We start from the raw sequence: 103,396 nt of genomic DNA, 5'->3' as shown, positions 1-103,396 counted from the left end.
TTGTACTTTGAAAACTAAATACTATCTAATTTCTTTATTAACAAAACAATAAACCGAGAACACCGCGTTATTTGAGTTTTAATTAACGAATTATAATCGCTAACTCAATTAATCAGACAATCATTGATTGTTTAGGTTAAGTTATGAAGGGCGCATGGTGAATGCCTTGGTACTAGGAGCCGATGAAGGACGGGACTAACACCGATATGCTTCGGGGAGCGGTAAGTACGCTTTGATCCGGAGATTTCCGAATGGGGCAACCCAATCAGCTTAGTCGCTGATTACTTGACTAGTGAATCCATAGCTAGCAAGAGGTAGACGCAGTGAACTGAAACATCTTAGTAGCTGCAGGAAGAGAAAGAAACATCGATTCCCTGAGTAGCGGCGAGCGAAAAGGGAAGAGCCCAAACCAACAAGCTTGCTTGTTGGGGTTGTAGGACTGAACATTAGAGTTACCAAAGTGCGACGTAGTCGCAACAGTTGGGAAGCTGTGCCATAGAGGGTGAGAGCCCCGTAGACGAAACGTCACACTCTCTGTTCAGGATCCTGAGTACGGCGGGACACGTGAAACCCCGTCGGAACCCGCGAGGACCATCTCGCAAGGCTAAATACTCCCTAGTGACCGATAGTGAACCAGTACCGTGAGGGAAAGGTGAAAAGCACCCCGGAAGGGGAGTGAAATAGTTCCTGAAACCATGTGCCTACAAGCTGTCGGAGCCCGTTAATGGGTGACGGCGTGCCTCTTGCAGAATGAACCGGCGAGTTACGATTGCATGCAAGGTTAAGGTGGAAAAACCGGAGCCGTAGCGAAAGCGAGTCTTAAATGGGCGTAAGAAGTATGTAGTTGTAGACCCGAAACCAGGTGACCTACCCATGTCCAGGTTGAAGGTGCGGTAAAGCGCACTGGAGGACCGAACCCGTGTCAGTTGAAAATGGCTGGGATGAGGTGTGGGTAGCGGTGAAATTCCAAACGAACTTGGAGATAGCTGGTTCTCTCCGAAATCTCTTTAGGGGGAGCCTTGAGGTAAAGAATCGTGGAGGTAGAGCTACTGTTTGGACAAGGGGCCCGTCATGGGTTACCAACTTCAGATAAACTCCGAATGCCATCGATTTATACTCAGGAGTCAGACGATGAGTGATAAGATCCACCGTCGAAAGGGGAACAGCCCAGATCACCAGTTAAGGTCCCTAAATATATGCTAAGTGGAAAAGGATGTGGAGTTGCATAGACAACTAGGATGTTGGCTTAGAAGCAGCCACCATTTAAAGAGTGCGTAATAGCTCACTAGTCGAGTGATCCTGCGCCGAAAATGTACCGGGGCTAAGCATATTACCGAAACTGTGGATGTGCACTACGTGCACGTGATAGGAGAGCGTTCTAAGGGCGGCGAAGTCAGACCGTGAGGACTGGTGGAGCGCTTAGAAGTGAGAATGCCGGTATGAGTAGCGAAAGACAGGTGAGAATCCTGTCCACCGAATGACTAAGGTTTCCTGGGGAAGGCTCGTCCTCCCAGGGTAAGTCGGGACCTAAGCCGAGGCCGAGAGGCGTAGGCGATGGATAACAGGTTGAGATTCCTGTACCAGTTAACTGCGTTTGACGATGGAGGGACGCAGGAGGCTAAGCAAACCGTACGACTGGAAGAGTACGGCCAAGCAGTAAGTCAGGATGTGAGTCAAATGTTTACATCCGTGTTGACAAGCTGTGATGGGGAGCGAAATTACAGTAGCGAAGTTGCCGATGTCACACTGCCGAGAAAAGCTTCTAAGGAGTAGTTAACTGCCCGTACCGCAAACCGACACAGGTAGTCGAGGAGAGAATCCTAAGGTGAGCGAGAGAACTCTCGTTAAGGAACTCGGCAAAATGACCCCGTAACTTCGGGAGAAGGGGTGCTGGCCGCAAGGCCAGCCGCAGTGAATAGGCCCAGGCGACTGTTTATCAAAAACACAGGTTTCTGCAAAATCGTAAGATGAAGTATAGGGGCTGACGCCTGCCCGGTGCTGGAAGGTTAAAAGGATGGGTTAGCTTCGGCGAAGCTCAGAATTGAAGCCCCAGTAAACGGCGGCCGTAACTATAACGGTCCTAAGGTAGCGAAATTCCTTGTCGGGTAAGTTCCGACCCGCACGAAAGGCGTAACGATCTGGGCGCTGTCTCAACGAGAGACTCGGTGAAATTGAAATCCCTGTGAAGATGCAGGGTACCCGCGACAGGACGGAAAGACCCCATGGAGCTTTACTGTAGCTTGATATTGAGTGTTTGTACTGCTTGTACAGGATAGGTAGGAGCCGTAGAAGTCGGGACGCTAGTTTCGACAGAGGCGCTGGTGGGATACTACCCTTGCAATATGACCACTCTAACCCGCAGCACTGAACGTGCTGGGAGACAGTGTCAGGTGGGCAGTTTGACTGGGGCGGTCGCCTCCTAAAAGGTAACGGAGGCGCCCAAAGGTTCGCTCAGTATGGTTGGAAATCATGCGCAGAGTGTAAAGGCACAAGCGAGCTTGACTGCGAGACAGACAGGTCGAGCAGGGACGAAAGTCGGGCTTAGTGATCCGGTGGTTCCGTATGGAAGGGCCATCGCTCAACGGATAAAAGCTACCCTGGGGATAACAGGCTTATCTCCCCCAAGAGTCCACATCGACGGGGAGGTTTGGCACCTCGATGTCGGCTCATCGCATCCTGGGGCTGTAGTCGGTCCCAAGGGTTGGGCTGTTCGCCCATTAAAGCGGTACGCGAGCTGGGTTCAGAACGTCGTGAGACAGTTCGGTCCCTATCCGTCGCGGGCGTAGGAAATTTGAGAGGACCTGTCCTTAGTACGAGAGGACCGGGATGGACATACCGCTGGTGTACCAGTTGTTCCGCCAGGAGCACCGCTGGGTAGCTATGTATGGACGAGATAAACGCTGAAAGCATCTAAGTGTGAAACTCGCCTCGAGATGAGATTTCCCATTTCCTTCGGGAAAGTAAGACCCCTCAGAGATGATGAGGTAGATAGGATGGAAGTGGAAGTGCCGTGAGGCATGGAGCGGACCATTACTAATCGGTCGAGGACTTAACCAAGGAGCGGTCAGGTTTATTGAAAGAGAAGAGATAGGATTTAGTTTTGAGAGCACAAGCTCTCGTCCGAAGGGACAAAGAGTGTGGTGATGATGGCTTGAAGGATACACCTGTACCCATGCCGAACACAGAAGTTAAGCTTCAACACGCCGAAAGTAGTTGGGGGATCGCTCCCTGCGAGGATAGGACGTTGCCACGCAAACTAGAACGTGGACCGGTTAAACGATTCGCGTCTTTTATTTAATAACAGTTTCTGGTATAATCAATTAGGAATTGTTATTATGCTGACTTAGCTCAGTTGGCAGAGCACGTCACTAGTAATGATGAGGTCGGAGGTTCGAATCCTCTAGTCAGCACTATAAAAACTTACAAGGTTTATTAGTCCTTGATATATCAACGTTTTACGAAGATGTATCAAGGATTATTTTTGTTTATTTAAGAATATCATGCACACAGCTATGCACACAGAAAAAGTGTGTGCATGAGCTTGCATCGAGAGATTGCCGAAACTATTGATTTAATAGGCTTTATAGCAGATTTTTTGTGTGCATTTATCTATTTTTGTTGGTGATGGCACAGATGCTCGAATAGTTGGTGTACCATTACCAACAAAAATAGGGGGCATTAAAGTATTGAAAGGAATGAATTAATTAAATGACCCTTGACTTTTTATCGCGTATTGAAAAAAAGATTTCCCTAGTAACAGGATTGTCAATCTTCGATATTATTTATGCAATTGACTTAATTGCAATTTTTATAGGTGCCAATAAATTTTCATTAAATTCAGAAATATTTAATTGGGGAGGATTAAACATAGGCGATTTATTTTATGATGTTGGAATGTTAATATATTCTAACAATGCGCCAATTATTGGCATAATATTTTGCGTTGTAATTGTACTTATGGCCCTTGGGGCTGATAATGATAAGATGACTAAAGTATTAGATTTATTGCCCAAAGAAGTTGAATATACTGATAATACGGTAGGTGGATATAATCCATATGTAGCTATAAAGAGACTACTTAATTTAATGTGGTTTATATATCATAATTTATGGATTGTTTTTTTGACATTAGTAATCTTAACTGGTAAATTTCAGTTATATATAACAAATATTAGCATGGAAAATAGTGAGGCTGTTTATTATTTGTTATTGATATTTAATTTTATTTATTTGCTATTCTTATTAGTAAAGCGATTATTTTATTATCGCATTCCTAGGTATCTCCATCACAAAAAAATCGACGACATAAATAATAAATCCCACTACTTGATAATTAATCAGTTTGAGTTTAAAGGTACTCATTATTATTTTGTTAAAGATTTATTGCTAGATAATCCCTTATTCTATTTTGCAAAAGAAGAAGATTTAGGATTTGCAAATAAAATGACTATAATCGTAAATAGTTCAAGCAACTTTGAGGAAATAAAGTATGAATTTGATGCTGAGATGAAGTATAGAGGCTTAGATAGGATTAGTAAATTGACAGCTGAATTGTCTACTTTCTTAAAACGTAATGATGATTTATCTTAGTCATTCCCGTCATATTAGTTTTTGGTTATATTTTCAGTATAAAAGGAAGTCCTGAGGCGATGAGGCAATATTGAATGCTTACAATATACTTAAGGCAACAATACTACTTTTTAAGTTTTGTAGTATTGTTGCCCCTTTTAATTTTCTTCCATATTATCAGCAATAATATCAACAGTTAATTGATGATGATTTTCTGGGGTATAGAATTCTTGCTTTAATTCAGAAAGTGTTGTTGTATGTTCAACCATTTTTTGCTTATAAGCTGGTGTATCATCACTATGATCTAATGTCCAATAGGTGACATTATTACCATCAATTTGGTATTGAACATCACCATCAGAACCATAACCAACAGTTCTTCTCCCATTATCAGCAGTTGATAGTTCCATACTTGCAGTGTTATTGTCAGATACATCTAAAGTATTGAAGCCATTGGCTTTAGCATAGATAAGAACAGCTTCAGTCTTTTCATCAAGGTCAGTTGGGGCTGCTTGTTGACTGCTATTAGTGGTATCAGTATCTTTGTTCAAGCTAAACTTAGTAATTACTTTATCAATCTCACCTTTTTGGTTAGTATACTTATTTGCTAATTCTTGCTTTGTGTAGGTTTTGCTACCGTTCTTGTCACCCATACCAGAACCGTCAGTATTTTCGTCATATTTGACGGTTACATTGTCGTCATTGACACTAACATTAGTAGAATGCCCCATTGGAAATACTCCAAAGGTATAAGTATTACCATTCTTGGTAATCTTCATACCCTCATTATCACCAGTGCTTCTAGTGGTATTTGCTAATTTCGAAGCGCTAGTTTGGCTAAGCATTAGATATCCCATGACTCCATATTCGTTGTTATTGAACTTATAAGATTGGGGTTTAGATGAACTACTTGAAACTTTTTTAGTTGTTTTAACACTGCTAGAAGTGTTTTTGGTACTTGAAGATTGATTGCCGCAGGCGGCTAATGATAGTGCAATCATTACAGTGCTGGCAATAACAAGTCTTTTTTTCATAAATACTCCTCCAAATATTAAATAACATTATAGTTGTACTTAAATCATCATAATAGTTGTAGTCAAATAAGACAAGATAAAAAGCAGGTACTACGAAATTACGAAAATCGTAGTACCTGCTTTATTCAGGAATTATTACTCTTTGTCAAGGTTTATTAATCCTAAAACATTTTTTGAAACCTGTTCAGCTTGCTTTTCATCCATTGCATTTAATGCTTGCCAAAGTTTCTTTTGATAAAATCCCATTTCAGCTTCATAAGTTGAGCCATGCATTAGTTTATCCATACTTGTCTTAAGTACCTCCGCTATATATGATAGCGTCTTAGCACTGACATTATTAGCTGTTCCAACTTCCAAACGTGAAATATAGTTAATAGATAATCCAGTTTGGTTGGAAAGCTGTTCTTGTGTGATGCCAAGCTCATGACGCCTGGCTCTGATGTTAGCTCCTAGATTATTCATTTTGAAGCCCTCATTTCATTGTTTATTTCTAGGATATTGAAGAAATACTAATAAAATAAGGCACTGTACTTATTGTTTATATCAATTTATACGCATATATAATCACAAGTACAAAAATAATGTAATTATAGTGGTAAAAGGTGTTATAATTACTCCTGTATTAAGTTGATATATTCAAGAAAAAGTTACGTTGAATACATTATATCTACACTCAATGCAACGTAGCTTTTAGGAAAATTGTAGAATTATCAACGAATTAAATAAAAAAACACCTTCATTCTGAAGGCGGGGGAGTAATTAGTATGATGAAAGAACACATTAATTTCAACACTGTTGCTAAGGAACACAAGAAGCTATACAAATCAGGTAAGACATGGATGGCTGCCACATTAATGACAGTAGGACTTGCTGGTGGAGCAATGTTAGCAGGAACAACTACTGCTAACGCTGATGAAGTAACACCAGTTCAAAGTACAGGTACTATTCAAGCTGGTCAACAAGCAACTGATCCAGAACTTGCTAATGCACAATCAGATGCCCAAAAGCAACAATCAACTATTGATAGTGCTAATGCTCAATTAAAGGATCAACAAAACCAATTGAGTGAAGCGCAAGGTCAACAAAGTTCTGCTCAACAAGAACTTGATCAAGCTAAGCAAGCACAACAAGCTGCTACTCAAAATGATCCAGCAGTTAAGCAAGCTCAAGCAGATGTGAACCAAGCACAGCAACAAGTTGATAATCAACAACAAGTAATTAATGATGCGCAAACTGCACTAAACAACGATAGCCAAAACATCCAAAGTGCTACCAGTGCTGTAAGTCAAGCTAGTCAAGCAGTTGACCAAGCACGCCAAACTGCTACAGATGCCATTAACCAAGCTGCAGCACAACAAGCTAATGAAGCTCAAAATAAAATTGACCAGCTTGAAAGCCAAGGTAAGGCTCAAGCTAGTCAAAACTTAGATAATCAGATTAACAATGTTAGTGGTCAAGTAACAGACACACAAAATAATGTAAATAATACTAATTCAAAGATTAGTGACTTACAAGGTCAAGTAAAGGATTTGCAGGATCAAGAAAAGAATACTCAAACTGATCCTAATATTAAGACAGTGCCTAATGGGGTAATTGATACTTCCAAGAGTTTGTTGGAAAATGCTAGTCGGAATAATTTATGGATGAGTGCAGATAGAAGTCAAGACAATGGTAATATTATTCCACAAAATATTTATGTTTCACCAGATAACGATAAAACTGCACTAGATCCATACGCAAACATTGGCAATGCTAGTGGCTCACAATATGATAATTACTTTAATACTAATTTTGACTTAGTAAATCAAAATACTGGTATGACTGACGCACAAAAGCAAGAGTTAGCTATCCTTATGCTGAATGAAATTAACCATGCTCGTGAACAACGAGGTTTAAAGCCATTCACCATGAGTGAACAAAAGTATCAACAAGCACAAGTGCGAGCAAGTCAGCAAAGTGCTAATGGACTTGAACATAATGAAAATGACATTATTTCTGCTTTTGGGCGTGATCAATATGAATGTTTAGCATATATTCCTACTAATGGTGGAAGTAACATGCTTTCCTTGCTTTATAATGCTGCAGGAACACTTGGTAATATGTTGGATGCTGATGCATCTAGTGATTGGGGACATCGAGAAAACTTCCTCGAAGACACTGGTGATCTAAATTATGATGCAGCCTTTGGTTTCCACCTTACGGATGATGGCCAATACTACGTATTAACCTTTGATTATGATGGTCCTGCACGTAACAACACTCCAAATATGATGGATCGCATTGCACAATACCAAGCAATGGGGCCAATTACTGGTGATGCTAAGACTGTTGATAACAGTGCTAAGATTAACAATTTGAATAATCAAATCACTAACCTTCAAAACGCTTTATCCAGTCAACAATCACATTTGCAAGATTTAAATACCCAACTTCAAAACTTGCAAGCACAAAAAGCTAATGTTCAATTTGACTTGAACCAATTAAGTTCAGACCAACAAACTGAATACAATAATGCTAAGGAAACATTAGCTACAGTAAATGATTGGAAGCAAGGACAATTATCTAATCTTGATAGCAACAGTAATGTTCAAGACGCTTTGAACAAGTTAAGTTCGGCTAAGAACAATCTTGAAAGTGCAAAGCAAACTCAAAGTGAAGATGAAGCTAAGTTACAACAAGCCAAGGATGGTTTAGCAAGTTTGAACCAAGTATTAGCTACCAAGAAATCTACTCTTGATAATGCAGAACAAACAGCTAATGCAAGTGCTAATCAAGCAGTAAAAGATGCACAAGCCAAGTTAGACACTATTAATGGTAAGATTGCTGATCTGCAAAATGCTATTGAAGCTACAAAGTCAACTATCAGTAATGCTCAAGCACAACTTGATAAGGACAATCAAAAGATTGCTGACATCAAGAACGGTTCACATACTACTAAGCCTGATACTGGTAAAGATGAAGGTAACAAGGGTACTACAACCCCAACAGATCCAAACAAGGATGATAACAAGGGTAGTGAAACTACTAACCCAACCAATCCTGTTAAGCCAGATGATGGTAAGAAAGATGATAATCAAGGTACTACTCCAGTTGAACCATCTAAGCCAAGCGATGGTAATAAGAATAATGTAACACCATCTGATCCAAATAAGGATAATAAGGGTAGTGAAACTACCAATCCTACTACACCATCTAACCCAACAACTCCTGCACAACCAGATACAGGTAATGCAAGCATTAGTGGTCAAGCTGGTCACAAGCCTGCCACATCAGATAAAGGTAGTGAAGTATCTGATAACAATACTACTAAGCCAACCATTGTATTACCAACTACTGATAAAGAAAATGGTTCAGCAGTTTCTGGTGCACAAGGACAAAATACAACTATGACTCGTGAACAATATAAAGCGCAACAAGCTAAATTGCCACAAACAGGTAATAATGACAGTAAAGCAGTGATTGCACTAGGAATATTAGCTGGTATGTTTGGCTTTGGATTGGTTACTAAAGGCAAAAGGGAATTTTAATTAGACTAATGAAGTATTAGGCTTAATATACTTACTTATTCTTTCTTAAAATAGAGCAATGAGATGTTGAATTATGTGTTCTTTCGCTACATCTCATTGCTTTTATTTAATACAAGTTTTCAGTAAGGTGGATAACTAGTAATGAATAAAATTAGTGAAAAAATTAACTATTAAAAATACTGATAAGATAGATGTTCCAGTTACAGAGTTAGAAAATAAAAATATATCAATATTTGATATGGTTAGTAGTCAACAGATTAAAATTGATGATTGTGCTCATAAACCTAAAAAAGGTTAAAAATATTACTGCTTTATGTGTTCACGCTAAAAAATTTTTTTGAATAAATCTTTTTTAATTAGAATAAGTTTGTTGAGGTGAATAACTTTAACAAAAAATTTAAAAAAGGATAGGTAAGATAAATGTTACGAAAACATTTCCACGAAACCTATATGGTTTCATTAATCCAATTCTTAAAGAATTGGGAATATCTGTTAGCTATGAACGACAAAGCAAAAAAGACAATCACTCTTAAGCGAGGTAACAAAATTGTTGCTACCGTATTTACTCCTTATACTTTTGAAAAAACTGATGCCGAGATTGAGAAGTTGGAAGCAACTCATCAAGCAGACCAGTTTAAGATTAAGAATTTAAGAAAAGAAAATGAAATTCTTAAAGCTCGTCTTGAATTGTTAGAAAAATTAAATAGAACTAACAACGATCCATTTGAATAAACAAAAACACTTAGCGACTGAGATTGCTAAGTGTTTTTTGTTGCTACTAATTTTCTTGTGCTTTACGGTTATTTTCCATTTCATGGAAGCAGAAATTGATTCCTTTAGCATAATCAATACCTGTACGATCAAAAACATTGTCAGTCAAAGGATAGCCATAATAAATACATAGGTTTTCGATTGTATCCATGCTATTTCCTAAGATTCTAAATGAATCAGCTAAATCAATAATCGTTTTATTTGCTAAGTTAATACCTTGCTTTTCTAAAAAGGAAGTTGAGCCATAGAAGGTTATAAGCGTCTCTGAGCTATCAAATATCTTTTGGATCTCTTTCCTCGACTCTTCAAATAGAGGCTCCTTAATGAGGCTCTCCGGCATGATGCCGTTGATGTTACTATCCCAGTAATCCACCTGTTTAGTATCAAATTTACGATTGAATAATACTTGGTTATTAGGATCAATAATTGTTAGGCGGATTATTTCATCTAAAGAGGCAGGACCAGTAAGATCAATCCAATAGATTAGTTCTTTATTCTTCATTTTAATCACCTCGACTGGCATTGTAACTCTGATGATTAGTAGAAAGCTGCTTCATTTTGATTTGTTTTTTTATCCTATAAAGAGTTGATTTTGACAAATGAAATTTTAATTGCGTTTCACCATAAGTATGGGCTTGAAGATACTTATATGCTTGCCGGTATAAGGGTGTGATAACACGTTTGTTGCGACCGCCAGTATTTAAGGTAGCTTGATACTTCTTCTGTTTGATGGCTTTAGAAATATTTTGACTACGAAGATAATCAAGATAGTTAAGGTGAGCTAATTGAGAAGCAAGTATCCAATTACTAGAATCACTATCATCACTTAAATCCATATCACTAGACTCAATTATTAAGCCTTTATCTTCAACAATATACATAAGACAGCAAAGTTCTCGAACATTACTATAAAGACATGTTAGGGTAGGGACTACTAGAACATCCCCTTCTTGTGCAATAGTATTAAGAAATTTACGAAGCTGATATCGGTCTTTATTATTTTTTCTAAATACATCAGCAAAACAATTTTCGTGAGGAACTCCCATACTCAGAAGGATGGTAGCTTGATACTTGAAACTGTCCTCTTTACTGATTTTATCTTTTAAAAATCCTGAAACATAACCATATTTAGTCATGGTGATTGTCACTCCTTTTTTATTAGGTAGTGGTAATCTAATAAAAAAACTGTCCAGCTTCATTTGAAGTTGGACAATGGTGGGAGGAATAAGGCATGAAAAATAATATCAAGGGTTGATGATAAAGAGTATATTATTTTGCTACTGCTCTTAGTTAAAAGTGCAGTTTTTGGTGCAATTTTGATGAAATAGGGTGACACTTAAGTCGATAAATTAACACCAATTTCTTAAACAAAAATTAGGCATGAATTCTTAATATTAAAATAGTGCAGGAAAATGATGCGTATTCAACACTTTTAATTGCACCATACTTAATCCTTACTGGCAGTAAGAATTAGAGTGGATTTTCTTGGCAAAATAATGGAATTTAGTGCAACTAAGTGAAATTACTATAAACATTGTCATATCAAGGTTAAGAAGCTAAAAGTGTAAAAGTGCAATTTCCTTGAGAACTCATCTTATATTGATAAATTTTAAGAGAAAATAAAGAGTAAATAGATAATTAATAGTGTTAATAGTAATAATTAAAGTAATATATATTGATTCTGATTTAATATTTGCACTTTTACACTTTTGATAAGAAGTGATAAGTCAATCTTTAATCTTCACAATAACAAAACCGCCAATAAAAAAAGGTTAATGAGATTGCTCGTCATCATTGATCTGTTTTTTGATTCTTTGAAGTGTAGAAATAGAAATATTGAAAGCCTTAGAAGTATCTTTATAGGTATGATCTAAAAGGTAGCTATAAGCTGCTTTGTAGTGAGGAGTGATTAATCTTTTTGGACGCCCTTCATGGTAATTTTTCTTATGCAATCTAGCATATCGTTTACCTTCTTGCGTTCTATCAACGATCATATCCCTTTCCATTTCCGCAACTGCCAAAAGGATAGTTTTAACCAATCTACCAATGGTGCTGTTTTCAAGTAAACCTATATTTAATACATTGAATTTAACCCCTTTGTTCATTAATGGATCAAGAACATTGAGTGCTTCTCTTGTGTTCCTTGCTAATCGATCTAATTTGGTAACGGTAATAGTGTCACCAGGCTTTACTAATTTTATTAGCTTGTCAAATTGTGGCCTGCTAGTAGTAGTTCCAGTGAATTTCTCTGCCAATATTTTATCTGCGCCAGCACTCTTTAATTGATTAATTTGATCAGCTAACGATTGTCCCTTAGTAGAGACCCTTGCATAACCAAACTGTGTCATTTTTTATCACTACTTTCTGATTAAAGTTGATGAACACAGTTTAACTCCGCTGTTAGTAGATCTAAAGTCTTATCCAGAAACTTAAAAGTTGATGAATAATTACCATTTATTTAAAAATCTGGCGAATAAAAAAACCGTTCTTCGGGCTAGAAGAACGGAAATATTATCTTAAGAAAAATTTAATAATTTTGTTTATGTTAACTCATTTGTTTTTCTTATTCAAAAAAAGTATCAACGTAATAACAGCTTGAAATCAGCTTTTATAGCACTTTTTAAAGATATAATAATAATTAACTTTAATTATTATTATATCTTTAATAGGGTAGATTGTCAATCAGAGGCTATTTACTTTTTTTAAATTAGAGGTATTATAATAAATAATAATTAATTAATAAATAATTAATTATTATTTAAACTAAAAAAGTTTTCATGTTACCACTGGCTAGTGAAACAGAAAACTTTAACCTTAACCTTAACCTTAATTTTAACTATTCTTAACAGTCAAAACTGAAAATAATATATAAATATATTCACTACCAATGCATATATTTATATACACTATTATTATAACCTTTATTCTAAATAAAGGCAAGTTTAGTATACCCTTTTTCAGTTTTACTGTTTTGAAAAACTTGGAAAGGGGTATTTTCTTTTGGTAAAAATTAAAAAGAAAAATGGGATTATGTATTGGCCTAGTACGCCTAAGTTTCTCTTAATGGCAGAACAGCTGCATTTAACGCCAGATTTTAATCATCGACCAGAAACTATGGATGAAGAGCACGAAAATATTAAGTTACTGCCTCCACAGTTACTATCATCTTTGGTTGCGACAGGACCGTATGAAGGTTATCAAAAGGAACGGCTTAATTTTACCAACAATGGTATTTACCAATATATAAAGTGCATAGCACGTAATGTAGCTCAAATTGATGTCCACTCGTTACTACCAACTATGGCTTATCAATTAGGATTATTGGATGAGGGGCATAAAAAATTATTTTTGGAAAAAAAGGAAATTGAGGCGGATACTCATTATCCTAAAAATAAACGATTGGTTGCAAAAAGAAGAAGAATAAAGCTTCAACTAAATAAGTATTGCTCAACAATTGGCGAAACGAAAGTAGAACACAGCATTAATCGTTTTAAGGCTATGTATAGTGGAATGAATATGGTCTTCGATATGCTGAATTATTGGGGACTATCCAATGTAATCAATTGTGTTAACGATGGATTTATTGTTACTAACTTTAACGAAGAGAAATTTGAGCAATTTAAAGAAAAGTATAGCAAGAAAATTAAGTATCTAACATTTTCAATTAAGCAATATGATTATTGTCTTGTAAAAAATGATTTGGAATACCTTCTTATCAATAACGATGGGGATTACAAATGTCGTAATCGTCAATTTGGGCAAAATAGTGTTTACGAATTGTTGACAGGCAAATCGCTTAAGTATGAAACGGTTAGTTTTGATGGAAAAGCATTGTTGGAAGCGGAACGTATTGAAAAAGAGGCTATGGAAGTATGCAAGAATTTATTTTTGAAAACCAATCATTAAACGGAAATGTCAAACCTATGAAAAAGATTTCCAAAAAATTGGATGAAATATTAGAAGATGCAGGTTTTTTAGACGTTAACAGTAAGACATTTAACATGCATTACTATACTTTTTCAATTGATAAAAAAAGCAGTAAGAATGTTAAGCCTTACATTAATGAATTTACAAAAACATCATTACTTAATCAAGTTTTTATGTCTAAAACTAAGATTGATGATCGAATTAACCTGTTTGGACAAACTATAGTTGCAATTGAAATTGATGATATTGATGAGTTCTTAAAAAAACATCCCAACTATACTTTAGCTAATTTAATACCAGTTACAATCGAATCTATTAATGGAGATAAGATTGATGAATGGTTAGATAATTTTATTGAGAACAATAAAATTAACTTAGTTAAAAACATTTACTTTTATAATGAATTGGCAATGGTATTGCAGATATGGGCTGTTGAACATGATATGGATGCTAATAATTTAGTGAAGCAACTCTATAATGCTGTGAAATATAACACGTTGAGGAAGCAAATTATTGCTGAAAAAGTGTATAACGATCCTCAAACAATTCTTGTGGGTAATCAGCTTATGGCACTGAATGAGAACCATATTTATACTGCAGAACCAACTGTTATCAATAATGTTATTGATAGATATTTGCCTAGGGCAAAGTTTGATAATATTATGAATGCTCGGAAAAATGTCCATGCGCAATTATTAAATTCAAGGTTTAAAAATGAAGTATTAGATGATGGTTTTAAATCACAAAATCAATCCATCATGATTAAACCGAATGGTAATATCCAAATTTCATCGCCATTAGTAGGAAAAATGGAAAACCATGTCAATGTTGATTACGTTGACATGGAGAAGAATTCAGAATTGAAAAATAGTGAAGAATATAAACAAGTAATCCAATTTCTAACTCATATTAGCGGTGGTAAATTAGAACAAATATTATATATGCTTGGTTTTATTCCATTGCAAAACACGGGTATTGTAGCTAAAGCACGGAGTTTCTTCATCCTATTAGGAGTTCCTGGCGCTGGTAAAACTGTCTTGGCTAGTTTGTTGGAGAAAATTTTTAATAATCCAGAAAGCAGTTCTTCATGTATCTTGGTCTCGGAACCCAATGTAAATAAGGCATTAACTGATCCTAATCTAATTGATGCCAATGATGTCAAAAAAGGACAGCTTACGTTATGGTTTGACGATTATCAAACCAATTCACAAAGTAATGCTATTTCCTATAAAACTGGGACTACTATTAACGGGATCACGAGTGGTAAGAGGGTGTCTGGAGCAGCCAAGTTCAAACAGTACCATGATGTGAAGTTACCATCATTAATTGTGATTGCCACTAACGTGTTGCCACAGATTCGCCAGTTAGGAACGGCAGATCGAGTGTTTGTGTTTAACTGCAATAACAAGTTATATGATGATGTTGAAATTCCTGATGAAGATATTGCAACTTGGCTTAATAATCAAAAAGTTCAAGAAGTGATATTCTCCTTAATTATCAAGTATGCGTCTAAACTTGTGACGATGAGCAAACAAGATTTGGACTTGATTTTCAGTGAAGAGAATTCTGCTCAGAATAGTCTATCTAACATTAATTCATCGCTTTTAGAGTTTCTTGAAGCTCAACATATTACATGTCCTTTTGATCTAATTGGAATGGGGACAAGTACCTTATTTGAAACTTACAAGGATCATACTCATATGGTTGCCGCGTCATATCGTACATTTAAAGATCAGATAAAATCATTGGGGCTTGATTTTCAGAGGAAGCATTTTAAGGGAAACTATTATAGTAACGTTATTGTATCAGGCAATAAGGTTCTTGATAACAGAAAAATGAAAGATATGTTCACGAGATATGACGCCTTACCAGATAAATTATTCAACTATAAAACGTCTTCTGATATGTATACGTTACAACATTGGCATGAAAATTTTGCAATTTACAGAGAAGAACAAAGTAAAAATAAACAAATTTCTAAACTCTTTGTTCCTTTTAATTTTAATGAATAATGTTAGGAGAAAAAATAATGGAATATCAAGCAATTAATGTTAAACAAGAATTCTTTTTAAAATATTTTGTCAAGGTAAATGAGATGGGTAATGCTAAACAGTTACCAATTAATGTGATTAATGATGATCACTATATTGTTGGTATGTATTACCCCATTAATGCCAGCGATAAATTAAATAAAAATATTGATGAATTGATTAGAGAAATTCGAAAACTAGAAAACTATCGAAACCATAAGAGAACTAGGAAATAAAAGTATTAAAAATAAACAGGAAAATAAGAATTAATAATGATCTGCGTTACACAGAGTTATAATCCAAATCATAAGGAGGAGGCTGTTATTTATGTTTGGAAAAGAAATTTTAAATGGGAAACAGCTGTGTGAAAAACTTGGAATTAGTACAACAATTTTATATCAATTAATAGACAATGGTATGCCATATCATCAGTTAACAACAAATAGTAAGAAGTATTATATTATTGATGAAATTGAGCAATGGCTGTTACAAGCAGGCTATCATGCACATACCGTATGGGTAAAAGATTAAGTTTATTTTTTTTACAAAGCTATGGAAAGTTTATGAACTTTTCATTGCTTTTTTATCAAGGAAGCTGAGGATATTAAAATGATTAAGAAAATGACGACTGGAAGACATAAAGGAGAGTACCAAGTACGTATTCAGCCTATTAATAAAATCACCGGTAAAAGGGAAAACTGGCCAGTAGATTATGCTTCTAATCGTTCGACTGCTAAGGCATTAGAAAGACAGATGTGGGCGGACTATGAAGAAGGAATGCAGCTAGCGGATGGCAATGCAGTCTTTGCAGAGGAATTTCGAAAGTATATCAACCGCAAGAAAAATACTATTTCACCTGTTACGTATCGTGACTGGAATAATTCAGCTAATGAATTTGAAAAGTATTTTAAGAATACCAAGATTAAAGATGTTAGTGAACGATTAGTTGAACAGTTTGCTCGTGATTTTATTCATAAGCATAAAGCAACAGTTGGACGTGCAACGGTAATTGATCATCGTTTAACTCATATGAGAAGTTTCTTTAATGAATTAATTGGTAAGGTAGTAAAAGAAAATCCAGTACCCGAACAGTATTTGGATAAGTTCTTTCGTAAGAACGAATTCAGTGTTAGAAAACAACGATACCTATTTACAACTTCTGAACTTGAATTAATTAAAAAGCAGATTCAAGGTGCTCTAAATCATACTACAATAGATAAGTGGGGAACACGTTTAGCACTTTGGATCGATCTGGAAACAGGAATGCGCCCAGGCGAGATTCAAGCTTTGAAATTTAATAATCTTATCACAGAAGATGGGTATACTACTTTCAAAATTAATGATAGTTGGTCAGATTACGCTCGTAAATTTAACGGTACCCTTAAAGCGCGTCCAAAAGGATATTCGCGATGTTGTTTACCAATTTCGCAAGAATTAATTGACTTTATTGATACTTATAAAAAGGAACAAAAGAAATTTTTGAAATACCATGGATTGACTAATCCTAAAGGCTTAATCTTTCTAAACCTTCATGATTATAAGACATGTGCGAATAATATACCTATCACACAAAAAAGCATGAATGAAATGTTAAAGAAGATTTGTGGTGAGTTGAATATTAGTGGTAATGGATCGCAATTATCGATGTATTCTTTCCGACACACACTATGTACTAAATTAGCAAATAAACCAGGGATATCCTACCCTTGGGCAGCTGAAAGGATGGGAAATAGTCTTTCGATTTTCATGCGAGTATACGTTAAGGCTGACCGGGATGTAAATCAGAAAATGATGGATAATTGGATGGCATAAAAAAGGAGGCCCCAAAGCCTCTTTTTTATGTTGATTTATATAAGTAACGTATAAAAGATTGTAAAATAGTTTACAATGGTATAGAAGATTTTTAATTTTATTGATCCAGGAAGTAAGCACATGAATGAAGACAAAAATATAGAATACAAGAGCACACTAACTAATAAACTTAAAAGAGAGATTGTTAGTTTCTTAAATACTGATGGTGGCACGATATATCTTGGTGTTGACGATGAAACAAGGGAACCTTTAGAGATAACTGAAGAACAGAAGCATGAATGGGAAGAAAAACTAAACCGTTGGTACACCAATGCCTTTTATCCAACTCCGTTCAGTTTAATTGATATTCGACCTAATGATGAAGTGTTTACGATAAAAGTGAAAGCAGGAAGGCACAAACCATATGCAATAGCTAATCAAGGTTTTGATTCTGATGGTGTTTATATTAGGTTTGGAAGTTCTGCAGTTAAAGCAACAAATGAGCAAATAAAACGAATGCTTCAACAGAATAATGGGAATGATGAGTTTGATTCTGAAAAATCAGAAAATCAAGATTTATCATTCGAAGAATTACAAAAAAGGGCAAAACTGAAAGAAGTAGATTTTAGTATAAAGGCTTTACATATGCTAAAAACACCTAATGTTTATAATAATGCAGCTTTCCTAGTTAGTGATCAAAATACAACTACTACAAAGGTTGCAATTTATCAGGGCAATCATGTTATGGAGTTTAAAGACAAAAGAGAAATAACAGGTGCTCTAACTTCTCAGATAGATGAATTACTCTATTACATTAATTTAAATAATAGAACCAGAATAGAAATTGACGGAGATCCACAACGCCATGAAATAAAAGATTATCCAGGTGCTGCTATACGTGAAGCAGTAGTTAATGCTTTTGCACATAGGGACTATTTATTACATTCTACTGTAAAGGTAGAAATTTTTGATAATAGAATGGAAATCCTTTCGCCAGGTGGAATTCCAGATGGACTAACATTAGAGGAAGTTAAAGATGGTATGACTGCTGTTCGTAATCCTCAATTAGTTCATATTTTAGATAAATTGAAATACATCGAAAACTATGGGACAGGTATTCGTAGAATGTATGAAGCATACCGCAATACTGAAAAACACCCTAGCTTTGATGTTAGGCCAAATTCTTTCAAGGTCATATTGCCAAATATTAATTGGGATAAAGATGAAATATCTCAACCTCAACCTAATTCTCAAAAATTACTAGGTGTAGATTCGCAATCTGTAATGTATATTTTAAATACGTATGGAAGTCAAACGAGAAAGAGCATTCAAGAAAGATTAAATACTTCTGCATACCACGTACGTAATTTATTAAAGCAATTAATTCAAGAAGGTAAAGTTAGACAAGTCGGTAAGTCTGTCAATACTAAATATGAAAGCGTCAAAAAGCGTTAAAAAGCGTTAAAAAGCGTTAAAAAGCGTCAAAAATTTATATGGAATTAATCATAGATAGTCAATCGTTATTAAATGAATGCTGATGGGGTTGGAAAGTATTTGAGTTAAAAGACTAATTTGCTGAATGTATATTGAATCGGTCTAATTTAAAAGTCATTGGTACAAAACCAGCTAATTTTACATTGAGAAAACGATTATTACACTGAAAATAGTAAGGGGAAATTTAAAAGTGGTAGAGAAAAATGATAATAAACAGGATTCATCTAGTAATAAACTTCATGACAATTTCCCTGATATATTAGATCAGAGTTTGAAGGAGGATTATGAAGTTTTAGAATTCCTAAAAGATAAATAGCAATAGAATGTTTAATTTCTTTTGGTATAGAATGCACATAATTAAACATACTGAATTAAAATTTCTTACCCTGAGCGTTGATGTATCAGGAGTTATATGAATTTAATCGTTACTTTCTGCTATTATTCGTAGGCATAAAAATCTTGATCATTTATAGTAAAATGATCAAGATACTAAGCCAGTGATTAAGATAAGGGTTTGACTAAAATTAAGTAATTTGACTATCAAACACTGAATCATTTGAACTATTCAAGTGATTTAGTAAATAAAATGAATCAAATTTATAATTTAAGAGGTAAAACCGATAGCTATGAGACTGATTATAGGGACACGTTGGACTGCTTAGTAGAAGTAACTAAAATTCAAAGTACTAGTTCATCAAACCGAATTGAAGGTATTTATACAACAGATGAACGAATGAACAAAACATGCACACAACTAGACACACGAAATCTAAATTGATTGGCTTAATTGTTGATATATCAATGCCTATGCAATTTAACCTCTGAGCTTCTAGTCAGCATTATTAAAACTTACAAGGTTTATTAGTCCTTGATATATCAACGTTTTGCGACGATGTATCAAGGACTATTTTTGTTTATTTAAGAATATCATGCACACGAAAAAAACGTGTGCACGAACTTACGTCGAGAGATTGCTGAAACTATTGAGTTAATAGGCGTTATAAAAGATTTTTTGTGTGCAAGTCATGATTTGAAACATTTAATATAAAAGAGAAAAAACATGGTTTCAACAATCGCTGAAATCATGTTTAGTTAAATTAGCATTAAATTTTACTCAGCGATATCTATCATAAATAACTTTAGTTACTTTTGCCAATCTGCGACGACTACTTTTCCAATCATATGCCCATTTTCAACAAGACTGTGAGCTTCTCTAAGATTATTGGCATTTATTGGGGAAAGTGATTGTGTTAAAGTGCATTGCAATTCGCTATTATCAATTGAAGTTGCTATTTTATTAAGAATCTCGTGCTGTGATTGCATATCTGGTGTATGATAATAAGATTTTGTGTACATCCATTCCCAAGCGAATATAGCCTTTTTAGGTGTTAATAATCGTAAATTAATAGGTCGTCTATTTTCGGTAATAGATGCGATGGCACCCTCTGGCTTAATTAATTCGCACATTTCTTTCCAATGGCTATCAATATCTTTTAATTCCAAAATGTAATCAACATATTTATAGCCAAGTTTATGAACTTCATTTACTAGATTCTTTCGGTGATTTACTACATCTGCAGCTCCATGAGATTTTACCCAGTTAATACTTTCAGGTCGAGAAGCTGTGGCAATAACTGTTAGTCCAGCATTAGATGCTAATTGTGTTGCAACCGATCCTACACCTCCAGCCCCATTAATAATAAGAATTGTTTTACCTTCGTTGGTTTTTTTATCTTGAGATAGGGATAATTGTTCAAATAATGCTTCATAAGCAGTCAGGGAAGTTAATGGCATTGCAGCTGTTTGGGCATCCGTCAATGATTTAGGTGCATTTCCGACAATTCGTTCATCTACTAACTGATACTCACTATTACTTCCTGACCGTTTAAATGAACCAGCATAATAAACACGATCACCTGGTGAAAAAAGTGATACCTTGCTACCAACTTTTTCAACAATTCCACAAGCATCCCAGCCAATAATTTTTGGCTTTGAAAGTTTCCCGTGTCCACTTCTTCGTACGCCAACATCAACAGGATTAACTGAGACGGCATTAACTTTTACTAATAAATCGTGTCCCTTAGGTGTTGGCTTTGGTGTCTCAAATTCAAATAAACTTTTTGGATTTTTAATATCCAAATGTTCGCTAAAGCCAATTGCTTTCATAATTAATTCCTCTTTTCTTTCTTTTATACTTATAAAGAGTAAGTGAAAGAGAAAATTAAACAAGAAGAGAATTTAAAATTTCTATGTAACAAATTTTTCCCTAATAGTGGTAAGAGGAAATATCGTGTATTATAGAAATTAGGATTCAAAAATAAATAGGGAGGAGCATGACTTTGAAAAGACATATTTATAATTGTAGTGATGGTTGCTCAGTCGAGAGTACTTTACAAATTATTTCGGGTAAATGGAAAAGTGTAATCATATATCATTTAATAAAAAATAAAGTATGTCGTTTCAGCGAATTACAAAAACGGATGCCAAATTGTTCTAGGCGAATGTTGTCTTTACAACTTAGCGAACTAGAAAAAGATAAGATTATTGAAAAGAAAATATATCCAGTCATTCCTCCTAAAACAGAATACAAATTAACCCGTTTTGGGCAAACGTTAACCCCACTTATCATTGAAATGGAGAAATGGGGAAGAACATATAACACTATAAATTTAGAAGAAAATTAAAAAATAATGTGAACTTTTATTGATTTCTAATTATAGCTATGATAAGATTTTACTCTTAATTAAGACGAAAGCGAGAACAGATTAATGTCATTTACTACTAATGTACACGTAAATATTATTATTATTCGGATCATTAATTAGATGATGCGAATAATTAGTGCTGTTCGCATCACCATACTAGGGATGTGAACAGTAATAGTGGTAGAGACATTTCTGTCGGCCAGCTGACTGTTCAACAGTTAGCTGGTTTTTTTTATTGAAGGGATGTGGAAAAAATGGAAAGTGAAATTAAGACTAGAAGTGATAATAGATCGTAAATTAAACTGAAATGAGAGGTAAATACTATGGATAGTACAGTAACTAACACCCCGCAGACAAACAGCAAGCTTAATGTAAAACTTGATCCTGTCAAGACAGTAATTTTGGCTTCGATGATGGGAACGGCAATTGAGTTTTTCGATTTTTACGCTTACGGGACTGCATCTGCTGCCTATTTTCCCAAAATTTTCTTTCCGCAAATGACCCCTTTACTCGCAACACTTTTAAGTTTGTTGACTTTTGGAGTAGCCTTTGTAGCACGCCCGGTAGGTTCCTTCCTATTTGGACATTATGGTGATCGTTTAGGACGCAAGAAAACACTTGTGGTCTCACTTTTAGTAATGGGAGTGGCGACGGTAGCCATTGGTTTCATTCCTAGCTATCAGGTTATCGGCGTTTGGGGAGCATTGTTACTTTGCCTTTGTCGGTTTGTCCAAGGAATCGGGCTTGGTGGTGAATGGTCCGGGGCTGTATTAGTAGCTACTGAAAATGCTCCGGCTAACAAGCGGGCGTTATATGGTGCATTTCCGGAAGTGGGAGCACCAATCGGATTCTTCCTATGCAATGGCTTATTCTTTGCTTTAGAACGGGTACTAACACCAACGCAAATGATGACGTTTGGTTGGCGAATTCCTTTTTGGGCCTCGGCTGTTTTAGTCGTTATAGGGCTGTATGTCCGCCGTCGTTTACAGGAAACACCTTTGTTTAAGTTGGCTCAAGAACGTGATAACACAACTGCTTCGCCTCTTCGTGAAGTATTCAAATCTAATTGGCGTGAAATCTTAAAAGGAACTTTCATCATGGGAGCAACCTATGCACTATTCTTTACATTAACAACCTGGTCATTATCATATGCTACAACAGCTTTAGGTTTTACCTCTTCGGAATTTTTATTATTATTAATGGGTGCAATTGTTGAATTCGCTGTTTTGATCATGTTAACTTCTGTATTAGCGGATCGTGTTGGTCGGAAAAAAGTTTTATTAACTGCGTCAGTAGCACTAGTTGGCTATTCCTTGGTATTCCCATATTTCCTTACAGGACAACATAACTTAGTTGGCGTTTTACTCTTCTTAGGACTAGGATTCTTAGTAATGGGTACTCTTTATGGTCCAGTCGGCGCTGTTTTGCCTGAACTGTTCCCAACCAGAGTTCGCTATTCTGGTGCAGGAATTACTTATAACTTAGCTGCAGTGGTTGGGGCAGCGGTTGCTCCAACTGTAACAACTTGGTTAATTGCTAATTATGGATTACATTCGGCTGGATATTATATGCTAGTTTTATCAGTACTAGCAGTTATTTCTTGGTTATTGACAAAAGAAACAAAAGATGTGGATTATACTAAATAATATCTTGTTTAGAGGAATTAGTGAGAAAACTTACTGATTATAGTTATTAGATAAAAATTTATGTCCCCGTTAAAAAATGATGTAAAAATTCGGGGCAAGTCATAAATGATAAAGCCACTGGTAACACACATTAAATGCTACTAGTGGCTTTATTATTTACATTGGTTGTCCAGTTGAGATTTCAAAGCCGGCTGTTACAGGAATTACTTCTCCCGTGATTGCGCTAGCAGCTGGGCTGGCAACAAAATAAATTGCAGCGGCGACTTCTTCGGGTTCAACAATCCGATTTAATGGGCTGTTCTTTGCGAATTTTTGTTTATCTTGGTGAAAAAGCGGGGTATTAGTCGGACCAGGTGCAACAACATTTACGCGAATATTATTTTTACCGTAATCAATTGCCATTGCCCGAGTCATATTAATAATCGCTCCCTTGGCGGCATTATAAGCAACCATTGCTCGATCACCAGCCATTCCTGAGACAGAGGAAATATTAACGATACTACCATGATCTTGTTCAATCATTGTTGGCAAGAAGGCTTTGCTAACGAGGAAAGTTCCCTTAACATCAACATCAAAGATTTTATCCCAATCTTCTTCACTTGTTTCATGAACCTCACCGTGAATAACGATTCCTGCATTATTGACAATCGCATCAACGGTTTTAAATTTATTGAGAGTTATTTGCTTAACATGTTCAACCTCACTTGATTTACTAATATCGGCTTGAATAAAAGCAACTTGTGCTGGAGAATATGTTTCGCCTAATTGTCGTTCAACTTGCATCCCCTTTGCTGCATCACGACCGATAAGCACCGCATTCCACCCGTTTTTAAGAAAAATATCAGCAGTGGCAAGACCAATCCCAGAGGTTCCACCAGTAATAACAACTGTCTGCATATATAAAACTCCTCTCTAATCTTTTCTCTAATTATGGCATTTTTGGCCGGATTTAGCTATTTGTTAGAAAAGTCTTTATAATAAAATAAGGATGAGGAGGAAACGCAATGAATACAGCAACCTTAAAAGCGCTCCAAAATTTGCTTCATGGACGTGGCTATACATTAGAACAAGTAGACGCACAACTAATTCTTAAATATCATGGACAAGAGCGAGCAGTCATTACGCCACCTGATCGCTATCAAGTGAAAGACCTTGACCTGAATTTTAATGATTGGGTTGAGTTCAATAAGTGCATTCGCAATATTCGCCATTATTTAGCTAGTAACGAATAGAAAGCCTTTTCTTTGGCAAGAATACTTCCTCGTGATAGAGTTATTCATGAAGGGAATATAGTCCAAGGAGGGATAGGCATGATAAGAGTTGGAATAATTGGTGCTTCTGGAATGGCAGGTAGCGCAATCTATAAATTAGCATCGACGAAAAAAGATTTGAATGTAACTGGAATTGTTCGAAATGAGAGTAAGGCCAGAAAGATCCTTGGTGATGATGCCAATTTGATCAGTGGTGATATTTTTGCCTTAAGTGATAGTTTGTTGTCGCGGTTTGATGTGATTGTTGATGCATATGGTACTAGTCCAGAGAATGCGGATCGGCAAGTAAGACTGGCTGAGAAATTAGTAGTTTTAGCCCGGAAACATAAAATCCGTTTAATTTTCATTCTTGGTGCCGGAAGCCTTAAAACTGGTAAGGATAAGCATCTATTTGTTGATGATATTGAAAAGATGCCTGGTGCTGAGACGTGGATTAATACACCCCGCCAGCAGTTAAAAGAATTACAGTATCTTGAAACCATTTCTGACATTGATTGGCTAGGAATTTCACCATCAGCAGTATTTGAAGCTGGGGTTGCGACTAATTATATTCTTGGTCAGGATGAATTATTATTTAATGAACAAAATGAATCAAAGGTAACTTCTGGCACAATGGCAAAGTTAGTGGTCAATGAAATTTTAGCGCCACGCCACCATCGTGAACGAATTACTGTTATTGATGCAGAATAATTATTGAGTATTAAAAGGCATGAGAACGTAAATCAATTCTCATGCCTTTTAATATTAATCAACTAATTTTCCGATAATCGGCAGTTTCGAAACCGGTGAATACTTTTTAGCAGCTTGCTGATAAGTGACGTCTGATAAATCATGGCCGAAAACATTACCATGGATTTCCGCGCCTTTCCACTCTGGAACCTCAGAAACATCATAAACGTTTCCGCGAACTCCAATATATGCTGGACGACCTTCTTGCCCGTTATATTGCGCTAATTCATTGTGAGTAAATGACCGCATAATAATCCCTCCTATAAGAAGCTGGGAATCGACTCGGCCTCTTCCTGTCTGAGTGTAACAACATACGAAAATCGATAACGAGTTTATTCGTTATCTTATCATCACTATAACACGAAAATGGTAATGACATTGGAAATTCAATTTATTCAGTTGCTAAGTTTGCAGCAAGGCTTTTGACTGGGACTTTCACGAGCATTCCTGCAATGATAGTTAGGATCGTAACAAGGAATGGGAAAAATGCCCAAGGAATGAAGCTTAATGGATTGATTTGTAAGGTACTAGCGATGAATACTCCAGAAACACTCCATGGGATAATTGCGTTGACTGCGGCTCCTGCATCATTGAGAATCCGGGTCAAATCAACCCGTTTTAAGCCTAATTTATCAAATGATGGGAGAAATGATTGCCCAGGAAGAATAATTGCGAGGTAGTGTTCCCCAACAAGAAGATTAATCCCAATGCAAGTAAGGGCTGTGGAGAATGCTAATCGACCAGGCGTCTTTACAATTCCAGTTAAGTGAGTAATGATGGCGCTAATAATATTGAACTTGATCAATAAACCACCTAAAGCAAGCGCAAAGATAATTAGGGCGAGAGAAGTAAGCATACTAGAAATACCGCCTTTAGAAAGCAGTGTATCGATTGTTTTGTCACCAGTATGCGAAACGTAACCAGTCATGATGGTATTAGTAATCGTAGTGAGGCTGGTTTTAGGTGCATGAATCCAGCCAAGTACGACCGCGAATAGTGAGCCAAGGCCAAGAGAAGGAATAGCAGGAACTTGGAAAATGGCTAGTACGATTAGGAGCAGAACTGGGAGAAGAGCCCATCCGGAGATCCAGAACCCATTTTGTAGCCCGGCCATCATTTGATGAACGGCATCTAAACTAACATTTTTGGAATTTAACCCTAAGAAAGTGTAAAGAATAAGACAGATTGCCCAGGCAGGGATATCGGTGGTGAGCAGGGATTTAATATGCTTGTAGATATTAATTTCGCCCACACTGGCAGCTAGATTCGTTGTGCCTGAAAGTGGGGAAATATTCGAACCACAGAAAGCCCCTGAAACAATTACCCCCGCAGTTAAACCGGGGTTAATTTTAAGAGTTGCGCCAATGCCAATAAAGGCAATTCCCATTGTCGATACAGTGGTAAATGAGCTTCCGCAAGCGACCCCAACAAGGGTACAAACGATAAAAACTGTTGGTAAGAAGAACTTTACAGAAATAATTTCAAACCCAAAGTACATAATTGTTGGAATAGTTCCTGAGAAAATCCAGGTAGCAATTAAGACACCGATAGAAAGAAAGATAATGAGGGGGTCAACACCGGCTCGCAAACCATGACGCATTCCATTCATTATTGTATCCCATTTAAATCCACGAATTCGCCCGTAAACAGCAAGCAAAATAAATGAAATAAATAATGGAGCTTGCGGTTCTTGATGCTTAAAAATAATAGGGTAGCCTAAGATGCCTAAAATAACGCCAAGAATAAGTAAACTTTCGCTAAAACCAATCACTGGCTCAGCACTATTTTTTGGTTTGTTAATAGTCTTCATTGTGTAATTCTCCTTGTTTTTTAATAAAAAAAGACCAACTAGATCAGCGGCATTTACTTAATCTAGTTGGTATTACGGTAGTATAAAAATCGCGGGAAACTACACGCCCTTACTAGATTAATGTACCTAGCAAAGGACTCATTAAAACAACCCTGCTTAGGTACGAACACCGCTGTCCGTACCTAAATGAGTACAGACAATTATGAACGGTAAGCATAGTTGTTATAATACTTGGTTGAAGTTAATGAGTGTTGAATCATGTTAGTTGTTCCTTTCAAGTTAAGTTGTAATCATTAAAACATTCTAATTTTATTTTGTCAAACTCTAATTTTAAAATTCACCAGAAATATCCTTATCAGAAAATGAATGAGGATCGGGGACGAAAGAAATATCAGTGTCAATTATTCCAAATTTATCTCGCATTACATTTTCGATGTGCTCTGATAATTGGAAACTCTTGAGGATCGTCATTTTAGCGTTAACCATCACGGAAGCATCAAGCGTGACCACGTTTCCGTTATAGTGAGCTTTTAGTTCGACAACTTTTACAACGTGCGGAATATTAGTGATTGTTTGGCGGTATTCCTGTTCAGCCTGAGGATCAAAGTAGTCAGTTAGGTTGAGACTACTTTCAAAGAAAATTTTTAGTCCAGAATACAGAATAAAGAAACCAACGACAATACTGGTAGCACCATCAAGCCAACGAAGATTAAAGAGGAGGGCACCGCCAATTGCAATCAAAGTTCCAATACTTGTGAAAGCATCACTCAGGCTATCTTGGGCAGAAGCAAGCAACGCGGCGTTTTTTAATTTAAGTCCTGTTTGTCGGTTCATATACCAAACAACTAGCATAATAACTGACGCAATTCCGGCCCCAATCAATGCGACTGGTTGTGGAACCACCCGACTTGCAGGATTGAGGAGGCTTTTAATGCCATCGATGATAACGCTTAAGGCAATCGCAACCATAACGACCGCTGTGACAAGGGAAAAAATTGTCTCATAACGCCAACGAACGAATTGTACTCGTTGGTCAGATCCCATGTGTGCTTGATAGTTTCCAGAAGGTAGCCGTGCGCCAATGATATCATCATCATCGACATCCTGGGCAATGTGTAAGCCCATCATCAGTAAAAAGGTTGAGATAATTCCCGAAAGGTTGTTGAAAGCATCGGCCCGTAACGTCTGCGATTTACTTATTTCAGCTAACCAGTACTCGATAATTGAAATAACAACATAAGCAACCAAGTTATAGATTAAATGGTGTTGGGAAGCTCGAATCTTTGCTAGTTCATTTGCTTGCGTTTTTTCCCAGTTATTCATTTCTTCGGTTGTATGTCTTTTAAATTTAGTCATTAATTTAAGAACTTCCTTGATTAATAAAATCAGTTTAATTGTAACGCAAAAAATAAAAGCCGAGAAAATGATTTTCTCAGCTTTTACTAAAAATAATAATGAAAATAATTGCTAGGCCCGGTTATTAATTACGTGGGCGCATGTTGCAATAATCAGTCCCATAAAACTTACTACAGCGATCATATTACTCATAATTGACATCATATTGAACAACTCCTTTACATAATTAAAATATTTTTTACAGCACAACCAATGACAGTTGCCTTTTTGGAAAACAAATTATAATGATTGTTTTCCCCTCTCCACCAAGTATTGTAACAGGTCTTAGCAGTAGTGACGATAATAATTAGCTAAGCTTTTAATGAGCTTTTTTACGAAAGAAAGGAGTGATTATAAGTAAAATATTATAAGTGACTATCATAGGAATTAATAAGTTTTAATTATTAAGCAAAACCGAGTTTATTCTTTAAAAAAATAAGTTATTCAGCTAGTTTATTTAATTCTTTTAAGGCTAACGGGAATTTTGTAAAGCCGTCACTAGTCAAAAAGTGGCCGCCTTTTTCTTTAACTATGAGTTTTGCTCTAATTTTATTAGCGACCGCAATGCTATTTTGATAAGGAACGATGGGGTCATCTTTAGCTGTTATAACGGTAGCTTTAGCAAGTTTAGGGAGTATATGCTCATAATGAGGCCGATCTTTCATAAACTCATCTAATTCAGGATAAGCTGGTAATCCTTTATCAAATGCTCCCACCAGTAAAAGCCGTGTATCTTTAACATGATGACGTTCAATATAACGAAGGGCCGTAATGCAACCGAGACTATGAGCGACGAGGATGAGGTTATCTTGGGGATGAATTTGGTCGTCAACCGCTTGATCCCATTCAGCATGTTGAGGATTAAAGGGATTTGGTAGCCATATCCGATCAAGGGCGATTATTGGTTTCGCTTCTTCTTCGAGCCAGGGGAACCAGTCGTCATCCCTGGTAGAAGTGCCATGAATTAAATATGCGTTCTTCATTATTATTACTCCTATTTCATAAAGTGTTTCAGTACTACCATGCCGATGATTAATAATAAAATGGCAATCGAATTAGTAAGGACTTCATAAGGCTGACCGTGGGCGGCAATTAGTCCCCGGATTAAAGCCATAATTCCTAAGCTTAATAGAAAATCGACTGCGATCCGTCCATGATGCTTTAGCGCGGCAATTATCATTGTCATAAATGAAAAGAAAAGAAAAAAGACAATAATACGATCCAAAATCTTAAAAATAACATGATCCGTATTCCCATCTTGCATAAGTGGAATCAGCGAAAAAGTTTCCGTAAATAAAATGATAGTTAATAAAATTCCTAGAATTGCTAGTGCGCCGAGTGTACATAGACGCAAAATATGGCTAAAATTAGCTGCTAATTTATATATTTTTTTCATTCTCTAATACTCCTCAAGAAAACGCTTTAACTTTAGGATAGCAATGATCAAGAAATTTAGCTAATATTTAACAAAATAGTTGTTAAAAATATGCGATACTTAAAGATGGATAACAAAAGGAGGAGTGAGAAATGCGCAAACCCTTTATTGCTGCTAATTGGAAGATGCATAAAAATGTCCAAGAATCAATTGAATTTGTGGATGCAATTAAAGGAAAGCTGCCGGATCCGCAAGAAGTTGAAGTCGGAATTGCAGCCCAAGCTTTTGCATTACCCAGTATGGTTCAAGCTGCTGATGATTCAGGATTAAAGATAATCGCGCAAAACGCGGCGGCTGAATATTCGGGAGCTTTCACTGGTGAAATTAGCTTACGAGGTTTAGCTGACGCTGGTGTTTCATATGTAATGTTAGGACATATTGAACGGCGCCATTTATTCCACGAGGATAATGAGTTGGTTAATCGGAAAGTGTTGGCCGCCCTTCAAATGGGAGTTACTCCGATAATTTGTACGGATGAAACGATGGTCCAGAAAGAAATTAATGGTGAAATTCACTACGTTTTCCAGCAATTGATGAGCGTATTGAGGGGCGTTTCTCTTGATCAAATTAAAAATGTAGTTGTTTCCTATGAACCAAGTTGGGCAGTTGGATACGGTCAGCACGCCAATCCAGTTCTTGCTGAAGAAGGATGTCGTCAAATTCGGCGGACAATTGCTGATAACTATACTTATGAGATTGCTGATAAGATTAGGATCCTCTATGGTGGTAGTGTCAATCCTGATAATATTGGAATGATTATGAACAAGCCAGATGTAGATGGTGTATTAATTGGTCGGGCAAGTTTAGATGTTGATAATTTCTTGCGAATGGTCAATTATTTAAAAAAGGACCAAGAAAAATAAAAAAGTATTTCTCTTTACCGTCATTTTATGTTATAGTTATTAACAGTTGTTATGGCGGTATTGGTGAAGTTTGGTTAACACACCGGTTTGTGGGTCCGGCACGCGTGGGTTCGAATCCCACATACCGCCCTGACCTAGTGCGATGGCAAAGGTTTTTTTCCTTTGCCATCGCGCTTTTTTGTATTCTCTGTTTTATGAATTTTAATTGATAACCTCAAAGAAAGTAACTTAAAATAGAAACGGTATAAGGTGGAGAAAAAAGGGGGCTTTAATTATGAAAAACATTCAAGTTGGTGGAACAAATTGGGAAGTATCGAACGTTGCGTTGGGAATTATGCGAATGGGGACATTAGCAGTGCCCAAAGCGATTGATGCCTTAGAAGTCGCCCATGATGCTGGAATTAACTTTATTGATTCAGCTGACATTTATGGCAACGACCCACAGTTAGGGCGCGGATCTTCGGAAATTCATTTTGGTGAAGCGTTAAAGAAAAGCAGTCTTACTCGTGATGACTTTTACATTCAGTCAAAAGGAGGCCTTTTTGCGAACGCGGATAATAAGATAACGCGGTATGATTCGTCAAAGAAGCATTTAATCGCTGCTGTTGATGGGATTTTGCAACGGATGGGAATTGATTATCTTGATTCATTTTTGCTTCATCGTCCAGACCCCTTAATGGAGCCTGCAGAAATAGCAGAAGCCTTTGACCAACTTCAAGCATCTGGGAAAGTCCGCCATTTTGGAGTATCTAATTTTAACCCGCAACAAATCGCGCTCCTTCAAGCCGCAACAAATCAACGGCTTTTGATTGACCAGGTACAGTTTGGTTTAAAGCATACGGGGATGATTGATTTTGGCTTGCATACAAACATGACTGATGATGCTGCAATCAATCATGACGGAGGATTATTAGAATACACGCGTCGTAAACGGATGACGATTCAAACATGGTCGCCTTTCCAGTACGGCACATTTGCTGGGACATTCATTAATAATGATCAATTTCCTGAGTTAAACGTAATGTTAGAAACTCTTGCGCAAAAATATAAGGCAAGTAAAAATGCAATTGCCGTTGCGTGGATTTTACGTCATCCTGCGCATATGCAAGTGTTGCTTGGTACTATGACGCCAGCTCATATTATTGACAGTGCTAAGGGAAGCGATATTACGTTGACGAGCCAAGAATGGTATGACCTATATCTTGCGGCTGGGAATGATTTGCCATAATGAAAAAAGATTATTTACATTTCTATCAGCATATTACAGCTCCTTTTTATCGACACCCGTGGACAATTCCTTTATTACGGGCGGTTAATAAATTTGTTGTGTGGACTATGTACGTTGCTTACATCGTTATATTAGTGTGGGTAGGGAAAAATAATGTCTTGAAAGCAGGAGCTTTTCTGCTTATTCCCGGTATTGGCTTTATCCTACTTTCTTTTATTCGCCAACGAATTGACGCGCCACGACCATACGAAAAATTTCCGATTAACCCCTTAATTCTACGTCAAAAAACTGGTGATTCATTGCCTAGTCGTCATGTTTTTTCTGCGACTGTTATTGCGATGTGTGGGTTAAGGTTAAATTTGATTTTAGGAGTTATCTTACTGGCTTTAGCTATTGTTTCTGCTATTACGAGAGTGATTGGCGGAGTTCATTTTCCTCGTGATGTGGTTATCGGGTTTATTTGTGGCGTTATTTGTGGTTCGTTTTTATTTCTTGTCTAAATTTTAGAAAGGTGTATTTCATGGACAATTCAGTGCTGCAAGATGCAATTTTGAATGGACTTATTAGTACTCACTATCAAGGCAATACGCTACTAGGTCCGCAATTATTAACTAACAACCAATCATCGACAATTTGGCAAACATTACGGCAAGAATTACTGTCATGTAAAGACTTTACGTGGTCCGTTGCCTTTATTACGTTAGACATGTTAGTTCCCTTTAAGGCAGTGATGGCTGACTTAGCACAGCAAGGAGTACACGGGACCATCATTACCAGTGATTACTTGAATTTTAATCACCCCGCGATGTTTGAAGAATTGCAAAAAATTCCTAATTTAACGGTCAGAATTGCTGATCTTAATGGATTTCACACTAAGGGGTATTTATTTAATCATGGAGAATATCAGACCGTAATTATTGGGAGTGCTAATTTTACGCGATCTGCTTTATTAGTTAATAAGGAGTGGAATTTAAAATTAAGTTCCCGCCAAGAAGGAAGCCTTTTTCAACAACTAGCGGCGGAATTGGATGCTGTTAAACATGAGAGTACAGTTCTAACATCAGAGTGGATTGCAGCGTATCGCAAGAATTGGCAACCACCAAAGCCTAGGGTGACGCAACCGGAAAAATTAAAACCAATTGAGCCTAATCAAATGCAACAGGCCGCCTTAGGACAATTAAGTAATCTGATAAAAACTGGCGCTAAGAAAGGACTGGTCGTTTCAGCAACGGGAACTGGAAAGACATATCTGGGAGCATTTGCGGTCAAAAAATATCAGCCGCGCCGTTTCTTATATATCGTTCATCGAGAACAAATTGCCAAAAAATCGCTAGCTAGTTTTCGACGAGTTATCGGCGGAAAGGAAAATAATTATGGATTGCTGACAGGTAATTGCCATGATTGGAATGCTAAATATTTATTTGCAACTGTCCAAACACTAAGCCAACAAGCAGTACTGGATAAGCTCAAAGCTACCGAATTTGACTACATTTTGATCGATGAGGCCCATCGTGCAGCAGCACCTAGTTATCAACGAATTTTAAACCACTTTATGCCGCAATTTTGGTTGGGGATGACTGCAACCCCTGAACGAATGGACAATCAAGATATATTTAAACTGTTTGATTATCATTTGGCCTATGAAATTCGTCTGAAAGATGCATTGGCTGCTAAAATGTTAGCGCCATTCCATTACGTAGGTGTTACCGATTATGAAGTTGATGGAGAAGTGATTACTGAGACTTCCAAGTTAAATCAATTGATTGCTTCGAAACGAGTTAATTATGTTCTTAATCAGTTAGACTACTATGGATATTGTGGCGATCAGCCTCGCGGATTAGTATTTTGTAGTCGACAGGCAGAGGCAAAAGAATTGGCAGTCCAATTTAACGCGGCTAACCATCCTGCGATTGCATTGACAAATCAGAGCAGTAGTCAAGAGCGGACAAAGGCAGTTGAGCAATTAGAGGCAGGAAAGATTGAGTATATCATTACCGTCGATCTTTTTAATGAAGGGGTCGACATTCCATCAGTAAATCAGATTGTAATGATGCGTAATACCCAATCACCAATTGTTTTTATCCAACAACTAGGGCGCGGACTGCGTCAATATCCTGGTAAAGAGTTTGTGACAGTTATTGATTTTATTGGAAATTACCAACATAATTACATGATTCCTCTTGCCCTTAACCAGGATAATAGTCGAAGTAAGGATCAAGCGCGGCGTGAAGTTAAGGTGCCAACGAATTTTGACGTTTCAACCATTAACTTTACGAAGGTTGCCGAAGAACAAATTTTAGCCTCCCTTGATAAAGTTAAATTGGACTCGATGCGTGAATTGCGGCAGGCGTACCATGATTTAACTAACCAACTAGGGAGGACACCATTGCTGGATGACTTTTATCGTTATGGTTCTGTTGATCCCCGAGTATTTGCGCAAAATTCCCAGCTCAGTCATTATGGTGACTTTTTAGAGAAGATGGGGATAGAACTTAAATTAACTAAGTATGAGCGTCAAGTACTAGCATTTTTAACTAAAGAGCTGCTTAACGGTAAACGGCCACATGAATTGATTCTCCTTCAATGCTTACTTCGCGGTACGTGTTCAATTGATGCTTTTAAAGCAGAATTAGAACAGCAAAATATTCGCGTTACACCAGCTGTTTTACAATCAGTTGACGATATTTTAAGTTTGCAATTCTTTAATGTAAAAGCTGGTAAACAGTTAAAAAAGGATCAGTATGGCGGACACCCGATTCTTGAGCATCCAGATTTATTAACGTATCAGTTAAATTCAAAAATTCGAGAAGGACTAGAAAGTCACAATGATTTCAAGCGATTGTTTACAGATGTATTAACAACGGGACTTGAAATCACTAAGCAATATGATCTCAAGCAAGCATTTACCCTTTATCAGCAATATGATCGAAAAGATGTTTGTCGCTTATTAAATTGGCCCCTCGATGTAAGTGCTCCGTTATATGGGTATCGAGTAGCGGAAGATGTTTGTCCGATTTTCATTACCTACCATAAGGATGCGGAAGAAAAAAGAAATGCTATCTATAATAATCAACTACGAGATGGCCGTTCATTGCGCTGGTACACACGGACCCCTCGTCATCTTTCATCTGATGAAGTGCAGCGGTTGCTTGCGGGAGTAAAAGAGGGTAAGCCACAAGTAAAGTTACACTTATTTGTGAAACAGAGCGATGCAGTTGGCAAAGAATTTTATTATTTAGGGCCTGCTTATATTCAACCGGACTCCGTAAGAGAAGAATTGGTTGGTCCAAAGAAAAAAGCGGCAGTGGGGATGGATTTAGTCTTAGAACATCCGCTGACACCAACCATGATGAACTTATTGGCGATGTAATCACAAATATATCGCTTTCATTTTTTGCTAAATCTTCTATAATTAAAGGCGTAGAAAGAAGATGAAGATTATGGCAAAAGGAAAGGTAAAAACAAGCGATAAGCGTTCAGTTCGGGACGTTAAATTAGATGAATTGGCTGGCTTATTAAATGAATTTGACGTTAATACAATGGGAGCATTAGTAAAGTCCTTAAAGAAGAGTCAAAAGAAGAGTAAGCAAAGCAAGAAAGATGAATTACGTGATACTATTGAGCGGCAACAAGAACATATCGATGAACAAAAAAATACGATTGATCAACTTAACAATCATATTTCTAAACTAATTGATCGTCTTGATAATAAGCTGTAGAAAAATGGCCGGGAAAAATTAAAATTTTTCACCGGCCATTTTTTATCATTCTTTTTTATTTACTGGTTGTTTAAATAAATCATTAAATGCTTCACTGATTGTTGGGTGGGTATAGATTTGGTCACGAAGCATTTGATAGGGCAGTTTTGCCCGCATTGCAAGAACAATCATGTTGATAATTTCTTGCGCTTCCTGGACATAAAGGGTAGCCCCAATAATTAAGTTCGTTTGTGGATCGACTAATACCTTAAGCAGTCCACGGGTATCCTTCAATACTTTTGCTTTTGGAATTGCAGCAGCAGGCATCTTAAAGAGTAGGTAATCTTTCCCTTGTTTTTGCGCCTCTTTTTCTGTTAAGCCGACTTGTGCAAGGGAAGGTTCAATAAAGACATTGGTTGGGACAATTAAACGATCACTAACTCGACGTTCCTTATTACCGAATAATTCATCTTTAATGATCCGAAAGTCGTCAAGTGAGATGTAAGTAAATTGGGGACCCCCTTTAACATCCCCGATTGCCCACACATTAGGAACGCTAGTATGGAGAAGGTCATCGACAACAATCGCGCCGTTTTTAGCGACCTTAATATCTGTATTTTGCAAATCAAGGTCCGTCGTTGCAGGTTTTCGTCCGGTTGCCACTAAAATTTTATCAGCGAAAATAGTTGTTTCACGATTATCCGCTTTAGCAAAAGTAATTGCAGCTTGCTCATCTTGTTCGCTAATTGCTTTAATATCAACTCCAACTTCAAAGCGAACCCCGTTATCCTTAAAGTTTTGAATTACCATTTCAGCCACATCATCATCTTCACGTGGTAGTAAAGTCTGATGGTGATCAAGAACCGTGACGTGTGAACCAAAGGAAGTGAACATATTCGCAAATTCAAGGCCAATATAACCGCCACCGATAATCACGAGTTCACGTGGTAACTTAGGCTGCTCCATTGCTTGGGTAGAATTCATGAGAAATGGACTATTCTTCAATCCGGGAATGTCAGGGATGGTTGGTGTTGCGCCAGTATTGATAAAAATCCGTTCACCCTTGTAAGAAAGAGTTTGCCCATCTGGCGTTTGCACATCAATCGTGTGGTTACCAGTAAAATGAGCAGTTCCATCTAAGACAGTGATATTATCTTCACTTGCTAACATTTGATAATTTTTTTGACGGAGTTGGGATGTCATCACATTTTTTCCATCGATCGCGTCCTCAAATGAGGTTCCATGAGCAGCTTCAATAATTAGCCGTTTGGAGGGGAGACAGGCAATATTAATGCAGGTTCCTCCATACATTTGCTTCGATTTTTCAATAACAAGAACTTGTTCCCCATGTTGAGCGAGAAACTTTGCGAGTGTTTTTCCGCCCTTGCCAAACCCGATAATAATATTTTTGACTGTTTCCATTAAAAAGCCTCCAAAGTTGAAATTATTTTACATACTTTGAAATTATACTAAGAATAAACGCTTTGTCACTTAAAACGCTTAAATAAGACAATTGTGCAGTTTGCATTATATTGAACAAAGTGTTAGGATAATATCGTAAATATATTAGTCCCAACTGCAGTCAGAACTTGTATATTAAAGAAAAACGTATTAGATAAACATTGTATATTATTGATCATAGATGGTGTTTCATCAAAATAAAACGTTTTACTAATTTATAAAAAGTTTTGATTGAGGAGAGATTATAATGAAAGCCGCGCATTTAGTAGAACACGCCAAAAAAGCAGATGAAAAGAAGCCTGTTATTCAAGAGACCAAGTTTATCGACATCTTAAGCAAGGTTGCAACAGTTGTAGCTATTTTGATGTATGTGTCCTACATTTCACAGATTAAGAATAATTTAGCAGGAAATTACGGTGCTCCTTTACAACCATTAGTGGCAGCGCTTAACTGTACGTTGTGGTGCATTTATGCTTACTTCAAGCAGCAACGTGATTGGCCAGTCTTTTGGGCAAATTTCCCTGGCATTATTTTTGGCTTAATCACCTTTATCACATGTCTACACTAGGAACAAATAGGGGACTGTGACATAAGTTAAGTTACTTTCATAAAAAGCAAATACGCAGTACAACAATGGCCTCTAACGTCCGGCAAAACGAACGTTAGAGGCCTATTGTTGCTTGCGGGGGCTCCCAGAGGCTAGCTTCGCGTCGAAAAACGAAGTCACAAGTGACTTCTGTCTCGCTCCCTATTTTTTATACGCTTACTCTCAACTCTATGATATAATGAATCGAACATACGTTTTAGAGGGGCGAGTAGAGATGCTAAAAAATGGAATGTCGGTAGTTCGTTTTAGTTCTTTTGCGCCGGTGACAGAGATGATTTTACAGTCGCTGCCCGCTGAGAAGGACAAAGAGGAACAGAAAGCACCGGCCATTAAAAACTTTGATCAATTACGTCAACGATTAAATAGTAAAGCACGATTCCTTATTTTGGATCTTGAGTTTTTTCAAGATCAACAGAAGCATCGAAATGGAGTTGCCCAGATTGCGGGGAGAATGTTTGAAACACAAAGCGGTTTTAATTACTATCTCTATGCTCAGAATATGTCCGCTGAGCGACAATTAGCTTTTTTACGACAATATGATCTTCGCCTTTCGGAAGCAAATGAGTATGAGGTTAGACAGATTTTTAACCGGATTTTTCATTTTATTGCGGTAGAGCGGCCTGACTATATTGTTAGTTGGGATAATGGAACTGACTTTGAATCATTGAATTATGAAGCAAATCGATTAAAGATTAGGAAAGAGGACCGTCCCTGGCGTACGATTCAGTCATTAGATTTGGAAAAATTAGTCGCTAAGGAAGTATGGAAAAATAAAAATGGGATCAGTCTGGAAAAGATGTGTCGTTTGTTGCATCTTCCCCGGGTTAAATACCATCAAGCGCAAAATGATGTGATAGCGATTGAACAAATCTTGAAATTTTATGCTCGTGATTTAGAGCGTGAATTAAATTGTCGCTGATCGTTACTAAAACTTAAAATTTAGTTCATGATTTATCCCGATTGACTTTTTATAATTAGTAACAATTGAAAGAAGGTGAACGAGATAAATTTCATTTTTCGACTGCTTAAGCGGATATTTATAATAGGACTTTTAGTAGGTGGAGGATGGCTTTATTTCAATGATGCACGGGTTCAAGCAACGGCGAACCAAACTGCATGGAACGTTCGTGATCGTATTGCTAAGTTAATTGGCAGGGACAATCCAAATTCAAACGATAATTCTAATCTGCACTTAAACGATGCAAATAACGGTTCTTCTAAAAACGAACAAGGACCAACGACAGAACAACAAACAAGTACACAAACTTCAATCCCAGCGACTGGACGATGGGCGACTAATCAAGCGACGGTCTACGTAAATACAAATAATGCTCAACTTGATGCGGCTACTAATACTGCAATCCAAAACTGGAATCAAACTGGGGCATTTACATTTAAACCAGTAAACAATCAAAGCAAAGCGGATATTGTTGTAACGACGATGAACCGCTCTGATTCAAATGCTGCTGGATTAACAAAGACATCTTCTAATTCGTTGACAAGAAGATTTATGCATGCAACGGTGTACTTAAATACATATTATTTAACTGACCTAAGTTATGGCTATAGTCAGGAACGAATTGTTAATACAGCCGAACATGAACTGGGACATGCGATTGGACTCGATCATACTAATGCTGTTTCGGTAATGCAGCCTGCTGGATCATTCTATACGATTCAACCAGATGATGTGCAAGCAGTCCAAAAACTATATGCTAATAATAAATAAAAATAGCGAGGGACTGTGACATAAGTTAGGTTACTTTCGTAAAAAAAGAAAATACGCAGTACAACAATGGCCTCTAACGTCCGGCAAAACCGAACGTTAGAGGCCTATTGTTGCTTGCGGGGGCTCCCAGAGGCTAGCTTCGCGTCGAAAAACGAAGTCACAAGTGACTTCTGTCTCGCTCCCTCGCTATTCTGTTTAGTCTGTCATTTTCCGTGCTTTTAGTGCCCATAGGATAGAAACGGTATCAATTATCTCCTGTAACATGGCGCCGAAAAAGGCTGGAATAATTCCGGTACTAGCAATAAGCATTAGAATGGTACAAATTGCAATTCCGATTAAGACTGCTTGTTTTGCAATCCGCAGAGTTTCCTGAGAAATGCTAACGGCTTTTGCGACTCGCAAAAGGTCATCTTTTAGGATAACAACGGCAGCGGATTCACTAGCAGCAGTTGATCCGTGAGCTCCCATCGCAATTCCAACATCAGCTGTCACAAGAGAAGGTGCGTCGTTTACGCCGTCACCAACCATGAAAACAGGATGTTCATTTGTTGGAATAGCTTTAAGTGCATTGATTTTATCTTGTGGAAGAAGATCAGCTTTAACTTGGGTAATCCCTACTTGTTGGGCAACTTTATCTGCAATAACAGCTTGGTCTCCAGTTAACATTAATAGATTGGTAACACCAAGTTGTTTTAACTGGTTCATTGTTTGCTTTGCTTCAGGACGAATATGGTCGGTAAAAGTAATTGCACCATAGTATTGCCCGTCAACGCTCACATAGATAGCGGTTATTGCCAATATCTGATTAAGATTTTCCGGAGATACGAATTTTAATTTTCCTACTTTAACTTCCCGCCCATCAACGGTTGCTAAAATTCCTTTACCGGTTAATTCTTTAAGTTGATCAACAGTTGATAAAGAAACATTATATGCAATGGCATAAGAAATTAGTGAGCGTGCTAGAATATGTGATGATTGTTGTTCAGCACTTGCTGCATAATGGAGAAGCTGAGTTGAGTCGATTTTCCCTGTGGGTAGGATTTTATCAACGGTCAATTGACCGCTTGTAATAGTTCCTGTTTTATCAAATGCACCGGTTTTAGCAATCGCCAGTTTTTCAAGCACGCTACCTGTCTTGACAACAATTCCATTTCGTGAGGCCCGGCTCATTCCAGAAACCATTGCCACGGGAGCTGCAAGGATTAATGGACATGGTGAAGCAACAACGAGAACTTCCGCAAAGCGTTCGGGACGACCGGAAAATACCCATGCAAGTGAAGAGATAATAATGGCAATAACCGTAAATGGAACAGCATATCGGTCGGCTAATCGGACAAAGTGGGCAGGAGTTGCTTCAGCCTCTTTAACCAATTTAACGAGTTGCTGATATTGACTATCTTTTGCTAGCTTGGTGACCTGTAAAGTAATAGCATTATCACCATTAACTGATCCTGACATCACTTCGTCACCAGCTGTTTTTGAAACTGGCCGTGATTCACCAGTTAATGACGATTCGTCGAACAATCCCTCGCCATTTTTAATAATTCCATCGACTGGTACTAATTCTCCAGGCTTAACGATCAGCTTGTCGCCAACTTTGACATCGTTAACTGAGATATCGCTAGTTTTACCATTAGTGATTAAATGTGCCGTTTGTGGTGAATTATTAAGTAATGCTTTTAATTCTGTACTTGCCTTTTTGGCCGCATAATCTTCTAAGGCGTCTCCTCCGGTTAACATTACAAGAATAACCATCGCTGCCCAGTATTCGCCAACGGCCAGCGTTGCAATGACAGCCATAATGGCAAGCAAATCAACGCCATATTTACCATTACGAATAGTTTTTATCATGCCAATAAACATTGAAAAGGCAACAATTGCCCCCGCGATAGTAACCAAGATTTGTGCGAAAAGGTGTAAATGGAATCCAAATTGGAGTATAACTGCGATTGCTGCGATTACTAAAATGATAATTAATTTTTGCTTATTAGATAATTTTTTCATAATACCCCCGCTTAGTTCTAATACTTTCTACACTTTAATTATAGAGTTTTTATGCGGTGATATAATAAAAAAGTTAGAAATATTAAGGAGAACTGGTGAAAAATAATGCAAAATGGTCAAGCTTATCAACGAATTTTTGTAGTGATAATTGATTCGTTAGGGATTGGAGCAACGGCAGACGCAAATCATTTTGAGAGTCTGGGGGCTGATACACTAGGGCATCTTGGGGAACACTTTCGGATGCGGTTACAATTACCGACTTTTCAGAAACTGGGTCTAGGAAACTTGCACCCAACTATGGGAATGCCTTCGCTTGAAAAGCCGACTGCTGCTTATGGACAAATGAGTCCAATCTCAATGGGCCTGAGTGATCGTGAAAGCCAGTGGGAGATGATGGGTTTAGCAACGACCGCTGAATCTGATATTTTTATTACTGGTGTGCCGATGGAAATAGCAACTAATTTTGCACGAAAAGCAAAGCGTCCCCTTTTAAGCAATTCCTTAATGAATATCCAGACGGCATTGAAGGATTATGGCCTTGAACAATTGGCAACAGGTAACCTATTATTAGCGACGGCTAGCTCTTCGAGTGTTTGGTTAATTGCGCATGAACATACTATTTCGGTTGCCGAATTAAAAAAAGATTGTCAGATCTTACGAAAAATGTTGGATGATTCTCCATATACTATCGAAAATGTGAATGGTCTTCTCTTTAGTGGTAATCAGCCGGGTAATTTTTACCCCCAAGAACTTTATAAATTTCCTTTAGCTCCATCAAGCTCAACAGTTATTGATTATCTCCTGAAAGAAGGCTATGCGGTGAAATTAATCGGAAAAAGTACTCAGTTCTTTGATTTAGCTCGTAATGAAATAACTGGGAATAATAAAGAGAGTTTTGTTCAGTTACAAGAGCTAATCAATAAAAAATTTACAGGTATTTGTATGGCGGAAGTAGGAGAGATAGAACAATTTGGTAAAGCGCGTAATCCTGAAGGCTTTGGAACGGAATTAATGCGGATTGACCATGAACTTACAAAAATTATCGATAAAATGCAAGATGATGATTTACTGATTGTGACGGGGAACTTCGGGAATGATCCTACTTATCCTGGCGAAAAACATACTCGTGAATATGTGCCCTTACTTATAACATCCCCGCAGATTAAACAAAATATTTCTCTCGGTGGCAGAAGCTTTAGCGATATTGGGGCAACAATTCTTGATAATTATGACTTAGGAGATAAGTTACCAGTTGGTAATAGTTTTTTAAGAGAATTCTTTTCTGCATATCAATAAAAGAGGATGAAAAAGTTCTGATTTTCCATCCTCTTTTATCTATTTTAACGATGAAATTTATAGTAAATAGCAATTCCCATAATTAAAAGAAGGACAAGGGCAGCAAGACGCGGGTTTGTTTTAAATAACTCGTGCATTGCATGAATTTGTCCAATACCAAGGGGAAGAGTAAACATAGAAAAGACACCCTTTCAAATTTACTTAAGCGCTTAGTAATTTTTTATAAGGAATTCTTTCATATCTGTCGGTTGATGTCCAGTGATATGCGCAAAGTCGTCAGTAACTTGATTCATCAAGCCTATTGCAGCTGCTTGGTACATCGAGGCAAGTTCGTTTCCATCACCCTCAGCAGCGTAAATTTCAGCAAATCTTTTTACGGTAACCGGATCGTAACCAATTTCTTCACCCGTAACATTAGTCATAATATAACTAAGTTCTGGCATTGTATAATTTTTGCTCATGGTAAGGAGATAATTTTGTCCCTTATCTCGCAAGTATGGCTTGACCGCTACATTGGCGATGGCTTCAGCGCTATCTTGGCGGGAAATAAAACTCATTGCCTGGTCACCAACCGGGTAAATAATATTATGTCGTTCGATTAATTCTGGCAGGTAAGGAACAAGCGGGTCGGCATACAATGAATTCTTAACAACCGCATATTCAAGGCCCGAGCTAGCAAGTCGGGCTGGTAAGTATGCGTAGTAACCAGCCATTTGGAATGGGTTATTATATTGATCTGCAATAAAACTAACATCGACTAAATTATGAATATCTGCCTTAAACATTGCTGTTAATGAATTCTCAAATTCGTCAATTCGATCCTTAACTAAGTAGGTAATACTTGGAATATAGATAACAACATCAATTCCGTTAAAGGCCGCTGTCATCTTAGCAACGTCATAGTAGTCAATTGCCGCAATTTCGTATCCGGCATCTTTGAATTGGGAAGCTTTTGCGGGATTGTGAACGCCAACACGGATATTATCTGGAGATGTAAGTTTGCTCAATTGCTTAACGACATGTTGACCAAGGTGTCCAGTTGCACCAGTAACCATATACTTCATTATTAATTCCTTCTTTCTTTTTCAGCATCTTTGAGTGCTTGCTTAACGCGAATGGTGTCGATTACATCCTGTAAACTGATTCTTGCGAGTTTAGCTTTTGCTGCTGTTTCTGCTTGCTGGTAAAAGCCATCAAGCGTCTCTTGAATATTCCCGCCGACGATGCATTGTGGATTTGTTCGTTCATCAATCGTAAACAGATGCGCATCTCCTTCGATCGCAAGAAAAACATCATAAAGTGAGATGTTATCGGGAGATTTTGCAAGTACTGGGTCTGCTGCGCCATGGACGGTGTTGATTAATCCAGCTTTATTGAGCGCACTCATCAAACGCCGGACAACAACTGGGGAAGTTTCGATGCTGCTAGCGATATTATTACTTGTTAATGGGATGATTCCTTGATAAATATTAATAAAAGCAAGAATATGGATGCTATCACTAAAACGAGTTGAAATTTTCATATTATCATTCCTTTAATTGCGATTGTAATTTATATAGTTACATGATGTCAAGCGCTTGGGTCTGGTGTTGTCTTGACAATTATTTTCCTTAGATATAGTATTAGTTTATTAATTGAAACTTTTTTAGTTACAAGTTAGGAGAAAATAAATGAGATTTAAGAAAATCGTTGCTCTTTCATTATTAAGCATTGGTGGCTTACTAGCAGGGACTATTATGCCGGCAGTAGCAAGTGCTGCCAGCAATAAGCCAATTATTGTCGGTTCGAAAAATGTTTCAGAAAGTAAGACAGTCAGTGAAATTTACGCGCTTGCGCTTGAACATGAAGGCTACAAGGTTACTCGGAAACCCAATATTTCAAACAATGTGATTTTCAGTGCAACGCAAAAAGGTGAAGTCGATGTTTATCCCGATTATACGGGAACAATTGTAGAGGCATATCTTAAAAAGAAGGGAACTGGCAAGAGTGCTGGTCAAATGGCTAAATTAGCACACGATGGGATTCAAAAAGACGGCTTAACGACATTTGATTACGCACCAGGTGACAATCGTCAAGGTATTGCAATGCCAACTAAGGATGCGAAGAAATACCACATTACCAATTTAAGTGAATTACAAAAAAATGCAAAGAAGATTAATTTTGCTTCACAGGGGGAGTTCGAAAAACGTGCTGATGCTCTTCCAGAAATGAATAAGGTTTATGGGAAGTTTGATTTTAAGTCAATTAAGGACTATGACGTAAATTTACTTTATAAGATCATGGAACAAGGAAAGGCACAAGCGGCTCCGGTTTCAACCACTGATGGTCAATTAGCAACTAGTAAGTTTACTTTACTAAAGGATAATAAAGATATTTGGCCACCATATAATTTAGTACCAGTAGTAAATAAAAAAGCTGCCAAAAGTCATCCGAAAATGGAGCAAGCCTTAAATAAAGTTGATGCTAAGTTAACAACTAAGCAATTAACAGATTTAAACAAAAAAGTTAATGTTGACGGGCAGAATTATAAGACCGTTGCTAAAAATTGGTATAATCAAAATATGAAATAAGTACCAAAGGGGCAGATAACTAGTTTTTATTGCTAGATGTTTGCTCCTTCATTATAGGTAATAGGTGAGGAGTGATAGCTTGCTAGGGCAAATAATTCAATATTTTCAAACAAATAGCGGACAATATTGGCAATATGTTGGTCAGCATATTGTTCTTACCGTTGTAACACTTGCGATTTCAATGATTATTGCACTGCCATTAGGATATGTTGGTTCGCGAATAAAACTAGTTGCTCAATTTTGTGTGATGTTTGCGCAATTGTTACGAATCATTCCTAGTTTGGCATTATTGTTTTTATTAATTCCGTTTATTGGAACGGGGGTTGTCCCGGCGTTAATTGCTTTAATTGTTTTAGCACTTCCGCCGTTGCTAATTAATACAATTCTTGGCTTTAATGAAGTGAGCCCACTATATAAGGAAGTTGGAATAGCCTTAGGGATGGATCAGCGTCAATTACGCCGGCAAATAGAAATTCCTCTTGCATTACCCTATATTTTAAACGGAATAAAACTAGCATTGGTTGAAATCATTGCTAGTGCAACCTTAGCTACTTATATTGGTGCTGGTGGATTAGGAACCCTAATATTTACTGGTTTAGGCTTATACGATATGAGTTATGTAGTGATTGGCGCAGTAAGCGTTGCTGTTTTATCCTTGCTGGCAATGATTAGCTTTGATTTTTTAATTAGAAAGGTACAAAAGCATGACAGAACCAATTATTCAATTTAAACATGTTGAGAAGCGTTTTAACGATCAAACAGTGATTCCTGATCTCAATTTCACAGTCAACAAGGGTGAATTTATAACGATTCTTGGTTCATCCGGTTCAGGGAAAACTACTACCTTGAAAATGATTAATGGGTTGATAGCGCCAAGTGCTGGTGAAATTTTAATTGATGGACAAAAGCTTCGGGAACTCGATCTAGTAAAATTGCGCCGGCACATGGGGTATGTTGTCCAACAGATCGGATTATTTCCACATATGACAATTGGACAAAATATTGCCGTTGTGCCTAAGATGCTGCATTGGGATAAGAAAAAGATTAGTAGCCGGGTTAATGAATTGCTAAATCTTGTTCAACTAACCCCCACTGAATATATAAACCGCTATCCTCAACAATTATCTGGGGGCCAACAACAACGCGTAGGAGTGGCAAGGGCCTTAGCAACTAATCCGCCATATGTATTATTTGACGAACCCTTTGGCGCACTGGATGCCTTAACAAGAATGGAATTGCAACGAGAGATAAAAAAGATTCATGAATCATTGGCAGAAAAGACTTTTATGTTTGTAACCCATGATATTAACGAAGCCTTATTTTTAGGCCAACGAGTAATGATCATGCATGAAGGACGTATTGTCCAATTTGCTACGCCAGAAGAAATTGTGCGTCATCCAGCGACCGAATTTGTTGAGCAGCTTTTAGGAACGATTCGCCAAAATCAAGATTTATGGAGGCGGCAATATGATTGAATATTGGAATGAGAATTGGCCGATAATGCTTGATGATGTCCGGCAACATGCAACGATGGTTCTTTCTTCATTAGCAATTGCCTTAGTGGTTGCAGTTGTAATAATCTTATTATTTTTGCGGCGCGAAAAATGGCTTAATAGTTTGGTCTATTTCTTTTCACTCCTATATTCGATTCCAAGTTTTGCATTTTTTGCTTTACTCTTACCGATTTCTGGATTAGGAATGAAAACCGCGATTATTGTTTTGACGATCTACTCTGAATATGTTCTATTGCGTTCCTTTATTACGGGAATCCGTGGAGTTGATCCACAATTAATCGAAGTTGGTGTGGGGATGGGGATGACATCTCGACAGGTTTTTCGTCAAATTCAATTGCCGCTAGCATTACCGGCAATTTTTAGTGGAATCCAAGTGGCCCTTGCCTCGACAATGGCAATGGCGACGATTGCAGCAACGATCAATGCCGGTGGTCTTGGGCAATTATTGTTTGAGGGACTGCAGGGGCAACAAGTAGTGCCAATTTTGTGGGGAACAGTTTTAACAATGGCTTTGACGTTAGTGTGCGCAGGAATTGTTCAATTGATTTCGTGGATATTGTTGCATCGGGGGAATAGAGTATTAAATACCTGAGCAAGAAATTAGTGGTATTCACTGAGAATGCCTATAATTAAAATAGGTAACGAAAATGAGGAGAGTGCTAAATGGACAAAAATGAATTAAAGAAATTAACGCCAATGCAATATGCTGTGACTCAAATGGGAGTTACTGAAAAACCATATAGTGGTAAGTATGATCGATTTGATGAACCAGGTATTTATGTCGATGTTGTTAGTGGGGAACCATTATTCTCATCATTAGATAAATATGATGCAGGGTGTGGCTGGCCAGCATTTACTAAACCGATTAAGAAGCGTGCTCTTACAGAAAAGCGCGATCAATCGTTTGGGATGGAGCGAACCGAAGTAAGAAGTAAGGAAGCTGATTCGCATCTAGGGCATGTATTTACTGATGGCCCAACTGAGCGCGGAGGATTGCGCTATTGCATCAATTCAGCCGCTCTGCAGTTTATCCCGGTTGATAAATTGCAAGAAGAAGGCTACGGAGAATATCTAAAGTTGTTTGATAAATAAAAAATGAGGATGGAAGAAACTTTTCCCCATCCCCATTTTTTAGTTTTAAATTTTATTTTTCTTCTAACATTGCATCATAAAGTGAAGGCCGACCACCTAATAAACGATTAATATAATAGGCGACTAAAGTAATTAATGTCATTGGCAAAATTTGTTCAACTGAGCCAACCATTTCAGTTACTAATAAGATTGCTGTAAATGGTAATCCTTCTGCCCCACCAAAATATGCAGCCATTGAAATTATAATGACGTTGACATAACAGCTAGCTGGGATTATTCCCATATGGATAAGAATGGTTCCCGTCAATGCGCCAATAACGGCTCCTAAAACAAATAAGGGCATGAAAATACCACCTGGGACAGTAGCACCATATGCGATCATTGTACCGCCGAAACGAAGGATGAAATAAACTAATAAAATTATGACCATTGCTTGCCAATTCGGTGAAAGGGACATCTTGGTGACATATTTAATAAAATCGTGACTACCACCAAGAATATAAGGGTTCCATAATCCAACAGGAATAACTAATAATAGCGGAATAATACTATGAAATTCTTTTGGGATAAATGTGATTTTGCTGTACCACCAAGTTAGGTTTAGTGCTGCAAATTGAAAACAGTATGCTAAGAAACCAATGACAACCCCCGCGATGATTAACCATGGATAAGATGCGACAGGCAATTTGGTTATGATTGGAATATATAGGCAAGGCTTAATGCCAAAAAACAAAAAAGTAATAAATGCAGAAACAATGGAAGAAGTTAAAGCGGGAATCCAAATTCGGGAATTGAAATTATGAGTCATTTCTTCTAATAAAAACATTGTTCCCGCTAAAGGAGCACTAAAAGCTGCAGATAAGCCAGCCGCAACGCCACACTCCATCAATAAATATTTATCTTTGTCCGTAAGATGAAAGAATTTTTCGTTAAAGCAGGCTCCAATACAGGCACCAATTTGGATACTTGGTCCTTCACGTCCCAAGAAAAGTCCTGGACAGATAGTAAGCAAACTAGCAACGAACTTTCGCCATAATACTGGCCACCAATGAATACGATGCTTTCCTAATAAAACAGCTTTTAATTGTGTAACGCCAGAACGAACAACATCTGTTTCATAAGGCTTAACAATTTTGCCGATTAACCATGCAACGATAAATGTTCCTAATATATATGGAATTAATAGCCAAGGATGTTTACCCATAAAAGGATAAATAATTGTAAGTAACGTAAGTGTATGGTCGATAATCCAGCGAAAGACCCCGACCACCAGACCAGTTACTACCCCAATAGCAATACTAACGCCAAGGTAACGGGAAATGATGGAGGTAAATGGTTTTCCTAAAATGTCCCGTGCCCGTTTGTGATATAAAGTATTTTCGTTTTTCACAAATACTGCCTCCAATAAGGTGTTTTTCTTATATTAGCATAAAAAGAGAGTGAACAATAACAGTCTACGAGAGATTAGCATTATTCACTCTGCTTTACTAAGAACTTTTTAATTAAATCTATGTTAGTGTTTACCATCCACAAATAAACTTATAATTAAAGCTACTAAAATTACGGAAAAACTTATAACAGGGATTACGTTACTTAATACTGATATTACGGTAAACACTCTTTTTTAATAATTAGGGTAATCATTTTAACATTTGCTTATTCTTCAAAAAAGTCACGAATAATTTGCTTGTAAGCTTTAATTGTAGCAACGAAACTAGAAATGGTTGTATATTCATCAGTTTGGTGAGCAACGTTCCAATCGTCACAGCCTAAAATTACAACTGGAAGGTCAGGACGATTTAATGTAAATACACTTGCGTCAGTTGCACCATTGATAATATCAAGTTTGATGTCGTTTGGATAGTTACGCTGGGCAGCATGGAGGGCAATTTGGACAAAATCGTTATTAGGTTCTGTCGCAATTGGATAAAAATCTTGAATAATTTTTAGTTCTAGTTGGAAAGGAGTTGTGTGGTTAATATATTCAAGTGCATCATTTAATCGATCTGCAACCTTAATATTATTAAATGATGCCGTAGGGCGGATATTTCCTTGCAGACTAGCACTGTCGGGGATGGTATTAACTTGAGACCCACCGTCGATAACTGTAATACTATGTTGAACTTTTCCGAGGTATTGATCATCTTTGGTGTTATCAAAAAGGTGTTTTTCTTCTTCGATAAACTTTAGCAGTCCTTCAATTGCATTAATACCGTTTTGAGGATGAGAACTATGGCAAGATTTCCCATAACTGGTAACGCGGTAATTTATACTCCCCGAGTGAGCAAAAATAACATTACCACCAGTTGGTTCGCCGACTACTAATGCATCAAGATCATCGGCAATTCCTTGCTTTTGTAAACGATACGCTCCAGGAGTACCAAGTTCTTCTCCGGCTGTAGCGATAAATCTAACAGTTCCTGATGGCAGCTGCCCAGCTTCTTTTAATTCGATTAATACAATAGCCTGAGCAGCCAGCCCACTTTTCATGTCAGCAGCTCCACGACCAAAAACATAATCACCATTAATTTCGCCACCAAAGGGATCATGTTGCCAGCGATCTGGATTGGATACTGCTACGGTGTCTTGATGTCCAGTGAGCCCAAGAATTTTTTTGCATTCACCAGTCCCAATTTCCGCAATCAAGTTTGCACGGCGATCACCAAATTCATCAACTTTTGAATGGATTCCGTGATTTGCTAAGAGTTTTTGTAAGTAGTGTGCTACTTCAATTTCATTCCCATTAACAGAATGGATTTTTATTAAATCCTGCAGTACTTTGACTTTTTCACTGACTTCCATAATAACCCCTCCTATATGTTAGCGATCTTGGTGGTTAAGCTTCTTAGCTAAAATATCGCCAACTACTTGAATGATTAAAACAAATAAAAGAACAAGGATAGTAGCGACGAGGGTTACGTCGTTGTTAAATCTATCGTAACCGTATGAAATAGCGGTATTACCCAAACCACCAGCACCAATTGCACCAGCCATTGCAGTAAGGCTAACTAAACTAATTAATGTAACGGTGGAGACACGGACAAGTTCAGAACGTGCTTCACGAAGGTAAACGTCAGTAATAATATCCCAGTTAGTAGCCCCGATAGCTTGGGCAGCTTCAATTTTACCGTGGTCAACACTTTCAAGTGCAACTTGAACTTGACGAGCATAGAAAGCAAATACACCTAATGAAAGTGGTACTAATGCGGCAGTCGTTCCGATCTGTGTCCCAACAATCAATTGTGTGAAGGGGGCAATGAAAGCCAACAAAATGATAAATGGAATTGCTCGGAAAACAGATACGACTTTGTCAACGATACTAAAAATAATTCGATTTTCTAAAATTCCGCCGGGTTCAGTAACCACAAGTGCAACTCCGAAGATTAATCCTAAAATCCCCCCGAAAATGGCTGGCCAGAAAGTCATGTAGATAGTTTGGACGATTGAGGTACCCCAACCGTTGTCACCACCCCAACCAAGTTGAATTACATTTGGTATAAGATTATTCATTCCAAATCCTCCGATCATCAATCTTTGTGACAGTAACATCGTTTTCTTTTAAGAAGTCAATAGCTTGTTGGCGTTTATCGGCATCGCCCTTGATAACCACAAACAGGGTACCGACTGGTGAGCCGGCCAAGACTTCAATGTTTCCATAAAGCATACTTGCTTCAACCTGCAGCTTCTTATACAACTCGATAATGATTGATTTAGTCACGTTATTTGCATCGTAGACCAATTGCAGCAACTCTTCATCATTGGCAAGATGCCCAAGGTCAAATGCTTTAAGGGTATCGACTGCGGCTAAGGATCCTCCCACAAATTGTCGGGTTAAATCCTGCTGTGGTTGAAGGAATACTTTCTGTAAGGTACCACGTTCAATGATTTGTCCATATTCCATAACAGCAATTTTATTAGCTACTCGTTTAACAGCGTCCATTTCATGGGTAATGAGAACAATTGTTAAATCCAATTTATCGTTGAGCCGTTTGAGAAGATCCAAAATCTGGTTAGTATTTTGGGGATCGAGGGCAGAAGTAGCTTCATCAGAAATTAAAATTTCAGGATCGTTAGCTAATGCCCGGGCGATTGAAACACGTTGTTGTTCACCACCAGATAATTGAACAGGGTAGAATTCAGCCTTATCCTTTAAGCCAACTAAGTCTAAAAGTTCAAGCGCCTTTTTCTCTTTTGCGTCATCATCCAAGTCAGTATGTTTAAGAGCAAAAAGGACATTTTCAATTACTGAAGTTTCATTTAGTAAATTGAAGTGTTGAAAGATCATCCCAATTTTTCGCCGCTTTTCTTGTAACTCTTTATTGCTAATTTGCTGTTGATGGTCTTTGAAAAAAACTGTTCCATTAACTGTTACTGATCCAGCAGAGGGAAGTTGGAGGAGGTTAATGGTTCGAACTAATGTTGATTTACCAGCTCCAGAATAACCAACAATCCCATAAATATCGCCTTTTTCTACTTTTAAAGTAACATCCTTAACAGCATGAACAACCTGTTTTCGTTGCTTAAAAGTTACGCTAATGTTGTCTAAATCAATGATCGGGTTCGCCATATTAATCCTCCTTTATTTATTGAAGTTGAGATCCCAGGCAGGAATTTCTGCAGTTCCGTATAGTTTCTTAATTTCTCGTTTTGTTTTTTCAGTTTGGTAAGCACGTACAACATCTTTGTAAATCTTGTTATTCTTTTCGCTGCCTTTAACAGCAATGATGTTGACCCATTGCTTTGAATCCTTGTTAACTGGTTCAACGAAAATAGCACTCTTGTAATTAAGCCCAGCAGCTTGCGCATAGTTAGTATTAACTACTGCGGCATCGACGTTATCTAGTGACCGGGCTGTTTGATCAGCGGCTAATTCTTTAATCTTAAGATCGCGTGGGTTCTTAGAAATTGAACTTACGGTTGCAAGCTTTGTACCCTTCTTTAGGCTGATCAAACCAGCATTCTTTAATGCAAATAATGCCCGTGATTCGTTTGAAGCATCGTTTGGCACTGCGATCGTTCCCCCATTAGGAATTTCCTTTACACTCTTGTATTGCTTGGAGTATAACCGGATTGGAGTAATAAATGTATCACCTAAAGAAACAAGATCAGTTTTATGGGCTTTGTTCCAAGTTTGTAAGAATAACTTGTGTTGGAAGGCGTTTAAGTCAACATCGCCATTTTCCAAAGCCTTGTTTGGTTGGTTGTAATCAGTGAATCGTTTGAATTTTAAAGTAACATTGTACTTATCTTTAGCGGTTTTGCTTACTGAATTCCAAATTTCATCGTCTTGTTTTGAACCAGCCATAATCCCGACAGTAACAGTCCGTTTTGCTTGTTGTTGCGGACGGATAAAACTAAAGTATCCGGCAATAACAACGATAAGTGCAACTACTGACCAAATAATGATATTTCTTCTTTTCTTTCTCTTCATAGTAAAAACTCCCTTTCAATCAATTAAATATTTTCGTTGGTTAATTAAAACGTTAACTTGCTAGTAAATAAAAAAGCACTCGTCCCTTTATTCAAAGGACGAGTGCTTCGTGTTACCACCTTTATTTGCTGAATCTTCACAGACCCAGCCTCAGTAGGTTACTCTAATAAAATAATTAGAATTACCTAGCACTAATAACGTGTGCTAACCCGTTATCGACTAACAATCATCGATACCATTCCAAGCCCATCTTCAGTAGTTACGCTTGCTTCTTCACACCACCCAGAAGCTCTCTTAAAAGCCTCGCTACTTACTCTGCTTTTCGATATGTTTTAACGTTCAATTAATTATTATGTGTTTCATTATAATGATTCTCTAATGTTTGTCAACGCGTTTTTTAATTTAAATTTTGTTTTATTTGATTCATCAATCGTTTTTTATTTTGCCTATCTATAGTAATTAAAAAACAATTATGTTAAGATTAGAAAATAATTAAAAATCGAAAGGGGTCTTAGTAATGACACGAAAAGTTGGAGTTATCGGAATGGGTAATGTGGGGGCAACAGTTGCCCACTATATTGTGGCGATGGGTTTTGCAGATGACCTAGTTCTGATTGACAAAAACGAAGCAAAGGTTAAGGCAGATGCACTTGATTTTGAAGACGCAATGGCTAATTTGCCTTTCCATACCAATATTACTGTTAATGATTACAGTGCATTGAAGGATGCGGATGTAATTGTATCTGCGTTAGGCAATATCAAACTTCAAGATAATCCTAATGCTGATCGTTTTGCGGAACTTCCATTTACCCGCCAAGCGGTAAAAGAGGTTGCTCAAAAGATTAAGGAAAGCGGCTTTAACGGCAAGATCGTGGCCATTACTAACCCGGTTGATGTTATTACCTCGCTCTACCAAAAAATAACTGGCCTTCCGAAGAACCATGTATTAGGAACAGGAACACTGCTTGATTCTGCACGAATGAAGCGGGCGGTGGCTGAACGGCTTAATTTAGATCCGCGTTCTGTGGATGGCTATAATCTTGGTGAGCATGGTAATTCGCAATTTACAGCATGGTCCACGGTTCGCGTTCTTGGCCGTCCATTAACTGAATTAGCAGATAAGCGTGGATTAGACTTAGAAGAGCTTGATAAGGAAGCTAAGATGGGAGGCTGGACTGTCTTTCAAGGAAAAAAATATACTAATTATGGGGTTGCAACAGCAGCAGTTAAGCTCGTCAATGCAATTTTATCTGATTCATTAACTGAATTACCGGTATCAAATTTCCGTGAAGAATATGGAGTCTACTTATCGTACCCAGCGGTTGTTGGCCGTGATGGCGTTGTAGAGCAAGCACAACTTGACTTGACAGAAGAAGAACTGCAAAAACTGCAAACATCAGCCGATTTCATTAAGGAAAAGTATCAAGAAAGTTTGCAAGCAAAAGATTAAGGAAAATTTAAATAAAGAAAATAGACTAGCATAAAAAAATTATGCATGGTAGAGTTGCTTCTATACTTAACAAATAAAAGTGGCGTCATCAGATAAATTTGGTGGCACCACTTTTATTCTGTAAAAATATAGAAAGGAAATATATCATGACAAAAGAAGTAAAGCGTATAATCTTTGTAGTTCTTTTTTGTGAGTTTTTGATTTGCCTCGGAATGAGTCTTATCTTCCCAGTTGAACCGTTCATTAAAAATGAATATCACTTTACTGCCTTTGACATGGGGGTGATGTCTTCCCTATTTGCGTTTGTGCAATTTATTGCTTCACCCATTGTTGGTCGGATTTCAGACAAAGTTGGACGAAAACCAATGTTAGTATGGGGATTGCTGATATTTGCGATTGCTGAATTTGTTTTTGCCTTAGCACAGCATTTATGGTTATTTGACTTATCACGAGCGGTAGATGGATTATCAGCAGCTATGTTTGTGCCAACATCAATGGCATTAGCGGCAGACATTACTAGTGAAAAAGACCGCGCCAAAGTTATTGGGTGGTTATCAGCAGCTTTTAGTGGGGGATTAATTTTAGGGCCAGGTCTTGGTGGAATGTTAGCGCATGTAAATTATAAATTCCCATTTTGGGTTGCTGGTATTCTGGGATTGATTAGTACGGTTGTTGCTTGGCGCTTTCTACCTCACGATGAAGATGAATTATTTAAGAGTGAAACTAAAAATCCAGAAAATGAATTATTGACTGGTGGTTGGAGTCAGTTGAAACAAATTATGACTCCAATACTAATTACGCTCTTTGGAATGATCTTTGTAGCTTCATTTGGGTTAGCTGGCTTTGAAAGTATCTATAGTTTATATGTCAATGAAGTTCATAATTTTGACTTAAACGCAATTGCGCTTGTTTTAACCCTCAACGGGATTATTTCGCTTATTCTGCAAGTCTTTTTCTTTGATCGGCTAGTTCGTTGGCTGGGAGAAGTTCGACTAATGCGATACAGTTTTTTCCTTAGTTTAGTTGGAACGATCATGGTGATTTATGATCACAATCATTGGCATATCATTATTGCAACCTTGTTTGTTTTTGAAGCGTTCGATCTGTTGCGCCCAACAATTACTACATTGTTAACTAAGATGAGCAAGACAAACCAAGGATTATTGAACGGGGTAAATATGTCATTAACAAGTGTGGGGAATATTATTGGACCTCTTATTAGTGGCTATCTATTAGATGTTAATTATCAATATCCATATTGGTTCGTATCGATCTTCCTAATTATTTCCTGGGTAATAACGCTTGTTTTAGGACGGGAAAGAAAAGCAGCTGCTAACGATTAAATATTTAATTTTATTAAGAAACGAAAATAGCGAGAAATTAGGAAAAACAAAACTTTTCTAATTTCTCGCTATTCTTGTATTTATACTTAATTTTGTCGTGCCTGTTGCAGTGCATCCTTAGTTGCCTCTTTAATTGCACGGCTTGTTGCACTGGCCCCAGTAATGCCATCTACGTCTACACTATTAGCCGCAATAATTTTACCGGGAAGTTCATCTAAAGCCCATTGACCCATTTCCGATTCATGATGTTTGATTACTTGTAAATCTTGAATCTTATCATCTTGGTAGGTTAATAAGACTTCTAATTCACCGCCATAAGCACTAAAGCCACTTCCAATATATTGATTTCTGTCTATTTCTCTCATTTTATTATTCATAATCTTCTAATTTAAATCATATTATTTTGGCCTGTTACGCAGAGTGATAATAGTGGACAAGTTTGACATTTAGGATTTCTTGCCGTACAGACATACCTACCCCAAAAAATCATACTATGATGAGCATCTAACCAGTGTTCAGGAGGAATGGTTTTCATTAACTTCTTTTCAATTGCAAGAACGGATGCTGTGGGTTCAACCATTCTAAGGCGGCGAGCAACACGACTAACGTGGGTGTCAACTGGGAAAGCTGGAATGTTAAAGCATTCTGCAAGGACCACATCAGCAACTTTCCTCCCGACGCCAGCTAAGGTCATTAGCTCTTTGAGAGTGTGGGGAACCTCGCCGTTAAAGTCAGTAACAATTTGTTGAGAAGTTTTGACTAAGAATTTAGCTTTATTTCGATAAAGCCCTAATCTTTTGATATAAGGCTCCACTTCCGCGGGTTCAATCCCTGCTAAATCTGCTGGCAACGGGAAACGAGCAAATAGTGTTGGCGTTACTTCATTGACAGATTGATCTGTTGACTGTGCACTCAAGATTGTAGCCAAGAGGAAGTGGTAGTTTGTGTCAGCAATCAAAGTTGTTCCTGCTTCGGGAAATGTTTGTCGCATGACCTTGATTGAGTAACGAATTTCATCTGGTGATAACATATAAAATCACTCTTTTCGAATATGATTATAACTATTTTAACCCGAATGATTAAAATAGCGAAGGGTAATAACCTCATTTTATACTCATTAAATTATTATTTGTAAAATTGGTGGTTAGCAATATGACATCAATTTATGTTAAGGAAAAAATGTTTAATATGGATGTAAATGTAGAAATCGCTTTCTTTAATTAATTTAAATAAACGATTGACCAGAGAAGAGCACCTTGGTAAAATATATTAAAGATTTTCTTATAATTCTAATCAAATTTTAATTATTTAGAAAAGGAGGATGATTATGAGTTTTTGGAAAACAATTACACGTAAAGAAGACCCGCGTGTTTATGATAATAAAGACGGTCATTTGGTTCGATCTTTGAAGGTGCGGGACTTTTTAGCTTTAGGTGTTGGAACGATTGTGTCCACTTCCATTTTCACTCTTCCTGGTGAAGTGGCCGCAATGCATACTGGACCTTCAGTAGTTATCTCTTTTTTAATTGCTGCGATCGTGGCCGGGCTAGTTGCCTTCGCCTATGCAGAAATGGCTGCTGCAATGCCGTTTGCTGGTTCAGCCTATTCATGGATTAACGTCGTGTTTGGAGAGTTTTTTGGTTGGATCGCTGGTTGGGCACTATTAGCTGAATACTTTATTGCCTTGGCCTTTGTTGGGTCTGGTCTCTCTGCTAACTTCCGGGCCTTATTTGTTCCACTTGGCTGGAAGCTGCCTGCTTCATTATCAAATGCTTTTGGTACAGAAGGCGGAGTTGTTGATCTTGTTTCAGTTGTTGTAATTATTTTAGTAGCTCTCTTAATTTCACGCGGGGTATCACAAGCTGCTCGTGTTGAAAATCTTCTTGTTATTCTCAAAGTTTTTGCAATTTTACTTTTTATTGTTGTTGGCTTAACCGCTATAAAAGCAAGCAATTTTATGCCATTTGTTCCACAATACCATGAGACAGCTAATGGTGCATTTGGTGGTTGGCAAGGTATTTATGCCGGGGTATCGATGATTTTCCTTTCTTATATCGGATTTGACTCAATTGCTGCTAACTCAGCGGAAGCAATTAATCCACAAAAAACGATGCCACGTGGAATCCTTGGTTCCTTAGTAATTGCAGTTGTTCTTTTTATCGCAGTTAGTCTTGTGTTGATTGGGGTATTACCATATCAACAATATGCTAACAGTGCTGAACCAGTAGGGCTTGCATTACGTGCAGCTCATCATAGTGGTGTAGCAACTGTTGTTCAAACAATTGCTGTTCTAGGAATGTTTACCGCCTTGATTGGGATGAGTATGGCTGGTTCGCGGTTGATTTACTCATTTGGTCGTGATGGAATGTTACCAGAATGGCTTGGAAAACTTGATGAACATAATCGACCAAACCGAGCACTTTGGACACTTACAATTGGTGCTGTTTTGATCGGTGCTTTCTTCCCATTCGCTTTTCTTTCCCAATTGATCTCTGCCGGTACATTGATCGCATTTATGTTTGTTTCACTTGGGATTTATGCGTTACGTCGTCGTGAAGGAAAAGATATTCCAAATCCTTCATTCAAAATGCCGTTCTATCCAGTATTACCAGCTCTTGGTTTTCTTGCTTCATTAACTGTGTTTATGGGATTAGATTACCAGGCAAAACTTTACGCGGGGATCTGGTTTATCTTTGGCTTAATTATTTACTTTGCTTATGGAATACGTCACTCGTCAATGGCAAAGAAAGAAGATGGACAAAATGTTAAAAACGAAGCTGAAGCAGGGGAAAACGAATAGAGATGTTTTATTAGAAGAAGAAAATGCATTTGCAACTGCTGCCCGGATTAAGTACTACGATATTGTATTAGATCATGGACGGGGCGCAACGGTGACTGACATTGAAGGAAATGACTATATTGATTTGCTTGCCAGTGCTAGTTCCACTAATACTGGTCATGCGCATCCACGAGTAGTGCAAGCTATTCAAGAACAAGCAGCTAAAATGATTCAGTATACTCCAGCGTACTTTGCTAATTCGCAGGCAGCGCGGTTAGCACCTCGATTAGCAGAATTAGCGCCGATAAGTGGACCAGTTGAAATGGTATGGGGTAATTCTGGTTCGGATGCTAATGATGCAATTATTAAATTTGCGCGAGCATATACTGGCCGTCAATATATCGTTTCCTTTACCGGGGCCTATCATGGATCAACTTACGGTTCAATGAGCTTGTCAGGTGTTTCATTAAACATGACAAGAAAAATGGGTCCAATGCTACCGGGCGTAGTAAAGGTACCATTCCCTAGTCCATGGGAACGATTAACTAATGAAAGTGACGAAGCGTTTGTTGAGCGGATGTTTCATCAATTCATGCTGCCTTTTGAAACTTATTTACCAGTGGATGAAGTAGCTGCAATTCTTATTGAGCCAATTCAGGGTGATGGGGGAATTGTAAAAACTCCGCCTGCTTATATGCAAAAGGTATATGAGTTTGCTAAAGCTAATGGAATTCTCTTTGCTGTTGATGAAGTTAATCAGGGGATGGGCCGGACCGGTAAGTGGTGGTCGATCCAGCATTTTGGGATTGAGCCGGATTTGATGTCTGTTGGTAAATCTCTAGCTTCTGGAATGCCGCTCAGTGCAATGATTGGTCGTAAAGAGATTCTAGAATCATTAGGGGCACCAGCGAATGTTTACACTACAGCCGGTAATCCGATTACGACTGCGGCAGCGAACGCGACCTTGGATGTTATTCAAAATGAGCATCTTTTAGAGCGTTCACAACAACTTGGTAAAAAAGCAGCTGACTTCTTTAAGCTTGAACAGCAAAAATATCCCTTTGTGGGTGATGTTCGGATGTACGGGCTTGATGGTGGTATTGATATCATTGATCCAGCAACAGGAAAAGGTGATACAGAAGCAACAACCAAGTTAATGTATCGCATCTTTGAATTAGGGGCGATTATCATTAGCTTACGGGGAAGCATTCTTCGGTTCCAGCCACCATTGGTTATTACAGAAAAGGAATTAGATCAAGCATTTGCGATGATTGATCAAGCATTTGCGGAATTAGCCGCTGGTAAATTAGCAGCTCCTGCAAATGCAGAAGAGTTGGGTTGGTAACTCTTGCAATTCAAGACCATCTTCGGGTATACTTTAAGCGCCATCTTAGCTCAGCTAGGTAGAGCACATCCATGGTAAGGATGAGGTCGGCGGTTCGAACCCGCTAGATGGCTTGTAATAAGTTAAAAAGAGATTTAGAAAAACAATTTGTTTTTCTAAATCTCTTTTCTTCTTTTAATAATATGACTTGCTAGTAATATAATTAGGATTGAAAATATAGCTATGTTAAAATCAAAATTATGTAGCATTAGCTTAATTGATAAATTGGAGGAAAAGAAATGGAATTTATTGCAGTGTTGGCGGGGTTATTGCTTGCGACACAGATCGTAGCACACTTGTGTCGTCGCGTTGAGATTCCAGAAGTGATTGGACAAATCCTGGTTGGAATCATTGCAGGACCCGCTGTTTTAGATTGGGTTCATTTAAACTCAATGATGAATGAATTTCAAGAAATTGGGGTTATTATCTTGATGTTCATCGCAGGATTGGAGAGCGACCTATCCTTACTAAGGAAATACTTGAAGCCTGCTGTTGTTGTGGCGTTTTTGGGGGTAATTATTCCCATTGTAATTATGGGGCCGGTAAGTTATATGTTTGGCTTTACTAAGCTTGAATCATTGTTTATCGGGGTTATTTTCGCAACAACATCTGTTAGTATTTCAGTTGCAGTATTACGTGAATTTAAGCGCCTGGATAGCCGAGAAGGGGCAACAGTCCTTGGAGCAGCAGTTGCCGATGATATTATTGGTGTTATCTTATTAAGTGTGATGATTAGTGTAATCAATGGAAGCAGCAATAGTGGTCATGGTAATGGCCAGCCTTTAGGAATTGTCCTCTTGATGCAGTTAGTATTCTTTGGTGGAACTTACCTATTGATTCGTTGGTTAGCACCTTACCTGATTCATATGAGTGATCGCCTATTAACAGTTGCTTCAACGTCGGTAATGGCGATGATTATCTGTTTAGGCATGGCCGCAATTGCTGATTATGTTGGCTTGAGTGGGGCTGTTGGCTCCTTCTTCGCCGGAATTGCTGTGGCTAACACCAAGCATAAAGAAGTTGTTGACCGGAGTTTTATTCCAATTGGATATGCAATGTTTATTCCGCTATTCTTTGTCAGTGTAGGCTTGAACATGCGCTTTGATAATATTGGTGAATCGTTTGTCTTTGTTATTGTAATGACAATCCTTGCATGCTTAACAAAACTGCTTGGATGTGGAGCGGGTGCTAAGCTATCTGGCTTTAGCATGCCAAGTTCTTATGTTGTCGGTAGTGGGATGGTTGCCCGTGGTGAAATGGGATTGATTACAGCCCAGATTGGTTATGAAGCACATCTTCTTTCGCCAATGTATTATTCAGATGTAATTACCGTGATTATTATCGCAACTGTATTAGCGCCATTTATTTTAAAGAATGCATTGAAACGATCAGCCAACGAACTTGAGTAAAGGGGGCTTTTGATGGAAAATCATGAACGAGAAACGGAGCAAGCGCGGGTTGATAATGTTGAAAAACAAATTGACCAACAGGTAGCTGCTACCACTAAAGCTGTTGAAGATGCTCATCGTGAAACACGGGCAGTTGAACGTAATTATAGTGAAAATGCATCTATTAACCGTTATGAAGTTGATGATATTGCCGAATCTCGGTCAATGATTGAACAGCAGCGCCAATTGGTTTCGCGAGCAGCGGAAAGTGAATCAATTCTAAAGCACCAGTTAAGAACTTTAAAAAACTTAAAAGGATCACCGTATTTTGGACGGATTGACATTCAGGATCCTGGTGAAGATAAAAGTGAAACGCTATACATTGGTACTTCTTCCTTAATGAATGAGGATAAAACAGACTTTTTAATTTACGACTGGCGGGCACCGATTTCTGGGGTTTACTATAACGGTACCCTTGGGAAAGTTAATTATGAAACGCCAGCTGGGATACAAACCACGGAATTAAAAAAGAAACGCCAATTTACTATTAAGGATGGTAAGATCACTAACATGTTTGATACCAATGAAACGGTTGGTGATGAAGTTTTGCAAGCGGCTCTTGGAAAGCAAAATGACCAGTATATGCATAATATTGTGGCAACAATTCAAAAAGAACAAAATGATATTATCCGTGATACGCGTAGTGACCTTTTACTAGTACAAGGAGTTGCCGGTTCGGGAAAGACCTCAGCGATCCTTCAACGAATTGCATACTTGCTTTATCATAGTCGAACGGAATTGAACGCTGACCAGATTGTCCTCTTTAGTCCTAATAATTTATTCAGCCACTACATTTCTGAAGTTTTGCCAAGTCTTGGTGAAAGAAATATGCGGCAAGTAACATTAGAAGGTTTTATCCGTCGGCGCTTTGAAGGATTACAAGTAGAAACATTATTTGATCGCTATGAAGAACGGCAACAGCCGGAAAATGCTTCTCATGTTGTTGCTGACTTTATTGAAAGTGAATCTTTTATGACGTCAATTGCACGTTATGTTGAGAAAATGACAATTGCTGATTTACAGTTTGCTGATATTCGCTTTAATGGTCAAGTTTTCTTTTCGGCTGATCATATCAATGATCTTTATAAAGAATTACCATTGAAAATGGCTCCTGCTGATAAGTTAGTTCAATTAAAAAATAAGTTAATTCGTGAATTGCAACGGCGGGTTAAAGATGAAGCTAAAAAGGATTGGGTAGCTAAAGAGCTAGATTCACTTGATCTACAACAATTGCACAATCTTTATGGTAAGAAAACAATTGATGATTTTAAGGATGAAGATGAACAATATGCTTACCTTTCACGGCGCTTAGCTAAACGACGCTTACGTGTTATTGCAGACGCAATCTATAATAATTATTTTCTTGATTTTTATAATCAATATAATAAGTTTTTGCATCAGGTTGAAGTTCCTAAGACAATTAGTCAGCGGGAATGGGCGACAATGATTCTTGCTTTTCAAGATGAGATTGAATATCATCGGCTAGAATTAATGCATGCGGCCCCTTTGATGTATCTGCGTGATTTGATTTCCGGGACAGGACAAAATCGTTCTTTTCAATATGTATTTATTGATGAGATGCAAGATTATTCAACAGCGATGTTAATTTACTTAAAACACGCTTTTCCCCAAGCTAAGTTTACGGTCCTCGGTGATAGTGAACAGGCTCTTTTTAAGCCGTTGCAGTTACCGGAAGAGCTATTAAATAAACTTAGTGGGGTATTAAAGGCTAAGCGACCTAATCTAATTGCTTTACGGCGGAGTTATCGTTCCACAACGGAGATTACTAATTTTGCGAAGGCCTTGTTGCCAGATGGAGATAAGATAATTTCCTTTACTCGCCATGGGAAAAAACCACGCTTGTTAGTCCGTTATTCTGATAAAGAGAGTCAGCAAAGTTTGTTAGATGAGACGCTTAAACTAGCTGACGAACATGAAACTGTAGCGATCTTAACCAAGAATCAAGAGCAAGCTACTGCTATTTATCAATTACTTCACCGACAAAAGATTGAAAATATTCATCTCCTAGATAAGAATGCAAGTGAATTGCCAAAGGGGATTTTAATTCTCCCAATTTACTTAGCAAAGGGACTCGAATTCGATGCTGTTCTTGCTGCGGATGTCTCTGCTAAAAACCTAGCTAATACTGATGAAGTTGGCATGATCTATACAATGGCATCACGAGCAATGCATGAACTGGTACTTTTAAGCAATGGTTCAGTTAGTGATGCAATTAATGAGAAAGCTGGACGTCTTTTGACAATTGAGTATCAATTACCAAATAAAAATTAAATTTTTCTATTGATTAAAAACGCTTTCGAGGGATGCTGACTTATGATAAGCTAATGGAGTAGATATAGAAAAAGGAGATGCTTCGCCATGGTTAAAGACGAATACACACTTGTACTAGTAAAGCCTGATGGGGTAAAAACTCGTCATATTGGAGATATTATTACCCGTATTGAACGGAAAGGGTATAATATTGAAGCTCTTAAGATGATTGATCCATCAGAAGAAAAGCTTCGTCAGCATTATTTTGATAAAGTTGACAAACCATTCTTCCCTGAATTATTAGAATACATGACAGAAGGGCCAATTGTAGGAATTGTTGTTTCTGGTACGAATGTAATTCAGGCCATTCATAACATGGCAGGAGCTACTAACCCTGGTGAAGCTGAATGGGGAACAATTCGTGGTGACTATGGTCGTGAATGGCCTGATGGCAACTTACGAAATATCATTCATACGTCTGATAACGTTAATAGTGCTACTCGCGAAATTGGTATTTGGTTCCCAGAATTTGATATTAAAGATAAGCAGTAGAAAATAAAAAGACTGAGAGAAAATTTTTTCTCTCAGTCTTTTTATTTTTCATTTGCCTTTTGTTGACGTTTAATCTTTCGTTGTACTGCTAAGGTATTACGCTCCCAGAAGACTCCATCAGTGTAGCCTTGAATGCTAGAATCGTCTTTGGCTTGATTTAGTCGGTACTGTCCCCATGCACAATATAAGAGGCTTTGCTCGATTCCAAGATAGTGGCGATTGAGCTTAGCGGCAGTTACTAAACTCGAACCGGAACCAGCAAAAGGATCAAAAATGAAGTCATTGGGATTAGAACTGGCAAGAATAATTTTTGCAAGCAATTTCTCGGGTTTTTGGGTTGGATGACCAGTATTTTCTGGCATTGACCAATACGGAATTGAAATATCATCCCAAAAATTAGAAGGCATTGTATCCCGAAAGTTACCATTTTTAGTAGCTTGCCAGTCTTTAGCAATCCCATCTTGACGATAAGGAGCTACTACCTGTCGTCGCTGTTTAACTTGGTCGACATTAAAAGTATAATCACTTGGGTTAGTGGTTAAAAACCAAATATCCTCCATCCCGTTTTTCCAATTTTTCATTGCCCCCCGGCCCTTTTCTCGCTGCCAAGTAATCCGGTTTTGAATTGTAAAATTTTTTTCGAGGATCGGTGCTAGGGCCATACTGGTTGCCCAATCAGAAAAAACATAGATACTAGCATTTTCTTTTAATAATGGCTTTAAGAGGTTAATCCATTTTTGCGTGTAAGTTTGATATTGGCTTGTGGACATTTTTTTAAAGCATAAACCATCATACTGTTTATTAAGGTTGTAAGGAGGGTCAATAAGGGCAAGATCAATTTGATGTGGTGATAATTTAGTCATTACTTTGAAGGAATCTCCGTTGATAATCTTATCGGATATTGTCTGGAGATTATCAGTAGGTTGAATAATTTGATTGAGGAGCTCAGGTGAAGTTTCCTCAAGCGTGAAATCGATTGTTTTATTTCTTTTTGAGCGCATATAGACCACTCCTGTTCGACGTTTAATATTATTATACTTGTCATGTTCAGGATTGTCTTGCCTTTTTAGTAGGAGTTGGATTAAAATTAAATATATTAAGTAGCGCGAGCCTTAGCGAGGGACGGGTCGGTGAAAAGGTCCCCAAAGTGCGAAATGGTCACAACAAGATACATAATGAGCGGCAATAATGATTGCAATTTAGGTGGCACCGCGCGAAAAGCGTCCTATTTAGTGTATATGACTAAGTAGGGCGTTTTGTAATTTAGGAGGAATTTAAAATGGCAGAAGAAAGACACGTTATTTTAACTGGTGATCGACCAACTGGTAAGTTGCATATTGGACACTATGTAGGTTCGTTAAAAAATCGGGTTGAATTACAAAATACGGGTAAATATGATACCTTTATCATGATTGCTGACCAACAAGCATTAACTGATAATGCCCGGGATCCTGAAAAAATCCGTCGTAGTCTCCATGAAGTTGCCCTTGATTATTTGGCGGTTGGAATTGATCCAAAGAAGTCAACAATCTTGGTTCAATCACAGATTCCAGCATTGAGTGAATTAACGATGCACTATCTTAACTTAGTAACTATTGCACGTTTACGCCGAAACCCAACTGTTAAGACTGAGATTAAGCAAAAGAAGTTTGGTGAAAGTGTGCCAGCTGGATTCTTTACTTATCCAGTAAGCCAAGCAGCAGATATTACGGCATTTAAGGCTGATACAGTGCCGGTTGGTGATGACCAAGAACCAATGCTTGAACAAACTCGTGAAATTGTGCGGACATTTAACCGTATTTACCAACAAGACATTTTAGTTGAGCCTGAAGGGGTATTCCCACCAAAGGGCCAAGGACGAATTCCAGGACTAGATGGCAATGCAAAGATGAGTAAGTCGCTTGGCAATGCAATTTATCTTTCTGATGATGCTGATACAGTGCAAAAGAAAGTAATGTCGATGTATACTGATCCAACACATATCAAGGTTAGTGATCCTGGTCATGTTGAAGGAAATACTGTCTTTACTTACCTTGACATCTTTGATCCAGACAAAGAGCAGGTTGCTAAATTGAAGGAGCAATACCAAGCTGGTGGCCTTGGGGATGTTAAGATCAAACGTTACTTAAATGAAGTCCTTGAAGCTGAACTTGAACCAATTCGCAAGCGACGCGAAGAGTATGCAGCTAATATTGATTATGTTGATCAAGTTCTTAAAGAAGGCTCAGCACGGGCAAACAAGGTTGCTAATCAGACACTTAAAGAAGTTCGTGATGCAATCGGGATTAACTACTTTGACTAAAAATATAAACTAAAAAAGCGAGGTTGCTAGGAAAATAAGTTTTTCCCTGAGCCTCGTTTTTTTTCGTGTCTCCCATAGCAGAACATGGTAACATAAAAGAGATGTATTTATACGAAAAATAATTAATTAAAGCGGAGGTGAAAATGGTGGAAAACCTCGCGATTGTAGACCTCGGCTCAAACTCGGCCCGAATGGCAATAACAGAAATTGCTCCAGATGGACGATTTCGTGAAATTCGACGTGTAAAAGAAAATACACGTTTATCTGAGGGAATGGGACGAGAAAAAATGTTACAAGAGAGTGCAATTGAACGAACAATTGCGGCTTTAAAACGATTTAAAAAAATATACCAAGAGATTCCTAATATTAAAGTTCGTGCGATCACAACTGCTGCAGTTCGGCAGGCACGAAATCGTCAAGAGTTTTTGAATCGTGTTCAACAAGAAGTCGGTATTCATCTACAAGTTTTATCTGGTAAAAAAGAAGCCTATTATGATTACCTAGGCGTTGTTCGGACATTGCGACTTAACCACTGTTTGATTCTAGATGTTGGTGGAGCAAGTTGTGAATTGATATTGGTGCAACAGCGAAAAGCACGTAATTTGATTTCTATTCCGGTGGGAGCTGTTAATTTATCAGAACAATACCACTTAAATGGCTATGTTCGCTCGGCAGACCTTTTTCGTGCTCAGGTAGCTATGAATGAACGATTGACTAAGATTCCGTGGTTACGATATGCAACGCGTGTTCCGATTGTTTTATTAGGTGGTGCTAACCGAACTTTAGCGCGTATGACTCAATCCTATCATCACCATCACCGCCGAAACGGTTCGATTCATGGGTATCAGCTTTCTTCACGAGTAGTATTTGCTACTTACCGTGAATTGTTAAATCGTAACTTGGCCCAGCGTAAACGGATGCCTGGTCTAGAACCGGAACGAGCAGACATTATTATTGGTGGAATGCTGCCTCTTGTAACCCTTTTGCAACGCAACAGTGATGGCCGGGTTATTTTTTCAGAGAGTGGTGTCCGCGAAGGAATCATCACTGAATATGTAAATCAAAGGAAGCGACACCATGACTGATTGGCAACACGGTTTTTATAAGTTATCTGCCGATGATCGACGTCAGCAATTGGCAAAAGCTCGTCACCTATCTCCCATTGAAGAGCAAGTATTAGCAAATACAAGTTCAGATTTAGGGGATGAGTTAGTCGAAAATTATATTACTGATTATTCTTTGCCTGAAGGAGTAGCCTTAAACATAACAGTAAATGATCGACCGTACGTTGTGCCAATGGTAATTGAAGAACCATCAGTCATAGCTGCTGCTAGCAATGGCGCGCACCGGGTAAGCAAGTCGGGTGGATTTACTGCTCCTCAGCAAGACCGGCAATTAGTGGGCCAAGTTGTATTAGATGACGTAACCAATAAAGCAGCAGTTAAATCATGGCTATTAGAACACCAAGATGAGATTTTAACAATTGCTAACCAGGCTCATCCCTCAATGCAGGCACGAGGTGGGGGCGCAACGTCAATGGAAGTTCGCACTCCTGGTGACTTCATTAGCATTGATTTGGGGATTGACGTTTGTCAGGCAATGGGAGCCAATAGTGTCAATACGATGGCAGAAGCAGTTGGAAAATGGTTAACGAATCAGGGCTTCCATGTTATTACCGCAATTTTAAGCAATCTTGCAACGCAGAGCCTTCAAACTGCTACCTGTAAAGTTGCCTTTCGATACTTAGCTACCCCCGCGATGAATGGTAAAGAGGTTGCTCAACGAATTGCTCGTCTTAGTGATCTTGCACAAGTTGATCCTTATCGAGCAGCTACTCATAATAAAGGAATAATGAATGGAATAGATGCGGTTATGATCGCCAGTGGAAATGATTGGCGGGCAATTGAAAGCGGAGCCCATGCCTATGCTGCTCGTGATGGACAATATCGCGGCTTAAGCACTTGGACAATTCAAGACGACTACTTGGTAGGGAAAATTGTTCTTCCTTTACCAGTTGGTGTAATTGGTGGTTCAATTGGATTAAATAAGATGACAAAGATAAACTATCATATTAGTCAAATTAAGAGTGCCGAAGAGTTAGCAGCAGTGACAGCAAGTATCGGGTTAGCACAAAATTTGGCTGCTTTACGAGCATTGACAACTACTGGGATTCAAGCTGGTCATATGAAACTCCAATATCGCTCGTTAGCGGCAAGTGTCGGAGCGACGCCAGCAGAAGTACCGTTAGTGGTAGCTCAATTAAAGCAGCGATCACATGTTGACCAAGCACTTGCTAAAGAAATATTATCAACGATTAGAAAGGATCAAGTTAATGACTGAAGAGAGAATTACACTAAATAAAGAAAATCAAGCACTCCTTGATCAGGTTAACAGTCTATATCCTGAAGGTAGTGTCTTTGTTCAGTTTCATGGTGACAAGTCAGGATACGTTCGCCATGACCAAGCAACTCAGCAAACTATTCCTGGTGCCTTGGTTATTATTGTGACTGACTTGACTGCCCCAAATTACACCGCTTCACACGAATTACTGCACCTTTTGATGTTGCTAAAAGGTTTTCCACAAATCTTTTTCCAACTATCTCTTGGTGATAAGGAACTCGATGAACAGATGATGATTATGTCAACGGATTTGTATAACATTGCCATGCATCGAGTAGTGGTTGCGGAACAACGTAAGCATGGTTTTATTACCGATGAGATTGAAGAGCAGTATCTAAAGGGGATTGAACACACATTAACTCCGGAAAAAGAGGAAGATGATGAACGGACGTTACGGTTATTAACCCTTTTGGATGCCTTAGTCTTTTATGGTGATCACATTTCAAAGTATGAAAAAACTTTGGCAGAAAAGTACCCTCTCGCACTAACTGCAGCAAAAAAGATGTATGCTGAGATTACAAAGAAGCCAATTAAGTCACCATTCGATATGCGCCGGTCAATTGTTAAGATTTATGCTTTGTTTGATCAACAAATGCAAGAATGGGGATTACCAGCCTTACATAATAATGAATATACAACTCTCTCACCGGTATTAAGTGCCCGGCAATTACGTTTAGAGATGCGTCAAGTTTTTGAAATCTATCACTCTGATATGAAAGAACGGGGGACAGATAAGCGCGCCTATGTTGGTCTTCGGCGGAGTGATGGTCAAAATTCGTTTACTCTTCCGGCACCGGCTCAAAATGCGCCAGAAGAATTTAAGAAGATATATGATCAATCAGTGAAGGAATTTCTTGAACAGAATAGCATTCCATACATTGTAAGGAAGTGAGTTAGATGGATGCGACGATTCAAAAAACATTTGACGACGCAAAAAATATTGTCTTTCTAACAGGAGCTGGTGTCTCAACTGCTTCTGGTATTCCTGATTTTAGGTCAGCAAACGGTTTATATACGCAAAATCGGAATGCTGAATATTATTTAAGTCACCGTTATTTTGCTAGTGATCCAGAAGGCTTTTACGAATTTTGCAAGCAAAATTTGTATTTTCCAGATGCAAAGCCTAACGTAATTCATCAAAAACAGGCAGCGTTGACGCAACAGGATCGTGCGACAGTTATAACGCAAAATATTGATAACTTATATGAAGAAGCTGGAACAAAACACTTAATTGATTTTCATGGAAACCTCTTCCACGTTTATTGTGAAAAGTGTCATGAAACAGTTCCGGTGAGTGAATATTTGAATAGTCGCTTGCATCAAAAGGATAATGGTCCCTTGCGTCCGGATATTGTGTTATATGATGAAGGAATTAAGCAAGAGGATATTGTCAATTCTGTCAAGGCAATGCAACAAGCTGATTTAGTTGTGATTGTGGGTACTTCGATGAAAGTATACCCATTTGCGGGCTTGCTAGATTACCGCAATCCAAATGCAAAGGTGATTGCTGTTAATCAGCAGTTATTGCAATTTCCTTTTGACTTTCAAATGGTTCAAGACGACGCAACAAAATTCTTTGACGAATTAAAAGTATAAAAAAGAAGCTGCAGTTGTCTGAGGACAATTTCCAGCTTCTTTTTGCTCCAGTAGTTATTCAAAGAAAACGACCTTCCCATCAACTTTGAATGGGAGCGCTACTAAATGAGAACCCTTCTTTTTAGTAGCATCCTTTTCTTGATAAAAAATGTGACGAATACCTTTGTTCTTTAGTAGCATTTCTGATCGCTCCTTTCATATTGTTCACTTGTAAAATAACATGTTTTGAACGCTTTTCCTAGGGAAATAACGAAGTATGAGAAGCGCTTTCATTTTAAGATGTGAGAAAAATGCATAATCTGTTCGCCTTTTACTATCAAAATGAATAAAAGTGATAAAAACAGGAATTTGCGTCCTTGAAAAATGAATATAGATTTATTTTGTGGTGTATAAGAATTTGCTAAGTAATTTGATGAGAATTTTTGAGGGACGAAAGAGAGGATTAAAGATGAAAATAACAATGGGGATGACAACTTGGACAGAGCATCCAGTACTCATTCATGATGAACAACGCCCAGTAAGGCTTGATGAGTATGTTCAACATTTTCCAGTCGTTGAGGTTGATACTTTTTTCTACGCTTTACCTCAGATATCAACAATTCAAAACTGGCTTGCTACTGTTCCTCCAGCTTTTCAGTTTATCGTTAAAGCTAACCAGAAAATGACATTGCATCAGCGAAATCAAGAACGCGGCGAACTGGAACAGGTCTTTCAACAATATCGCCGGACAATCTCCCCCTTGGTAGCTGCTGGTCAATTAAAGACGATATTGTTTCAGTTTCCACCATACTTTGACGCAACTGTGCGTGATTTTTCCTACTTACGATTAATTCGAGAATGGTTAGGAAGCTTACCAATTGCAGTCGAATTTCGTAATCAAACTTGGTATAAGAAAGAAATTTTCCCATCAGTCTTAGATTTCTGTCGGGAACTCAATTTTACATTAGTGGCCGCTGATGAACCTCATAATACGCCGACGTCCGTACCGTTTATGCTTGCGACAACTAATCTCGACTTAGCAATGTTGCGCCTTCATGGTCGTAATCGAAAAGGATGGGAAAACCAAGGAAAAGAATGGCGGAAAACGCGGACTTTATATCGATATTCAACGGAAGAACTTCAATTCTTTAAAAAACAAATTGAGTCCTTGCAACCGCAACCTAAAGAACTCTGTGTTATCTTCAACAATAACTCAGCTAAGGATGCAGCACCCAATGCATTGTGTCTTCAAAAAATGATGAATATTGAATTCGAGGGACTGGCACCTAAATCGCCAGAACAGCTTGATCTGTTTTAGGATGGAGCAAGTCCTAATAAAATGCTATACTAAATGTTAAATCTTAATTAGTAATATCTTAGAAAGAGGGGCCTCATATGGCTGAACAAAAACCAACTTATTACATTACCACACCAATTTACTATCCATCTGGTAAACTCCATATTGGTAATTCCTACACAACAATTGCATGTGATGCAGAAGCACGTTTTAAGCGTTTGATGGGCTATGACGTATTCTACTTAACAGGAACCGATGAACATGGCCTTAAGATTGAACAAAAGGCTGAAAAGCTCGGTATGAAGCCACAAGAATACGTTGATCAAATGGCTGCCCAAATTAAAGAGCTATGGAATAAACTTGAAATTACAAATGACAAGTTTATTCGGACGACCGACGATTACCATGAAAAAGCTGTTCAAAAGATTTTTCAACAACTGCTCGACCAAGGGGATATTTACAAGGGCAAATATACTGGTTGGTACTCTGTTGATGATGAAGAATACTTCACAGAAAGTCAGTTAGCAGAAGTTTACCGTGATGAAGACGGTAATGTGATCGGTGGAAAGGCGCCATCAGGTCATGAAGTTCAATTAGTTGAGGAAGAATCATACTTCTTTAAGATGAGCAAGTATGCCGACTGGCTAATGAACTACTATAAGGAACATCCTAATTTTATCGAGCCGCAATCACGGATGAATGAAATGATCAATAACTTCTTAAAGCCAGGACTAGAAGATCTTGCAGTTACGCGGACATCATTTAGTTGGGGTGTTAAAGTACCTAGTGATCCTAAACACGTGGTATACGTATGGATTGATGCGTTATCAAACTATATTACCGCGCTAGGATATGGTAGTGATGATGATAGTCTCTTTAAGAAGTATTGGCCTGCTGATGTTCACATGGTAGGAAAAGAAATTGTTCGTTTCCACACGATTTACTGGCCAATTATGCTTCATGCGCTTGGCTTACCATTGCCAAAACATATTATCGGTCATGGCTGGTTAACAATGCGTGACGGTAAGATGTCGAAATCAAAGGGAAATGTTATTTATCCTGAAACTCTGGTTGACCGTTACGGCCTCGATGCTACACGTTACTACTTATTGCGGGCAATGCCATTTGGTAATGATGGAGTCTTTAGTCCAGAAGACTTTGTTGATAAGGTAAACTTTGACCTTGCTAACGATCTAGGAAACTTGCTTAATCGGACCGTTGCGATGATTAATAAGTATCAAAACGGTAAATTAGTTGGCACTAATGATGCAACTACTGATTTTGATGCTGATTTAGAACAAACTGCTAGTGATGTAATTGCTGAGTATAAAGAATTAATGGATAAAACACGGTTTGCTGAAGCATTGGCAACTGTTTGGAAGCTGGTTAGTCGTGCTAACAAGTACATTGATGAAACTGAACCATGGGTATTAGCAAAAGATGATAGTAAGAAGGATATATTATCTGATGTGATGACTCATCTAGCAAAGAGTTTGCGGATTATTGCAGCCTTAATCCAACCAATTATGCCAAATGCACCAAAACAGATTGTTGAACAACTTGGAATTGAAGGAACTGACTTATCATTAACTGATCTTCAATTTAATGATTTCCCAGCAGAGGCTCAGGTTGTTGCTAAAGGAACTCCGATCTTCCCACGTTTGGACGTGAAGGCCGAGGTTGAGTTTATTAAGAGCAAGATGACAGCAAATGAAAAGAAGAAGGGAAGAAAGGCAATGGCTGAAGCAAAAGAAAAAGCCCAAGAAACAGCACAAGAAGAGAAAACAGATGGCAAAAAGCCAATTCGGATTGATGTCTTTGACAAAGTTGAGTTGAAGGTGGCTCAAATCACTGCTGCCGACCATGTAGAAGGTGCTGATAAGCTTCTAAAATTCCACATGGATGATGGAACAGAAGAAGGTCGTCAAATCCTTTCTGGAATTGCTAAATGGTATCCAGATCCTTCTGTTTTAGTAGGTAAGAAAGTTTTGATTGTTGCTAACTTGAAACCACGGAAAATGCGGGGCGAATTAAGCCAAGGAATGCTTTTGTCTGCCGAAAAAGACGGTAATGTTCAAGTAGTAACTGTTCCTGACAATTTAGTACCTGGAATGGGCGTTGAATAAAGTGAATAATCATCAACACCAGCAATTGGTTTATGATTCCCATACCCACCTAAATGACGATGCATTTTATGATGACGTGCCTGCCTTTATTAACCGTGCTGCTCATTATGGCGTGACGGAAATGAATATTGTTGGCTCTAACCAGCTATTGAATGCCCGTGCTTTAAAGTTGGGGCATCAATATCCTAACCTTCATCCAATTATTGGTTGGCATCCAGAAGATATTGCTAATTGGAATGGTGAAACCAAGAAAGAGTTACGTCAACAATTAGCAGATCCCTTAATTGTGGGAATTGGAGAAATTGGCTTAGATTATTATAATGACGAGCGTTCTCCTCACCAGCAACAACAAGAAATTTTTGCTGAACAGCTTGAGTGGGCACGGGAACTTAAATTACCGGTCTCAATTCACTGCCGGGATGCCCTAGCTGACACGTATGAAATTTTGCGGAATGCCCACGTCGATGAATTTGGCGGTGTTATGCATAGTTTTAACGGGACACCAGAATGGGCAGAGAAATTTATGGATCTTGGGATGATGATTTCCTTTAGTGGTGTCGTAAGCTTCAAAAATGCGGCAGAAGTCCATGAAGCAGCATTAGTTGTTCCCCTGGAAAAGATGATGGTTGAAACGGATGCTCCTTACCTAACTCCACTTCCATACCGAGGAAAGCAAAACGAACCCGGCTTTACTAAATTTACGGTGGATGCAATTGCAGATTTAAAGCAGGTTGACGCTGGTAAAGTAGCATACAAAACATTTATGAACGCCCGCCGCTTATTTTTGGAAAATGAAGAAAGAGGCCTATGATTAGAATAAAAGAAGTTATAGTCGTTGAAGGTAAAGATGATACTAAACAAATTTTAAAAGCGGTTGATGCAGATACTTACGAAACAAATGGGTCCGCAATTTCAATGGCTGACTTGGCAAAATTGAAAAAATTACAAGCAAGCCGGGGGCTAATTGTTTTTACTGATCCGGACTTTAACGGTGAGCGGATTAGAAAAATAATCAGTGAAGCTATTCCTGGAGTTAAGCATGCTTTTATTAAACGAAAAGATGGTGTGCCAACTGAGGCTCATGGTAGCTTAGGGGTTGAGCATGCGACGCCAGCAATTATAAAATCAGCATTGGAGCACCTTTATACCCAAACAACGACACCCCAGCAGGTTTTTAAGCGAGAAGATTTGCAAAAATGGGGATTAACAGGTCAAGCGGATTCACGAAAACGGCGTGAAAAGTTAGGACAACTACTCGGAATCGGCTATGGAAATGGGAAACAATTGATTCACCGTCTAAACATGTTTCAAGTTGATCGCGCAACATTTGAAAAAGCAATTAAGCAAATAAATCAGGAGGAAGATCATGAGTAATTCACCAGAAATTGGTAGTCGAACACGTACCCGAGCGATAATGGAAAAGTACGGGATCCGAACAAAGAAAAGTTTTGGTCAGAATTTCCTTACTGATTTGAACGTCTTAAAAAACATCGTTGAGGCGGCGGATATTACAGCTAATGACAATGTAATTGAAATTGGCCCTGGAATTGGCGCTTTAACGGAGCAATTAGCACAAGCGGCAGGAGAAGTTTTAGCCTTAGAAATTGATCAAGATTTAATTCCGGTGTTAAAAGAAGTATTATCACCATATGATAATGTGAAAGTGATTAATCAAGATGTCCTTCAAGCTAATTTGCCAGAATTAATCAAAAAGGAATTTAAGGATCCTAGTCGACCAATTAAGGTGGTTGCTAACCTTCCTTATTACATTACAAGTCCCATTTTAATGAATTTGCTGGCTAGTCCTGTTGAGTGGGCGATGATTTGTGTAATGATGCAAAAGGAAGTTGCTCAGCGACTCACGGCTAAACCAGGAACTAAACAATATGGTGCTTTGACGTTAGCTATTGAATACCAAATGCAAGCTAAAATTGCTTTTGATGTTTCGCGGAAAGTATTCGTGCCATCACCTAATGTTGATTCAGCGATTGTGGTATTAACGCCACGGAAAAATCCGCTTCCAGTTCAGCCTTTTGACAGGCAAAAATTATTTGGTTTTATTCGGGGATGTTTTGCTCATCGTCGCAAGAGTCTTTGGAATAACTTGCAAGGTGTAATTGGTAAAGACCCAGCGGTAAAAGAGAAAATGACTTCTGTTTTAACCCAGCTAGATATTTCGCCGCAAATCCGGCCAGAAAAGCTAACTCTCGAACAATTTATTGAACTTGCGAATGCTCTTCACCAGCAAAATCTCTTGTAAAAGATGGTTGACCGTTATAAAACATTATGGTACAATTTTGCCTTTTGTGTAAAAAAAGAGTATGCTAGTCTACAGTGAGGTGAAAGAGTCGTGCCTAATAGCATTGTAGAAATTAAGAAGAAGCTAGATGAACGGATTGGCGAGCATGTTTTAGTAAAAGCGCAAGCTGGACGTAAACGTATTACCACCCATCACGGTATTTTAAGTAAGACTTATCCTGCAGTATTTGTTATTCATTTGAATGATGAACAAGGAACATTGGATCGAGTTTCCTATAGTTATACTGATTTGTTAACACGAAATATTTCAATTGCCTTCGATGAAGCAGAATAAACTGATAAAAATTAAAATTCATATTTATAAAATAATAGGAGTGAGTAAAAATACCTTTCAATTAGGAAGGCAGTTTTTATTCACTCCTTTTGCTTTAGGAATAGTTAGGAAACAGTAGTTGCAAGGATTATAGTTCCATTAGTATAATTTAACTAACTAAATTATTACAAATAGGGAGGGTTGCCGGATGATAGTTACAGAAAAAGCACCAGCAAAATTAAATTTGAGTTTAGATACGCCGATGCGATATTTTGATGGTTCTCCTCAATGGGATATGGTAATGGTCTCGGCAGACCTGGCTGATTATGTAACTGTTGAGACACACCGGCGCCCTGCAACAATTAAAGTCTATACAAATAGTGGCTTTTTACCTAATGACCAACGTAATCTAGCATACCAAGCAGCTCATATTTTACGTAGTCGTTTTCATTGTAAAGATGGCGTTACGATTCGGATTAAGAAGCAAATCCCAGTTGCGGCCGGATTGGGTGGTGGCTCTTCAGATGCAGCGGCAGTTTTGCGAGCATTAAATAGTATTTGGCGGTTGGGACTGAGTTTATCAGAGCTAGCAAAGATCGCACTAACGATTGATTCTGATGTTCCGTATTGTATATATAACAAATTAGCTCATGTTACTGGTCACGGTGAAAAAATTGAATTGTTACCACCACAACCTCACTATTGGGCCGTGATCGCAAAACAAAAGATCAGTGTCTCTACACCGCAAATCTTACGGCAAATTAATTATGAAAATCTTCACCATCTTAATAATGTAGATTTACTGGCAAATCTAAAGAAAGAGGATTGGCAAGAGGCAACAAAATATATGGGAAATGTTTTAGAACCTTTAACGATGAAATTTTATCCAGAAATTGGTCGTTTAAAGAATAAGATGAAAGAATTAGGGGCTGATGTTGCACAAATGAGCGGGACGGGACCAACTGTCTTCGCAATCTGCCATACAGAATCGCGAGCAAAACGGATGCAAAATAGTATCCGGGGATTTTGCCGCGACGTTCATGTTGTAACTTTGCTTTGATCATATTTAAGGGCAAGAGATAGGAAGTGGGAAATAATCTCCTCGACAAGGCGGTGGGCTAAGCTAGAACGATGATTGGCACGGCACGGGCTGATTAGCGTTCGTACTTAGCCTCGAGCCTTGTGATTATTTTCCACGTTATCTTGCTATTGTTCGTGAAAACAGTTGAGGCTGAGAGAAAACTTTGTTTTCTCTCAGCCTCTTGTCCTTTTTTATAGTTGCAATCCAGCATAAAGTTCGCTATTATATTCATTGTTCTAAATAGTAATGATTACGATTAAAAGAGGGAAAGAATGAAAAAATATATTATCGGTATTAGTAGTATTATTGCTTTGTTGGTTATAATTCTTGGTTTATCCTTTGTTCCGTGGAAATCGATGGGGAAAAATCAAAAGCCGATTAGAGTGGTAACCGGAATGAATTTCTATGGCGAAGTAGCACAAAAGGTAGCTGGCGATCATGGCCAAGTGATTTCGTTTATTGATAATGCTTCGGTTGATCCTCATGATTATCAACCCAATACTAAACAAGCTCAGCAAGTTGCTAAAGCCAATGTAGTAATTGAAAATGGCCTCGGCTATGATAGCTGGGTAAACAAACTTGTTAAATCAAGCAGTAATCGTAACAAGATTAAGGTAATTGATGTGGCATCATTAACTGGCAAGAAAGCTGGTGACAATGAGCATATTTGGTATGCCCCTGAAACTGTCGAAAAATTAGCAAATGATCTGGCAACTCAATATGGTAAACTTGATCCGCAACATGCTAAGGATTACCAAAGAAACGCACGGAAATATTTAGCTTCTCTTCAACCGCTTAATGAAGAAATTGCAAAAGTGAAGCGCCAAGTAAATCCTAACAATAATCGAGTTGCAGTCAGTGAACCAGTTTTTGATTACGCCTTAGAGAATGCTGGCTATCAAATTATGGACAAACATTTCGAAAAAGCTGTTGAGGATGGAAACGATCCATCACCAAAAGATATTGAAGAAATTCAACAAGCAATCATTAATCACCAAATTGCCTTCTTTGTTGCTAATTCGCAGACAAGTGATAAAGTTGTTGATAATTTAGTTAAACTTGCCCATGAACATGATGTTCCAGTATTAAAGGTAACGGAAACAAAGCCGAATGGGGATGACTATATGCAGTGGATGCTTAAGCAATACCAAGCATTGTCTCGCATTCAACAAAAGGAGAATTAAGAAGATAATGGCAGTTGTATCAGTTGATGATTTAACGATCGCTTATGGAAATCATACTGTAATCGATCATTTAAGCTTCTCCATTAATGAAGGGGATTTTCTCGTCGTGGTTGGTGAAAATGGGGTAGGAAAAACGACTCTTGTTCGCTCGATGCTTGGTTTTTTAAAACCGAAAAGCGGGACAATAACTATTCCGCAAAGTACACGACTTGGCTATGTTCCTCAGTTTCGTAATATTGATGAAGAATATCCGCTATCTATTCGTGATTTTGTTGCTTTAAATACTAAACCACGTCTTTTACCATGGCTGACTAAAAGCGAGCGAAACCGCGTTGAACGGATGATTCGTGAAAATAACCTAACAAAGATTGCTGAGCGGCCCCTTGGTTTAGCGTCCGGGGGTGAGAAGCAGCGAGCATATCTTGCTCAAGCTTTATTACCTAATCCTAACCTCCTTATTCTGGATGAATCGACGGCAAGTTTGGACAATGAAATGAAGTATGAATTGCTAGACTTAGTAACCCGTTTTCAACAGAATGGTTTAAGTGTAATGTTTATTACTCATGATTGGGATCTAGCAGAACAATATGGGACCCGTTTCTTGTATCTGTCTCCCGGTTCATATTCCACTGGGCCAATTAATGAGTTACCCAGCCCGGTAAAGGGGGATAAAAAGTAATGTTAACTTTAAGTTTTATGCGTCATGCATTTATCGCTAGTACATTTATTGCCATTATTTGTGGAATTATTGGGGTTTTTGTTGTTGCACGAAATTTATCATTCTTAACGCATACCTTGTCTGAAATTGGATTTGCAGGTGGTGCTTTTGCAGTTTTCGCTGGATGGCCAGCGCTAAATGGGATGATTCTGTTTACAATGTTAAGTTCAGTTATTGTTGGACAAATGAGTATAAAAGAATCACGACGAGAAGCGGTTATTAGTGCCGTTTCAGCACTGTTCATTGGCTTAGGAATTCTTTTCTTATCTTTGAGCAGTCAGTCAGCTAGCTCAGCAACAAGTATTTTGTTTGGTAGCGTGGTTGGAATTAGTTTGAATGAGGTCTGGCAGCTTGTCTACCTTTCCATTCTTGTTTTAATCATTTTGTTATTGATGTATCGCCGCCTTAAGTTTGACTCCTTTGATTCAATTGGGGCGCAGGTCAGTGGAATAAATCAAACAGTGATTTCTGTTGTTTTTCTTTTACTACTTGCTTTAAGCGTTAGTGTTGCTGCTCAAATTGTCGGTTCTTTGCTAATTTTTATCCTCCTAACGTTACCAGCTGCTAGTGCTAAATACTTTACGCATGGTGTCGCACGGATGATTATTTTAGCGATTTTATTTTCACTGTTAGGTACATGGCTTGGGCTTTTTCTCGGTTATTTGACAGATTGGCCAGTTAGTTTCTTTATTGCAGTAATTGAAGTTATTATCTATGCTGTCGCCTTGATTTATAGTAAATTTATCGAATCGAATTAGACTGTGGCTTAAGCCAGATGACATTCCTAAGAGGTAACCAGCACAGTCCAACAATGGTCTTCAACGCCCAGCAAAGTGTTGGAGGCTATTATTCTTTGCGAGACTTTCAGAGGTTAACGTCGCCTTGAAAAACGAAGGCACGAGTGAGCTTTGGCTTGTGCCCTTTTCTTAGTAAATACTAAAATTTTGCCGAAAATCCGAACGTTTTATGTTAAAATCAATGTTAATTAATCCTTTTTGAAAGGTAGAGAAAGAACATGAAAATTAGACGGAGTAACCGATTGGTGGATATGACACGCTACTTGCTTGAACATCCGCGCTCATTAGTATCGTTGAAATTTTTTGGTGAGCGTTATGACTCAGCTAAGTCATCAATCAGTGAAGATTTAGGAATTGTTAAACATACATTCCAAACTTGGGGGCAAGGACGATTAGAGACAATTCCTGGTGCAAGCGGTGGCGCGGTACTAACGCCATTTTATTCTAAAGAAAATGCTCAAGCGGCCATTGATAACTTGGTTGACCGGGTTAATGATGACTCGCGTTTGCTACCGGGAGGCTATGTTTACTTATCAGATTTAATCGGCCAACCGGAAATCTTGCGGCAGATTGGTAAGTTAATCGCTACTCAATACGTTGATACTGATGTTGATGTTATTATGACAGTTGAGACTAAAGGAATTCCGATTGCACAAAGCGTTGCGATGTATATGAATAAACCATTCGTTATTGTTCGTAATAGTTCGCACATTACTGAAGGACCTACTGTAAGTGTTAATTACGTTTCTGGCTCTGTTCAACGAATAAAGAAAATGGAATTGTCTCGTCGTACATTATCAGCTGGGGCTAATGTTCTGGTTGTTGACGACTTTATGAAAGGCGGCGGCACGATTAACGGAATGAAATCTTTGATTAAAGAATTTGATGCTAACTTGGTTGGGATTACTGTTTTTGCAGAAGGTCGTCCAGTCAATGGGCAACGGTTGGTCGATAACTGTACTTCATTAATCAAAGTGGAAACTAAAGATGGTACGGAGAAGAAGATTGCAGCACAAGCAGGAAGCTTCATGGAAAACGTGTTTGATAAGAAAGTGGAGAATTAGGAAATGACAAAACGTAATGCAATTATTTTAGCTGCTGGTAAAGGTACACGGATGCGCTCAAAGCTATACAAAGTTTTACACCAAGTTTGTGGTAAGACCATGGTTGAGCATGTTTTAACCCAATTAGAAAAGACCAAGATTGACAATATTATTACAATTGTTGGTTTTGGAGCGGAAACCGTTGAACAACAATTGGGACACCGTACTAAGTATGCTCTTCAGGAACAACAACTCGGAACTGGCCATGCCGTAATGCAAACAAAAGACCTTCTTGCAAATGAAGATGGCGAAACTATTATTGTTAGCGGTGATACTCCATTATTTACTGCTGAAACTTTTGAAAAGCTTTTCGAATATCATGAACAACGGCATGCGGCAGCCACTATTTTGACTTCTATTGCTCCTGACCCAACTGGTTATGGTCGGATTGTTCGAAATGACGTTGGAATCGTTGAACGAATCGTGGAACAAAAAGATGCTAATGTTCAAGAACAAGCAATTAAGGAAATTAATACCGGAGTTTACTGTTTTGATAACAAGAAGCTATTTGAAGCTCTCAGCAAGATCACGAATGATAATGCTCAGGGTGAGTATTATTTAACTGATGTTATTGGCATTTTAAAGCAAGAAAATGAGATTGTAACAGCCTACAAGATGGATAACTTTGACGAATCGATGGGGGTAAATGACCGAGTTGCCCTTGCCCGTGCAAACAAGGTAATGCGTAACCGAATTAATACTCATTGGATGCGTGAAGGAGTTTCGATGATTGATCCAGAGACAACTTATATTGATGCTGATGTTAAAATTGGCCGTGATACAGTTATTGAAGGTGGCGTTGTAATCAAGGGTCATACAGAAATTGGTAACGATTGTTATATCGGTGCTGGTTCACGGATCGCTGATTCTAAGATTCACGATGGGGTTAAAATTATTTCTTCGACCCTTCAAGAAGCAGAAATGCACAATGGTAGTGATATTGGTCCTAATAGTCACCTGCGTCCAGAAGCAGAAATTGGCGAGAATGTTCATATTGGTAACTTCTGTGAGGTTAAGAAAGCTTACATTGGTAAAGGAACAAAAGTCGGTCACTTGACTTATATCGGTAATGCTACTTTAGGCAAGAATATTAATGTTGGCTGTGGAGTTGTCTTCGTTAACTACGATGGGACAAATAAGCACCATACTAATGTTGGCGACCATGCCTTTATCGGTAGTAACAGTAACTTAGTGGCTCCAGTTAATATTGCAAAAGATTCATTTGTCGCTGCTGGTTCGACCATCACAGACAGTACGGAACAATATGATATGGCAATTGCGCGGGCACGACAGGTTAATAAAGAAAATTATGCTAAGAAGCTACCATGGTAACTTGCTTTTTGCCTCACTAATTTATATTATGTAAGTGGTAGTAGTATAACTTTTATTAATCAGCGGAGGACCTAATGACACAGCAATATTTTGATCAAAATTTAAAAATCTTTGCGTTAAATTCAAACCGTCCCTTAGCAGAAAAGATTGCTAAGCATGTCGGTGTTGATTTAGGAAAATTATCTGTTAATCGTTTTAGTGATGGTGAGATCCAAATTAATATTGAGGAAAGTGTGCGGGGAGACAATGTGTATGTCATCCAGTCGACTTCTGCCCCGGTTAATGACAACTTAATGGAGTTATTAATTATGGTAGATGCGCTTCGTCGTGCTAGTGCCAAGACGATTAATGTGGTGATGCCATACTATGGTTATGCCCGTCAAGACCGGAAAGCACGGAGCCGTGAACCAATTACTGCTAAGTTAGTTGCTAATATGTTGCAAAATTCTGGTGTTGATCGGATTATTGCACTTGATCTTCATGCCGCACAAATTCAAGGGTTCTTTGATATCCCTGTCGATCATTTGATGGGTGCTCCTCTGTTAGCAGAGTATTTTATCAACCAGGGTGTTGCTGAAAATGCAGTTGTTATTTCTCCTGATCATGGTGGAGTAACACGGGCACGAGCACTTGCCGAGTTTTTAAAGTCTCCAATTGCGATTATTGATAAGCGGCGTCCACGGGCGAACGTTGCTCAAATCATGAATATTATTGGGGATGTTAAGGGCAAAAAATGTATTATGATTGATGATATGATTGATACTGCAGGAACTATTAGTTTAGGTTCGCAAGCATTAATAGATGCAGGAGCAGAAGAAGTCTACGCATCATGTACCCATGCGGTATTATCTGGCCCAGCAATTGAACGTTTACGGAATGCACCGCTTAAAGAAGTCGTTGTGACGGATTCAATTCAATTGCCAAAGGAAAAACAAATCGACAAAATTAAACAGGTATCGGTTGCTCCACTAATTGGAGATGCAATCAAACGGATTAACGAAAATCGTCCTGTTAGTCCACTGTTTAAACAAGTATTCCAAAGTGCACAGTTGGAAAAGAAGTAATGCTTAAGTAAAATGAATTTAATAAATCAAGTAGGTCGGAAGGAAAAAACATTTTTAGTTTCTTGCGGCCTTTCTTATTTTCCGTTTCTGTTTTAAAAGAAGATAAAGATTTAGGAAAGGCAAACAGTCATTATCAATTCATGTTATAATACGATGTGAAATAAGGAGGAGAAAAATGACAACAATTAAGTTTTTCAAAAAAGCAATGGTTGGAACAGCTGCAGTCGCTACTATCTTTGCCCTAGCTGGTTGTGGGAAACAATCTGCGTCAAGTAGTGATGCAAGTTCTTCCAGCACATCGTCGTCTGTCCGTTCTTCCGAAAGTAAAGCTTCAAAGGCTTATCGTACAGCTAATAAGCTTATCCAAAATCATGATTATGAAGGGGCTTATGAACAGTTAAACCAATTAAATGATCATAATGCCCAAACGGAAGCACTTGCTGATGATTTACAAAGCTACATGGATGCCCAAAAAGCATATGAAAATGGCGATTATGATGGTGCTAAGAACAATTTGAAATCACAAAAGTCAACTAGTCCGGCAATGCGGAATGCATACGCTGATTTACAAAGCAAGGTAAGTTCTGCACAGGGTTCTACTAGTTCTCAAGCTTCATCATCTACTAATAGCAAGCAAACAAATAAGCAATCCAGTTCTACAAGTGCAGCAGCTCACCAATCATCTTCTACTGCTAACCAAGCTGCATCTGATGCAACTAGTGATAATGTAGTACAACAATTTGCTAACAAGATGGGCTTTAGTGGCTCCCAAGGTTACCAAATTATGCCAACCGGTAAAACGGGTAATGTTTACAAGTTTGAAGTACGTCAAAACAATAGTGATAACACTGTTGCTAACTTAATCGGTATTTACCAATACAATAGCCAAACTGGAGCGGTAACAAAGATCGCTTAATATATATAAGATGTCAAAAAATAAAAGCAAGAGGTGTAACTTTTTACGAAAGTACGCTTCTTGCTTTTATTTTTGCCTTTACTTAAGAACATATTCTTCAATTGCTTTTCCAACACCATCATGATTATTATCAGCGGTTGTTACGTCAGCGATCTTTAAGGTGCCAGGAATTGAGTTTCCCATCGCTACCCCTAACCCAGCAAATGCGATCATTGAATCATCGTTTTGCGCATTACCAAGAGCCATGACTTCTTCTTTTTTAATTCCTAGTTCTTCACTAAGTAATTGAAGGGCATTTCCCTTACTTGCTTGTTTATTCATGAACTCCAAATAAAAGTCTTCGCTGCGGACAATTGAAAAACGCTCGCGCACTTCTACTGGAAGTTCTGCCCATGCTTTGTCAATTTGTTCTTTAGTATCAACCATCATTGCTTTGGCGATCACGTATTGGTCTTGCATTTTAGAAAGTTCGTCAAAGGTACGGTAACGAATTGGCATACTTACAAGGTCTGACTCGTAGACTGTATATGGACTTAAATCTCGATTAATTGTATAGATGTAATCTCGCGTTTCGATTTGGGACTTGACGCCTTCTTTAATACAATAAGTTTGCCAGTCTGCATAGTCATTGAACGGCATTGTGTAATTTACCAAGACGTTGCCACTAGTTGATTGAGCTAGTGCACCGTTGAAGCTAATAACAAATTCGTTATCTGAATCATTTAAGTCCAACTGGTCAAGGTATGCTTTTACACCTGTCATTGGACGTCCAGTGCATAAGACGATCTTTACTCCCTGCGCGCTGGCTTTTTTTATTGCGGCAACAGTTGGTGGTGTGATTTCGCGTTGGTCATTGATTAATGTTCCATCGATGTCGATTGCGACTAATTTAATTGCCATTATTTTTGCTCCTTTGGGTTAATAATATGATTATTCTTGATATAGCTTTGGAATTCTTCATAGATTGGCTCAAAAATTTCAATATTGTTTCGCGTTTCAAGCATCTCTTTTGGGAAAAAGAACCGTTGATCTCCGGCTTCTCGTCCTGACACACTAGCGACTAGAGTACTAACTTGGGATAGTTCAACAAAATCGCCATTAGGTTGGAGAAGCTCGATTTGTGTTTGAGCATTAGAATCTTGTGGATGATAGGTGTCGTATGGAAGTTTAAAGCTATCGTTGACTGCGGTGTAATACTGGCTATTAAACCCAGCAGTTTGGATGAGCTTGCGTAAAGTTGGTAAAAGTTTTTGTGTATTTTGATCATAAATAACTGATTTAAATGGTCGGCGGTTAAGGAAGCGACTAGCAAGATCGCTTAAAATATCATCACGGGAATGGGTCCAATGAATAAAATAAGTGGTTAAGACACCATCGTCAAGAGCCAAATAGTCATCCAAGGTGAACTTACCATTAAAAAACGGCATCAGCATATGAGGGGTGAAGTCGGGCTCAAAGTCATTAGGATGCTGGTAAATATGTTTTGCCCGCATTAAGAGGTGATCTAAGATAACTTCCATTGAACGAGAAACTGGGTGGAAGTAGACTTGCAGATACATTTGAAGCCGACTGATAATGTAATCTTCTACTGCATGCATCCCCGAAATTTCAAAGGCAATCCCCCTCTTAACCGGTCGCATAACATGAAGAACACGATCAAGATCAAATTTTCCGTAGTTTGTTCCTGTGTAATACGCATCTCGTTGCAAGTAGTCCATCCGGTCCGCATCAACCTGACTTGAGATCATTTGTACTACTTGGGGATTCTCATAAGTATGATCAATCACACTAGCAACTTGATGAGGAAAATCAGGCGATACACGTTGTAATATCTTATTAATATTAGTGCTGCTGTCAGTGATCAACTGGCGAGTAATTTGCTCATGGTTTGTATGGAAAATATGTTCAAATGTATGGGAATAAGGACCATGCCCTAAATCATGGAGGAGGGCTGCACATAAAGCAACCGGCCGTTCGTGATCATCCCATAGGCCATCGCCAGGGTACTGACTAGGGTAGTTTCGTTGAAAATAGTTGCACATTTGGCGGGTAATTTCATAGACGCCTAAGCAGTGGCCAAAGCGGGAATGCTCGGCTCCATGAAAGGTAAATGATGAAGTTCCTAGTTGCTTGATTCGTCGTAATCGTTGAAACTCGGGGGTATTAATTAAGTCCATAATAATTTGATTATCGACAATAATTTGTCCGTGAATTGGATCGCGAAAAACCTTTTCACGGCGAAGTTTTTCGTCATAAAAGTGATTCATATTAAGCTTCTTTCTCTAAACGTTCTTGTAAACGTTTCATGCTGATTAGTTCTTTACTGAGAGTTGATATAAAATTAGGCGACCACATTAAGTTATTAAGGCTGTCAGGATCAGTAATTTGAACGACTGATTGGATTCGCTGAATTGCATCCTGAACACTTAATTGTGAGTTGAGCACTTTAGAAACAGTTGTCATTGCTCCTGGCCAAACATCTGGAAAATGCCACTTGTTTTGATCTTGTTGCAGTCCTGTATCATAGAAGTCACGAATTAGCTTACCCCGATCCTGCTGATTACCACAGACACTTAAGTAAAGCATTACTGTAACTCCCACTTTGTTTCGTCGTTGAGAAATTCCGCCAATCTTTTGGCCGTTAACGCTAATATCGAAGCTTCCTGGACAATACGAATGCGTGATTTCACCAGTGGCAATTTCTAGGCTAGGGAAAGCTGCCTGAATTAGGTCGACCATTCGCTGGTATGCTTCATCAATAGTTAATTCATGATCTTCGAGGTGCCATGGATAGAAAATTGATAAGTTTAAAATACCGTCGTCACTTACAACTGCTAATCCCCCTGAATTACGCATGAAATAATGGAAACCACGGTGTGTAAGTGAAGTAAGGGCAGTTGATAAATGCGGTAATCGTTGATCTTTTAATCCTAAAATAACTGTATCTTCTAAGGTCCAAAAATGAAGAAGGGAAAATTTAAGTTCGTTAGCTGAACGTAACAAAGCGTTGGTATAGATGAAAGACGAAAGATTATCTGCTGGAGTTAGAGGTTGAATAAATTGTTGAAAACACTGATTCTTAAAATTAGACATCGTACTTCTTCTTTTCTATGAAATAATATATCTATATTATACAAGAACTCATGAGAACATGGATGTTTCACGGGGTATTTATTAGTAAAAAGAGTATAATAATGACGATGAGTAAAGTGAAAGGAGGAGTTTATTATCAAAAGTGTAATTCCTGTTCATGTGAATCTCTCAACGATCATTGAGCAAAATGGACAGCAAGAAAAATTTACCTTTACTGAAGAAGGTACTTTTGTTGAAATGAATGGTAAGTATTATTTACGGTACATTGAACACCAAGATGGTCAAGAAACGCCGGTGCAAATTAAGTTCGAAGATGAGCTAATCCGCTTAAGAAGGCGAGGCAATGTCGAAACAAACCTATTTTTAGACCCGACACAAGAAACCATCATGCGGTATCAAACAGAATACGGCATGATTAAAATTGACGTGTTAACAGAAAGTTTGGAAAAAGACGTTGATGTAAAGGCCCCAGCTGGTCACCTTTCTGTCAAGTACCAACTAAAACAAGCGGGACAATTAATAGGGAGTTACCAACTAGAATTGCAATTTACTGCTTAATATTGTATGATGTAGTTTAGACTTTTTGAAGGGATGTGCACCAATTTGGATTTAAAGGTTTTTGACGGTCAGGACAAATCAGAACTTTCAATGATTGAAGTCGCACACGCTATTTTAGCTCACCATGGAGAAGCAATGGCGTTTGTTGATTTGACCAACGAGGTTCAGCAATATCTGGGTAAGAGCGATGAGGAAATTCGTGAACGTCTTGCACAGTTCTATACTGACTTAAATGTTGATGGCAGTTTTATTTCCCTTGGTGACAACACCTGGGGTCTGCGTGCTTGGTACCCATTCGAATCTATCGATGAAGCCACAGTTGGTGAAAATGAAGAAGATGAAGAGGATGATCGTCCAAAGAAGAAGCGGCGTAAAGTCAATGCCTTCCTCGCAGACACCGATGACGATGACGATGTAATTGACTATGACAATGATGATCCTGAAGATGAGGATCTTGATACTGACGATGATACCGATTCTGAAGATGATTATGATGACGACACTGATGATTTCAGTGACGACGATGATGATCTTGATGATGGTATTGAAGGCCAGTTATCAGAATTACATGATGAAGAAGATGAAGACGAGGATGACGAATAATTTTCAATTTTGTGCTTGACTATTATTTATTGACCCTGTATTATCTTTCTTGGGCGCCTGTAAAGACAGGCCAATAAGTTCGTAGATAAATAAGCTCCCTGTTTCAGTGTTTTATTTGAAATAGGGAGTTTTTTCTATTATCACACCCGCAAATATAAAAAAGGAGTAGACGACAATGACGAAATACATTTTTGTAACCGGTGGAGTTGTATCATCATTAGGAAAGGGAATTGTTGCTGCCTCTTTAGGACGATTATTAAAAAATCGGGGCCTAAAAATTGCAATCCAGAAATTCGATCCTTACATTAATGTTGATCCCGGTACGATGAGTCCATACCAACACGGTGAAGTTTTTGTGACTGATGACGGAACGGAAACTGATTTGGACCTTGGTCACTATGAACGTTTTATCGATAATGATCTTAATAAATATTCAAATGTTACAACGGGTAAAATCTACTCTGAAGTTCTTCGTAAGGAACGCCGTGGGGATTACCTTGGTGGGACAGTACAAGTTATTCCACATATCACTAATGCCATTAAAGACAAGATTAAGCGTGCTGGGGAAAGTACTGATGCTGAAGTTGTAATTACCGAAATTGGTGGCACGGTTGGGGACATTGAATCACAACCATTCATGGAAGCTATTCGCCAAATGAAAGAAGAAGTGGGCAGTGAAAATGTATTATACATCCACACTACCTTAGTACCATATCTTCGCGCTGCTGGTGAAATGAAAACTAAGCCAACTCAACACAGTGTTCGAGAATTACGTGGTTTAGGAATTCAACCTAACATTTTGGTTGTCCGGACAGAGCAACCAATTACTGATGATATGCGGAAGAAGATCGCCTTATTCTGTGATGTTGATCCTAAAGCCGTTGTTGAATCAATGGATGTTCATACCCTTTATGAAATTCCGTTAAACTTACAAAAGCAAGGAATGGATCAATTGGTTGTCGACCACTTTGGGCTAGATGTCCCAGAAGCTGACATGACAGAATGGACAGAAATGGTAAATCATATCGAACATGACTTAACTAAGACTGTTAAGATTGCGATGGTTGGTAAGTATACTGACTTACAGGATGCTTATATTTCAGTTAATGAATCATTACGTCATGCTGGTTATCCTGTAAATGCTAAGGTAAAGATTGACCACTTTAATGCTGAAAACATTACTCCAGAAAATGTTGTAGAGACCCTGAAAGACTACGATGGGATTCTTGTTCCTGGTGGTTTTGGGAACCGAGGAGTAGAAGGAATGATCACTGCAATTAAGTATGCTCGGGAAAATGATGTTCCTTACCTCGGTATTTGTTTAGGGATGCAAACAGCATGTATTGAATTTGCACGAGATGTATTAGGATACACTGATGCCAACTCAACTGAATTTGATACAAACACTAAACACAATATTATTGACTTGATGGCAGATCAAGCGGACATTGAAGAGATGGGAGGGACACAACGGCTTGGTGCATATCCATGTAAGCTTAAGCCAGGAACAGTTGCTGCAGCGGCTTATGATAACCAATCAATGATCAGTGAACGGCACCGTCACCGTTATGAATTCAACAACGACTACCGTCAGGAAATGGAAAACCACGGCTTGGTTATTTCTGGAGTGAACCCAGACCGGAATTTAGTTGAAGTAGTTGAAATTCCTGATAAAAAATTCTTCGTGGCTGCTCAATACCACCCAGAATTTAAGTCTCGTCCTAACCACCCAGAAGGATTATTTGCTGCATTTGTAAAAGCAGCTGCTGAGGACAAATAAAAATTTAAAGTGTATAATATAATTAATACAAGGGATGGGGGCAAGAATGTCACTTCTCTTGTTTTTTGTTTAGTAGAATTGTTAAATTTTAAGTTAAATATGCTAATTTTTGGCCTGACCTTATGATTTTTTTTAAGATTGTTTATAAAAGGTTGTAATTCTCTTGATATTTCATTATCATTACAGTTGACTGTTTTGTAACTGAAATAATCATTAACTTAGCTTAAATGAAAAACAGACTAAAATTTTTAAGTGAGGAAACGCAGAAATGAAGAAAATGATCATTCAAGGAGGAAACCGTCTTTCTGGTGAAGTCACGATCGGTGGTGCCAAAAATAGTACAGTGGCATTAATTCCAGCTGCTATTCTTGCAGATACCCCTGTAGAGTTTGACACGGTTCCAGATATCTTGGATGTTCACAATCTGATGATTATTTTGGAGTCAATGAATGTAAAGTCCGAGTTTAGTCACGGAGTTTTAGATATTGATCCAACACAAATCGTAGAAGCTGAACTTCCAAGCAAGGCAATTAAAAGTCTTCGGGCTTCCTATTACTTTATGGGTGCATTATTAGGTCGTTTCCATCGCGCGACATTAACATTTCCGGGAGGCGATAATATCGGCCCCCGCCCAATTGACCAACACTTAAAAGCATTTAAAGCACTTGGAGCAACCGTTAGCGAAGAAAAGGGTACTGTTCATTTAGATGCGCCGAATGGCTTACATGGGTCTCGGATTTTTTTAGATATGGTATCAGTTGGTGCAACAATTAATGCTACCTTAGCAGCTGTTCGCGCTGAAGGAACAACAACTATTGAAAATGCAGCTCGTGAGCCGGAAATTATTGATTTAGCAACATTCTTAAATAATATGGGCGCTAAAATTCGGGGTGCTGGAACCGATACTATCCGTATCACTGGAGTAAAGACACTTCAGTCAATGAATACTCATACAATTATTGCTGATCGAATTGAAGCTGGAACATATCTATCATTAGCAGCAGCGCTTGGTGATGGTGTTATGATCCATAATGTTATTCCTGAACACTTAGAATCATTTACCAGTAAAATGATTGAAATGGGTGTTGATCTTCAAATCGATAGTGATAAGATTTATGTGCCAAAGTCCAGTCATTTACATCCGGTTACTGTTAAGACGATGCCATTTCCTGGTTTTGCTACTGATTTACAACAACCGCTTACTCCATTGATGTCACTTGCTGATGGCGATAGTACGATTGTTGATACTATTTATCCAAAGCGTGTAAAGCATATTTCCCAATTACAAAAAATGGGGATGAAGATTGAAGCGCATGATGGAATGATCGTCGTTAAACATACAGAAAAGCTTCATGGCGCGGAAGTCTCTGCAGGTGAGATTCGTGCCGGAGCAGCTTTAACCATTGCTGGATTAATGGCAGATGGACAGACTGTAATTAATAATGCCGGAAATATTTTACGGGGTTACGATCGAATTGTCTGGAAGCTTAATCGCCTTCATGCCAATGTTTCTATTGAGGACGATTCTTCAGTAAAAATTGGTTAGAAGTTGCGTACTTCTTTAAATCGTGGTATCCTGTTAAAGTTGATTATCTATGTTTCAGGCAATGATTCATGGCAAAAGGAGCGTAATAAATTATGAAACAAGGAATTCATCCAGATTATCATCCAGTAGTTTTTGAAGATTCATCTACTGGTTACAAGTTTCTCTCTGGCTCAACAGCCACTTCAAGTGAAACTGTTAAGTGGGAAGACGGTAATGAATACCCATTAATTCGGGTTGAAGTTACTTCAGATTCACACCCATTCTACACTGGTAAGCAAAAGTTTACTCAAGCCGACGGTGCTGTCGACAAGTTCAACAAGAAGTACGGTCTCAAGTAATCGAACTTCTGATTATTCAAAAAAGCCGGGAAAAGCGAAAGTTTTCCCGGCTTTTTTGAATTAAGTCTAATAAATAATTATTAACGCTATTTTGTGTCTTTAAGTATTGATCTTTCTCTGCGTATAATATTGATAATTGAGAAAGCGGGGGCTACCTATGCATGAAAAAATAATTAATCGAATAATTGCTCTGCATCGTTATTCTTTTGTTAGGATAACCCGGCAGACATTAATTATGATTTTTCCCATTGTTTTTATTGGAACGATGGCAAAAATGATTTTGAAAACTATTTTTAAACCAGATGGATTTATTTATAATATTGCTTTTCTTGATGTAATACCACAGAACGTGTTGCGGATTATTCAATTTATATTAACTAGCATTAGTCAATTAACCTTAGGGATCCTGGGAATCTATACTGTCTATCTGGCAGCAAAATTTACTGCAAAAAGGTATCGGCGGGACGGTAAATTTGCCGGAATAACTGCTATTTTGACCCTTTTATTAATGTCGAATCGTTATGGTAAATCATCCCTGCATTTCTCATTCAGCTTTTATCAGCGCCTCCTTAGTGGTAACAGTTTGCTAATCGTTTTAATCCTTGGTTATGGGATCGGCCAACTTTATCGGTGGTTAACCCCGCCAAAAGATGGCGATAATACCAATGCGCTACCCTTATTACAAGAGCGGTCATTTAGTTCCCTACTCCCAATGACAATTAGTCTTATTTTTGGAGTGGCGATTGCGCTTTTCTTAAATTCCAACACAATTTATCATGTTTGGTCAACAAGTTACTCTACTTTAGTTACGACTGCCCAAGAACATCGGCAATTATGGCTGACGTTATTAGCTACGATGGGGTTAACAATATTTGATTGGTTAGGATTAGGTGTTCCGTACACTTCAATGGCGTTAACATCTGGCGATTCATTTACGACTAACTTGAACTATGCGCTCGCTCATGGAACCCCGTGGAATGTGCCATATGAGTTTTTAGGAAGTTCGCTTTATAATTCATTTGCTAATTTTGGGGGTGACGGCCTGATCCTTGCTTTGATAGTTGCCATTCTGTTAACCTCTAATGGCTCCTATATGCATCGGGTTGCACGGTGGACGGCCTTACCAACATTATTTAATTTTAATTATGCAACAATGATTGGCTTACCAGTTGTATTTAATCCATTATTTCTGATCCCATTTGTCTTCTTACCGATTGTAAATATTCTTCTCGCCAGTTTAGCGATTACGATTCACTTAATACCCTCAACGCCTTACCCGGTTTTACAGGGGACACCTGGCCCGCTTATTAGTTTTTTGGGGACAAATGGTAATTGGGGAATTTTGATTTTTACCTTGGGATTGCTTTTAATTGATATTGCTGCTTATATTCCCTTTGTAAAAATGGCCTTAGTCGTTGAAAATCGCTTAACATTAGCAGAACAGGACGTGATCAGTCATGAAAAAAATGACTAAACCAATTCTTCACACTCGTTTGGTATTGATTGGCCTAATATTGATCTTAGTTCTCATGGCAATCCCAGCATATTTTTGGATGAAAGATACAAACAAATATTTAGCTGCCCAACATAATTCTAGAATGTCGCCGATAATTATGGTTCCTGGAAGCTCAGCAACACAAAACCGCTTTAATCCGCTTATTCGTAAACTTAACGAAGATAGCCCTAAAAAACATAGTGTGTTGCGATTAGAAGTAATGAACAGCGGTAAAATTGTTTCGCAAGGATGGATAAATCGAGGCGATAATGAGCCGATTATCGTGATTGGCTTTGAGAATAATCGTGATGGTTATCAAAATATAAAGAAACAAGCACAAATGGTTAATCAGGCTTTTGAAAGATTGACGGAAGAGTATAGCTTTAATAACTTTAAGGCGTTTGGCCATTCTAATGGGGGGCTAGTATGGACTTATTGGTTGGAACATTACTACTCTGAATATAAAGATACGATTACAATTAAAAGGCTAATGACACTGGGAACTCCATACAACTTTGCGGAATCTTCTGTTAGCCATCCGACGCAAATGTTTTCTGATTTTGTAAAGTATCGGAGTCGGATTCCTAAAAACTTATTAGTTTATTCGGTTGCGGGGACAGAAACTTATACATCAGATGGTCTTGTTCCAGAAGGAAGTGTCGATGCCGGGAAGTACATTTACCAAAAACAAGTCGCCCATTATACGAGTATGACGGTCACGGGAAAAGATGCTCAACACTCTAATTTGCCACAAAATAAACAGATTGTACGGTTAATTGAAGAGTATCTGCTTGATCCAGATGACAACGGTAATCCTAATTCGCAAAATAAGCAGGGGGCTACTCAAAATTAATTAAGCAGGTTATACTAAGTTCATAATAAAAAGTAAGGAGTTCAATATCGTGAAAAAAGATAAAAAGCGATCATTTGAATGGTTACGGTGGACAGCGGTTGTTGTACTGTTATTGATTTCAGTTGTCTTAATTTTTAACCAACAGATTAAGTCTTACTTAGTAGGTAGTTATAGGCCTGAGATTACCCGACAGACAGTTCAAAGCAACCAAAAGAAAAAAGCGACCTATGATTTTCAAAGTGTCAAAGATCTTAACTTGCAAACAGCTGCAAAGGCACGCGCAAATAAACAATCGATTAATACTATCGGAGCAATTACGGTTCCAGCTATTAACATGACGATTCCAATTGCTAATGGGGTTGATAATACAACCCTCGCGTTAGCAGCGGGAACTCTTCGTCCAGATATGAAAATGGGAGAAGGCAACTATGCGTTAGCTGGTCATAATATGGCCCATGGAAGTAAAATCCTATTTTCTCCATTGTACTATCATGCCAAAGTGGGGCAGATGATTTATATCACCAACATGGATCGCGTTTATGAATATAAGATTTATCAACGTGAATTCATTGCGGCGACCCGGGTTGATGTGGTAGACAATACGCCGGAAAAGATTATTACTTTGATTACTTGTGATGCTACCGGGGCTAATCGGTTGATGATCCGCGGTAAATTTGTTAAATCAGAACCATTTACGCAGGCACCACAAAATGTGCAAAAGAATTTTAGCGAGAAATATACAACAGGTCGTTAAAGGGAGCGAGACAGAAGTCACTTGTGACTTCATTTTTCGACGCGAAGCTAGCCTCTGGGAGCCCCCGCAAGCAACAATAGGCCTCCAATGTTCGGTTTTTGAGCCGGACGTTGGAGGCCATTGTTGTACTGCGTATTTGCTTTTTATGAAAGTAACTTAACTTATAGCAAAGTCCTTTTTTTATTTGCAAATTTTTAGCGATATTTGTAATCCATTCCAAATTAAGAAAAACACAATGACGATAAAAAATAGCCAAATTAAAATAAATTTTAAGTAAACAGATGAGCGAACGGACAGGAATGCCACCGTTTGCTCATTTTTTTGCTGTAAATAAATTTCTTGACTCTTTTTCAGGAACCACCTAAGAAAGAGATACATTAAATTTAAGGAGATGCAGTAATGGAAAAACGCGAACAACAGAATGTTTTATGGTTTGATGAATTGCATCGCTCTGACGTTAATCTTGTTGGTGGGAAGTCCTCTTCCTTAGGTGAAATGACTTCCGCAATGAAAATTCCAGTTCCATATGGATTTGCAACGACAACGCACGCTTATCGGCAATTTATGGCAGAAACAGGATTAAATGGTCAAATTAATAAATTATTAGCTGAAATTAATGACTATGAAAATGCTGATGAACTTCATCGGGTTTGCTCACATATTCGGCAGATGATTGTCGAAGCACCGATGCCAAGTGAGATCGCTATGACAATCAAAAAAGCTTATGCAGCTTTATCAGAAAAAATGGGTGAAACTGAACCATTTGTAGCAATTAGGTCAAGTGCTACTGCTGAAGATTTACCGAATGCCTCATTTGCAGGGCAACAAGAATCGTATTTAAACGTGCGTGGTGCTGAAATGGTATTAGCAAAGGTTCAAGAATGTTATGCGTCTTTGTTTACCGATCGGGCAACATATTACCGGCATAAGCAGCATTTTCCTCATGAAAAAGTGGCTTTATCGGCGGCTATTCAGATGATGGTTTTCTCAAAAGCTTCCGGGGTTATGTTTTCAGTCAACGTGGCGAACGGAAATGATGCCCAAATTGTTATTGATACGATTTGGGGATTAGGTGAATACATTGTTTTAGGAAAAGTAACACCAGATCATTTTGTAATTAATAAAAATAACCTTCAAGTAGTAGAACGTTCGGTAGTTCCGAAGGCAATTGAATTGTGTCAAACCCCTGGTGGCGGAGTGCATGAAGAACCGGTGCCAGCAGACCGGGCAATTCGGCCAGCACTAACTGAAGACCAAATTCATGAATTAGCAGGATACGCAAAGGAAATTGAAAAGCACTATGGGTGTTACATGGACATGGAGTTTGCGTTAGACGCACGAACAGATCGGTTATGGCTAGTGCAAGCTCGTCCAGAAACAGTTTGGTCGAATAAAAATAATAAGCAAGCAACAAAGGAGTCCACTGTCGCAATGAATAAAACTAAAAAAATTTTGGTCAAAGGCTTACCAGCAAGTCCCGGCGTTTCAACTGGAAAGGTTCACGTAATTGCAGATCCTAAAGATATTGATGAATTTGAAGAAGGAGAAATATTAGTAACGTTGATGACTTCTCCTGATTGGGTACCGGCAATGAAAAAAGCAGCAGCAATCATCACTGATAATGGTGGAATGACCTGCCATGCCGCAATTGTTTCTCGTGAAATGCAGATCCCTTGTATCGTTGGAACTAAGAGCTGTGGGCAAGCAGTTACTGAAATGCTGCAAGATGGTGAACAAGTAACTGTTGATGCTAAAAATGGAGTTGTTTATCAAGGCGACCTCGCCGAGCAATTTAATAGTGAAAAAGAGACAACAGAGCGTGGCTATGTAGAATATTACGCGCCGACCGCAACCAGAGTCATGATGAATTTAGGCGATCCAGAACTAGCAGATAAATATGCTGAACTGCCTGTTGATGGTATTGGTTTAATGCGAGAAGAGTTTCTTTGGACGACTTATATTCATGACCATCCTCTTTACTTAATTGAAACGGGTCATCCCGAAAAAGTTGTTGATATGTTAGCAGATGGGATTGCTAAAGTGGCCCGGGCGATTGCTCCGCGGCCGATGGTTTTACGTTTTTCTGATTTTAAGTCTGGTGAATACCGTAATTTAACGGGCGGCGATCAATATGAGCCACGTGAACCTGCCGACTTATTGGGATGGCGTGGCGCTTCTCGGTACTATGATCCCAAATATATCGAAGCTTTTAAGCTAGAACTTGCGGCGGTAAAAAAGGTGCGTCAAGAATTTCGCTTAAAGAACCTCAACGTAATGATTCCGTTTGTTCGCACCGTTGCTGAAGCTGATAAAGTAACAAAATTAATGGCAGCGGCCGGTTTACACCGTGGGCCTGATTTTAAGGTTTACATGATGGCTGAGATTCCAAGTAATATCATCTTGGCGGATCAGTTTAATAAGTATGTTGATGGCTATTCGATTGGGTCCAATGATTTAGCAATGCTTATTTTAGGTTGTGATCGGAACAATGATACAGTGGCCCACCTCTTTGATGAACGCAATCTTGCGGTAAAACGTGCGATTAGTCACCTTATTAAGACTGCTCACCAAGATAACAAGACAGTTTCAATATGTGGGCAAGCGCCATCTGAATATCCTGAATTAGCATCTTTCTTAATTCAACAAGGAATTGATTATATTTCAGTTAATCCAGATATGGTTAAAGAAACAAAACAGAATGTAGCAAGGATTGAACAGCGCATAATCCTAGATAACGCGACTGGCAAAGGACGACAATCTGTGAAAAATTATGCATGGTAGAAAGGATTGAATAAAATGCAAATTTTTATTGATATTAATGCTTCTGAAAATGGTAATGGTTCGCAAGAGTTTCCGTTTAAATACATCCAACAAGCAGCAGATATTGCTCGACCGGGAGATTATGTTCAGGTAATGCCGGGGGAATATCATGAGGAAGTTCATCCACAATACTCTGGAACGAGCGATAAGCCAATTATTTATGCGTCTGCTAAACAAAATCGGGCAATCATCACGGGAGCTGACCGTGTTACTGGCTGGAAACATGTTGCTGGTCCGGTATGGCAATTAAAACTCCCTAATGCTGAATTTGGTGACTATAATCCATACAACGTTTTAGTCGATCAAACCTTTAATCATGCCGGTGAAATTTTCCTAAATAATAAAGCGATGTACGAAGTTGATCAGTTGGCAAAAGTTGAAACACCAAGCGAAAACAAACTTTCGCGAGACCAGAAATTTACCCGTTATACCTGGTATACCGAACAGTTGCCAGCGGAAGATACAACGGTAATCTATGCGAACTTCCAAGAGCAGAATCCTAATGATGAACATGTTGAACTGACTTTCCGTGAAACGTGCTTTTATCCAGAAAAAGCAGGACTCAACCACCTCATTTTATCTGGCTTTACAATGACTAAAGCTGCTTGTCGGTGGGCATCTTCACAATATAACAAGGGGATCATTGGTACTAATTATGGTCAAGGATGGAAGATTGCTAAATGCGACATCTCTCATGCTAAGTGTTCTGGGATCTCCCTTGGTCGAAATATTGTTCCAACCATTGACGATGATAAGGTTTATCCACACCGGATTAAGAACAATACAATTCATGATTGTGGACAGACCGGGATTATCGGTGTTGAAGGCAATCCATCCCCAATTATTGAACACAATAGTATTTACAATATTAATACTCGGCAAAACCTTGTTAGTGATGATGTTAGTGCGATCAACCTTTCACCAGCGATTGGGGCTAAGATTTTACGTAATTGCATTCATGATTGTACGCGCGGAATTTGGCTCGGCGGCAAGGTTGAAGACACTCAAATTTCACGAAACGTATTCTACAACAATTCACTGCCAGATTCATTTGAGGTTACAAACGAAAATCGCGAGGACTTAATCGCAGCGCTTGGAGAAGATATTGAAATTAAAGATTCGATGGGCGTAACTTTGATTGATAACAATTTCTTATTATCAGATTGTGCACTCAAGCTTGAATCTAAGGGTATCCTTCTCGTTCATAACCTGATTAATGGCAGTGTGGAATGGTTAAGCAATACGACGGTTGCTGAAAATGATCCTTACTACCACCGCCTTTATCAACAAAATGTGACAGAAAGTGCTCCTTACGATTCTTCCTGTTTCTATAACAATGTCTTTATCCGCAAGAACCTCCGGAGTGAAATGGCAAAATTAATTGCATTTGCCCACGAACAGGCAAGCGAACAACCAATTGATAATCATATTAGCGATGATAATGCTGCTTATGTTGGTCTAGCCAGTGGACAACGAAGCTATATTCCAGCAAATAAAGCAGGAAATATTTTTATGAATGATGAGCAAGAAGACGTTAAGATTGACATCGATTCAAATGAAGATGGGGTATTTCTCGATAGTAATATTTGCGACTACTTGAATGAGGATACCAGTCGGGTGATCGCGGTTGGTACTACTCCCGAGACTGCCCGTGATTTTGATACAGATTTCTTAGGGAACCATCGTGAAGGAATTAGTGTAACAGCTGGACCTTTTGATGCGAAAGAAGAATATAGTCGACGCTTATTTAGATTACTGTTTTAAGGAGGCAAAGAAATGCGCAAACCGTTTATTATTGCGAACTGGAAAATGAATAAAAACGTTCATGAATCTGTTGCATTTGTTAAAGCAATTAAAGAAAAGCTCCCGGCAAATAAAGAAATCGGAATTGCGGCTCAAGCAGTTTCGCTATATAACATGAAAAAAGTGGCGGGATCTTCCAACTTACAAATTATTGCTCAAAACGCATCTGCTGAGTTAGAGGGACCGTATACTGGAGAAATTAGTATGCGAAGTTTAGCTGATGCTGGCGTGACATATGTGATGCTAGGACATTTAGAGCGCCGGCGCCTTTTTAACGAGAGTAATGATTCAATCAATCAAAAAGTTTTGGCGGCCCTCAATGCCGGAATTATTCCAATTATTTGTACAGACGAAGAGATGGTCCAAACAGAAGTTAACGGAAAAATTCATTATGTATTTCGTCAACTAAAGAGTGTCCTTAAAGGGGTACCAGCTAACAAACTCTCACAGATAGTTATTTCCTATGAACCGAGTTGGGCTGTTGGGAGTACACATCAAGCAAATCCAGACATTGCTGAAGAGGGATGTCAGGCAATTCGTCAAAGTCTAATTGAAATGTATGGTAATGAGATTGGCGAGCAAGTCCGAATACTCTATGGTGGCAGCGTTAATCCCGAGAACATTGGCCAAATTATGAGTAAAGCAAATGTTGACGGGGCACTAATTGGTCGTGCAAGTCTCGAAATTGAAAGCTTTTTACAAATGATTAATTATATCGGATTAGCGAGCAAGCAGAAGTTACAGGTAATTTAGGAGGAAGAATGATGGCTTACTTTGATAATGGAAACAAACTTTTTGATGACGCCCGGAAGAATCAATACGCAATTGGGGCATACAATATTAATAATCTTGAATGGACCCGGGCAATTTTGCGGGCGGCAGCTGAGACTAATACCCCTGTACTGATCCAAGTTTCAATGGGAGCCGCCAAGTATATGGGGGGTTATAAATTTGTCAAAGATATGGTTGAAGACCAGATGGACGCAATGGGAATTAAAGTTCCGGTTATTCTGAATCTTGATCATGGTGACTATGATGCAGCGATTGAATGTATTAACTTAGGATATTCGTCAGTCATGTTTGACGGACATAAATTACCGATTGAAGAAAATTACGCCAAAACCAAAGAGATTGTCCAATTGGCACATTCACGCGGCATTGCGGTTGAAGCTGAAATCGGTAAAGTGGGAGAAAACCAGGATACCAGCAGTGGGGAACTTGCTGACGTTGAAGATGCAATGGCGTTTGCCGCAATGGGAGTGGACCGTCTTGCTTGTGGAATTGGTAATATCCACGGCATTTACCCTGCTAACTGGCCAGGGTTAGACTTTGACCGCCTTCAAGAAATTGCGAATGCGATTGATATTCCGCTCGTGCTTCACGGTGGTTCGGGAATTCCTAGAGAACAGGTTCAAAAAGCAATTTCAATGGGGATTGCAAAGGTGAATATCAATACTGAATTCCAGTTAGCGTTCCAAGATGCAACACGGAAGTATATTGAAAATGAATTAGACCTCAATAAAGAACAAAAAGGATATGATCCGCGGAAATTATTACTTCCTGGAACAGATGCAATAACTGCTAAAATGAAAGATATGATTGAATGGTTAGGCACGCCAGCAGTTGCCTAATTATATGCCTAATTATAATGGAGGTTATGGAATGGCAATCACAGTTTACTTTGTCCGGCATGGTGAGACGTACTTCAACCGGTTTGCCCGTCTGCAAGGATGGTCAGATACTCCGCTTACAGAAAAGGGGAAGATGAACGCTAAAAAGATCGGTCAAGTTTTAGCGGACTTAAGGATCGATTATCTTTTCGCTAGTGATTTAAAACGAGCAGTTGATACTGCACGGCTTTTAATTGCGGATCATCCAACTGCAACGATGAAGGAACCGATTCAAAAGGAATTCTTCCGCGAGGTATTCTACGGGTCTTTTGAAGGCCATAGTAACGAGGAAGGCGCAATTTGGGCAAGCTATCTTGAAGGCAAACGATTTCGGCGGATCGGTGAATTAGTTGATGAATTTGGCGTTGAAAAAGCGCATGACTTGCTGAAGGCCGCCGATCCAGCGCACCTTGCAGAAGATAGTAATGAATTAAATGCCCGTGTAGAGCAGGCAATTACTTTTCTGCAAAGCTTACCTGACAAGAGTAATGTGGTTGTAGTAGCCCATGGATCGATTATCCAATACATTGCGGGGATGTATGGCGAACCGGGATATAAGTACGAAAACTTACATAATGGCGCCTTGATGAAGGTTCAGTTAACAGCTAAGGACGTTGAAATTACCGGATACAATCAATTTCAACTATAAAAGGGAGCGAGACAGAAGTCACTTGTGACTTCGTTTTTCGACGCGAAGCTAGCCTCTGGGAGCCCCCGCAAGCAACAATAGGCCTCTAACGTTCGGTTTTGCCGGACGTTAGA

95 protein-coding genes, 3 tRNA genes, 2 rRNA genes and 1 other annotated feature are annotated in these 103,396 nt (G+C 38.3%); of the genes, 72 read left to right on the top strand and 28 right to left on the bottom strand.

Translation table 11 applies throughout. The features are described 5' to 3' along the window. The first annotated feature begins 134 nt into the window (after nt 1-134). The 4 genes from LMB57_RS09025 (at nt 135) to LMB57_RS09010 (ending at nt 4,590) form a co-directional block, all read left to right on the top strand. A 23S ribosomal RNA gene (locus LMB57_RS09025) occupies nt 135-3,057 on the top strand. A 79-nt stretch (nt 3,058-3,136) separates the two neighbouring features. After that, nucleotides 3,137-3,253 (top strand): 5S ribosomal RNA (gene rrf, locus LMB57_RS09020). Nucleotides 3,254-3,337: 84 nt separating this feature from the next. Beyond that, nucleotides 3,338-3,410: transfer RNA gene (locus LMB57_RS09015), tRNA-Thr, on the top strand. A 298-nt stretch (nt 3,411-3,708) separates the two neighbouring features. Beyond that, nucleotides 3,709-4,590 (top strand): hypothetical protein, encoded by an 882-nt coding sequence (locus LMB57_RS09010; RefSeq protein ID WP_229278208.1) that lies wholly within the window; start codon nt 3,709-3,711, stop codon nt 4,588-4,590. Between the two features lie 137 nt (nt 4,591-4,727). Here the strand turns inward: LMB57_RS09010 and LMB57_RS09005 are convergent, their stop codons facing one another. Together LMB57_RS09005 and LMB57_RS09000 are read right to left on the bottom strand one after the other, a co-directional pair. Then, a complete protein-coding gene (locus LMB57_RS09005; RefSeq protein WP_229278207.1) occupies nt 4,728-5,603 on the bottom strand; it encodes an Lreu_0056 family protein in 876 nt (291 codons plus the stop codon). Nucleotides 5,604-5,738: 135 nt separating this feature from the next. Next, the gene (locus LMB57_RS09000; protein WP_229278206.1) at nt 5,739-6,065 is read right to left on the bottom strand and encodes a helix-turn-helix domain-containing protein; all 327 of its coding nucleotides are present in this window, start codon (nt 6,063-6,065) and stop codon (nt 5,739-5,741) included. A 302-nt stretch (nt 6,066-6,367) separates the two neighbouring features. Between LMB57_RS09000 and LMB57_RS08995 the strand changes: the two genes are divergently transcribed. The 3 genes from LMB57_RS08995 to LMB57_RS08985 all read left to right on the top strand — a co-directional run bounded on the left by LMB57_RS08995 (nt 6,368) and on the right by LMB57_RS08985 (nt 9,862). Further along, on the top strand, nt 6,368-9,130 hold the full coding sequence (locus LMB57_RS08995; protein ID WP_229278205.1) for an SEC10/PgrA surface exclusion domain-containing protein: 2,763 nt from the start codon (nt 6,368-6,370) through the stop codon (nt 9,128-9,130). A gap of 154 nt (nt 9,131-9,284) precedes the next feature. Then, entirely contained in the window at nt 9,285-9,428 is a 144-nt protein-coding gene (locus tag LMB57_RS08990; protein ID WP_229278204.1) for a hypothetical protein, read from the top strand. Between the two features lie 122 nt (nt 9,429-9,550). Beyond that, nucleotides 9,551-9,862 carry a hypothetical protein gene (locus LMB57_RS08985; protein WP_182589305.1) on the top strand — a complete coding sequence of 104 codons (312 nt, stop codon included), beginning with the start codon at nt 9,551-9,553 and terminating at the stop codon, nt 9,860-9,862. Nucleotides 9,863-9,908: 46 nt separating this feature from the next. Here the strand turns inward: LMB57_RS08985 and LMB57_RS08980 are convergent, their stop codons facing one another. From LMB57_RS08980 to LMB57_RS08970, 3 genes are all read right to left on the bottom strand, one after another. After that, entirely contained in the window at nt 9,909-10,403 is a 495-nt protein-coding gene (locus tag LMB57_RS08980; RefSeq protein ID WP_229278203.1) for a hypothetical protein, read from the bottom strand. Nucleotide 10,404: 1 nt separating this feature from the next. Beyond that, nucleotides 10,405-11,037, bottom strand: coding sequence for a recombinase family protein (locus LMB57_RS08975; RefSeq protein WP_229278202.1), 633 nt, complete (start codon nt 11,035-11,037; stop codon nt 10,405-10,407). Nucleotides 11,038-11,673: 636 nt separating this feature from the next. Further along, nucleotides 11,674-12,249, bottom strand: coding sequence for a recombinase family protein (locus LMB57_RS08970; protein WP_229278201.1), 576 nt, complete (start codon nt 12,247-12,249; stop codon nt 11,674-11,676). Between the two features lie 652 nt (nt 12,250-12,901). Between LMB57_RS08970 and LMB57_RS08965 the strand changes: the two genes are divergently transcribed. The 6 genes from LMB57_RS08965 (at nt 12,902) to LMB57_RS08940 (ending at nt 19,104) form a co-directional block, all read left to right on the top strand. Then, nucleotides 12,902-13,807, top strand: a complete 906-nt coding sequence (locus tag LMB57_RS08965) for a hypothetical protein (RefSeq protein WP_153705215.1) — start codon at nt 12,902-12,904, stop codon at nt 13,805-13,807. A gap of 17 nt (nt 13,808-13,824) precedes the next feature. Next, entirely contained in the window at nt 13,825-15,840 is a 2,016-nt protein-coding gene (locus LMB57_RS08960) for a hypothetical protein (protein ID WP_229278200.1), read from the top strand. Between the two features lie 17 nt (nt 15,841-15,857). Continuing rightward, nucleotides 15,858-16,094, top strand: coding sequence for a hypothetical protein (locus LMB57_RS08955; protein WP_225431619.1), 237 nt, complete (start codon nt 15,858-15,860; stop codon nt 16,092-16,094). Nucleotides 16,095-16,185: 91 nt separating this feature from the next. Next, a complete protein-coding gene (locus tag LMB57_RS08950; protein ID WP_065867605.1) occupies nt 16,186-16,389 on the top strand; it encodes a helix-turn-helix transcriptional regulator in 204 nt (67 codons plus the stop codon). 78 nt (nt 16,390-16,467) lie between these two features. Next, complete coding sequence (locus LMB57_RS08945) at nt 16,468-17,670, top strand: tyrosine-type recombinase/integrase (RefSeq protein WP_229278199.1); 1,203 nt, start codon at nt 16,468-16,470, stop codon at nt 17,668-17,670. 120 nt (nt 17,671-17,790) lie between these two features. Beyond that, nucleotides 17,791-19,104, top strand: coding sequence for an ATP-binding protein (locus LMB57_RS08940; protein WP_065869099.1), 1,314 nt, complete (start codon nt 17,791-17,793; stop codon nt 19,102-19,104). A 1,182-nt stretch (nt 19,105-20,286) separates the two neighbouring features. Here the strand turns inward: LMB57_RS08940 and LMB57_RS08935 are convergent. Further along, nucleotides 20,287-21,309 carry a zinc-binding alcohol dehydrogenase family protein gene (locus tag LMB57_RS08935; protein WP_229270984.1) on the bottom strand — a complete coding sequence of 341 codons (1,023 nt, stop codon included), beginning with the start codon at nt 21,307-21,309 and terminating at the stop codon, nt 20,287-20,289. A 173-nt stretch (nt 21,310-21,482) separates the two neighbouring features. Between LMB57_RS08935 and LMB57_RS08930 the strand changes: the two genes are divergently transcribed. Together LMB57_RS08930 and LMB57_RS08925 are read left to right on the top strand one after the other, a co-directional pair. Continuing rightward, a complete protein-coding gene (locus tag LMB57_RS08930; protein ID WP_229270983.1) occupies nt 21,483-21,827 on the top strand; it encodes a winged helix-turn-helix transcriptional regulator in 345 nt (114 codons plus the stop codon). A gap of 344 nt (nt 21,828-22,171) precedes the next feature. Next, nucleotides 22,172-23,494 (top strand): MFS transporter, encoded by a 1,323-nt coding sequence (locus LMB57_RS08925; protein ID WP_229270982.1) that lies wholly within the window; start codon nt 22,172-22,174, stop codon nt 23,492-23,494. A 156-nt stretch (nt 23,495-23,650) separates the two neighbouring features. Here LMB57_RS08925 and LMB57_RS08920 read toward each other — a convergent pair whose 3' ends face one another. Next, a complete protein-coding gene (locus LMB57_RS08920) occupies nt 23,651-24,391 on the bottom strand; it encodes an SDR family NAD(P)-dependent oxidoreductase (RefSeq protein WP_229270981.1) in 741 nt (246 codons plus the stop codon). 107 nt (nt 24,392-24,498) lie between these two features. Here LMB57_RS08920 and LMB57_RS08915 point away from each other — a divergent pair, with 107 nt between their 5' ends. Beyond that, nucleotides 24,499-24,726: a hypothetical protein gene (locus tag LMB57_RS08915; RefSeq protein WP_229270980.1), complete on the top strand. Its 228-nt coding sequence runs from the start codon at nt 24,499-24,501 to the stop codon at nt 24,724-24,726. A 78-nt stretch (nt 24,727-24,804) separates the two neighbouring features. Continuing rightward, complete coding sequence (locus tag LMB57_RS08910) at nt 24,805-25,455, top strand: NAD(P)-dependent oxidoreductase (protein ID WP_229270979.1); 651 nt, start codon at nt 24,805-24,807, stop codon at nt 25,453-25,455. A gap of 54 nt (nt 25,456-25,509) precedes the next feature. Here LMB57_RS08910 and LMB57_RS08905 read toward each other — a convergent pair whose 3' ends face one another. The 5 genes from LMB57_RS08905 to psiE form a co-directional block, all read right to left on the bottom strand. Then, the gene (locus tag LMB57_RS08905) at nt 25,510-25,743 is read right to left on the bottom strand and encodes a cytochrome b5 domain-containing protein (RefSeq protein WP_003665459.1); all 234 of its coding nucleotides are present in this window, start codon (nt 25,741-25,743) and stop codon (nt 25,510-25,512) included. Between the two features lie 142 nt (nt 25,744-25,885). Beyond that, entirely contained in the window at nt 25,886-27,304 is a 1,419-nt protein-coding gene (locus LMB57_RS08900) for a Na+/H+ antiporter NhaC family protein (protein ID WP_229270978.1), read from the bottom strand. 330 nt (nt 27,305-27,634) lie between these two features. Then, a complete protein-coding gene (locus tag LMB57_RS08895; RefSeq protein WP_229270977.1) occupies nt 27,635-28,660 on the bottom strand; it encodes a cation diffusion facilitator family transporter in 1,026 nt (341 codons plus the stop codon). A gap of 479 nt (nt 28,661-29,139) precedes the next feature. Then, on the bottom strand, nt 29,140-29,682 hold the full coding sequence (locus LMB57_RS08890; protein WP_229270976.1) for an RBBP9/YdeN family alpha/beta hydrolase: 543 nt from the start codon (nt 29,680-29,682) through the stop codon (nt 29,140-29,142). An 11-nt stretch (nt 29,683-29,693) separates the two neighbouring features. Next, complete coding sequence (gene psiE / locus LMB57_RS08885; protein ID WP_229270975.1) at nt 29,694-30,095, bottom strand: phosphate-starvation-inducible protein PsiE; 402 nt, start codon at nt 30,093-30,095, stop codon at nt 29,694-29,696. Nucleotides 30,096-30,226: 131 nt separating this feature from the next. On the opposite strand from psiE, the gene tpiA (LMB57_RS08880) reads away from it, so the two are divergent. The 6 genes from tpiA (LMB57_RS08880) (at nt 30,227) to LMB57_RS08855 (ending at nt 35,944) form a co-directional block, all read left to right on the top strand. Continuing rightward, nucleotides 30,227-30,997: a triose-phosphate isomerase gene (gene tpiA, locus LMB57_RS08880; protein ID WP_229270974.1), complete on the top strand. Its 771-nt coding sequence runs from the start codon at nt 30,227-30,229 to the stop codon at nt 30,995-30,997. Nucleotides 30,998-31,051: 54 nt separating this feature from the next. Then, nucleotides 31,052-31,126 (top strand) — tRNA-His (locus LMB57_RS08875). 145 nt (nt 31,127-31,271) lie between these two features. Continuing rightward, on the top strand, nt 31,272-32,225 hold the full coding sequence (locus tag LMB57_RS08870) for an aldo/keto reductase (RefSeq protein ID WP_229270973.1): 954 nt from the start codon (nt 31,272-31,274) through the stop codon (nt 32,223-32,225). Beyond that, entirely contained in the window at nt 32,225-32,725 is a 501-nt protein-coding gene (locus LMB57_RS08865) for a phosphatase PAP2 family protein (RefSeq protein WP_229270972.1), read from the top strand. Before LMB57_RS08870 ends, LMB57_RS08865 begins: the two co-directional genes overlap by 1 nt. Before the next feature lie 20 nt (nt 32,726-32,745). Beyond that, on the top strand, nt 32,746-35,595 hold the full coding sequence (locus LMB57_RS08860) for a DEAD/DEAH box helicase (RefSeq protein ID WP_229270971.1): 2,850 nt from the start codon (nt 32,746-32,748) through the stop codon (nt 35,593-35,595). Nucleotides 35,596-35,665: 70 nt separating this feature from the next. Next, nucleotides 35,666-35,944, top strand: a complete 279-nt coding sequence (locus tag LMB57_RS08855; RefSeq protein ID WP_229270970.1) for a hypothetical protein — start codon at nt 35,666-35,668, stop codon at nt 35,942-35,944. Nucleotides 35,945-35,989: 45 nt separating this feature from the next. On the opposite strand, the gene LMB57_RS08850 is transcribed toward LMB57_RS08855, so the two are convergent. Beyond that, nucleotides 35,990-37,345: an FAD-dependent oxidoreductase gene (locus LMB57_RS08850; RefSeq protein ID WP_229270969.1), complete on the bottom strand. Its 1,356-nt coding sequence runs from the start codon at nt 37,343-37,345 to the stop codon at nt 35,990-35,992. 286 nt (nt 37,346-37,631) lie between these two features. Here LMB57_RS08850 and LMB57_RS08845 point away from each other — a divergent pair, with 286 nt between their 5' ends. The 3 genes from LMB57_RS08845 (at nt 37,632) to LMB57_RS08835 (ending at nt 39,720) form a co-directional block, all read left to right on the top strand. Then, nucleotides 37,632-37,952 carry a hypothetical protein gene (locus tag LMB57_RS08845; protein ID WP_229270968.1) on the top strand — a complete coding sequence of 107 codons (321 nt, stop codon included), beginning with the start codon at nt 37,632-37,634 and terminating at the stop codon, nt 37,950-37,952. 253 nt (nt 37,953-38,205) lie between these two features. Continuing rightward, nucleotides 38,206-38,910 (top strand): hypothetical protein, encoded by a 705-nt coding sequence (locus LMB57_RS08840; RefSeq protein ID WP_229270967.1) that lies wholly within the window; start codon nt 38,206-38,208, stop codon nt 38,908-38,910. 75 nt (nt 38,911-38,985) lie between these two features. Further along, the gene (locus LMB57_RS08835; RefSeq protein ID WP_229270966.1) at nt 38,986-39,720 is read left to right on the top strand and encodes a M57 family metalloprotease; all 735 of its coding nucleotides are present in this window, start codon (nt 38,986-38,988) and stop codon (nt 39,718-39,720) included. Between the two features lie 195 nt (nt 39,721-39,915). On the opposite strand, the gene LMB57_RS08830 is transcribed toward LMB57_RS08835, so the two are convergent. After that, complete coding sequence (locus LMB57_RS08830) at nt 39,916-41,724, bottom strand: heavy metal translocating P-type ATPase (RefSeq protein ID WP_229278198.1); 1,809 nt, start codon at nt 41,722-41,724, stop codon at nt 39,916-39,918. A gap of 105 nt (nt 41,725-41,829) precedes the next feature. Here LMB57_RS08830 and LMB57_RS08825 point away from each other — a divergent pair, with 105 nt between their 5' ends. After that, the gene (locus LMB57_RS08825) at nt 41,830-43,020 is read left to right on the top strand and encodes a phosphopentomutase (RefSeq protein ID WP_229272343.1); all 1,191 of its coding nucleotides are present in this window, start codon (nt 41,830-41,832) and stop codon (nt 43,018-43,020) included. A 209-nt stretch (nt 43,021-43,229) separates the two neighbouring features. On the opposite strand, the gene LMB57_RS08820 is transcribed toward LMB57_RS08825, so the two are convergent. Beyond that, on the bottom strand, nt 43,230-44,084 hold the full coding sequence (locus tag LMB57_RS08820; RefSeq protein WP_229278197.1) for an NmrA family NAD(P)-binding protein: 855 nt from the start codon (nt 44,082-44,084) through the stop codon (nt 43,230-43,232). A 2-nt stretch (nt 44,085-44,086) separates the two neighbouring features. Then, nucleotides 44,087-44,542: an Rrf2 family transcriptional regulator gene (locus LMB57_RS08815; protein ID WP_229272345.1), complete on the bottom strand. Its 456-nt coding sequence runs from the start codon at nt 44,540-44,542 to the stop codon at nt 44,087-44,089. A 148-nt stretch (nt 44,543-44,690) separates the two neighbouring features. Between LMB57_RS08815 and LMB57_RS08810 the strand changes: the two genes are divergently transcribed. The 5 genes from LMB57_RS08810 (at nt 44,691) to msrB (ending at nt 48,196) form a co-directional block, all read left to right on the top strand. Then, nucleotides 44,691-45,590, top strand: coding sequence for a glycine betaine ABC transporter substrate-binding protein (locus tag LMB57_RS08810; RefSeq protein ID WP_229272346.1), 900 nt, complete (start codon nt 44,691-44,693; stop codon nt 45,588-45,590). Nucleotides 45,591-45,654: 64 nt separating this feature from the next. After that, nucleotides 45,655-46,320, top strand: a complete 666-nt coding sequence (locus LMB57_RS08805) for an ABC transporter permease (protein WP_229272347.1) — start codon at nt 45,655-45,657, stop codon at nt 46,318-46,320. Next, on the top strand, nt 46,295-47,065 hold the full coding sequence (locus LMB57_RS08800; RefSeq protein WP_229272348.1) for an ABC transporter ATP-binding protein: 771 nt from the start codon (nt 46,295-46,297) through the stop codon (nt 47,063-47,065). Before LMB57_RS08805 ends, LMB57_RS08800 begins: the two co-directional genes overlap by 26 nt. Further along, nucleotides 47,058-47,696, top strand: coding sequence for an ABC transporter permease (locus LMB57_RS08795; RefSeq protein ID WP_229272349.1), 639 nt, complete (start codon nt 47,058-47,060; stop codon nt 47,694-47,696). Before LMB57_RS08800 ends, LMB57_RS08795 begins: the two co-directional genes overlap by 8 nt. 71 nt (nt 47,697-47,767) lie before the next feature. Continuing rightward, nucleotides 47,768-48,196 carry a peptide-methionine (R)-S-oxide reductase MsrB gene (gene msrB / locus LMB57_RS08790; RefSeq protein ID WP_229272350.1) on the top strand — a complete coding sequence of 143 codons (429 nt, stop codon included), beginning with the start codon at nt 47,768-47,770 and terminating at the stop codon, nt 48,194-48,196. A 52-nt stretch (nt 48,197-48,248) separates the two neighbouring features. Here msrB and LMB57_RS08785 read toward each other — a convergent pair whose 3' ends face one another. The 5 genes from LMB57_RS08785 to LMB57_RS08765 form a co-directional block, all read right to left on the bottom strand. Further along, nucleotides 48,249-49,586 (bottom strand): ClC family H(+)/Cl(-) exchange transporter, encoded by a 1,338-nt coding sequence (locus LMB57_RS08785; RefSeq protein ID WP_229272351.1) that lies wholly within the window; start codon nt 49,584-49,586, stop codon nt 48,249-48,251. A gap of 266 nt (nt 49,587-49,852) precedes the next feature. After that, nucleotides 49,853-50,998, bottom strand: coding sequence for an ArgE/DapE family deacylase (locus LMB57_RS08780; RefSeq protein ID WP_229272352.1), 1,146 nt, complete (start codon nt 50,996-50,998; stop codon nt 49,853-49,855). A gap of 18 nt (nt 50,999-51,016) precedes the next feature. After that, nucleotides 51,017-51,724, bottom strand: a complete 708-nt coding sequence (locus LMB57_RS08775; protein WP_418887481.1) for a methionine ABC transporter permease — start codon at nt 51,722-51,724, stop codon at nt 51,017-51,019. Continuing rightward, the gene (locus LMB57_RS08770; protein ID WP_229272354.1) at nt 51,699-52,763 is read right to left on the bottom strand and encodes a methionine ABC transporter ATP-binding protein; all 1,065 of its coding nucleotides are present in this window, start codon (nt 52,761-52,763) and stop codon (nt 51,699-51,701) included. The genes LMB57_RS08775 and LMB57_RS08770 overlap by 26 nt, the downstream gene beginning before the upstream one ends. Nucleotides 52,764-52,775: 12 nt before the next feature. Continuing rightward, the gene (locus tag LMB57_RS08765; RefSeq protein WP_229272355.1) at nt 52,776-53,627 is read right to left on the bottom strand and encodes a MetQ/NlpA family ABC transporter substrate-binding protein; all 852 of its coding nucleotides are present in this window, start codon (nt 53,625-53,627) and stop codon (nt 52,776-52,778) included. A gap of 91 nt (nt 53,628-53,718) precedes the next feature. After that, nucleotides 53,719-53,962 (bottom strand) — a binding site (T-box leader). 182 nt (nt 53,963-54,144) lie between these two features. Here LMB57_RS08765 and LMB57_RS08760 point away from each other — a divergent pair. Next, nucleotides 54,145-55,077: an L-lactate dehydrogenase gene (locus tag LMB57_RS08760; protein ID WP_229272356.1), complete on the top strand. Its 933-nt coding sequence runs from the start codon at nt 54,145-54,147 to the stop codon at nt 55,075-55,077. A 146-nt stretch (nt 55,078-55,223) separates the two neighbouring features. Beyond that, nucleotides 55,224-56,420, top strand: a complete 1,197-nt coding sequence (locus LMB57_RS08755) for an MFS transporter (RefSeq protein ID WP_135951782.1) — start codon at nt 55,224-55,226, stop codon at nt 56,418-56,420. Nucleotides 56,421-56,506: 86 nt separating this feature from the next. Here the strand turns inward: LMB57_RS08755 and LMB57_RS08750 are convergent, their stop codons facing one another. Beyond that, complete coding sequence (locus tag LMB57_RS08750; RefSeq protein ID WP_229272357.1) at nt 56,507-56,785, bottom strand: FMN-binding protein; 279 nt, start codon at nt 56,783-56,785, stop codon at nt 56,507-56,509. Between the two features lie 23 nt (nt 56,786-56,808). Beyond that, complete coding sequence (gene nth / locus LMB57_RS08745) at nt 56,809-57,450, bottom strand: endonuclease III (RefSeq protein ID WP_229272358.1); 642 nt, start codon at nt 57,448-57,450, stop codon at nt 56,809-56,811. 297 nt (nt 57,451-57,747) lie between these two features. Here nth and LMB57_RS08740 point away from each other — a divergent pair, with 297 nt between their 5' ends. From LMB57_RS08740 to ndk, 6 genes are all read left to right on the top strand, one after another. Continuing rightward, the gene (locus LMB57_RS08740; protein ID WP_229272359.1) at nt 57,748-59,220 is read left to right on the top strand and encodes an APC family permease; all 1,473 of its coding nucleotides are present in this window, start codon (nt 57,748-57,750) and stop codon (nt 59,218-59,220) included. Continuing rightward, entirely contained in the window at nt 59,183-60,544 is a 1,362-nt protein-coding gene (locus LMB57_RS08735; RefSeq protein WP_229272360.1) for an aspartate aminotransferase family protein, read from the top strand. Before LMB57_RS08740 ends, LMB57_RS08735 begins: the two co-directional genes overlap by 38 nt. Nucleotides 60,545-60,583: 39 nt before the next feature. Continuing rightward, nucleotides 60,584-60,657 (top strand) — tRNA-Thr (locus tag LMB57_RS08730). Between the two features lie 165 nt (nt 60,658-60,822). Further along, nucleotides 60,823-61,992 carry a cation:proton antiporter gene (locus LMB57_RS08725; RefSeq protein ID WP_229272361.1) on the top strand — a complete coding sequence of 390 codons (1,170 nt, stop codon included), beginning with the start codon at nt 60,823-60,825 and terminating at the stop codon, nt 61,990-61,992. Nucleotides 61,993-62,004: 12 nt separating this feature from the next. After that, a complete protein-coding gene (gene helD, locus LMB57_RS08720; RefSeq protein ID WP_229272362.1) occupies nt 62,005-64,323 on the top strand; it encodes an RNA polymerase recycling motor HelD in 2,319 nt (772 codons plus the stop codon). Nucleotides 64,324-64,410: 87 nt separating this feature from the next. Next, on the top strand, nt 64,411-64,854 hold the full coding sequence (gene ndk / locus LMB57_RS08715) for a nucleoside-diphosphate kinase (protein ID WP_003665559.1): 444 nt from the start codon (nt 64,411-64,413) through the stop codon (nt 64,852-64,854). Between the two features lie 41 nt (nt 64,855-64,895). Here ndk and LMB57_RS08710 read toward each other — a convergent pair whose 3' ends face one another. Next, complete coding sequence (locus LMB57_RS08710; RefSeq protein WP_229272363.1) at nt 64,896-65,855, bottom strand: DNA-methyltransferase; 960 nt, start codon at nt 65,853-65,855, stop codon at nt 64,896-64,898. 278 nt (nt 65,856-66,133) lie between these two features. Here LMB57_RS08710 and trpS point away from each other — a divergent pair, with 278 nt between their 5' ends. From trpS to LMB57_RS08685, 5 genes are all read left to right on the top strand, one after another. After that, nucleotides 66,134-67,156, top strand: coding sequence for a tryptophan--tRNA ligase (gene trpS, locus LMB57_RS08705; RefSeq protein WP_229272364.1), 1,023 nt, complete (start codon nt 66,134-66,136; stop codon nt 67,154-67,156). A gap of 143 nt (nt 67,157-67,299) precedes the next feature. Next, nucleotides 67,300-68,241 (top strand): Ppx/GppA family phosphatase, encoded by a 942-nt coding sequence (locus tag LMB57_RS08700; protein ID WP_229272365.1) that lies wholly within the window; start codon nt 67,300-67,302, stop codon nt 68,239-68,241. Then, a complete protein-coding gene (locus tag LMB57_RS08695; RefSeq protein WP_229272366.1) occupies nt 68,234-69,496 on the top strand; it encodes a hydroxymethylglutaryl-CoA reductase, degradative in 1,263 nt (420 codons plus the stop codon). The genes LMB57_RS08700 and LMB57_RS08695 overlap by 8 nt, the downstream gene beginning before the upstream one ends. Further along, complete coding sequence (locus LMB57_RS08690) at nt 69,489-70,448, top strand: IpaB/EvcA family protein (RefSeq protein WP_229272367.1); 960 nt, start codon at nt 69,489-69,491, stop codon at nt 70,446-70,448. Before LMB57_RS08695 ends, LMB57_RS08690 begins: the two co-directional genes overlap by 8 nt. A 5-nt stretch (nt 70,449-70,453) precedes the next feature. Further along, complete coding sequence (locus tag LMB57_RS08685; protein ID WP_229272368.1) at nt 70,454-71,152, top strand: NAD-dependent protein deacylase; 699 nt, start codon at nt 70,454-70,456, stop codon at nt 71,150-71,152. A 54-nt stretch (nt 71,153-71,206) separates the two neighbouring features. On the opposite strand, the gene LMB57_RS09855 is transcribed toward LMB57_RS08685, so the two are convergent. Further along, nucleotides 71,207-71,332 carry a hypothetical protein gene (locus LMB57_RS09855; RefSeq protein WP_003665570.1) on the bottom strand — a complete coding sequence of 42 codons (126 nt, stop codon included), beginning with the start codon at nt 71,330-71,332 and terminating at the stop codon, nt 71,207-71,209. A 268-nt stretch (nt 71,333-71,600) separates the two neighbouring features. On the opposite strand from LMB57_RS09855, the gene LMB57_RS08680 reads away from it, so the two are divergent. The 14 genes from LMB57_RS08680 (at nt 71,601) to LMB57_RS08615 (ending at nt 85,321) form a co-directional block, all read left to right on the top strand. Continuing rightward, nucleotides 71,601-72,449: a DUF72 domain-containing protein gene (locus LMB57_RS08680; protein ID WP_229272369.1), complete on the top strand. Its 849-nt coding sequence runs from the start codon at nt 71,601-71,603 to the stop codon at nt 72,447-72,449. 77 nt (nt 72,450-72,526) lie between these two features. Continuing rightward, complete coding sequence (gene metG, locus LMB57_RS08675; RefSeq protein ID WP_229272370.1) at nt 72,527-74,554, top strand: methionine--tRNA ligase; 2,028 nt, start codon at nt 72,527-72,529, stop codon at nt 74,552-74,554. Continuing rightward, the gene (locus LMB57_RS08670; RefSeq protein ID WP_229272371.1) at nt 74,547-75,365 is read left to right on the top strand and encodes a TatD family hydrolase; all 819 of its coding nucleotides are present in this window, start codon (nt 74,547-74,549) and stop codon (nt 75,363-75,365) included. The genes metG and LMB57_RS08670 overlap by 8 nt, the downstream gene beginning before the upstream one ends. Next, nucleotides 75,362-75,928, top strand: a complete 567-nt coding sequence (gene rnmV / locus LMB57_RS08665) for a ribonuclease M5 (RefSeq protein ID WP_229272372.1) — start codon at nt 75,362-75,364, stop codon at nt 75,926-75,928. Before LMB57_RS08670 ends, rnmV begins: the two co-directional genes overlap by 4 nt. After that, nucleotides 75,921-76,814, top strand: a complete 894-nt coding sequence (gene rsmA / locus LMB57_RS08660; RefSeq protein ID WP_229272373.1) for a 16S rRNA (adenine(1518)-N(6)/adenine(1519)-N(6))-dimethyltransferase RsmA — start codon at nt 75,921-75,923, stop codon at nt 76,812-76,814. Before rnmV ends, rsmA begins: the two co-directional genes overlap by 8 nt. Before the next feature lie 90 nt (nt 76,815-76,904). Next, nucleotides 76,905-77,147 carry a Veg family protein gene (locus LMB57_RS08655; RefSeq protein ID WP_003665581.1) on the top strand — a complete coding sequence of 81 codons (243 nt, stop codon included), beginning with the start codon at nt 76,905-76,907 and terminating at the stop codon, nt 77,145-77,147. Between the two features lie 187 nt (nt 77,148-77,334). Continuing rightward, nucleotides 77,335-78,186, top strand: a complete 852-nt coding sequence (ispE, locus tag LMB57_RS08650; protein WP_229272374.1) for a 4-(cytidine 5'-diphospho)-2-C-methyl-D-erythritol kinase — start codon at nt 77,335-77,337, stop codon at nt 78,184-78,186. Between the two features lie 293 nt (nt 78,187-78,479). Next, nucleotides 78,480-79,391 (top strand): metal ABC transporter solute-binding protein, Zn/Mn family, encoded by a 912-nt coding sequence (locus tag LMB57_RS08645; protein WP_229272375.1) that lies wholly within the window; start codon nt 78,480-78,482, stop codon nt 79,389-79,391. 7 nt (nt 79,392-79,398) lie between these two features. Continuing rightward, nucleotides 79,399-80,070 (top strand): metal ABC transporter ATP-binding protein, encoded by a 672-nt coding sequence (locus LMB57_RS08640; RefSeq protein WP_003667190.1) that lies wholly within the window; start codon nt 79,399-79,401, stop codon nt 80,068-80,070. Further along, nucleotides 80,070-80,867 (top strand): metal ABC transporter permease, encoded by a 798-nt coding sequence (locus LMB57_RS08635; protein ID WP_003665585.1) that lies wholly within the window; start codon nt 80,070-80,072, stop codon nt 80,865-80,867. The genes LMB57_RS08640 and LMB57_RS08635 overlap by 1 nt, the downstream gene beginning before the upstream one ends. A gap of 257 nt (nt 80,868-81,124) precedes the next feature. Further along, nucleotides 81,125-81,970 carry a pur operon repressor gene (gene purR / locus LMB57_RS08630; RefSeq protein ID WP_003667193.1) on the top strand — a complete coding sequence of 282 codons (846 nt, stop codon included), beginning with the start codon at nt 81,125-81,127 and terminating at the stop codon, nt 81,968-81,970. Between the two features lie 3 nt (nt 81,971-81,973). After that, entirely contained in the window at nt 81,974-83,341 is a 1,368-nt protein-coding gene (gene glmU / locus LMB57_RS08625) for a bifunctional UDP-N-acetylglucosamine diphosphorylase/glucosamine-1-phosphate N-acetyltransferase GlmU (protein WP_229272376.1), read from the top strand. 74 nt (nt 83,342-83,415) lie between these two features. Next, nucleotides 83,416-84,405, top strand: a complete 990-nt coding sequence (locus tag LMB57_RS08620) for a ribose-phosphate diphosphokinase (protein WP_003667197.1) — start codon at nt 83,416-83,418, stop codon at nt 84,403-84,405. Nucleotides 84,406-84,580: 175 nt separating this feature from the next. Then, nucleotides 84,581-85,321, top strand: coding sequence for a hypothetical protein (locus LMB57_RS08615; RefSeq protein WP_229272377.1), 741 nt, complete (start codon nt 84,581-84,583; stop codon nt 85,319-85,321). A gap of 78 nt (nt 85,322-85,399) precedes the next feature. Here the strand turns inward: LMB57_RS08615 and yidA are convergent, their stop codons facing one another. Genes yidA through LMB57_RS08600 form a run of 3 tightly spaced genes read right to left on the bottom strand, consistent with a single transcriptional unit; the run spans nt 85,400 to nt 88,414 of the window. Continuing rightward, entirely contained in the window at nt 85,400-86,221 is an 822-nt protein-coding gene (yidA, locus tag LMB57_RS08610) for a sugar-phosphatase (RefSeq protein ID WP_229272378.1), read from the bottom strand. Continuing rightward, nucleotides 86,221-87,588: an HD domain-containing protein gene (locus LMB57_RS08605; protein ID WP_229272379.1), complete on the bottom strand. Its 1,368-nt coding sequence runs from the start codon at nt 87,586-87,588 to the stop codon at nt 86,221-86,223. The genes yidA and LMB57_RS08605 overlap by 1 nt, the downstream gene beginning before the upstream one ends. Before the next feature lies 1 nt (nt 87,589). Then, nucleotides 87,590-88,414, bottom strand: a complete 825-nt coding sequence (locus LMB57_RS08600; protein WP_229272380.1) for a lipoate--protein ligase family protein — start codon at nt 88,412-88,414, stop codon at nt 87,590-87,592. Nucleotides 88,415-88,573: 159 nt separating this feature from the next. Here LMB57_RS08600 and LMB57_RS08595 point away from each other — a divergent pair, with 159 nt between their 5' ends. The 13 genes from LMB57_RS08595 (at nt 88,574) to LMB57_RS08535 (ending at nt 103,283) form a co-directional block, all read left to right on the top strand. Further along, nucleotides 88,574-88,972: a YwiB family protein gene (locus LMB57_RS08595; RefSeq protein WP_229272381.1), complete on the top strand. Its 399-nt coding sequence runs from the start codon at nt 88,574-88,576 to the stop codon at nt 88,970-88,972. Nucleotides 88,973-89,017: 45 nt separating this feature from the next. After that, a complete protein-coding gene (gene rpoE / locus LMB57_RS08590; RefSeq protein ID WP_172401344.1) occupies nt 89,018-89,575 on the top strand; it encodes a DNA-directed RNA polymerase subunit delta in 558 nt (185 codons plus the stop codon). A 175-nt stretch (nt 89,576-89,750) separates the two neighbouring features. Beyond that, on the top strand, nt 89,751-91,355 hold the full coding sequence (locus LMB57_RS08585) for a CTP synthase (RefSeq protein ID WP_229272382.1): 1,605 nt from the start codon (nt 89,751-89,753) through the stop codon (nt 91,353-91,355). A gap of 268 nt (nt 91,356-91,623) precedes the next feature. Then, the gene (locus tag LMB57_RS08580; protein ID WP_229272383.1) at nt 91,624-92,901 is read left to right on the top strand and encodes a UDP-N-acetylglucosamine 1-carboxyvinyltransferase; all 1,278 of its coding nucleotides are present in this window, start codon (nt 91,624-91,626) and stop codon (nt 92,899-92,901) included. A gap of 92 nt (nt 92,902-92,993) precedes the next feature. Then, entirely contained in the window at nt 92,994-93,239 is a 246-nt protein-coding gene (locus LMB57_RS08575) for a type B 50S ribosomal protein L31 (protein WP_003665599.1), read from the top strand. A 157-nt stretch (nt 93,240-93,396) separates the two neighbouring features. Continuing rightward, nucleotides 93,397-94,713, top strand: coding sequence for a PTS transporter subunit EIIC (locus LMB57_RS08570; protein ID WP_229272384.1), 1,317 nt, complete (start codon nt 93,397-93,399; stop codon nt 94,711-94,713). Then, complete coding sequence (locus LMB57_RS08565; RefSeq protein ID WP_229272385.1) at nt 94,697-95,587, top strand: alpha/beta hydrolase; 891 nt, start codon at nt 94,697-94,699, stop codon at nt 95,585-95,587. Before LMB57_RS08570 ends, LMB57_RS08565 begins: the two co-directional genes overlap by 17 nt. A 49-nt stretch (nt 95,588-95,636) precedes the next feature. Then, on the top strand, nt 95,637-96,341 hold the full coding sequence (locus LMB57_RS08560) for a class A sortase (RefSeq protein ID WP_229272386.1): 705 nt from the start codon (nt 95,637-95,639) through the stop codon (nt 96,339-96,341). A 399-nt stretch (nt 96,342-96,740) separates the two neighbouring features. Further along, the gene (gene ppsA / locus LMB57_RS08555) at nt 96,741-99,122 is read left to right on the top strand and encodes a phosphoenolpyruvate synthase (RefSeq protein ID WP_229272387.1); all 2,382 of its coding nucleotides are present in this window, start codon (nt 96,741-96,743) and stop codon (nt 99,120-99,122) included. A gap of 15 nt (nt 99,123-99,137) precedes the next feature. Continuing rightward, complete coding sequence (locus tag LMB57_RS08550; protein WP_229272388.1) at nt 99,138-100,925, top strand: right-handed parallel beta-helix repeat-containing protein; 1,788 nt, start codon at nt 99,138-99,140, stop codon at nt 100,923-100,925. Nucleotides 100,926-100,937: 12 nt separating this feature from the next. After that, nucleotides 100,938-101,717, top strand: coding sequence for a triose-phosphate isomerase (tpiA, locus tag LMB57_RS08545; RefSeq protein ID WP_229272389.1), 780 nt, complete (start codon nt 100,938-100,940; stop codon nt 101,715-101,717). Between the two features lie 11 nt (nt 101,718-101,728). Then, nucleotides 101,729-102,595, top strand: coding sequence for a class II fructose-1,6-bisphosphate aldolase (gene fba / locus LMB57_RS08540; protein WP_003667230.1), 867 nt, complete (start codon nt 101,729-101,731; stop codon nt 102,593-102,595). A 31-nt stretch (nt 102,596-102,626) separates the two neighbouring features. Next, nucleotides 102,627-103,283 carry a histidine phosphatase family protein gene (locus LMB57_RS08535; protein WP_229272390.1) on the top strand — a complete coding sequence of 219 codons (657 nt, stop codon included), beginning with the start codon at nt 102,627-102,629 and terminating at the stop codon, nt 103,281-103,283. Nucleotides 103,284-103,396 lie beyond the last annotated feature (113 nt).

The sequence above is a fragment of the Limosilactobacillus secundus genome, from assembly GCF_020784695.1.
Classification (GTDB): Bacteria; Bacillota; Bacilli; order Lactobacillales; family Lactobacillaceae; genus Limosilactobacillus; species Limosilactobacillus reuteri_F.
This window is presented reverse-complemented; position numbering and strand designations above follow the sequence as displayed.

What these genes read in the sequence shown, in the direction of transcription:
- tpiA (WP_229272389.1), top strand. Translation starts at nt 100,938, where the DNA reads ATGCGCAAACCGTTTATTATTGCGAACTGGAAAATGAATAAAAACGTT.
- LMB57_RS08695 (WP_229272366.1), top strand. Translation starts at nt 68,234, where the DNA reads ATGACTGATTGGCAACACGGTTTTTATAAGTTATCTGCCGATGATCGA.
- LMB57_RS08895 (WP_229270977.1), bottom strand. Translation starts at nt 28,660, where the DNA reads ATGACTAAATTTAAAAGACATACAACCGAAGAAATGAATAACTGGGAA.
- LMB57_RS08865 (WP_229270972.1), top strand. Translation starts at nt 32,225, where the DNA reads ATGAAAAAAGATTATTTACATTTCTATCAGCATATTACAGCTCCTTTT.
- LMB57_RS09005 (WP_229278207.1), bottom strand. Translation starts at nt 5,603, where the DNA reads ATGAAAAAAAGACTTGTTATTGCCAGCACTGTAATGATTGCACTATCA.
- LMB57_RS08995 (WP_229278205.1), top strand. Translation starts at nt 6,368, where the DNA reads ATGATGAAAGAACACATTAATTTCAACACTGTTGCTAAGGAACACAAG.
- LMB57_RS08585 (WP_229272382.1), top strand. Translation starts at nt 89,751, where the DNA reads ATGACGAAATACATTTTTGTAACCGGTGGAGTTGTATCATCATTAGGA.
- LMB57_RS08840 (WP_229270967.1), top strand. Translation starts at nt 38,206, where the DNA reads ATGCTAAAAAATGGAATGTCGGTAGTTCGTTTTAGTTCTTTTGCGCCG.
- LMB57_RS08850 (WP_229270969.1), bottom strand. Translation starts at nt 37,345, where the DNA reads ATGGAAACAGTCAAAAATATTATTATCGGGTTTGGCAAGGGCGGAAAA.
- psiE (WP_229270975.1), bottom strand. Translation starts at nt 30,095, where the DNA reads ATGAAAAAAATATATAAATTAGCAGCTAATTTTAGCCATATTTTGCGT.
- LMB57_RS08945 (WP_229278199.1), top strand. Translation starts at nt 16,468, where the DNA reads ATGATTAAGAAAATGACGACTGGAAGACATAAAGGAGAGTACCAAGTA.
- LMB57_RS08815 (WP_229272345.1), bottom strand. Translation starts at nt 44,542, where the DNA reads ATGAAAATTTCAACTCGTTTTAGTGATAGCATCCATATTCTTGCTTTT.
- yidA (WP_229272378.1), bottom strand. Translation starts at nt 86,221, where the DNA reads ATGGCAATTAAATTAGTCGCAATCGACATCGATGGAACATTAATCAAT.
- LMB57_RS08970 (WP_229278201.1), bottom strand. Translation starts at nt 12,249, where the DNA reads ATGACACAGTTTGGTTATGCAAGGGTCTCTACTAAGGGACAATCGTTA.
- LMB57_RS08795 (WP_229272349.1), top strand. Translation starts at nt 47,058, where the DNA reads ATGATTGAATATTGGAATGAGAATTGGCCGATAATGCTTGATGATGTC.
- nth (WP_229272358.1), bottom strand. Translation starts at nt 57,450, where the DNA reads ATGTTATCACCAGATGAAATTCGTTACTCAATCAAGGTCATGCGACAA.
- rnmV (WP_229272372.1), top strand. Translation starts at nt 75,362, where the DNA reads ATGATTAGAATAAAAGAAGTTATAGTCGTTGAAGGTAAAGATGATACT.
- LMB57_RS08985 (WP_182589305.1), top strand. Translation starts at nt 9,551, where the DNA reads ATGTTACGAAAACATTTCCACGAAACCTATATGGTTTCATTAATCCAA.
- LMB57_RS08725 (WP_229272361.1), top strand. Translation starts at nt 60,823, where the DNA reads ATGGAATTTATTGCAGTGTTGGCGGGGTTATTGCTTGCGACACAGATC.
- LMB57_RS08770 (WP_229272354.1), bottom strand. Translation starts at nt 52,763, where the DNA reads ATGGCGAACCCGATCATTGATTTAGACAACATTAGCGTAACTTTTAAG.
- LMB57_RS08825 (WP_229272343.1), top strand. Translation starts at nt 41,830, where the DNA reads ATGCAAAATGGTCAAGCTTATCAACGAATTTTTGTAGTGATAATTGAT.
- helD (WP_229272362.1), top strand. Translation starts at nt 62,005, where the DNA reads ATGGAAAATCATGAACGAGAAACGGAGCAAGCGCGGGTTGATAATGTT.
- LMB57_RS08910 (WP_229270979.1), top strand. Translation starts at nt 24,805, where the DNA reads ATGATAAGAGTTGGAATAATTGGTGCTTCTGGAATGGCAGGTAGCGCA.
- LMB57_RS08600 (WP_229272380.1), bottom strand. Translation starts at nt 88,414, where the DNA reads ATGTCTAATTTTAAGAATCAGTGTTTTCAACAATTTATTCAACCTCTA.
- LMB57_RS08810 (WP_229272346.1), top strand. Translation starts at nt 44,691, where the DNA reads ATGAGATTTAAGAAAATCGTTGCTCTTTCATTATTAAGCATTGGTGGC.
- trpS (WP_229272364.1), top strand. Translation starts at nt 66,134, where the DNA reads ATGGCAGAAGAAAGACACGTTATTTTAACTGGTGATCGACCAACTGGT.
- rsmA (WP_229272373.1), top strand. Translation starts at nt 75,921, where the DNA reads ATGAGTAATTCACCAGAAATTGGTAGTCGAACACGTACCCGAGCGATA.
- LMB57_RS08765 (WP_229272355.1), bottom strand. Translation starts at nt 53,627, where the DNA reads ATGAAGAGAAAGAAAAGAAGAAATATCATTATTTGGTCAGTAGTTGCA.
- LMB57_RS08735 (WP_229272360.1), top strand. Translation starts at nt 59,183, where the DNA reads ATGTTAAAAACGAAGCTGAAGCAGGGGAAAACGAATAGAGATGTTTTA.
- LMB57_RS08940 (WP_065869099.1), top strand. Translation starts at nt 17,791, where the DNA reads ATGAATGAAGACAAAAATATAGAATACAAGAGCACACTAACTAATAAA.
- LMB57_RS08620 (WP_003667197.1), top strand. Translation starts at nt 83,416, where the DNA reads ATGACACAGCAATATTTTGATCAAAATTTAAAAATCTTTGCGTTAAAT.
- LMB57_RS08615 (WP_229272377.1), top strand. Translation starts at nt 84,581, where the DNA reads ATGACAACAATTAAGTTTTTCAAAAAAGCAATGGTTGGAACAGCTGCA.
- metG (WP_229272370.1), top strand. Translation starts at nt 72,527, where the DNA reads ATGGCTGAACAAAAACCAACTTATTACATTACCACACCAATTTACTAT.
- ndk (WP_003665559.1), top strand. Translation starts at nt 64,411, where the DNA reads ATGGTTAAAGACGAATACACACTTGTACTAGTAAAGCCTGATGGGGTA.
- fba (WP_003667230.1), top strand. Translation starts at nt 101,729, where the DNA reads ATGGCTTACTTTGATAATGGAAACAAACTTTTTGATGACGCCCGGAAG.
- LMB57_RS08935 (WP_229270984.1), bottom strand. Translation starts at nt 21,309, where the DNA reads ATGAAAGCAATTGGCTTTAGCGAACATTTGGATATTAAAAATCCAAAA.
- LMB57_RS08845 (WP_229270968.1), top strand. Translation starts at nt 37,632, where the DNA reads ATGAAAGCCGCGCATTTAGTAGAACACGCCAAAAAAGCAGATGAAAAG.
- LMB57_RS08855 (WP_229270970.1), top strand. Translation starts at nt 35,666, where the DNA reads ATGGCAAAAGGAAAGGTAAAAACAAGCGATAAGCGTTCAGTTCGGGAC.
- glmU (WP_229272376.1), top strand. Translation starts at nt 81,974, where the DNA reads ATGACAAAACGTAATGCAATTATTTTAGCTGCTGGTAAAGGTACACGG.
- LMB57_RS08645 (WP_229272375.1), top strand. Translation starts at nt 78,480, where the DNA reads ATGAAAAAATATATTATCGGTATTAGTAGTATTATTGCTTTGTTGGTT.
- LMB57_RS08955 (WP_225431619.1), top strand. Translation starts at nt 15,858, where the DNA reads ATGGAATATCAAGCAATTAATGTTAAACAAGAATTCTTTTTAAAATAT.
- LMB57_RS08750 (WP_229272357.1), bottom strand. Translation starts at nt 56,785, where the DNA reads ATGAGAGAAATAGACAGAAATCAATATATTGGAAGTGGCTTTAGTGCT.
- LMB57_RS08780 (WP_229272352.1), bottom strand. Translation starts at nt 50,998, where the DNA reads ATGGAAGTCAGTGAAAAAGTCAAAGTACTGCAGGATTTAATAAAAATC.
- purR (WP_003667193.1), top strand. Translation starts at nt 81,125, where the DNA reads ATGAAAATTAGACGGAGTAACCGATTGGTGGATATGACACGCTACTTG.
- LMB57_RS08710 (WP_229272363.1), bottom strand. Translation starts at nt 65,855, where the DNA reads ATGCGCTCAAAAAGAAATAAAACAATCGATTTCACGCTTGAGGAAACT.
- LMB57_RS08685 (WP_229272368.1), top strand. Translation starts at nt 70,454, where the DNA reads ATGGATGCGACGATTCAAAAAACATTTGACGACGCAAAAAATATTGTC.
- LMB57_RS08575 (WP_003665599.1), top strand. Translation starts at nt 92,994, where the DNA reads ATGAAACAAGGAATTCATCCAGATTATCATCCAGTAGTTTTTGAAGAT.
- LMB57_RS08680 (WP_229272369.1), top strand. Translation starts at nt 71,601, where the DNA reads ATGAAAATAACAATGGGGATGACAACTTGGACAGAGCATCCAGTACTC.
- LMB57_RS08830 (WP_229278198.1), bottom strand. Translation starts at nt 41,724, where the DNA reads ATGAAAAAATTATCTAATAAGCAAAAATTAATTATCATTTTAGTAATC.
- LMB57_RS08800 (WP_229272348.1), top strand. Translation starts at nt 46,295, where the DNA reads ATGACAGAACCAATTATTCAATTTAAACATGTTGAGAAGCGTTTTAAC.
- LMB57_RS08900 (WP_229270978.1), bottom strand. Translation starts at nt 27,304, where the DNA reads ATGAAGACTATTAACAAACCAAAAAATAGTGCTGAGCCAGTGATTGGT.
- LMB57_RS08605 (WP_229272379.1), bottom strand. Translation starts at nt 87,588, where the DNA reads ATGAATCACTTTTATGACGAAAAACTTCGCCGTGAAAAGGTTTTTCGC.
- LMB57_RS08860 (WP_229270971.1), top strand. Translation starts at nt 32,746, where the DNA reads ATGGACAATTCAGTGCTGCAAGATGCAATTTTGAATGGACTTATTAGT.
- ispE (WP_229272374.1), top strand. Translation starts at nt 77,335, where the DNA reads ATGATAGTTACAGAAAAAGCACCAGCAAAATTAAATTTGAGTTTAGAT.
- LMB57_RS08920 (WP_229270981.1), bottom strand. Translation starts at nt 24,391, where the DNA reads ATGCAGACAGTTGTTATTACTGGTGGAACCTCTGGGATTGGTCTTGCC.
- LMB57_RS08820 (WP_229278197.1), bottom strand. Translation starts at nt 44,084, where the DNA reads ATGAAGTATATGGTTACTGGTGCAACTGGACACCTTGGTCAACATGTC.
- LMB57_RS08580 (WP_229272383.1), top strand. Translation starts at nt 91,624, where the DNA reads ATGAAGAAAATGATCATTCAAGGAGGAAACCGTCTTTCTGGTGAAGTC.
- LMB57_RS08640 (WP_003667190.1), top strand. Translation starts at nt 79,399, where the DNA reads ATGGCAGTTGTATCAGTTGATGATTTAACGATCGCTTATGGAAATCAT.
- msrB (WP_229272350.1), top strand. Translation starts at nt 47,768, where the DNA reads ATGGACAAAAATGAATTAAAGAAATTAACGCCAATGCAATATGCTGTG.
- LMB57_RS08535 (WP_229272390.1), top strand. Translation starts at nt 102,627, where the DNA reads ATGGCAATCACAGTTTACTTTGTCCGGCATGGTGAGACGTACTTCAAC.
- ppsA (WP_229272387.1), top strand. Translation starts at nt 96,741, where the DNA reads ATGGAAAAACGCGAACAACAGAATGTTTTATGGTTTGATGAATTGCAT.
- LMB57_RS08925 (WP_229270982.1), top strand. Translation starts at nt 22,172, where the DNA reads ATGGATAGTACAGTAACTAACACCCCGCAGACAAACAGCAAGCTTAAT.
- LMB57_RS08570 (WP_229272384.1), top strand. Translation starts at nt 93,397, where the DNA reads ATGCATGAAAAAATAATTAATCGAATAATTGCTCTGCATCGTTATTCT.
- tpiA (WP_229270974.1), top strand. Translation starts at nt 30,227, where the DNA reads ATGCGCAAACCCTTTATTGCTGCTAATTGGAAGATGCATAAAAATGTC.
- LMB57_RS08760 (WP_229272356.1), top strand. Translation starts at nt 54,145, where the DNA reads ATGACACGAAAAGTTGGAGTTATCGGAATGGGTAATGTGGGGGCAACA.
- LMB57_RS08905 (WP_003665459.1), bottom strand. Translation starts at nt 25,743, where the DNA reads ATGCGGTCATTTACTCACAATGAATTAGCGCAATATAACGGGCAAGAA.
- LMB57_RS09000 (WP_229278206.1), bottom strand. Translation starts at nt 6,065, where the DNA reads ATGAATAATCTAGGAGCTAACATCAGAGCCAGGCGTCATGAGCTTGGC.
- LMB57_RS09855 (WP_003665570.1), bottom strand. Translation starts at nt 71,332, where the DNA reads ATGCTACTAAAGAACAAAGGTATTCGTCACATTTTTTATCAAGAAAAG.
- LMB57_RS08635 (WP_003665585.1), top strand. Translation starts at nt 80,070, where the DNA reads ATGTTAACTTTAAGTTTTATGCGTCATGCATTTATCGCTAGTACATTT.
- LMB57_RS08975 (WP_229278202.1), bottom strand. Translation starts at nt 11,037, where the DNA reads ATGACTAAATATGGTTATGTTTCAGGATTTTTAAAAGATAAAATCAGT.
- LMB57_RS08565 (WP_229272385.1), top strand. Translation starts at nt 94,697, where the DNA reads ATGAAAAAAATGACTAAACCAATTCTTCACACTCGTTTGGTATTGATT.
- LMB57_RS08755 (WP_135951782.1), top strand. Translation starts at nt 55,224, where the DNA reads ATGACAAAAGAAGTAAAGCGTATAATCTTTGTAGTTCTTTTTTGTGAG.
- LMB57_RS08960 (WP_229278200.1), top strand. Translation starts at nt 13,825, where the DNA reads ATGAAAAAGATTTCCAAAAAATTGGATGAAATATTAGAAGATGCAGGT.
- LMB57_RS08980 (WP_229278203.1), bottom strand. Translation starts at nt 10,403, where the DNA reads ATGAAGAATAAAGAACTAATCTATTGGATTGATCTTACTGGTCCTGCC.
- LMB57_RS08690 (WP_229272367.1), top strand. Translation starts at nt 69,489, where the DNA reads ATGACTGAAGAGAGAATTACACTAAATAAAGAAAATCAAGCACTCCTT.
- LMB57_RS08950 (WP_065867605.1), top strand. Translation starts at nt 16,186, where the DNA reads ATGTTTGGAAAAGAAATTTTAAATGGGAAACAGCTGTGTGAAAAACTT.
- LMB57_RS08890 (WP_229270976.1), bottom strand. Translation starts at nt 29,682, where the DNA reads ATGAAGAACGCATATTTAATTCATGGCACTTCTACCAGGGATGACGAC.
- LMB57_RS08740 (WP_229272359.1), top strand. Translation starts at nt 57,748, where the DNA reads ATGAGTTTTTGGAAAACAATTACACGTAAAGAAGACCCGCGTGTTTAT.
- LMB57_RS08550 (WP_229272388.1), top strand. Translation starts at nt 99,138, where the DNA reads ATGCAAATTTTTATTGATATTAATGCTTCTGAAAATGGTAATGGTTCG.
- LMB57_RS08870 (WP_229270973.1), top strand. Translation starts at nt 31,272, where the DNA reads ATGAAAAACATTCAAGTTGGTGGAACAAATTGGGAAGTATCGAACGTT.
- LMB57_RS08700 (WP_229272365.1), top strand. Translation starts at nt 67,300, where the DNA reads ATGGTGGAAAACCTCGCGATTGTAGACCTCGGCTCAAACTCGGCCCGA.
- LMB57_RS09010 (WP_229278208.1), top strand. Translation starts at nt 3,709, where the DNA reads ATGACCCTTGACTTTTTATCGCGTATTGAAAAAAAGATTTCCCTAGTA.
- LMB57_RS08915 (WP_229270980.1), top strand. Translation starts at nt 24,499, where the DNA reads ATGAATACAGCAACCTTAAAAGCGCTCCAAAATTTGCTTCATGGACGT.
- LMB57_RS08775 (WP_418887481.1), bottom strand. Translation starts at nt 51,724, where the DNA reads ATGATCGGAGGATTTGGAATGAATAATCTTATACCAAATGTAATTCAA.